Here is a 114,877-nt window from a genome sequence, read left to right on the forward strand (position 1 = left end):
GTTCGGTGATCGGCTTCGACGCGCTCTTCTTGCCGGCAGCCGGCTTCTTGGATGTAGCCATGGTTTTCGTTTCTCCGTGGGGGTAGCGCGGCGCTCTGCACGCGCCGCTGGGCCTAGCGTATCCGTTTTTAGGGCGGTGCGCGCAAGGAGGCCTTGAAACAGGCCGTTTGTGCGCCGCGACGTGCATCCGGCGCGTGAAAATGGCGGGTTTCCCGGGCGCCTCATTCGGCCTTCTGCGCGGGCGTGAAGAACGGGATCGGCGTGCCCGCGTAGATCGCCTCGGGCAGCTTGCCGTCCCAGCGCTCCGCCTTCACGCGCTCGACCTCGATGCGGCGCAGCTCGAGCACTTCCTTGCTCTTGGCGAGCGCGTCGTTCTGCACGCGCAACGCGTCGGCCTGCGCATTCGCCGCCTTGATCGTCGCGTACGCTTCGCCGTCGGCCTTCGCCTTCAGCGCGTTCGCTTCCGCTTCGGCGACGGCGACCTTCTGCTTCTGCTCCGCCTCGACCGTCTTCACCTTGTTTTCCGCGGCGAGGCGCAGCTGCTCCTGCGTGACCTTCTCGTTGATCGCGGCCATGTACTCGGGCGAGAACGCGAAGTTGCGCATGTCGATGTTGATGACCTGCGCACCGTACACCTCGAGCTTCTGCTTGAGCGCGGCGTTGATGTCGGCCGACACCTGCGAGCGCTTGGCGATGAGGTCGGGCGCGTTGTACTTCGCGGTCACCGCCTTGAACACTTCCTGCGTCGCGGTCTGCACGTACGAGGACAGGTCGCCGTCGTGGCTGTACTTCTCGTACACCTCGGCGACGCGGTCGGTGATGATGCTGTAGCGCACGGTCAGGCTCACCTTGACCGGCTGCTGGTCGCTCGTGCTGCCGTCGGCATTGTCGATCTGCGCCTGTTCGGCGCGGATGCTGAACAGCGCGAGCCGCTGCCACGGCATCACGACCGCGAGGCCTTCGTTCTCGATGCCGCGGATCGCGCCGAACTGGGTCAGCACGCCGCGCGAGCCGGTCGGCACCTGGCGGAATGGCCAGAATGCGGACAGCCCCATGCCGACGACCACGACGATCGCGACGTCGCGCAACACCTTCTCGATCTGCCAACGCCCTTGGGCGTCCTGGTAGCGCGCCATGGTTCTCCTCCCCCGATGGATGCGTCGGCGACGTGCCGCGCGCGCGGAGTCTGCGACACGCGATCGAACACCGGCAAGCGCGCCGGGCGAACGAGGGCGGACGCGAGGGAAAACGGAAGGTGGTGGCTATGGGTGGACTCGAACCACCGACCCCAGCATTATGAGTGCTGTGCTCTAACCGGCTGAGCTACATAGCCAACGGCGGCGCGTGCACGGCACGCGCGGAAGGGCGTGCGATTCTAGTGCCTCGTGGCGGCCTGTCAAGCGTCGGAACGCCCGTTCGCCTTGCCGCCTGCGCGAGGCGTGTGGAAGAATCGGTCGCATGTACGTTATCGGCCATCATCCATGATCGACCCCGATGGCTACCGACCGAACGTCGGCATCATCCTGCTGAACGCGCACGGGCATGTGTTCTGGGCGCGCCGCATCGGCCGCGACGGCTGGCAGTTCCCGCAGGGCGGGATGCGCAGCGACGAGACGCCGATCGAGGCGATGTACCGCGAACTCGCCGAGGAAACCGGCCTGCTGCCGCAGCACGTCGAGGTGCTCGGTTCGACCCCGGGCTGGCTGCGCTACCGCCTGCCGCCGCGCCTCGTGCGCCGGCACGACCGGCCCGTCTGTATCGGCCAGAAGCAGGTCTGGTTCCTGCTGCGCCTCGTCGGCGAGGAGTCCGCCGTGCGCCTCGACGCGACCGACAAGCCGGAGTTCGACCACTGGCGCTGGGTCGAGTTCTGGTACCCCGCCGCGCATGTGGTCACGTTCAAGCGGCGCGTCTACGAGCAGGCGCTGCGCCAGCTTGTCGTGCTCGCCGAGGACAGCTGCCGGGTCACCTTGCGCGAGCAGCGCTGGCTGGCCGAGCTCATCGCCACCTGAACGAGCCGGGGGCCAGGTCGCCCCGGCTGGTTGACAATCATTCTCATTTACATTCAAATGACGACGTCCCGACCCCGGATGTCCGCATGTACGTCTGCATCTGCAACGCCGTCACCGACCGCGCGATCCGCGAAGCCGCCGAGAGCGGCGTGCGTTCGTTCGCCGAAGTGCGCCGTCGCACCGGCTGTTCGGATTGCTGCGGCAACTGCGAAGATCTCGCGAGCCAGATCTTCCACGACGCGGTCGCGCGCACGAGTACGCTCGACCTGCCGCTGATCGCCGCTGCAGCCTGAGTCGCGCGCCCTGCGCCCGCCTCGACCGCGCGCGAATGCGTGCGATTTTCGTTTCATCGCTTGCCGGACGCGCGCGCTATAGTCGCGCCGTTTCGCCGCGCGCCCGCGCGGCATCGCCCGTGACGGAGATCGTGCAATGAAAGGGAACGCGAAGATCATCGGCCACCTCAACAAGGCGCTGTTCAACGAGCTGACCGCGATCAACCAGTATTTCCTGCACGCGCGCATGTACCGCAACTGGGGCTACAAGGAACTCGCCGAGCACGAGTACAAGGAATCGATCGACGAGATGAAGCACGCCGATCGCCTGATCGAGCGCATCCTGTTCCTCGAAGGCCTGCCGAACCTGCAGGCGCTCGGCAAGCTGCTGATCGGCGAATCGCCGAAGGAAGTGCTCTCGTGCGACCTGCAGCTCGAGATGCAGGCGGTGCCCGACCTCAAGGCCGCGATCGTCGACTGCGAAGTCCTCGGCGACTACGTGAGCCGTGAACTGTTCGAGGACATCCTCGAATCCGAGGAAGAGCACATCGACTGGCTCGAGACGCAGCTCGGCCTGATCGCCAAGCTCGGCGAGAATCCGTACCTGCAGACGAAGATCGGCAGCTGACGCGAGCCGCGGCGCGCTACATGCGCGCGCCTTCGAAGTCGAACGCGAGGTCGCTGTCCGCGGCCTGCACGAAGTTGCCCTGGATGAGGTCGACGCCCGCGCGCACGAGCGCGCCGATGCCGTGCACGTCCTCGACGCGCGGTGCGATCACCCGCGTGCCCTGCGCGTGCAGGTGTTCGAGCAGCGCGGCGAACGCGTCGCGGTCCTCCTCGGCGTCGAGCGCGGGCGGTTTCGCGAGCTTGACGAAATCGGCGGCGAGCACCGGCAGCGGATGCACGTCGGCGAGCTCCGCGTCGAATCCCGCGAGCGACAGGCGCGCGCCGAGCGCGCGCAGCGAGTCCGCGCAGCGTTGCGTCTCGGCGGGCGCTTCGATCGCGTCGGCGACGCGCAGCTCGACGACGATCGAACCGGCGCCGACGCCTTGCCGCGCGAGCATCGCCGCGAGCGCAGGGACCGCCTGCGGATCGCGCAGGCTCGCGAGCGACTGGCTCACGAATAGTTGCGTCGACCCGGCGCCACGCGCAGCGATGCGTTCGACGCAGTGCGCGAGCACCCAGCGGTCGACCGCACCGATCAGGCCGGCGCCTTGCGCCGCAGGCACGATCTCCGAGGCCGGGTGCAACCGGCCGTCCGCGCCGCGCAGGCGCAGCAGCGCCTGGAACAGCGCGCCGTCCTCGCCGCGCAGCGAGACGATCGGCTGGAACAGCAATTCGAAACCGGCGCCGTCGAGCGCGCGGCGCACCTGCGTGGCGAGGTCGCCGCCGCGTCCCGCGTCGAGGTCGCGTACGACGAACACGCCGTGTCGCGCCTGCGCGTGCATGCCGCCGACGAGGTCGCGCGCGGCCTCGTACATCGCGCGCGCGTTGCGCGCGCCGCGCAGGAACGGGCAGACGCCGATGTCGAACCCGCCCGTGCGCGCGAGGTTCTCGCGCAGGCGCGCGGCTTCGGCTTCGAGCGCGTCGGCGGAGAGCTCGCGGTCGAACACGAGGTAGCGCTCGGCGCCGTCGCTGGCGACGCGATCGCCCGCGCGCACGTGCGTGCAGATCGCGCGCAGCGCCTCGGCGGTGCGCGTCGCAGCCGTGGCCGGATCACTCGTGTCCGAAGCGAGCAGCACGAGCAGGCCGCCGCCGCGGATCGACGCATCGTCGCGGGCGAGGCATTCGGACACTTCGCGCAGCAGCTGGTCGCGCGAGCAGGCGGTGCCGCCGCGCGGCGCGAACGTCACCGGTGCCGCGTGCGTAGCGGGTGCCGCAGGCGTCGAGGTGGCTGCGTGCGCCGGCGTCGCGGCGAACCGCGTCCAGTATCCGGGTGGTGGCGCGACCAGCAGCGGGAAGCCGTTCTCGCGCGTCGCGCCGGCGACGACCGGCGAGTCGTGCGCTTCATCGCGCGGCAGCGAGGGCGCGTCGAGCCGCCCGATCAGGCCGTCGAGGCGGCTGCGGCTCGCGCGGTCGGGCGCGCGTGGCGGATCGAGCAGGCCCGCGCAGGTCGCGTGCACGTCGTCGAGCACGTCGCCGAGCGGCGCGAAGCCAAGCTCGCGGCAGGCGTCGGCGACGCGCGCGGCGTCGTCGGCGAGCAGGCGCAGCACGTTGAGGTCCCATGTCGTGCGCAGCTGTTCGCCGCGCCGGCGCAGCCGCTCGATGCGCTGCGACAGCTGTTGCGCCCACAGGCGGCGCGGAAACTGCAATGCAGGGTCGTTCGCCGTCATGGCCGTCCCCGTTCGGTGCAGGGCGATCATACCAGCGCCACGCGTGCGGCTCAGCCGGGCTTGACCACCACGAGCAGCACGATCGCGATCAGCACCAGTGCCGGGATTTCGTTGAAGAGGCGCAGCCAGCGGCTCGAGCGCCGGTTCTCGTCGCGCGCGAACGTGCCGACCATGCGCACGAGCACCGCGTGGTAACCGATCAGCAGCGCGACCAGCGCGAGCTTAGCGTGCAGCCAGCCCTGCTGCAGGTAGGCCGGGCTCGCCTGCGCGAACGCAGCGAGCGTGAGCGCGCCGAACACGAGCGCGAGCGCGCCGCCGACGTGGGTGATGCCGAGCAGGCGCCGCTCCATCACTTTCAGGCGCTCGCGCACGACCGCTTCGGCCGCCTCGGCGTGGTAGACGAACAGGCGCGGCAGGTAGAACAGGCCGGCGAACCAGGTCACGACGAAGATGATGTGGAACGCCTTCAGCCAGAGCATGCGCGCGATCCCGTGCCAAAGGCCTGATTGTACGGTGCGCGGTACGGCGCGGCATGCGCGTTGGCGGGCGCGGACGGCCTCCGGCGAGGCCCGCGACGGGCTTCCTTGACCCGGGCCGCGGGCACGTCTATAAGCGTGCACCTCGCGCACGTGCGCGGCCGAACCCGCGTCATGTCCCCGATCCCGTCCCTCGTCATCCGCCGGCACGACCCGGCCCGGCAGCGGCGCACGCGCCTGCTGGTCGCCGCGGTGTGGCTCGGTTCGCTGCTGATCGTGGCGGCGCTGGTGGCGACGCTGGTCGCGCGCGCGCCGGGCACGAACCATTCCGCCGAGCTCGCCGAGGCGCAGAAGGAGAACGAGGCGCTGAAGTCGCGCGTGGCGATGCTCGTGCGTTCGGAGCAGGTCGCCAAGGCCGCCCTCGGCGACGTGCAGCAGACCTTGCGCGACCGCGAGGAAGAGATCGACGGCCTGCGCGCGGATCTCGCCTTCTACGGCCGCCTCGTCGGCGGCGGCAAGCGTGAAGGCCTCGCCGTGCACGCGCTGCATGTGGCCCCGGTCGCCGGTTCGCAGGCGTGGAACTTCACCGCGACGCTGACGCAGAACTTCAAGCGCGGCGAGGACATCAAGGGGCGGCTCACGCTCACGCTCGAGGGCGTCGCCGCCGGCAAGCTGCGCACGCTCGACTGGAGCGCGCTGAGCCAGGGGCAGGATTCGTCCGGAATCGAGTACCGTTTCAAGTATTTTCAACAGGTCGGCGGTACCATCATGCTCCCCGCTGGATTCGCCGCCAATCGCGTCGTCGTTCGTGCCGACGGTGACGGTGGCCGCGTCGAGCAGGAGTTTTCCTGGAAGGACGCCATCAAGGGCGAGGAGAGCGACAATGTTCCGCAGTGACAAGCGCAACGACCGTGCGATGGCGGCGATCAGCACGCTGATCGCGGCGGGCACGACGATCCGCGGCGACGTCCATTTCAGCGGCGGCCTGCACCTGGAAGGCGTGGTCGAAGGCTCGATCTCGGCCGAGGGCGAAGACGCCGTGCTCACGCTCAGCGACAAGGGCCGCGTCAACGGCGAGGTGCGCGTGTCGAACGCGGTCGTCAACGGCAGCGTCAATGGCGACATCTTCGCCGCCGAACGGCTCGAGCTCGCCGGCAACGCGCGCATCACCGGCAACGTGCACTACAAGGTGCTCGAGATGGCGGCCGGCGCGCAGATCAACGGCAAGATGCTGTACCAGGCCGAGCCGCAGCGGCGCCTGCCCTCGCCGGGGCTCGCCGACGACGTCGACGATCCGGGCGCCGAGCCGGCGCACGCTTGAAATCGCCCGTCCGCGCTCCGATCTGCGAGAAGGAAGCGCTGCCGCAGCCGTCATGAACGAAACCATCACCCCGAGCTACCTCGACGCCGGTCCCGCACCACTGCTGTTCACAGCGGCCGCGGCGGGCAAGGTGCGTGAACTCATCGCCGAGGAAGGCAATCCCGGGCTCAAGCTGCGCGTCTACATCAGCGGCGGCGGCTGTTCGGGCTTCCAGTACGGCTTCACGTTCGACGAAGCGCGCGCCGAGGACGACCTCGCGGTCGACAAGGACGGCGTGACCCTGCTCGTCGACCCGCTCAGCCTGCAGTACCTCGCCGGTGCCGAGATCGACTATTCCGAATCGCTGACCGGTGCGCAGTTCGTGATCCGCAATCCGAACGCGAAGACGACCTGCGGATGCGGCTCGTCGTTCACGGTCTGAGCCGCGTGCGCGCCGCCGGCGGACGCGCGGCATGAGCGAACGCACCAACATCTTCGCCGGCCTCGGGCTCGACCGTAATGCGGAACGCCGCGACGATGCGGCGTGGGCCGCGGCGCAGCAGCTCGATCCGTACGCGCGCTACCTCGTGCTCGGCGCGGATGCGCCGGGTGGACGGCCTGCGCTGTTCGCGCCGCCGCAGGGCGCGCTGCGCCTGCTCGATGCGGGCGAGCGCCACGACGCCCTCGCGGCGACGTCGACGACCTACCTCGGCCACGACGAGCGCGGGCCGCTGTTCGGCATCGCGGTCGACGCCGGCGCCGATGCGCGCGTCGCCGACGCGTTCGGCGGCGCATGGATCGACCTGCGCAGCGCAGGTACGCGCCTGCCTGCGTTCCAGAGCGGCCTGTTCGCCTACGCGCGCGCACTCGCACACTGGCAGGCGCGCACGCGCTGGTGCAGCGCCTGCGGCTCCCCGCTCGAACTCGTCGCGCTCGGCCATCGCGGCAAGTGCACCAACGGCGCGTGCGGGATCGAGCATTTCCCGCGCGTCGATCCGGCGATGATCGTGATCGTGGGCTGGCAGGATCGCTGCCTGCTCGGGCGCCAGCCGGCGTGGCCGGAGCATCGCTGGTCGACGCTCGCCGGATTCATCGAACCGGGTGAATCGCTCGAGGACGCGGTGCGGCGCGAGGTGTACGAGGAGGCGGGCGTGCGCGTCGGCGCATGCGAATACCACTCCTCGCAGCCATGGCCGTTCCCGTCCTCGCTCATGCTCGGCTTCACCGCGCAAGCCGTCGATCCGACGATCCGCGTCGGCGACGAACTCAGCGACGCGCGCTGGTTCAGCGCCGGCGAGATCGTCGACGGCCTCGCCGCGCGCACGCTCGTGTTGCCGCCGCGGCTGTCCGTGTCGCACGAGCTGATCGCCCACTGGCTGCGCGAGCGCGGCGTCGAACTCGCCGACGTGCTCGGCGACGAGCCGTGGCTGCGCCCGCGCGCGTAGGCGTCCCGATACCGGCGCACGGCCGCGCGCAGTTGCGGGCGCGCCTCCGCTAGAATGCGTCAACGCTCCGCCGCGCACCCGATCGACCATGGCCCAGATACTGCTCGCCGTCCTGCTCGTCCTCGCGGGCGGCTACGCCCTGCCGGACCTCGCGCGCTGGCGCGACTTCTCCTGGCTGCAGGTCTGGCTCGCGCAATGGACGCGCGCGAGCGGCGACGCGGCGCGCCCGCGTTTCGCCGCGGCGCTGCTGCCGCTGCTGCTGTTCGTGCTGTGCGAACTGATCCAGCTCGTCCTCGGCCACGTGCTGTTCGGCCTGCCCGGGTTCGCGTTCGCGGTCGTCGTGCTGTTCTACTGCTGGGGTCCGCGCGACCTCGATGCCGACATCGAAGCGGTGCTGAAGGCGCCCGACAGCGATCGCCGCGTCGCCGCGGTGCAGGCGCTGCGTGCCGACGACGCGACCGCGCCGCTCGCGTTCGAGTCCGCGCCGCTCGTCGAAGCGACGTTCACCGCAGCGCTGTCGCGCTGGTTCGGCGTGCTGTTCTGGTTCGTCGTGCTCGGCCCGGCCGGCGCGCTCGGCTACCGCGTCGTGCAACTGCTCGCGCGCCATCCCGGGTTCGCCGACGGCGTCGACGCGACGCAGTCCGAACTGCTCGAGCGCACCGCGCGCATCCTCGACTGGGCGCCGGCGCACCTGGTCGCGCTCACGCTCGCACTCGTGTCGGACTTCGATGCGGTGATCAAGACCTGGCGCGACTACCACGCCGCGCACGGCAAGGGCTACTTCACCCTCGATCTCGGTTTCCTCGGTGCGCTCGCCAAGGCCGGCATCGACGCCGACGTCGAAGCCGGCGACGGCTATGCGAGCGACGTCAGCAACCCGCTGGTCGAACTCGCCGACGCGCAGCGCGTGCTGCGCCGCATCCTGGTGGGTTGGCTCGCGCTCATCGCGCTGGCGGCGTTGATCGTGCTGACGCATTGACGGGCGCTTCGCGCTCGTTTTGCGGTCTCCTCGTGTTTTTCCTCTCCCGCTTGCGGGAGAGAAGAGGTGAGAGCGCGTGTGCTGTTGTCCCTTTGAACAACAGGCAAAGCTTCCTTCGCGAAGACCGACTCGCATCCCTGCGTGTTCGTCCCGCATCCCTGCGGGCCGGTTCCTTTTCTTGACTCCGGGCATCCTGCCCTCCGCCCTTCGGGCCAGCTTCGCTGTTCGCGCCGCTCCTGCGGCGCAGTGCTTGTCCAAAGAAAAGGAACCAAAAGAAAGGGCCCCCGACAGCATCGCCCTCCGGGCATCCTGCCCTGCGGGTGTGTGAGCGGCGGCCGCGTTCGTTGCCGGTACATGGACGTACCGTCAACGAACCCCGCAGCCTGCTCGCGCAGTCAGCAGGCAGGAAGCCCGCTGACCGGGCCGCTCGCGGTGTCCTTCTCTTGGGTTACCTTCTCTCACGCACGGATGCGGGTCGGTTATCGCGAAACGAGACACGGCGCAAGCGCGCCAATCACCCGCCCAGCACGCGCACGAGCACGTCGCGCGCCGCCTGCGGCCTGCCCAGCGAGCGCGCCCGCTCGGCGAGCGTGGCGAGGTGCGCCGGGTCGGCAAGGAGTTCGCGCACACGGTAGTCGAGTGCGATCGCGTCGACCGCCTTCAGCGCGGCACCCTGTTCGAGCAGGTAGTCGCAGTTGCGTTCCTCCTGGCCCGGGATCGGTGCGTGCACGATCATCGGCCGGCCGAGCGCGAGGCATTCGGACGTGGTGAGTCCGCCCGGCTTGGTGATGACGAGGTCGCAGGCACGCATGAGGCGGTCGACCTTGTCGGTGAAGCCCTGCGCGACCAGGCGCTGCGGATGCCGCGCAGCGAGCGCTTGCAGTTGCTCCAGCGCCTTCGCGTTGCGGCCCGCGAGTGCGACGAGCTGGAAGTCGGCGTCGAGCGCGAGCAGGCGCGCGGCGACCTCGTCGAGTCCACCGAGGCCGGCGCCACCGCCCATGAGCAGGATCGCGCGCCGCGCCGGATCGATGCCGAACTCCGCCGCGCACGCCGCGCGGTCGTGCGCCTGCGCGAACGCGGGCATGATCGGGATGCCGGTGACGTGGATGCGCGCGGCGTCGAGGCCGCGCGCGCGCATGCGGAACGCGACCTCGTCGCTCGCCGCGAACCAGCCCGCCATGTCCGGCACGACCCACATGCCGTGCAGGTCGAAGTCGGTGACGACGACGTGCACGGGGCAGGCGAGGCGGCCGCGGCTGCGCTCGCGCATGAGCAGCTCGGCGGGCAGGAAGTGCGTGCACACGACCGCGTCGGGTCCGAAGCGTGCGATCTCGCGGCGCAGGTCGAGCGTGTTGAGCCGCTCGATCGCACGCCGCAGGCGCGCGGCCGGCGCGCTCGGCGGCGTGCGGTCCATGATCCGGTAGAGCATCGCCCAGGTCGACGGCGAGTGCTCGACGAGCTTGAGGTAGAGGTCGGTGTAGAGCGTGCGGAACGCGCGCGGCACGTGTTGCATGACGTCCAGATGCAGTACCTCGACGTCGAAATCCGCGGCGGCCGCGCGCAGTGCCTCGGCGGCGCGCACGTGTCCGGCGCCGGCGGAGACGCTGAGCAGGAGCAGGCGGCGCCGCGTCACGCGTCGGCGCCGCGCAGTTCGCGCACGCGCTGCTCGAGCACCGGAGCGCTCGCCTCGGCCGCGGGCAGCGGCGTGCCGGCGACGAGGCCGATGCGCGCGCGGAAGCGGCGCGGCAGGCGCGCGCGACCGAGCGCGCTGTCGCGCCGGCTGAACACCGAGCCCCACAGGCCGCGCAGCGCCAGCGGCACGACCGGCACCGCGCGGCGCGCGAGGATCTGCTCGACGCCCGGGCGGAACGTGTCGATCGTGCCGTCGCGCGTGAGGCCGCCTTCGGGGAAGATGCAGACGAGCTCGCCGTCGGCGAGCGCGCGATCGACCTCGTCGAACGCTCGCTCGAGCAGTTGCGGATTCTCCTTGCGGCCGGCGATCGGGATCGCCTTCGCGGTGCGGAAGATGAACTTGAGCACCGGGATCTCGAAGATCTTGTAGTACATCACGAAGCGTACCGGCCGGCGCACGCTGCCGCCGATGATGAGCGCGTCCATGAAGCTCACGTGGTTGCAGACGAGCAGGGCTGCGCCTTCGTCGGGAATGCGCTCGGTGCCTTCGACCTTGATGCGGTAGAGCGTGTTGACGAGGATCCAGGAGAGGAACCGCATCAGGAACTCGGGTACGAGCGTGTAGATGTAGATCGCGACGAGCGCGTTCAGCACCGCGGTAGCGAGCAGGATCTGTGGAATCGACAAGCCGGCCGCGGACAGGCCCAGGCCGAACGCGGCCGCGCCGACGATGAACAGCGCGTTGACGATGTTGTTGCCGGCGATCACGCGCGACAGCTCGCTGCGTTCGGCGCGGCTCTGCACGAGCGCGAACAGCGGCACGATGTAGAAGCCCGCGAACAGGCCGACGAGCACGAAGTCGAGCGCGATGCGCCAACCGCCCGGCGCGGCGAGGAACGCGAACGCGGACAGGTCGTGCAGCGCGGTCGCCGCGGGACGCGCGAAGTAGAGGTCGAGGCCGAACACGGTCAGGCCGATCGAGCCGAACGGCACGAGGCCGATCTCGACCTTGTGTCCGGACAGGCGCTCGCACAGCAGCGAACCGATGCCGACGCCGATCGAGAACAGTGCGAGCACGAAGATCTGCACCGACTCGGTACCACCGAGGAAGATCTTCGTGTAGTTCGGCAGCTGCATCGTGAACACGCCGCCGAAGAACCAGAACCAGGAAATGCCGAGCACCGAATTGAACACGGTGCGGTTCTTCGTCACGAAACCGAGCACGCGCCAAGTCTCGGTGAACGGATTCCAGTTGAAACGCAGGTCGGGCGCGGTCGCCGGCGCTGGCGGGATCGCGCGGCTCGTGAGCCAGCCGACCAGCGCGATCGCGATCACGAGCAGCGAAGCGGGCAGTGGGCCGCTGCTCATCGCGACGCCGCCGGCGATCATGCCGACGAGCACCGCGAGCGAGGTGCCCATCTCGACGAGCCCGTTGCCGCCGACGAGCTCGTCCGCGCGCAGCGTCTGCGGCAGGATCGCGTACTTGATCGGGCCGAACACGGTCGAATGCAGGCCCATGAGGAACAGCACGGACAGCAGCAGCGGGATGCTCTTGAACCAGAAGCCCGCCGCGGCGAGCGTCATCGCGGCGATCTCGAACAGCTTGACCCAGCGGATGATCCGCGCCTTCTCGTACTTCTCGGCGAGCTGGCCCGCGCTCGCCGAGAACAGGAAGAACGGCAGGATGAACAGCGCCGGCGCGATGTTCGAGTAGAAGCCGACCGCGTGCTCGTCGAGCCCCATGTGGTAGCCGACCAGCACGACGAGCGCGTTGCGGAACGCATTGTCGTTGAACGCGCCGAGCGCCTGGGTCGCGAAGAACGGCGCGAAACGGCGTGTGCCGAGCAATCGGAACTGGCTGGATCCGCTCATGGCTCGCCTGCCTTTGGATTCGCGCGAATGTAGCAGGATCGCATTGCCGATCGCCGCCGGCGACGCGTGTCGCGGCGGTCCGCGGCGCGTCCGGCGGGTGCCCCTGGCCACCCGCGCGGGCGGGAACTTCGCGGCATGGGCGGGGTCGCGGCGAGGTCGGCGGCGAGGCGCTAAACTGCGCGGCTCGTCCCTCGAAGCCGCCAAGCCGATGTCCCTGCGCTCCCTCGCCCCGCTCGCTCTCGCCGTCGCCGTCGCGTTCGGCTCGACCCACCTGCACGCCGAGGCCCTGGTCAAGCCGGTGCCGACACCGGACCTGACGAAGCTGTCGCCGGCCCAGGCCGACGAACTGCGCAAGACGCGCGAGACGTTCGAGAAGAGCAAGATCGCGCTGGTCGGCGATCCGCTCGCCGAGGCCTATGCGATCCTCGGCGCGGCGTACGCGCGCAACGGCTTCGCCGACGCCGCGACGATCGCGCTGGAGGACGCCACCCTGCTCGCGCCGAAGGACGGTCGCTGGGTCTACGCGCAGGGCGTGCTCGCGCGGTCGCAGAAGCAGCCCGCGGTCGCGCAGAACTACTTCGACATCGCGCTGCAGCTGAACCAGGACTACCTGCCGATCCGCACGACCGTCGCGCGCGGCAAGATGGACAACGGCGACCTCGACGGCGCGCGCAAGCTGCTCGCCGACTACGTCGCCAAGCACACCGACCAGGCGATGCCGTACGCGATGCTCGGCGAAATCGCGCTCAAACAGAAGCGCTACGCCGAGGCCGCCGAGCAGACGCAGCGCGCGCTCGCGATCGACCCGAAGGCGACCGCGCTCTACGCGACGCTGGCAGAGGCGCAGGCCGCGGCGGGCAATGCGCAGGCGGCCGCGGACGCGCGCGCGAAGGCCGGCAACGTGCCGCCGGCTCTCGTCGATCCGCTCGGCGACGGCCTGCTCGGCCGCGCGGGTGCGTCCACTGGCGCGGCGACGTCCGCTGCGGCGCCGGCGAAGGGCATCAACGACATTCCTTCGCTGCTCGCGCTGCATCAGTACGACGCCGCGCGCAAGCTGCTCGACGCCGCGGTCGCGGCGAATCCGAAGGACGCGGCGCTGCTCGCGCTGTACGCGCGCGCGGAGGCGGCGGCCGGCAATCTCGCCGCAGCGAACACGCGCGCGGACGCGGCGATCGCCGCCGACCGCAACAGTGCACTCGCCCAGCTCAGCAAGGGCGTCGCGCTCGAGATGGGCAACGACGACGCGGGCGCGCAGCGTTCCTACCAGGAAGCCGTGCGGCTCGATCCGAAGCTCGGCGAGGCGCGTGCGCTGCTCGGTGCGCTGCTGCTGCGCACGGGCCGTGCGGCCGACGCCGCGACGCAGTACCGCGCGCTCGTGCAGCTCGACCTGCGCGACGGCGAGCACTGGATGCAGCTGGTCGGCGCCGACGTCGTCGCCGGCCAGTGCGGCTCGGCGCTACGTGACGCCAGCGACCTGCTCGCCGCGGATGTCAACAACAAGTTCGTGCTGCAGCTGTTCGTGCGCATCGCGAGCACGTGCGCGCAGGCGAGCGCGAACGAGCGCCGCGGCGCGCTCGAGTACGGCAAGAAGCTCTACGCCGAGAACCCGAGCGCGCCGAACGGCGAAGCCTACGCGCTCGCGCTCGCGGCGAACGGCAAGTGGGACGACGCGGTGAAGATCCAGCAGGCGGCGATGTTCGTGCTCGTGCGCAACGGCCTCAAGGCCGCGCTCACGCCGTACCGCGAGGTGCTGCAGCAGTTGCAGGCGCACAAGCTGCCGGACCGACCGTGGCCGGCGAGCGCGGCCGTCTACCACCCGGCGCGCCTCGCGCCGGATGCGAAGCCGGCGAAGCGCTGATCGCGGCGCGCTCGCGCGCGGCGCTCAGCGCCGCAGCGCGCGGTGGCCGATGTCGCGGCGGCAGAACGCGCCGTCGAAGCGGACCGTGCGCACGCGCGCGTAGGCGCGCTCGCGCGCGACGCCGAGGTCGTCGCCGACCGCGCACACCGCGAGCACGCGGCCGCCCGCGGTGACGACGCTGCCGTTGGCGTCGAGCGCAGTGCCGGCATGGAATACCTTCACGTCGGTGCCGTCGGGCGCGTCGAGTCCGTCGATCGCGTCGCCGCTGCGCACCTTGCCCGGATAGCCGGCCGCCGCCATCACGACGCCGAGCGCAGGACGCGGGTCCCAGCTCGCCTGCGCGCGATCGAGGCGGCCGTCGAGTGCGTCCTCGACGAGGTCGACGAGGTCGGATTTCAGGCGCAGCATGATCGGCTGCGTTTCCGGGTCGCCGAGGCGCGCGTTGAATTCGATCACCCTCGGCGCGCCGTCGCGGTCGATCATCAGGCCCGCGTAGAGGAAGCCGATGAACGGCGCGCCTTCCGCGGCCATGCTCGCGATCGTCGGATGGATGATCTCGTCGAGCACGCGGCGTTCGACCGCGGGCGTGACCACCGGCGCCGGCGAGTACGCGCCCATGCCGCCCGTGTTCGGGCCGAGGTCGCCCTCGTCGCGGCGCTTGTGGTCCTGGCTCGTGGCAAGCGGCAGCACGTTGCGGCCGTCGCTCATGACGATGTAGCTCGCTTCCTCGCCTTCGAGGAACTCCTCGATCACGACGCGCGCGGACGCGTCGCCGAACGTGCGCGCGCCGAGCATGTCGTGCAGCGTCTGCTCGGCATCGGCGAGGGTGAGTGCGACGACGACGCCCTTGCCGGCCGCGAGCCCGTCCGCCTTGATCACGATCGGCGCACCGTGCTTGCGCACGTAGGTAAGTGCAGGACCGAGATCGGTGAACACTGCGTAGCGCGCGGTCGGGATGTTGTGGCGGGCGAGGAAATCCTTGGCGAACGCCTTCGAGCTCTCGAGCTGCGCGGCGATCCGGCTCGCGCCGAAGCAGCGCAGGCCGGCCGCGTGGAAGCGGTCGCTCACCCCCGCCGCGAGCGCGGCCTCGGGGCCGACCACGGCGAGCGCGATCCCTTCCTCGCGCGCGAGCGCGAGCAGGCCGTCGACGTCGGTCGCGGCGACGTCGGCATTGCGCATGCGCGCCTCGCGCGCGGTGCCGGCGTTGCCCGGCGCGACGATCACTTCGGACACGCGCGGCGACTGCAGCAGCTTCCACGCGAGCGCGTGCTCGCGGCCGCCGGAACCGATGACGAGGATCTTCATGGTGCTATTCCTGCCGAAGGTGCGAATGGGGTGGAAGAGCGAGGCCGGGACCCGCTGTCCGCGCAGCGAACGTCGGGATTGATGCCGCGCAGCGTCGTCGATGCCATGACGAGAATCTTCACGCTGCGATCCTGCCGATAAGCCCCTGAGTCAGGGGGCGATTCGCGCCGTAGGCGCGAATGGGGTGTGGAAGAACCAGGCCGGGGCCCGACGTTTGCGCAGCGAACGTTGGGATTGATGCCGCTGTGCGGCATCAATCCATCAATGCCGGAAATGCCGGACGCCCGTGAACACCATCGCCATGCCGTGCTGGTCGGCGGCGGCGATGACCTCCGCGTCGCGCATCGATCCGCCCGGCTGGATCACCGCGCGGATACCAGCCTCGGCGGCGGCGTCGATGCCGTCGCGGAACGGGAAGAACGCGTCCGATGCCATCACGCTGCCGGGTACCTCGAGCTTCGCTTCGGCGGCCTTCATCGCCGCGATCTTCGCGCTCACGACGCGACTCATCTGGCCGGCACCGATGCCGATCGTGCGGCCTTCGCGTGCGTAGACGATTGCGTTCGACTTGACGAACATCGCGACGTGCCAGGCGAACAGCAGGTCGTGCAGCTGGGCCGCGTCGGGCACGCGGCGCGAGACGACCTTGAGGTCGGACAGCAGCAGCGTGTCGCGGTCGGCGTCCTGCACGAGCAGCCCACCGGCGATGCGCTTGTAGTCGTATGCGTGCGGTGCGGCGTCGCCCCATTCGCCGACCGCGAGCACGCGCACGTTCGGCTTGTTGGCGATCGCGGCGATCGCGTCGGCGTCGAACTCCGGCGCGACGACGACTTCGACGAACTGCCGCTCGATGATCTTCTTCGCCGTCGCGCCGTCGAGGCGGTGGTTGAACGCGATGATGCCGCCGAACGCGGACACCGGGTCGCACGCGTAGGCGCGTTCGTACGCCTCGCCGAGATTCGCGCCGAGCGCGACGCCGCACGGGTTGGCATGCTTGACGATCACGCACGCGGGCGTCTTCTGGAACGCCTTCACGCATTCGAGCGCGGCGTCGGCGTCGGCGAGGTTGTTGTAGGACAGCTCCTTGCCGGCGAGCACGCGCGCGCCGGCGACGGTGCCCGGCGGCAGGTTGCGCTCGACGTACAGCGCGGCGCCCTGGTGCGGGTTCTCGCCGTAGCGGAGCGTCTGCCGGCGCTCGAATGCGAGGCGCAGCCCGGGCGGGAACGCCTCGGGTTTCTCGGCGTCGGTGCGCATGCCGAGCCAGTTCGCGATGATGCCGTCGTAGCGTGCGGTGTGCGCGTACGCCGCTGCGGCGAGGCGGCGGCGCAGCGCGAGGCGCGTGCCGCCGTGGGCGAGCGACTCGAGCACCTCGGCGTAATCGGCCGGGTCGACCACGACGGCGACGTGCTCGTGGTTCTTCGCGGCCGCGCGCAGCATCGCCGGCCCGCCGATGTCGATGTTCTCGATCGCCTCGGCCATCGAGCAGTCGGGCTCGGCCGTGATCCGCTCGAACGGATACAGGTTCACGACGAGCAGGTCGATCGGCGCGATGCCGTGTTCGGCCATCACCGCGTCGTCGGTGCCGCGGCGGCCGAGCAGGCCGCCGTGCACGGCCGGGTGCAGCGTCTTCACGCGCCCGTCCATGATCTCGGGGAAGCCGGTCACGCTGCTGACGTCCGATACCGGCAGGCCCGCGTCGCGTAACGCTTTGGCAGTGCCGCCGGTGGAGACGAGCGCGATGCCGAGCGAATCGAGGCCGCGGGCGAGGTCGATCAGGCCGGACTTGTCCGACACGCTGAGCAGCGCGCGGCGAACCGGTACCAGGGTGGCGTCGAACATGAGCGGACTTCGTCCGGGGGGAAGCGCGCGATTATAGCGGTGCGGCCGCGAGCGCGCGCTGCGGCCGCGCAGCGGGCCGCAGGGATCGGGTCAGTCGGCGAGGCCGTACTGCTGCAGCTTCTTGCGCAGGGTGGCGCGGTTGATGCCGAGCGCAGCCGCGGCACGGCTCTGGTTGCCGCCGTACCAGGCCATCACTTCGCGCAGCAACGGCGATTCGACCTCGCGCATGACGAGCGCGTGCAGGCCTTCGCCCGGTTCCGACTCGACGTCGGCGAGATAACGGCGTACGGCGCGGACGACACAGTCGCGCAGTGCGGGTTGCAACGAAGCTTCGTGCGCGCTGTCCGCGCGCAAGGGGATGGCGGCATTCACAACGTGGCCCTTCTCGGCGAGCGTCCTTCCATGCGTGGGCCGACGGCGCGTGCGCACGTCGGGAGGGGATAGTAGCGCCACGATCGTGCGTTGATAAGTCCCTCGACGGCACTGTTCACGATCGATGACGGTGCCGATGCCGGCTATGCCTTCGCCGATCGGCACTTGCACGATCTATCTCGGCGCGAGCTGAGCAGCGCGCGGGGCCGGCGTTCCGGCACGCGACGGACCGAGCCTCCTTCACGCGAGAGCGTTCACTCGAACTTGAATTCGAACGCGACCGCGTCCTTGCCGGGATCGGCGACCTCGAACACGAGCGCCGTGCTCGCGCCAGGCGCGAGCCCGTTGGCCATCGTGCGTGCGTCGCCGAGGTATTCACGTGGCTGGAAGCGGCGCATCGCGATGCGCTTCTCGTCGAGGTCCGACAGGGTGATCTCGACGGTCGGGAACGACTGCACGAAGGCCGCGTCGTTGCGCAGGGTCGCCGAGATGATGAGTGCGCCGGGTACCGACGGGTGGGGCCGGATGTCGCGCGACAGAAGTTCCAGCGTCGCCGCGTCGTGGCGCAGCGGCAGGCGGCAACCGAGCTTTGCGCAGGCCGGATCGAGCCACGCCCGCACGCGCGCGTCGTCGATCCAGCGCGCCTGCTCGGCCCAGGCGATCTCGCCGGCGAGGGTGAGCAGCAGCAGCGCGCAGCCGGCGAGCCACGGACCGCTGCGGCGCTGGCGCGCGCGCCGGCGGCGCTTCGCGAACGCGGGCAGCGACGAACGTTCGGCCGCGCGCGCGCGGTCGGCGGCTTCGGCGAACAGCGATGCTTGCGCCGGACTCGGGCGGAACACCGGTGATTCGAGCTGCGGCGGCGCCGCCCGGGTCGCGTGCAGCTCGAGCCGCTCGATCGGTTCGGGCGGCAGTTGCGGGTTCAGCGTGCGCAGCGCATCGAACACCGCGGCACAGTGCCCGCAACGCACGCTGCCGTGCGCTGCGGCGAGCTCGGCGCCGTCGACCTTGTAGATCGTCAGGCATTCGGGACACTGCGTGTACATCGGCGGAGGGCGCGTGCGGGGGCGGTCGGATTCTAGCAGCCGGAGCCGTCGCCGACCGGCTCAGTCCTCGCCCGTCTCGGCCGCGAGCGCCGGCTGCGAGGCCCAGGTCAGCATGTGTGGATCGAAGTCGCGCAGGCTCGGCTTGACGATCGCGAAATACGGCGAGACGTCGAAGTCACGCGGCACGTACAGGCTCGAATCGCGGATGTGCAGGATCTCGCGCACCTGCTCGCGCCCCGCCTCGCCCTTGCTGCGCGCGACTTCGATGTCGGGCAGCACCGGATAGCGGATCGAGCCGAACGCGGCGGCGATCAGCGACGAGCAGATCGCGCTGGTCGGTTCGCTGCCGCCGAACGCGAGCAGGCGGCGGCGGAAACGCTCGGGCACGGGCGGCGGTCGCACGAGGTAGCGCGCGAGGTCGAAGATGTTGCGCAGGTCGTACTGCTGGCCGAGGCGGCCGATCGCGTACGAGAGCACCGCGTCGATCTCGGTTTCGTCGAGGCCGATCGGCCGGCAGATGCGCGTGTGCATCTGCGCGTAGCGCTCGACCGGTACCGCACGCACACCGTCGTTGACGTCCGCCTCGACCAGCAGTGGCGTGTCGTCGCCGCGCGACGCGGACAGCGCGTCGCCGATGTAGAGCGCCGCGTGCGACCAGGTCGACTGGGTCAGCGTGCGGATCGCCGCGGAGAAGCGGCTCGTGCCTTCGACGAGCAGCACGTCGCCCTTGCGCAAGGTCGCCGCGAGCAGCCCCGGGCGGCTCGTCGCGACGTGCAGGCCGGGGCGCGGGCGCGCGAGATAGCCGGCGAGGCGATGACCGAGCCACTGCAGCACGCTCACGATGTCCTCCGCACCGGTCGTGATCCGACCAGTCTAGCGCGTGGTGGCGATACGACCAACGGGAAGGGCGGAAGGACTGAACACGAAGGATGCGAAGAGAAGCGCGAAGAGGATCGTTCCCTGCTTGGGCTTCGAGATTCATCCTTTCGCCTTCGTAAGCTCGTTGAAAGCCTGCGCGCGCAACAGGAGGAATCGGAATCCTTCGCTTCGCTCTCCTTCGTGTCCTTCGCGTCCTTCGTGCTTCAGTCTTTCGCTTCGATCAGCCGCCGCGACGGCGACCGGAGATGCGGACCCAGTCTTCGCGCGTCGCGACGACGAGATCGTCGAACCATTCGGCGTAGCGCGCGAGCAGTTCGTCCGCCTGGCCGACGAGGATGCCCGACAGCGCGAACGGCGCGCCGGGCTTCGCGCACGTCGCGAAGCGCGGCGCGAGCTCGGCGAGCGGGCCGGCGAGGATGTTCGCGACGAACACATCGGCGGGTGCGTGCGCGAACTGGTCGGGCAGGAAGAGCGCGAGGCGGTCGGCAACACCGTTGCGCTCGGCGTTGTCGGCACTCGCGAGGATCGCCTGCGGGTCGTTGTCGACGCCGTCGACGCGCGCGGCGCCGAGCTTGAGCGCGGCGATCGCGAGCACGCCCGAGCCGCAGCCGTAGTCGATCACGTGCGTGCCGGCGAGCGCGAGCCCGTCGAGCCACTCGAGGCAGAGCGCGGTGGTCGGATGCGTGCCGGTGCCGAACGCGAGGCCGGGATCGAGTCGCACGACCACCGCGTCGGCGTCGTCGCCGGGCGGGTCGATGTTCGACGGGTAGATCCACAGGCGCCGGCCGAAGCGCATCGGTTTGAACTGGTCCATCCACGCGCGCGTCCAGTCCTGGTCGGCGACCTCGCGGAAGCGCACCTGCGCGGGTTCGATCTCGGGCAGCAGTTCGGCGAGCACGTGCAGCAGGCCGGCGCGATCCGCGTCGGCGTCGAACAGCGCGGACAGCGCGATCTCGCCCCACAGCGGCGTCTCGCCGACGCCGGGCTCGAGGATCGCTCGCTCGTTCGGCGTGTCGGCGTCGGCGTCGAGCAGGGTCACCGCGAGTGCGCCGGCTTCCTCGAGCGCGAGTTCGACGCGCTCCTGTTCGGACGGGCGGATCGTGATCGAGAGTTCGAGGAAGGACATGGATGTCTCTGCAGGTCGCCGCACGCGGCATGCACTTCGCGGTGCCCTCGCACGCGGCCGGTCGATGTCGTCCGCGTCCGCTGCGGATCGCGCCGCGGCGTGCGTCGCGGGACGCGTCAGCCGATCCCGATCGCCTTTTCCTTCGCCTCGGCCATGCGCTTCTCGAGGTAATGGATGTTCTGGCCGCCGGCCTGGAAGCCGCCGTCGGCCATGATGCGCTGCTGCAGCGGCACGTTGGTCTTGATGCCTTCGACGACCATCTCCGACAGCGCGATGCGCATGCGCGCGATCGCGGTCGCGCGGTCGCGGCCGTGCACGATGAGCTTGCCGATCATCGAATCGTAGTTCGGCGGGATGCGGTAGCCGTCGTAGACGTGCGTGTCGACGCGCACGCCGGGACCACCCGGGCATTCGAAGCGTTTGACCAGGCCCGGGCTCGGCATGAACGTGTCGGGGTCCTCGGCATTGATGCGGCATTCGATCGCGTGGCCGTCGAGGACGATGTCCTCCTGGCGGATCGTGAGCTTCTCGCCGGCGGCGATGAGCAGCTGTTCGCGCACGAGGTCGACGCCGGTGATGAGTTCGGTCACCGGATGCTCGACCTGGATGCGCGTGTTCATCTCGATGAAGTAGAAGCGGCCGTTCTCGTAGAGGAACTCGAACGTGCCGGCGCCGCGGTAGCCGATGCGCTTGCACGCCTCGACGCAGGTCTTGCCGATCTCCGCTCGCTGCTCGGGCGTGATGCCCGGCGCCGGCGCTTCCTCGACGACCTTCTGGTGGCGGCGCTGCATCGAGCAGTCGCGCTCGCCGAGGTGGATCGCGTTGCCCTGGCCGTCGGCGAGCACCTGGATCTCGACATGGCGCGGGTTCTCGAGGAACTTCTCCATGTAGACCTCGCCGTTGCCGAACGCGGCCTTGGCTTCCGACTTGGTCATCTGGATCGCGTTGGACAGGTGCGCCTCGGTGTGCACGACGCGCATGCCGCGGCCACCGCCGCCTCCGGCGGCCTTGATGATCACGGGATAGCCGATCTCGCGCGCGATCTTCGTGTTCGCCGCGATGTCGTCGCCCAACGGGCCGCCCGAGCCCGGCACGCACGGCACGCCGGCCGCCTTCATCGCGCGGATCGCCTCGACCTTGTCGCCCATGAGGCGGATCACGTCCGCGGTCGGGCCGATGAAGATGAAGCCGGACTTCTCCACGCGCTCGGCGAAGTCCGCATTCTCGGACAGGAAGCCGTAGCCGGGATGGATCGCCTGCGCGTCGGTGACTTCGGCCGCGGCGATGATGCGCGGGACGTTGAGATAGCTCTCCGCCGCGGGCGGCGGGCCGATGCAGATCGACTCGTCGGCCATGCCGACGTGCTTGAGGTTGCGGTCCGCGGTGGAATGCACCGCGACCGTCTTGATGCCGAGCGTGTGGCACGCGCGCAATACGCGCAGTGCGATCTCGCCGCGGTTGGCAATGACGACTTTGTCGAGCATGGGGTGGGCCGCCTCAGCCGATCACGAACATCGGCTCGTCGAACTCGACCGGCTGTCCGTTCTGCACGAGGATCGCGAGCACGGTGCCGGCGACGTCGGCCTCGATCTGGTTGAACATCTTCATCGCTTCGATGATGCCGAGCGTTTCGCCGGCCTTGACCGCCTGGCCGATCTTCACGAATGCCGGCGAGTCGGGATTGGCGGACGCGTAGAACGTGCCGACCATCGGCGCCTTGACGACGTGGCCGTCGGGCAGCGCCTTGCCGCCCGCCGCGGGCGCTTCGACAGCCGCCGGCGCGCTCGTCGTGATCGGCGCCTCGACGCGCACGGGCGCGGCCGCGGGCGCGGCGGCGACCGGCAGCGTGCCGACCATGCCCTTGGGCAGGCGCGACAGGCGCACGATTTCCTCGCCTTCCTTGATTTCGAGTTCGGCGAGGTTGGATTCCTCGAGCAGGTCGATGAGCTTCTTGATCTTGCGCAGGTCCATGGGGACTCCTGGGCCGTGTAGTCCGAAAGGGGGCTTTGTCAGGTCGCGAGGCGGCGCATGGCGGCGTCGAGCGCGAGCCGATAGCTCAGCGCGCCGAAGCCGGCGATCACGCCGACCGCGAGGTCGGAGAAGTACGAGTGGTGGCGGAACGCCTCGCGCGCGTGCACGTTCGACAAGTGCACCTCGATGAACGGCAGCGCGACCGCCGCGAGCGCGTCGCGCAGCGCGATGCTCGTATGGGTGAACGCGGCCGGGTTGATCAGGATGAACGCCGTGCCGTCGCCGCGCGCCGCATGCACGCGCTCGATCAGCGCGTGTTCGGCGTTCGACTGGAACGTCGCCAGTTCATGGCCGGATGCTTGCGCGATCGTCGCCAGTTCGGCGTCGATGCCGGCCAGCGTCGTGCGCCCGTACGTCTCCGGCTCGCGCGTGCCGAGCAGGTCGAGGTTGGGCCCATGCAGGACGAGGATCGTGGCCACGGCCGTGCCGATCGAAAAGGGCGGGTAGTCTGGCCGAGTCGGTCCGATCTGTCCAGTTCGGCGACGTTCGCCGGAATTTGTGCGAGGTTCGTCAGAGATGAGGTCGCAGCCAGGCGTCCAGCGACGCTTCGGTGAAGTTGCCGTAGCGTTGCGCGACGATGCGCCCGTCGCGGCCGACGAGCACCGAGTACGGCAGCACGTCGCGATCGTTGCCGAATGCGTTTGAGATGTCGCCGCCGCGCGCGCGGGCTGCATCGGGGTCGTCGACGAGCACGGGATATGCGACCGGGTGCTCGCGCAGGAATGCGCGCGTCGCGTCGGCGCCGTCGGCGGCGATGCCGACGACCTGCAGTCCGCGCGAGGCGAGGCGCTGCTGGGTGCGGTCGAGCAGCGGCATCTCCTCGACGCAGGGCGCGCACCAGCTCGCCCAGAAGTTGAGCAGGACGAGCCGGCCGTCCCAGCGCGCCAGGGACTGCGGCCGGCCGTCCGGGTCAGGCAGTTCGACCGCCGGTCGTGGCCGGCCGACCACTTCGGTCGGCGCGCGCGTCGAGGTCGGCGTCGCCGGACGCAGCCAGAGGCCGGCGCCGAGGCCGGCGAGCGCGCCCGCGACCGCGAGCGCGACGACGAGCAGGTGGGTGCGGTCGAACACGCGGGGCTCAGTGCGGCGCGAGCGCCTGCTCGACGACCGCCTGGGTCAGCACGGTCGGCAGCGCGCGGCCGGGACCGGCTTCGCCGGCACGGAACACCACGTACAGCGGCACGCCGACCGCCTTGTAGTCCTGCAGGAACGCAGTGATCGCGGGATCGACGTTGGTCCAGTCCGCGGTCATGAGCACCGCGTTGCTGCGCTTGAGCAGGTCGCGGAACGCATCGGTGTCGAGCACCGCCTTCTCGTTGACCTTGCAGGTCACGCACCAGTCCGCGCCGACGTCGACGAACACGCTGCGGCCTTCGGCGCGCAGGCTCGCGAGGCGCTCGGCCGAATACGGGATCGTGTCGCTCGTGGCCGCGCGCGCGGCTGGTGCCTCGATGCGTGCGATCTGCGCGATCGGCAGCAGCGCCGCGAGCACCACGACGACCGCGATCACCCGCTGCATAGGATGGCCCTGGTAGCGGTGGCGTTCCCACCACCACAGGCCGAGCGCGAGCACGGTCGCGCCGATCAGGACCCAGCCGATCGCGTCGATGCCGCGCTGGTTGCCGAGTACCCAGGCCAGCCACACCGCGGTGAGGTACATCGGGAACGCGAGGAACTGCTTGAGCGTTTCCATCCATGCGCCGGGACGCGGCAGGCGCGCGGCGAGCGCGGGCACGAAGCCTACGAGCAGGAACGGCAACGCGAGGCCGAGGCCGAGCGCGAGGAACACGAGCAGCGCGACGAACGAGGACGCCGCGAATGCGTAGGCGAGCGCCGAGCCCATGAACGGTGCCGTGCACGGACTCGCGACGACGACCGCGAGCACGCCGGTGAAGAAGTCGCCGGCCGCGCCGCCGCGGTTGCTGAGGCCTTGGCCGACGCCGGCGAGACCGGCGCCGATGTTGTAGACCCCCGACAACGACAGGCCGATCGCGAACAGGATGTAGACGAGCACCGCTACGAACACCGGCTGCTGCAGCTGGAAGCCCCAGCCGAGCGCCTGACCCGCCGCGCGCAGGCCGACCACGGCGAGGCCGATCGCCGCGAACGCGACGAGCACGCCCGCGGTGTACACGAGCGCGTGCTTGCGTGCCTTCTCCGAGCTCTCGCCGCTCTGCGCGAGACCGAGCACCTTGAGCGAGAGCACCGGCAGCACGCACGGCATGAGGTTGAGCACGAGGCCGCCGAGCAGCGCGAGCAGCAGCGCGCCGAGGATGCCGCCGAGGCCCGGCGCCGGCGGCGTGCTGCGCAGCGCGTTGTCGTCCTGCTTCGGCGTCGCCGTCGCCGTGGGTGTGGCTTCGGCCGCGACGCTTTTCGGTGGCGCGACGAACGACGCCTTCGCGGCCGCGAGCTGGTCCGCCGTGGCCGCGGGCAGGTCGACCGACACGTCCTTCTGCATGACCGGATAGCAGATGCCGTTCTCGAGGCAGCCCTGGTACTCCGCGTGCAGCTTCACGGTCTGCGCTTCGCCGCGCTCGCGCAGCAGGCCGATCGGCAGTTCGACCTGGTCGAAGTAGACCTTGACCGTGCCGAAGTGCTCGTCGGTGTGGTCGACGCCCGCGGGCCACTGCGGCGCACCGAGCGTGACGCCACCGCCGTCGGCGAGCGTGACCGTGCTCTTGTCGCGGTACAGGTAGTAGTTCTTCGGCATCGTCCAGCGCGCGAGGATCGCGGTCGGGCTCTGCGCGATCGCCTCGAACACGAACGCCTGCTCGGCCGGCAGCGGCGCGGTGTCGACCGCGCCCGCATTGCCACCACCGAGCTGCAGGCCGCCGCCGTTGCCGCCGGCGAGCGGATTCGCGGGCGCACTCGTGGCGGGGCCTGCCGTCGCTGCGTCCGCGCCGAGGTTCAGCGTGACCGTGGTCGGATGCGGCGGATAGCAGATCTTCGGATCGGTCTCGTGGCAGCCCTGCACGGTCAGCGACAGCGTGATGCTCTTCGCCGCCGCGTCGGCGAGCGTGTACGGCAGGGTCGCGTCGATCGCGTGATGGTAGACCTCGACTTCGCCGAGGAACTCGTCCTGCTTCTTCTCGCCCGCGGGCAGCTCGAGCGTGCCGAGCGCGAGGCCTGCCTGCGACGTCTTCGCCTTGATGCGCGAGCGGTACAGGTAGTAGTCGGGCGCGATGTCCCAGTGCAGCGCGAGCTTGCCGGCGCCGGCGGTCTTCGCGTCGAGCCTGAAGGCCTGCTCGACCGGCAGCAGGCCGTCCTCCTGCGCGTACGCGGCGCCGGCCGCGAGGGCGAGCAGGAACGTGGCGGTCAAGCCGGTGAGCAGGCTGCGCATCGGAAAGGCACTCCGTCGGATCGGTATCAGGGGACCGCGCTTGGACCGCGGATCTTGCAGGACGTTCATCGCGGATGGGTGGCTGCGCCCGGCGATCCAAGGCCGGCGCAGGCCTGCTCGAGCCAGGCGAGGTAGCCGGGCGCACCGTCGACCGCCTCGAACACGAGCAACTCGGGCACCTCGTACGGATGCAGCGCGGCGATGCGCGCCTTCAACGCTTCGATCCGCGCGGGCACCGTCTTGGCGAGCAGCAGCAGCTCCGCGTCGACCTGCACGTCATCGTTCCAGCGGTACGTCGACGTCATGCCCGGCAGCACCTGCACGCAGGCGGCGAGGCGCTCGTCGACGAGTGCGCGCGCGATGCGCGCGGCGGTATCGGCGTCGGGACAGCTGCAATGGACTACGACGGCGGCCATGGCGATCGGCGGCGGAGCGGGCCGCCGATCATCGCACGTGGGCCGGACGCGCGCAGCGCCCATGCGCTGCTGTGGGAGCGGCGGAAGCCGTGATGCTTTTCTCGGTCCTCGCCCCGAGAGCATCGCGGCTTCCGCCGCTCCCACACGAGCTCGCCTCGTCATGGGAGCGACTTCAGTCGCGATGCTTCGAACGGGATCGACTCATCGCAATGCGCGCGCCCGCTCGCGCACACCATCCCCACCCAACCCTCCCCTCGAAGGGGAGGGCTGAATGCGCGCAAGCGGCTTACGGCGCTGCTTCGAACCCGCTCGCGAAGATCACGTCGCTCGGCACGACCGGCTCGCACACCGCGGGCTCGCTCGATTCGAACAGCGCGCGCGTCGCCCATTCCGGATGGTCGACGAACGGGTTGCGGTTGCCCTGGAAGCTCTGGATCACGTCGTTGCGCGCGACTTCCTCGGCGTCGGGCGGATCCTGCAGGTGCCATTCGAGCAGGGTGGCGAGGATGCCCATGTACGCCTTCGCCGCGGTGTTGCTCGTGATCACGATGAGGCTGCGGTTGTCGGTGAGCTCGAGATCGGGGATCACGCCGTCGTGCGCGGCCTCGGCGGCGATGCCTTCGTAGCGGATCGCCATGTAGAACATCGCGCGCGCCATCTCGCCCTTGCGGTGGTTCCAGACTTCGAACGAACCTGCGTTGCCGTCGGGCGAGCGCACCCAGTTCGAATTGCCGGGGTAGGTGCCGCTGCCGCCGCCGACGCCGTTGTTCGCTTCGGTCGTGAGTTCGGTGCAACCGCTCGTGCAGTCGTCGTACGGCTTGTTGCCGCGGCTCGCGTTCTGGTCGGTGTCCGACAACCACAGCATGTGCGTGTCGGTGTACGCGGCGAGGCTGCTGTTGGCGAAGCCGAGCGAGTTCGGCCAGGTGTGCTCGCGGTTGTACGTGATGCCGCTGCCGATGCCGGCGCGGTCGCTGCCGATCGTGTACGAGCGGTTGCGATAGACGTCGATCATCTTCGCGGCGTCGTTCGGGTCCTGTTGCGCGACCTCGAGGATCGTCCACGTGTTGGTGCCCGAGCCGCTGTACGGATAGACCGTGTGGCCCTTGATCGTCTGGTGCAGCGAGCAGCGCAGCTGTTCCGGGGTGCTCGGGTTCACGTGCGCGTAGTAGCCGTCGAGCGTGCCGGTGGCGACCTGGAACGCGACGACGACGTCGGCCGTCATCGCGACCGAATCGAGGTCGTGCACGCCGCTCGCTCGGATCGTGAACGTGCAGCTCCCGCCCGCGGGCAGCACGCTCGCCGGCGTGAGCGTGCGCTGCGCGCCGCTGCCCGCTTCGTCGAGCGCGATCGGCGAAGCGTCGCAGCTCAGCGCGAACGCGTTCGAGGTCGTCACCGGTTCGCTGAACGTCACGCGCACGTCGCTCGCGATCGCGACGTTGGTCGCGCCGTTCGCGGGTTCGGTCGAGACGACCGTCGGCGGCGCGGTCGTGGGGTCGAGCGTCGTGAACGTGACCGTGTAGTCGGCCGCGAGCGGATCGGGCGTGCCGTCGACGTCGCTGACGCGTGTGGCGAGGATCGTCCAGGTGCAGCTCTCGTTCGCGGCGAATGCGCTCGACGGTGTCAGCGTGTACGTGGCCGGGCCGCCGCTGACCGTCGCCGTGTGCGTGCCGGAGACGGAACAGCTGATCGAGTACCACGGATCGGTCGTCGTCACCGCTTCGCTGAACGCGACGCCGAGCACGGCGCCCGTCGCGACGCCGCTCGCACCCGCGGCCGGCGTCGTCGACGTGACCGCCGGCGGCAGATCGACCGGCGGATCGCCCGCGATCGCGAACTGCACGTCGTCGATCGCGAGGCCGTCTTCGGCGCCCGCGATGTCGGCGTCGATCCAGCGCACCCACAGGTGCGTGCCGGGCGCGAGCGACAGCCCGGCGATCGTGCCGGAGATCGCGATGCGGTTCGCGGCGAGGTTGCCGTCGAGCGCACCGACCGCTGCGGACGTGTTCGGCGAGGCGAAGTCGAGTGCGTCGACGTCGACCCAGGTCGCTGCCGCGTCGTTGATCGACGTCGCATCGAGGCTGTACTGGAAATCGAGGCGGTCGCTGCGGCCGGTCGCGCCGAGGCGCCACTGTTCGCCCGCGTAGTTCACGTCGACATGGTTGACGACGAGGCTGCTGTCGTTGCCGAGTTCGGCGCCGATCAGCGGCTGCAGCGAGCCCGAGCGCAGCACGCCGAGCGCGCGCTCGGCGGTGCCGCTCGCGCCGTAGCTGTAGGTGTTGCCGGCCGCCGTGCTGCCGGTGTCGGCGGCATACGTGCCGTTCGCGTTCGTGCCGGCCTCGACGAAGTGCCAGCCGGCGGGCAGGGCCGAGCCGGTGCCGGTCGCGGCGAGCGTGTCGAAATGCTCGAGCGCGGGCGAGCCGACGACGAGCGAAACGTATTGCGCGTGCGCGGCCGGGGCCGACGCGAGGAAAAGAAGGAGTGCGGCGCCGAAGGCGCCCTTGGTGTACTGCATGCGGATTCCCCAGGACGGGCCCGCGCACCGTGCGCAGGCCTGCGCTCCGGACTATAGGCGGTCGGCGTGACGGTTGTCGCCACGCACTTGAATCGCCCGGCGGGGGCGCCATCTGGGATGCAGCCGTCGCGCCCCTTTCCTGGGGCCGACTTCGTCGCTAAAATTGGCACTCAGCACGAGCAAGTGCTAACAATTTTTCGTTAGTCCTTCAACATCAACCTGTTACGGAGACATCCATGAAGCTTCGCCCGTTGCACGATCGCGTGATCATCAAGCGTCTGGAAGCCGAGACGAAATCGGCCGGTGGCATCGTGATCCCCGACGCCGCGGCCGAGAAGCCGGTCAAGGGCGAGGTCCTCGCCGCCGGTACCGGCAAGATCCAGGAAGACGGCAAGGTCCGCCCGATGGCGGTCAAGGTCGGCGACATCGTGCTGTTCGGCAAGTACTCGGGCACCGAGGTCAAGGTCGACGGCCAGGAACTGCTGGTCATGCGCGAAGAAGACCTCATCGCCGTCGTCGAGAAGTAAGCAGGCGCCGCGCGCCGCGCTTCCCGAATTCCCCTCCCAGACATTCTTTCAAGGACATCGCTCCAATGGCAGCCAAAGAAATCCGTTTCTCCGAAGACGCGCGCGCGCGCATCCTGCGCGGCGTCAACACCCTCGCCAACGCCGTCAAGGCGACGCTCGGCCCGAAGGGCCGCAACGTCGTGCTCGAGAAGAGCTTCGGCGCGCCGACGATCACCAAGGACGGCGTGTCCGTCGCGAAGGAGATCGAACTGGCCGACAAGTTCGAGAACATGGGCGCGCAGATGGTCAAGGAAGTCGCTTCCAAGACCTCCGACGTCGCCGGTGACGGCACCACCACCGCGACCGTGCTCGCGCAGGCGCTGATCCGCGAAGGCCTCAAGGCGGTCGCGGCCGGCATGAACCCGATGGACCTCAAGCGCGGCATCGACAAAGCCGTCGTCGGCGCGGTCGAGGAACTCAAGAAGCTCAGCAAGCCGTCGGCGGACAGCAAGTCGATCGCCCAGGTCGGCACGATCTCGGCCAACGGCGACGACGCGATCGGCACGCTGATCGCGCAGGCGATGGACAAGGTCGGCAAGGAAGGCGTGATCACGGTCGAGGAAGGCTCGGGCCTGGACAACCAGCTCGACGTCGTGGAAGGCATGCAGTTCGACCGCGGCTACCTGTCGCCGTACTTCATCAACAACCAGCAGAGCCAGCAGGTCGAGCTGGAAGACCCGTACATCCTCCTGCACGACAAGAAGGTCTCGAACGTGCGCGAGCTGCTGCCGGTGCTCGAGGGCGTCGCGAAGGCCGGCAAGCCGCTGCTGATCGTCGCCGAGGAAGTCGAGGGCGAAGCGCTCGCGACGCTCGTCGTCAACACGATCCGCGGCATCGTCAAGGTCGCGGCCGTGAAGGCGCCGGGCTTCGGTGACCGCCGCAAGGCGATGCTCGAGGACATGGCGATCCTGACCGGCGGCCAGGTGATCTCGGAAGAGGTCGGCCTGCAGCTCGAGAAGGCGACGCTGAAGGATCTCGGCAAGGCCAAGAAGGTGATCATCTCGAAGGAGAACACGACGATCATCGACGGCGCCGGCGAAGCGGGCAACATCCAGTCGCGCATCAAGCAGATCAAGGCGCAGATCGAGGAGACCTCCTCCGACTACGACCGCGAGAAGCTGCAGGAGCGCGTCGCCAAGCTCGCTGGTGGCGTGGCCGTGATCAAGGTCGGCGCCGCGACGGAAGTCGAGATGAAGGAAAAGAAGGCGCGCGTCGAAGACGCCCTGCACGCGACGCGTGCGGCGGTCGAGGAAGGCGTGGTCCCGGGCGGCGGCGTCGCGCTGATCCGCGCGCTGGCCGGCCTGGCCAAGCTCAAGGGCGACAACGAGGACCAGAACCACGGCATCCAGATCGCCAAGCGCTCGATGGAAGCGCCGCTGCGCGAGATCGTCACGAACGCCGGTGAAGAGGCGTCCGTGATCCTCAACAAGGTCGCCGACGGCAAGGGCAACTTCGGCTACAACGCCGCGACGGGCGAATACGGCGACATGGTCGAGCTCGGCATCCTCGACCCGACCAAGGTCACGCGCACCGCGCTGCAGAACGCCGCGTCGATCGCCGGCCTCGTCATCACGACGGAAGCCATGGTCGCCGAAGCGCCGAAGAAGGAAGAAGCCCACAGCCACGGCCCGGCCGGCGGCGGCATGGGTGGCATGGGCGGCATGGATTTCTGATCCAGGCAACGCCGTTCGTCCCGAGCTCAGGCGCGCAGCGTCGAAGTCGAAGGACAAGCAGCAACGAAAAGCCCCGCGGCGATGCGGGGCTTTTTTTTCCGCGCGCAGCATCTCCATCACGCACGACGCCGACGCGAGCCGCGTGATATCCGGCCGCCCATTTCCCCGCTTGCAATGACGCAGACGGCCGCATCGCGCGGTCGCTTCGTCGTCGAACAGGGGAGCCGCATGACCGACCATCCTTCACCCGCAAGGGCCGCGCATGCGCGTGGTTCACGGCGCGCCTCACCTGCGCGCTCGTGCGCACACGCACTTCGCCATGTCGCCGCGATGCTGTTCGCTGTGCTCGCAAGCCTGTCGATCGCGCATGCCGATCCCGACCCGTTCGTGTTCGAGAGCCACGCGCCCGGCGACGTCGGCGGCGGCCTCGCCGTCGGCGTCAATCCGGTCGGCATCACGTTCCGCCTGCTGCAGCGGACAGAGCTCAGCGAGATCGGCATCTACGCGCGGGGCAACGGCACGCAGAGCGTGTACGGCGCGCTGTACCGCATTGCCACGCCCGACACCGTGCCCGACGTCGCCGGCGACAGCCGCCTCGTCGGCACGACGTTGCTGCAGCCGTCGACGACGACGGCCGATGTCGCCGGACCGCTCGCCGTCACGCTCGAACCGGGCTGGTATGCGATCACGACCGGCACCGGCCGCTACGGCGCGACCGCGTCGACCTGGGCCATCACCCTGCCGAACGTCTGCGCGACGTGGCCGTGCCCGACCCAGGCCGGCCAGACCGTCGGCCCGTACACGGTGAACGCGACGACCAACGCGCGCTCGCTGCAGGGCACGACCGTGCGCATCTTCGCGCGCGGCCAGGCGCTGCCGCCGTCGCCGTCGTCGCCGACCGACTTCCTGGTCGAGAGCGCGCGCGTTTCGGCGTGGAAGTCGACCCAGACGAGCGGCATGGTCTCGCCGGGTCGTGCCGTCGCGGTGCGCTTCGCCGTCGATCGCCCTGCGCGCGTGCGTCGTGTGAGCGCATGGATGTTCTCCGGCAGCGGTAGCGTCTACGCCGCGATCGTGCGCATCGCCGGACCGACCGCGAACACACCGTTCCCGGCCACGACCGCGTTCACCGCCGCGCTCGCCGGCTCGGCCGTGTTCGACGTCGGCAGTGGCGCTGACGAATACGGCGTGGACCTGCCCGATATCGCGCTCGCGCCGGGTTCGTACGCGCTCGTGATCGGCTCGGGCCTGTTCGGCGCGGGGGGTTCGGCACTCATGCTCAGCGTCGTCGACCAGGTCGTCATCGACGATGCGCTGCTATGGAACAGCGCATGGGGCCCGTTCTGGGCCCCGGCGACACCGACCGACCACTACGCCGTGCGACTCGCAGGCGTCGTGCCCGAACTCGCCGCGGACCCGGTCGCGTTCGGCGACGTGCCGCTCGGCGTCGAGGCGACGCGCGCCGTCACCCTGCGCAACCTGCGCGCGGGCGACCTGCATCTTTCCGGCATCGCACTCGGCGCCGGCGCCGCCGACGGCTTCGCGCTCGACGCGGATGCCGCCACGTGCGCGAACGTGACCCTGCCCGCGCAGGGCGAGTGCACGTTCTCGTTGCACTTCACGCCCGTCGCGCTCGGCGCGCAGGCGGCGCGCATCGACGTCGCGAGCGACGGCGTGCCGGCGACGTTCGCGGTCGCGGCGAGCGGCAACGGCATCGCGGCGTGGACGGTCACGCCGAGCGCGGGCGCGCACGGTTCGATCGCACCCGCGACGCCGCAGGTCGTCGGCGACGGCGGCAGCCTCGCCTTCACGCTCGCGGCGGAACCCGGCTACCACGTCGACGTGGTCGGCGGCAGCTGCGGCGGCATGCTCGCGGGCACCGTCTACACCGTCGCCGCAGTACACGCCGATTGCACGATCGAAGCGAGCTTCGCGCTCGATCCGGCGACTGCGTTCACGCTGCTCGGCGGTTCGCCGCAGTCGACCGCGGTCGACACCGCGTTCGCGGCGTCGCTCGACGTGCGCGTGACCAACGCGGCTGGTATCGGCGTCCCCGGCACCGTGGTCGCGTTCGCCGTGCCGACGAGTGGCGCGAGCGCGCTCGTCGCGGCGAGCGCGCAGACCGACGCCGACGGCATCGCGCGCGTCGACGCGCGCGCGAATACGATCGCGGGCCGCTACGACGTGAGCGCGAGCGTGGCCGGGCTCGCGGGATCGGTCGCGTTCGAGCTGGAGAACCTCGCCGGCCCGGCCACGCACGTCGCAGCCGTCGACGGTGCGCAGCAATCCACGGTCGTCGAGACCGCTTTCGCCGCACCGCTCGCGGTGCGCGTGAGCGATGCGCACGACAATCCGGTCGGCGGCGCGATGGTCGCGTTCACCGCGCCCGCGAGCGGTGCGAGCGCGAACGTCTCCGCAGCGGCGGTCGCGACCGACGCCGACGGCCGTGCCGCCGTCGCGGCGACCGCCAACGCGATCGTCGGCGGCTACGCGGTCGTCGCGACCGTCGTGGGCACGGCCGAATCCGCTTCGTTCGCGTTGCAGAACCTCGCGCCCGACGTCGCGCTCGCGCTGGCGATCGACGACGGCCGCGACTATGTCCGCTACGGCGACACGCTCGTCTACGACGTCGTCGTGAGCAACCACGGCAGTGCGATCGCGCGCGACGTCGACGTCGCGGCGGACCTGCCGGCGGGCATCGACGCGAACGCGGCGAGCTGGAGCTGCATCGACGCGGCGTCCGGCGCGTGCGGCGCCGGCGGCAGCGGTGCGCTGCTCGACCACGCGACCGTCGCGGCGAACGGCAGCGTGCATTACCTGCTCGCCGCCCCCGTACGTGCCGACGCGCCCGGCGCGACGATCGAAGTCGGCGCGAGCACCACGGGCGTCTATGCGGGCGACATCGCGAACGCGACCGACACCGGCTGGCTGGTCGTGTTCCGCGACGGCTTCGAGGCGAAGTCCGGCGACTGAAGCGCTCCGGCCGCCGCCGCATCCGCCGCACGACGGCGGCTTGCGGCGGCGGACCTTACGCCTGCGGGAGCGACCCGCTACAGTGGCCGGTGGACCGCCGGCGCACGGCGGCCCCCGCGGGTCCGGGCGATGGCCCGGACGTTCGCAGCAGTCGGATCATGTCGGCCAGGCACTACCGTTTCGGAGGTTTCGAGCTCGACGCATCATCGCGTACGTTGCGCGACGCGCACGGGCCGGTCGCGCTGCCGCTGAAGTCGTTCGATTGCCTCGTCTACCTGATCGAGCAGCGCGAGCGCGCAGTCGGCCGCGACGAGCTCATCAGCGCGGTGTGGGGTCGCGCCGACGTCAGCGACGCGCTGCTCGGCCAGACGCTCGCGCGGGCGCGTCGCGCGATCGGCGATACCGGCGACGAACAGCGCTTCATCCGCACGGTCGCGCGCTTCGGCTACCACTGGGTCGCGCCGGTCGTCGTCGTCGAACAGGTGGCGCCGCCGGCGCCGGAGCCCGCGATCGCCGACACCGCGCGCGCGCTGCCCGCGCTCCCCGGTGAGATGCGCACGCCGTCCACCGCGCGCCGCCGCCGTGTCGTGCCGGTCGGGGTCGCCGTCGCATTCGCGCTGGCGACGGCGGCGCTCCTCGTTTGGTGGCGCATGCCGCCTGCGATGCCCGAAGTCGCTTCGGCCGGTGCAGCGCTCGTGTTGCCCGTCGACGTGCCCGACGACGGCGGCGACGCGCGCTGGATCCGTTTCGGGGCGATGGACTACCTCGCCTCGCGACTGCGCGAACGCAGCGGCCGGCCGGTGTTGCCGTCGGAGCAGGTGATCGCGTACCTCGCGCGCGACGGCGAGGCGGCCGTCGATCCGGCCAGACGCCGCGCGCTCGCGCTCGCGGCGGGCGCTTCACTCGTGCTCGCCGCGCGCATGCACAGGGAAGCGCACGGATGGACGGTCGAGCTCGACGTCGAGGACAGCGAGCGCAACGTGCGCCATGCGGCGACCGCGCCGACGCCGCTGCAGGCGATCGATCGCGCGCTCGCCGACTGGCTCGGCGATCCGGCGATCGCCGAAACACCCGCGCGGCCGACCGCGCTCGAGCTGCAGCAGCGCATCGATGCGGCGTTCCTCGAAGGCGATCTGCGCGAAGCCGCGGCGATCGCAGAAGCCGCGCCGGCCGACCTGCAGCGCCTGCCCGAGATCGCCGTGCGCGTGGCGGAGGTCGACGAACGCTCCGGTCGCATGGAGCAGGCGCAGCGCGATTTCGAGCGCCTCGCGTCGGCACCCGACGTGTCGCCGCTCGTGCACGCGCGGTCGCTGTACGGCCTGTGCGCGGTCGCCTTTCGCCGCAACGAGCCCGAACGCGCGCAGGCGCACTGTCGCGCCGCGCTCGCCGCGCTCGACGGCCGCCACGAGCCGCTGCTGCTCGGTCGCGCCTACATGATGCGCGGCGTGATCGAAGACCAGCTCGGCAGATACGAGGACGCGCTCTCCAGCTTCGCGCGCGCGCGCATCGAATGGCAGGCGGCCGGCAACCTGCCGGGCGAGGCGAGCCTCGACGTCAACGAGGGTCTGGCGCATGCGCACCACGGCCGTTTCGCCGAAGCAGTCGCGTCGTTCCAACGCGGCGCGGCCGTGTTCGAACGTTTCGGCGTCATCGACCACCTCGCCTCGACGCTCGCCGCGAAGTCGGACGCGCAGCGCATGATGCTCGACAGCGACGACGCACTCGCGAGCAGCACCAAGGCGTGGCGGCTGGCGCCGCGCATGGACGATCCACGCGCGGTGCTCGCGATCGCCTACACGCACGCGCAAGCGCTGCTCGCGAACGCGCGGCTCGACGAACTCGGTCGCCTGGTCGAGCGCTACGACGACGGTACGCCGGTCGCGCCGCCCGAGTTCGCGCTGATGCGCCTCGCGCGGGACCTTGCGCGCGGCGTGGTGGCGCCGCTGTCGGTCGGCGATGTCGACCGGCTCGTCGACCGCGTGCTCGCGCCGCCCGACCCGAGCAGCGACGCGCGCCTGTCGCGCACGGTCGACCTGCTCGTCGCGGCCGCGCTCGCACAGGGGCGGCGCGACGTCGCCGCGCACGCGCTGCAGCGGCTGCACGACGCGGGCGAGACGCCGCTCGATGCCGACCGCCCGTTCGTCGCCGCGTTCGCGTCCGCGCGCCTCGCCGCGGCCGACGGTGACGCCGCGGCGGCTGACGCCGGTTACGCGCGCGCGTTCGACCTCGCGCTCGCGGCGAGCCGGGCGGACGAGTGGGTGCCCGCCGGCGCCGCGCGCGTCGCCGCACTCGTGCGCGGGGGACGGCTCGACGCCGCGCGCGGCGTCGGCGGCCGTCTGGCCGCGTACGCCGATCGCGACCTCGACGCGGCCGAGGCGCTGCTCGCGCTCTACGACGCCGGCGGCGAGACGGCCGCCGCCGCGCGACTGCGCGAGCGCATCGAAGTGCTGCGCGGACAGCGTCTTGCGGCCGAGCATGCGCCGTGACGCGCGTGTCACGGCGATGTCACGCCCGTGTCAACGTGCCCTGACGCCCGTTTGACGCGCGCGACGGCACGCAGGCCTAGGGTCGGGCGACATGGTCGGGCGGGGCCCGGCCGCTCCGACTTTCCACGAGGGCGTCCATCTTGAACACGATCCCGCTGAACGCGATCCCGATCCTCCTCCGCCGCGTCCTCATGGCCGGCCTACTCGCACCGGCGTTCGCGGCTGCGGCGGCGCCGACGACCCTGCATGTGCGCCCCGCCGCGACGCTCGGCAGCGAGATCGCGCTCGACATCGGCCTCGCGCTCGACGACGGCAACCCGGCCACCTGCGGCAGCGCGACCGATCTCGCCGTGCACGCGGGCGACGCGGTCAACTTCTGCTACACGCTGACCAACCATTCCACCCGGACGCTCGCCTACCACACGCTCGTCGACAGCGTCGACGGCACGATCTTCACGCTCATGCACGAGGCGGTCGCGCCCGGCGGCACGCTGCAGTTCAACCGCATCGTCACCGCGACGCTCGGCGTCGAGGACTACACCGCCGACTGGACCGCCCAGGACCAGGAGCCCGGCTACGCGGCCGCGCCGGTCGCGTTCGGCTTCACCGACATCGTCGGCAGCGGCACGCCGCTCGACCTCGCCGACGACGGCGCGACCGGCGTGACGTTGCCGTTCGCGTTCCCGTTCTTCGACGGCGCGAGCGACCTGCTCACGATCGGCAACAACGGCACGCTCGTGCTCGGCACGCTGACCGGCTTCAGCTACGCGTTCAACGATCCGCTGCCGTACGCGCCCGACGTGTTCATGGGCGGGCCGATCATCGCGCCGTTCTGGGACGATTTCGCCGACAGCGCCGGCAACGTCTGGTGGCAGGTCGACGGCACGCCGCCGAACCGCCGTGCGATCGTGCAGTGGATTCGCCCGCACTTCCTGCAGTCGGGCGGCGCGCCCGCGGTGTTCCAGGCGTGGCTCGGCGAGGACGGCTCGCTCGAATTCCACTATGCCAACACCGTGTTCGGCGACGCCGCGAATCCGGACTGGGACAACGGCGGCAGTGCGACCGTCGGCCTGCAGAACGCGGACGCATCGATCGGCAACCAGTACTCCTACGACACACCGTCGTTGTCGCCCGCGAGCGCGCTCGCCTGGACGCGCACGTCGCCGACTGCGTATGCAACGAGCGCGGGCGCGCATCTCGACGTCGCACCCGCGCTCGCGCCGGCGACGATCGCGGTCACGCCCGATCCGCTCGCGGCGTCGGCCGAGCCCGGCGGCGCCGCGGTTGCGTTGCCGCTCGTGATCGCCAACGACGGCGACCAGGCGCTCGATTGGTCCGCGCTCGAAGCGCCAGCGGCGCGGCCGGCCGGCGCGCCGGCGCCGCAGGCGTCGTCGTCGCTCGCCGTGCGCAAGCTCGCCGCGAACGCCGCGACGCGGGATCGCTGGCGCGCGCGCCAGCCGCAGGTCGTCTCGCTGCGCGGCGCGGTGACCGAAGGCTGCGACGAATCGACGCCGGGCATCATCGTCCACGACGACGGCGCGCCCGAGGACGGCTATCGCGACGGCAGCGGCCTGTTCACGATCGCCGGCTACGTCGACCGCTTCACGCCGAGCGCTTATCCGGCAACGTTCACGAGCGCGTGCGTCGCCTTCCTCGCCTCGGCGGCGGGCACGAGCCAGGCATTCCAGCTCGTCGTCTACGACGACACCGGCTGGGACGGCGGCCCGGGCAACCTGCTCGCATCGGTCGACGCGATTGCGACCGATATCCCGACCACGGCGACGGCCGCGTTCGTGCGGGTCGACCTGTCCGCGCTCGGCATCAGTGTCGCGAGCGGCAACGTCTACATCGGCGTGCAGTTCGATCCGACCCAACCCGGCACCGCGTTCGTCGCGTCCGACGTCAGCGGCGCACCGGGCGCGGCCTCGGGGTACCTCATGCGCGGCAACCCGGGCGCACTCGGTTCGTGGGATCCGATCGTCGACCAGTTCAACGACTACCACGCGCTGCTCGTGCGCGCGGTCGAGCAGCCGGACGCGTGCGCGACGCCGTCCGACGTGCCGTGGCTGAGCCTCGACACCACGGCCGGAAGCGTCGACGCGCATGCGCAGGCCACGATCACGGCGACGCTCGACCCGTCGCAGCTCGCCGCCGGCCACTACGCCGCGACGCTGTGCATCGGCAGCAACGATCCGGCCCATCCGCGCCTCGTCGTGCCGGTCAGCTTCGACGTCGGCGACCGCCTGTTCGACGACGGCTTCGACGGCTAGCGCAAAGCGATCCACGACGACCGCCGCGTGCGCCCAGTCGGTGCGCACGCGGCGCGAGTGCATCGTCGTGCGGGCGCACGCCGACGCGGGCCGCGGCTGGCACTAAGGTTTTGGGGCTCGAATCACGTTTGGTTATGGAACGACCAACGTGAGGGATCTCCATGTTCCATCGATGCAGGCATCGCGCGGCCGCGCTGGCTCTCGTCGCGGGGGGGCTGTGCGTGTGCGACCAGGTGGACGCACAGCCCGCGCTCGCGCGCGTGACCGGGTCGGGTGCGGTGCAGCCGGATGCACTGCTGCGCGATGCGGCGTTGGCCAGCGGCGGCGACGCCGTCGTGTTCGTTTCCACGGCGAGCAATCTGTTGCCCGGCGGCAACGATGTCGAGAACATCTATCGCTACGAACTGGACAGCCGCGCGCTGACGCGCGTGAGTTCGGCGCCCGGGACGAACGCGCCCGCCGACAAGATCTGCTACGCGCCGGCCGTTTCCGGCGACGGCAAGGTGGTCGCGTTCGAGAGCTTCGCGACCAACCTCGTCGCGGGCAGCACCCAGCTCAACGTGTTTCGCCGCGATCTCGACACCGGCGCGATCACGCGCATCAGCGACGACGGGACGGGCAACGAAGGCAACAGTCAGGCGCGCAGTCCGGCGCTGTCGGGCGATGGTCGATACACGGTGTTCGTATCGGCAGCGAGCAACCTCGTGTTCGGCGACAGCAACGGCATGGTCGACGTCTTCGTGCATGATGCCGTCACCCACACGGTGTCGATCCTCAGCCTCAACCGCTTCGGCCAGTTCGCCGACGGCAGCGTCGAACCGCTGACGCCGCAGGCGATTTCCTCGGATGGGCAGCGCGTGGTGTTCTCCAGCCGCGCCAACGCGATGACGCCGGTCAACGGCAACGGTCTGCCGCAGGTGTACCTGCTCGACCGCGCGACGAACACGTACACGTTGCTCAGCCATGCGCCCGATGGCGCGCTCGGCGACGGCCTTTCCGATCAGGCGACGATTTCCGCGAACGGACGCTTCGTCGCGTTCAGGTCGACCTCGGGCAACCTCCTGCCCGGCAGCGTCAATCGCGTCTACCGCTACGACCGGCAGGACGGTGTGCTGGTCAACATCCCGTTGCCGGCGGCGGCGGATTTCGATCCGCCCCTCGCGCTGTCGCCGATCCAGTGCCGCTATCCGCGCGTGACCGATGCGGGCGACGTGCTCGCGACCTGCGACTTCACGTCCCCCGCGCCGCCGCAAGTATTCCTGTGGACCGCCGCGAGCACGCGTTGGCGCCTCGTGAGCCATGCGCTGGCCGGGTCGTCCGTGTTCGGCGACCTGCGCTCCGGATCGGCGAGTGGCATCAGCGCCGACGGCCAACGCCTCGCCTTCGATTCGCAAGCGACCGATCTCGTCGCGGGCGACACCAACGCGACCAGCGACGTGATGTTCGATGCCGAGCCACGGCCGGACCTGATCTTCCGCAGCGGCTTCGAATGAACGGTCGCCTTTCCCCTGATTGCATGGAGCTTTCGCGCATGTCCCGCATCCGACGTCTATCGCGTTTCCTCATCCTCGCATCCGCCGTTGCGGCGGCCGGCCTCGCGCAAGCGGCCAGCTTCAGGGTCACGACGCCGGCCGACAGCGGTCCCGGTTCGCTGCGGCAGGCGATCACCGACGCCAATGCGAATCGGGGATTGGACGGCATCAGCTTCGCCATCGATCCGGCGGCGAGCGGCCCGGGACCGTGGACGATCCCGCTGCGTTCGCCGCTGCCGCCGATCAAGGACCGGATCGCGATGTCCGGGTTCTCGCAGCCGGGCAGCCAACCCGGCTTCCCCGCGCGACCGATGATCGAGATCGACATCGCGGGCATGTCGTGCAACGCGAACGACGATTTCGGTTCCGCGCTGACGTTCGTGCGCGGCGCCGAGCGCAGCCTGGTCTCCGGCCTCGCCGTCGTCGGCAACAGCGCCGGCTGCAACGGCGCGGCGATGCTGGTCCTGGCCGATGGCGTCAAGCTCGTCGCCAATCGTTTCGGCGTGCGCGCCAATGGCGACGTGGTGGGCCTCGGCGGCGTTTCCGTCGGCGTCGGCGTCCTGATGAGCCGCGACACGGTGGTCGGCGATCCCGACCCCGACAACGGCAACATCTTCGCCGGCATCGACTCCATCGCGATCGCCATCGACGGCGGCAACCACGCCGTGCAGCACAACTGGTTCGGCAGCAACGGCATGGGCGAAACCGCGCCCGGTTCGATCATCGGCCGCGCCGGCGTGCTCACCGGAAGCATCGCGCTCAATGTGCCGCGGGCCTATCGGACGACGTACTCCGTGCAGGTCCAGCGCGACAGCTTCGGCTTGCGCGACTCGCGCATCGTCGACAACCGGTTCGTCGCGGTCGACTACGACGGCATCTACTTGCACGGCGGCGCACCCGGACCCGATACCCGTGGCAACACGCTGGCGCGCAACCTCTTCGGCACGAACGTCTGGGGACTTCCCGCGCTGGGCGCCGGTACCGCGATCCGGCTCGAGGACGGCACTCGCGATACCGTCGTCGCCGACAACACCATCCGCAATGGCAATGCGGGCGTCGTGCTCGCGCCGCGTTCCAGCAACCCGTCGTCGACGCCGGCCGGCACCGGCAACCGCCTCAGCCGCAACGTCTTCTTCGACCTCAATTCGACGGCGATCGCGCTGACCACGCAAAGCCCGCTCGCCAATGATCCGCTCGACGCGGACGAAGGGCCGAACCGCCTGCAGAATCGTCCCGAGCTCGCCGCCGCCAATACCGCCGGACTGCTCGAAGGCGGCTTGCACAGCATGCCGGGGCGCACCTACACGATCGAGGTGTTCCTGTCCGCCGCCTGCAGCAGCAGCGGCGGTGACGTCGCGGACATGTTCCTGCAGTCCTTCGACGTGACCACCGACGGCCAGGGCAACGCGAGCTTCGCGCAGGTCGTGAACCAGCCGCCGTTCGGCAGGCTCGAGGACGGCGACGTGTTCACCGCCACTGCGACCGACACCGACGGCAACACCTCGGAGCTGTCCGCGTGCGTGCGCGTGGCGGACCTGCTTCCCGTCACCCTGACGCTGCCGGCGTATCCGACCCGCGTACCCGCGATGGACCTTACGCTCGACGCCGCCGTCGACGTCTCCGGCAACGGCCCGGTGCCGCCGACCGGCACGGTCGTCTTCAGCGTCGTCGATCCGAACCGGCACAGCCGTGAACTCGGCCGCGTGCCGGTCGTCAATGGCCGCGCGAGCTTGCCGACGCCGCAGCAGGGCCTGCTGCCGCAGGACGGTCGCTACACGATCGAGGCGCGCTACGAGGGCGACGCACGCTACGCGGCGAACGCGGTTTCCTCGGGCTACGTGTTCGTGTTCCGGCCGCCGACCGCGCTGCTCCAGTTCGACCAGTCCGCGCCGGTGCGCCACGATCTCATCAGCGACGCGCGTGAGTGGCTCGACCTTGGCAGCAACCAGTGGATGCCGCTCGGCATGGGCGTGTTCGACGCCTACATCGATGCCGACCGGTTCGACGGCCTCGCCACCGACCAGGCGCTGGTGCGCAAGGGTGGCGACTACTACACCGTCGATGCCGGCGGCCGCATGGCGCGGCGCCTTTCGGGCGTGCTCGGGAACCGCGAGATCCTCGACCTCATCCAGGTCGACGGCGACGTCGAGGCCGATGCCCTGGTGCGTGATCCGGGCACGCGCGCGTACGCGATCGTGCAGTGCCTGTTCCAGCGCGACCGCTGCGAAGCGATCACGCCGCTCGACGTGAATCCTGAGCTCGAATGGCGTGGCAGCGGGGATTTCGATGGTGACGGTCGCACCGACCTCGTATTCCAGCAGCCGGGCAGCACGAGCGCGACCATCCTGCTGATGGACGATGGCAAGCCGCGCGGCAGCGTCAACCTGCGCATGCCCGACCTGCCGCACGGGCAGATCGCGACCGCCGACGTCGATGGCGACGGTTTCGACGACCTGCTCTGGACCGATCCGGCCGGGAACAGGATCGACGTCGAGCTCTTCCAGTACGGGCGTCCGTCCGGCCACCTCCAGGGCAGCCTGCGCGCGACCGGCTGGTCGTTGGCCGGAGCCGTCCATACCGCCAAATCGGGCATGACCGACTACGGCAGGGCGGAACTCCTGCTCGGCAACGCCACAGGCGACGCGATGGTCTGGACCGGCCTGGGCATCGGCTCGGGCAACCTGGCCGGCAGCCTGCAACTGTTGTACGGCAACGTGGATCTCGCTCTCGAGCGGACGCGTTGACGCGGTCCGCACGACCGAGCCGTCGCGGGCCCGTTCCGGCCCGCGACGGCTGCCACGGCGTTCGCGTGCGGGCGCAGGCAGCCTGCTCGCCGATCCGGAGCGACCGGCTGCCGCTGCCGACCGACCGCCTGCGCGCGGTCAGCGACCCGGACGATCACGCGATCGCGCTCCATGCTCGAGCATGAGGCGCGCATGTCCTGCGCGCCCGCTTTCGGCGCGAATCGGCGTTGGGACATGGCAGGACTCCCCCGCGAGGTCGTGCCATGCGCCCTGTCATCCGATTCCTGCTCCTCGCCGCGCTCGCCTGCGCCACGCACGCCGAGGCCGCGATCTTCTGCGTCGCCAACTCGACCGCGCTGCAGAACGCGCTGACGACCGCCGCCGGCAACGGCGACGCGATCAACACGATCCAGCTGCGCAGCGGCACCTACCTCGCCAGCGGCAGCGGATTCACCTATTCGCGCTCCAGCGGCACCGGTTCGCTCGACATCGAAGGCGGCTGGGACGCGGGTTGCGCGACGCAGACGCCCGACGCCTCGCTGACCGTCCTCGACGGCCATTCGACCGGACCGATCCTCGCGGCGACCAACTACCTCGCCCAAGGCGGCGACATCACGGTGCGCTACGCGAGCTTCCTGCACGGGATGGCGACGTCCAACGTCGGCGCCGCCGCGCTCACGGTGACGACGCAAGGCGCGACGCGCATCGAGAACTGCCGCTTCCGCCTCAACCATGCCGACGCGGCCGATACCGACTACGGCATCGTCCACGTCGCCGTCGTCGCCGGCCCCGCGTACTTCGTCGACAACGTCGTCGCCAACAATTCCGCGCTCGGCTCCGAGTTCGTCGTCGCGTTCGACTTCGCGGTCGGCGCATCGACGATCGAGGTCTACCTCAACGACAACACCATCGCCGACAACGCGTTCGACACGACGGATCCGACCGCCGGCGCGGTGTTCCTGAGCCCGCTCGCCAGCGGTTCGCTCGCCAACAACATCCTGTGGGGCAACGGCGGGCAGGAATTCCTGCAGAACATCACGATCCACCCGGTCATGCTGTCCAACGACGTCGACGTGCTCAACGTCGAGCCGGGAGCCGGCAGCAGCGGCAACCGCAACGACATCCCGCAGTTCATCAGCCTCAACAACCACCACCTGCAGCCGACCTCGCCGCTCTACAACGCCGGCCAGGCCGGTGCGCCGGGCGGCGACGGCGCGGTCGACCTCGACGGCAACCCGCGCATCCAGTTCGGCGCGATCGACATCGGCGCCTACGAACTCCAGGCGGAACCCGACCCGATCTTCGCGAACGGCTTCGACGGCGCCTGAACGGCCCGCCAGCCCCGGCGATTTGCCGCGGCCGCCGCTGCGTGGCAACGTAGCGGCGACCCTGGGGGGCGCATGGCGGACATCACCGAACTGATCGGCAAGGCGCGCGACGGCGACCGGCAGGCGTCCGAGCGCGTGTTCGCGCTGCTCTACGACGAACTGCGTCGCCTCGCTGCCGGCCAGCTGCGGGGCGAGGCGGCGATGCGCACGACTTCGCTCGTGCACGAGGCGTACCTCAAGCTCGCCCAGCACGGCGCGCTCGAAGTCAACGATCGCGGCCACTATTTCGCGGTCGCGGCACGCGTGATGCGGCAGATCGTGATCGACCACGTGCGTGCGCGCGCGGCGTTGCGGCGCGGCGGCAACCAGCAGGTCGCCTCGCTCGACACGACCGCGCTGCAGGCGGCGGCCGAGGATCGCGGCGAGGAGGTGCTCGCGCTCGACGACGCGCTGAACCGGCTCGCCGGGCTCGACGCGCCGCTCGCGGCACTGGTCGAGATGCGTTTCTACGCCGGCCTCGAGCTCGCCGAGATCGCGAGCGTGCAGGGCCGTTCCGAACGTTCGCTCAAGCGCGACTGGCGGCGCGCGCGCGCGTTCCTGCAACGGGAGATCGCGGGGGCCTGACACGGTCATTCGCCACGCGCGCAGGCGCGTGGCACGGTAGCGCTACTGGGGGAGCTCGTGATGGTCGATACCGCGCGCTGGGGCGAGATTTCCGCGCTGTTCGACGAACTGGTCGAACTGCCGCCGGACGCGCGCGCGCGACGGCTCGCGGCGCTGGACACCGACGACGCCGCGCTCGCGGCGGAAGTGCGCGCGCTGCTCGACGCGGACGGGCGCGACGGCGTGCTCGACGCGGGTGCGCCGCGCGTGCTGCCCGACCTGCTCGTCGACACCGCGCCGGCCGACCGTCGCGCCGGCGCCTACCGCCTGCTGCATCCGATCGGCGAAGGCGGCATGGGCGTGGTCTGGCTCGGCGAGCGGAGCGACGGCGCGTTCGAACAGCGCGTCGCCGTCAAGGTGCTCAAGCGCGGCATGGACACGCACGCGATCCTGCGCCGCTTCCTGCAGGAGCGGCGCATCCTCGCGCGCCTGCACCATCCGCACGTCGTGCGCCTGCTCGATGGCGGCATGAGCGGCGACGGTCGCCCGTTCTACGTGATGGATCACGTCGACGGCGAAGCGCTGACCACGTACGCGGCGACACATCGGCTCGACGTCGTCGCGCGCGTCGCGCTGCTCGCGAAAGTCGCCGAAGCAGTCGCCTACGCGCACGCGCAACTGGTCGTGCACCGCGACCTCAAGCCGTCGAACGTGCTCGTCGATGCCGCCGGCGAACCGCGCGTGCTCGACTTCGGCATCGCCAAGCTGCTCGAGGAGAGCGGCGAACAGACGCGCACGGGCACGGGCCTGCGCGTGCTGTCGCCCGCGTACGCGGCACCGGAACAAATCCTCGGCGAGGCGATCGGCACGGCGACCGACGTGTACGCGCTCGGCCTCATGCTGTGCGAACTGCTGGTCGGCCGGCTGCCGCGCCAGCGCAGCAGCGTGCCGGCGCAGCTCGCGCAGGAGGCGACGCACGAGACGAGCGAGCGCGCGAGCGCGCTCGCCGCGCGCCTGGCCGCGGCCGACGTCGATGCGCTGTACGGATCGGGCATCGACGCCAAGCGGCTCGCGCAGGCGCTCGCGGGCGACCTCGACATCATCGTCGCGACGGCGCTGCAACGCGATCCCGCGCGACGCTACCCGACCGCGGCGGCGTTCGCCGACGACCTGCGCCGCTGGCTCGCGCGGCGGCCGATCACCGCGCGCGCGGACTCGGCGTCGTATCGCATCGCACGCTTCGTGCGGCGGCACCGCCTCGGCGTCGCCGCGGCCGCGCTCGTCGTCGTCTCGCTCGTCGCCGGCCTCGGCATCGCGATCTGGCAGGCGCGCGTCGCGCGCGAGCAGGCGACCCTCGCGCACGCGCAGGCCGAGCGCGCCGAGCGCGTCAAGGAGCTGCTCGTCTCGATCTTCCAGCAGAACGATCCGTCGCTGTCGAAAGGCGAGGAACTCAGTGCGGCGGAAATCCTCCGGCGCGGTCGCGCCGCGCTCGAAACGACGGTGACGTCGGACGATGCGACGCGCGGCGAGCTGCTCATGACGATCGCCGAGATCCAGGGCAACCTCGGCGTCTGGGGCGAGGCGATCGCCACCGGCGAACGCGCGCACGCGATCCTCGCCGCGAGCGTGGGGCCGAACGACCCGCGCCTCGTCTACGCCTATTTCGTGCGCGGCTCGATCTACAGCGACGCCGATCGCAACCAGGAAGCGGAGCGCGACTTCCGCAGCGCGCTCGCGATCCTCGAAGCGACGCCCGACGCGCCGCCGGAGCGGGTCGAGACGTTGCGCGAGAAGCTTGCCTACGTCCTCAACGTGACCCAGTCGCCCGAAGCCGCGATCGCGCTCGAGCGCACGGTCGTCGAGGCCTCGCGGCGCCGGCTCGGCGACGACGCCCCCGCGGTCGCCGACCATCGCCTCGCGCTCGCCCTGATGCTCGAGGAAGGCGGCCGCTACGACGAGGGGCTGCGCGAGTACGCGGCCGCGTTGCCGATCCTCTCTCGCGCGCGCGGCGCCTACGATCCGCGCGTGTGCGAGGTGCAGCGCAACTACGCGGGCCTGCTCGACCGCGTCGGCCGTGCGGGTGACGCCGAACCCCTCCTGACCGACGCGCTCGCCTGTTACGAAAAGCTCTACGGCGTCGATTCGCGGCCGTACTCGCGCGTGGTCTTCTCGCGCGGCATCCTGCTGCTCGGCCAGCACCGCCTCGGCGAGGCCGAACAGGACTTCCGCGCGGCGCTGCGCGCATCCGACAGCGACTACATGCACGCGCACGGGCATCGCTACCTCGGCCGCGTGCTGGAGGAACAGAAGCGCTATGCGGAAGCGCTGGCCGAACTTGCCGAGGCCGAGCGCCTGTACCGCGCGGCCGACCAGCCACACGACATCCAGCGCTGGCGCGCGCGCGCCGACGCGGGTTACGTGATGTTCCTGCAGGGCGATGCGCGCCGCGCGCGCGAGGCCGTCGACGCGGCGCTCGCGGGGATCGCCGCGGAGAAGGGTGACGCGGCGGCGCCCGAGTACATCCGGCCGCTGCGCGCGCAGGGCGCGATCGCGCGCGCCGGCGGCGACCTCGCGACCGCGATCAAGGCGCACCGGCGTTGGCACGAACTCGCGCTCGCGCTGTACGCCGCCGATTCGCGCGATGCGTGGCAATCGGACTACGAACTCGCGCTCGACCTCGTCGCGTCCGGCGAAGCGGGCGCGCTCGCCGAAGCAGCATCGCTGCTCGAGCGCGCATTGCCCGCCGCTCGCAAGAGCGCGGCACCTGAACTCGCGGAGATCGAGCGCACCCGTCGCGATCTCGCACGACGCCTGCGACCCACGACCGGAGACGACGATGCCTCATGATGCCGCACGCTGGGCGCGCGTCGCCGCCTGGTTCGACGAGTTGGTCGATCTCGTGCCGGCGATGCGCGCGGCGCGCCTCGCCGCGATCGCCGCGGAGGATCCACCGGCGGCGGAGGAACTGCGGGCACTGCTCGCGGCCGACGCGCTCGAACACGGCGTACTCGACGCCGGTCTCGCGCAGGCGGTGCGCGACCTGCCGGCCGGCGCACAGGCGGCTGCGCCCGACAGCGGGCGCATCGGGCCGTACCATGTGCTGCAGCCGCTCGGCGAGGGCGGCATGGGTGTCGTCTTCCTCGCCGAACGCAGCGATGGCAGCTACGAACAGCGCGTCGCGATCAAGCTGATCAAGCGCGGCATGGACAGCGCCGCGGTCGTGCAGCGCTTCCTGCGCGAGCGACGCATCCTCGCGCGGCTCGCGCACGCGGACATCGTGCGACTGCTCGACGGCGGTGTCGCCGACGACGGTCGCCCGTACTACGTGATGGAGCACGTCGAGGGCCGCGCGCTGACGGAATTCGCGAACGCGCGGCGACTGCCGCTGCGCGAGCGCGTCGCGCTGGTCGCGCGCATCGCCGACGCGGTCGCCTACGCGCACACGCAGCTGGTCGTGCACCGCGACCTCAAGCCGTCGAACGTGCTCGTCGACGCCGGCGGAACGCCGCACGTGCTCGACTTCGGCATCGCCAAGCTGCTCGAGGAGAGTGGCGAGCAGACGCGCACGGGCACGGGCCTGCGCGTGCTGTCGCCCGCGTACGCGGCACCGGAACAAATCCTCGGCGAGGCGATCGGCACGGCGACCGACGTGTACGCGCTCGGGCTCATGCTGTGCGAACTGCTGGTCGGCCGGCTGCCGCGCCAGCGCAGCAGCGTGCCGGCGCAGCTCGCGCAGGAGGCGACGCACGAGACGAGCGAGCGCGCGAGCGCGCTCGCCGCGCGCCTGGCCGCGGCCGAAGTCGATGCGCTGTACGGATCGGGCATCGACGCCAAGCGGCTCGCGCAGGCGCTCGCGGGCGACCTCGACATCATCGTCGCGACGGCGCTGCAACGCGATCCCGCGCGACGCTACCCGACCGCGGCCGCGTTCGCCGACGACCTGCGCCGCTGGCTCGCGCGGCGGCCGATCACCGCGCGCGCGGACTCGGCGTCGTATCGCATCGCGCGCTTCGTGCGGCGGCATCGCGCGGGTGTCGTCGCTTCGGTCGTCGTCGCCGCCGCGCTGCTCGCAGGCCTCGGCATCGCGTTGTGGCAGGCGCAGGTCGCGCGCGGCGAGGCGCGTCGTGCGGATGCGGAACGCACGCACGCCGAACGCCAGCTCGCGCGCGCCGAACGCGTCAAGGACTTCATGCTGACCCTGTTTCGCGAACAGGACCCGGTCAGTCGCGCGAAGGCACAGGCACGCACCGCCTCGCAACTGATCGGCGACGGCATCGTGCAGATCGACGCGACGCTCGGCGAAGAGCCCGACCTGCAGGCGGAGCTGCTGCGCGACCTCGGTGAGATCCAGATCAACCTCGACGACGGCAAGGCCGGCGTCGCGACGCTCGCGCGGGCGTGGGAAATGCAGCGGCGCCTCGGCGGCCCGGACGGTCTCGCCGCGACCGAAGCGCAGGTCGCGTACGCCGACGGCCTGTACGCCTCCGGCGACGTCAAGGCGGCGGCGCCACTCGCCGACGCGGCGATCGCGCGCCTGCGCGACCTCGGTGCGGCACGCGGCGCGCGCATGGCGCAGGCGGAATCGATCGCGTCGAAGATCCAGCTGATCCAGGGCAACATCGACGAGGCCGAGCGCCTCGCGCGCGACGCGATCGACGTCACGCGCGCGCTGCACGGGCCGCGCAGCATGGAGCTCGTGGGCAATCTCGCGCTGCTCGGCAAGGTGCTGCACGAAGGCGCGCGCTTCCCGGACGCACTCGCGGTGCTGCGCGACGCGATCGGCATCGTCGAGGCGGCGGGCGGAGCCGACAACGCGCGCGCCGCGGTCCTGCACATGTCGGTCGGCGACACCCTGCGCGTGCAGCGCAAGTACGACGAGGCGTTGCCCGAGTACGAGGCGGCATTGCGCATCGAGCGCGCGCAGCTGCCGCACGACCACGTGATCCTCGGCGGCACGTTGATCCGCCTCGGCGACCTGCAGCGGCGCATGGGTCGCCTCGACGCCGCCGACGCCTCGCTGGCGGAAGCGATCGGCATCCTCTCGAAATCGCCGGGCGGGCAGTACGCGCAGGCGCTGCAGTTCCACGGCAACCTCGCGCGCGCGCAGGGCCGGCTCGAAGTCGCCGCGCAGCGCTACCGCGCCTCGTTCGAGGCGTTCCGCACGATCACCGGCGACAGCGTGTACACGTGGCTGACCGCGCTCGAAGTCGTGAGCGTGCTCGGTGAACTCGGCCGCTTCGACGAAGCCGACGCACTCGCCGCGCAGGCGGTCGCGGCGATGGCGAAGCTGTCGAAGGACGATTCGTACGAGGCGGCCTACGTCAACAGCGTGATCGGCGGCTTGCGCCAGGCGCAGCATCGGCTGCCCGACGCGATCGTGGCGCAACGCCGCGCGGTCGTGCTGATCGAGAAGGCGTACGGGCCGGACCACGCGGAAGTGGCGCAAGCGCGCGCCGAACTCGCGGCGAGCCTCGTCGCGACGGACGACCCGGCGCTGCGCCGCGAGGCCGGCGAACTCGTCGAGCAGGCGCGCGTCACGCTCGAACGCAGCGGCGGCGAGACGGCCGAGCCGATGCTCGGCCTCGTCTACCTCGTGCGCAGCCGCGTGCGCCGCGACGACGGTGACCTCGGCGGCGCGCGCACGGACGTCGCGCAGGCGATCGGTCGCCTGCAGGCGCCGGAACATGCGCGGCGCCTGCGCGAGGCGCGCGTGCTCGCGCAGCAACTCGGCGCGGGCTGAGCGGACCGCGCGCCGCGAGCGGCGGTGGCCCGCGGCCGTGCGTACTTCCGTGGAGCAAGGGGTCCACGGAGATCGCCATGTCCGCCCTGCATCGCCCGCTCGCCTTCGGCCTGCTGTTCGCCTCGCTGCCCGTTGCGGCGGCGACCTACACCGTCACGCGCGGCGACGACCCCGAGCCGGATGGTTGCGTCGCGGGCGATTGCTCGCTGCGCGAAGCGCTCGAGGCCGCGGTCGCGACGCCCGCCGGCGACACGATCGTGCTCGGCGCCGGGCAGTACACGGTCACGCGCGCGGCGCTCGACGTCGTCGGCGACGTCTCGATCGGCGGAACGGGCGTGGACGCGACGCGCGTCGTCGGCACCGGCGACTTCGACCTCGTGCACGTCACGCCACTCGCCGCGCTCGTGCTCGACGGCGTCACGCTGACGTCGCAGCGCGCGGCGGTCGAGGTCGACAGCGGCAGCGCGACCTTGCGCCGCGTGCGCGTTCCCGCGGGCGGCGGCGAAGTGTCCGCCGGTTCGGCGAGCGGCGCCGCGCAACTGCGCGTCGAGCACTCCGAACTCCGTGATCTGGCGGGTTGCAGCTGTGGCGCCGGTTCGCTGCGCGCATCCGACAGCACGCTCGCCGGCGTGCTCATGTTCGACGGCAGCGGCGATCTCGCACTCGACCGCGTCGACGTCGTCGGCCCGGCGCAGTACGGCATCGCCTTCACCACGTCGGGTTCGGCGACGATCCGCGACAGCACGATCCGCGCCCAGGGCGCGCCGCTCGTGCTCGACGGCGCCGGCGGCGACGTGCGCGTCTACCGCACGCGCTTCCTCGGCAACACGGGCCCGATGCTCGGGTACCGCGACGGCACCGTGTGGATGGACGAGGTCGAATTCAGCGACAACGCGGTCGATGCCGACCACGCCGATCTTCCGGCGGTGCTGCTCGCGACCGACGACGGCGCCTGGCGCATCATGCGCGCGCTGTTCAGCGGCAATCGCGGCGGCGGCGGCTCCGGCCCCAACCTCATCGGCTCGACCGTGCGCGTGCTCGCCGGTGCGAACGTCGTCATGGGCGACGTCACGTTCAGCGACAACACGTTCCGCGCCGGCGTCAGCAACGGCGTCGGCCACGCGATCGGCGTCGACGTCGCCGACGCGACCACGACGATCTTCTGGCTGTTCCACGCGACCATGCGCACCGGGCCGTCGGTGCCCGCCGGTGCGGTCGCCTCGCTGCTCGCCGTGCGCGGCGCCGCGGCGAACGTACGCGTGTACGACAGCCTGCTGCAGGGCAGTTGCGCGTTCGCGAGCGGCGGCGCGGTGTTCCAGGCGGTCGGCAACGTCGAATCGCCCGCGCACACGTGCCAGCTGCCGGCGGCCGACAACGACGTCGACGTGTCCGGGAACCAGCTGCTGCTCGGTCCGCTCGTCGACAACGGCGGCTTCACGCGCACCTTCGCGCCGTCGCGTGCGAGCCCGCTCGCCGACCGTGCCGACCCGGTCTGGTGCGGCGTCGCCAACGCGATCTTCGGCGCGGCCGACCAGCGTCGCTACCTGCGTCCTGCCGACGGCGTCGGTTGCGACGTCGGCGCCGTCGAGGCGGATGCACTGCCCGATGCGATCTTCGCCGATGGTGTGGATGCCTGACGCGGCGGGTCAGTAGCAGACGCTCGTTTCGAAACCGTCGGCGAACACCGCCGTCGTGGCGACGTCCAGGCCGCGCCCCTGCAGCGGCAGATGGGCCGATGCCGACGGGATATCCGTCGCGTGGTAGTCCGCACGCACCGACGTCGTGCCGAGGCTGACGGAAGACGGATGGAATGCGACCGCGAGTGCGCATTCGCTGCCCGGCGCAAGCGTGCTGCCGGGCGTGCACGCGTCGGCGACGATCGGAAAGGTCGTGGTGGCGCCGCTGATCGCATCGAGCGTCAGCGGCAGCGTGCCGGTGCTGCGCACGCGGAAGCGGATCGGCGCCGACGTCGAGCCGATCGGGATCGATGCGAACGTGCAACGTTCGGGTTCGAAGACGAGGCGCGAAAACGACGTGGCCGGCACCGACGAGCCGCGCAGAGTCGCGTACGGTCGGGCCGGATTGGGCGAATGATTCACCACGTCCTCGAACGGAACGACCAGTCGCGCCGCGTAGGCGGTCGGTGGGCCGGCAACGGTCGGTGCGAACGTGACGTCGACGGTGCACTGAGCGCCCGGCGCGATCGTCTGCGTCGCGCAGGTGCCCGCGACGATGTGGAACACGCCGTCGCCCGACAACGTCGGCGTGCCGATCACGACCGCCGACGGCATCCAGTTGGTGAACGTGAAACGTCGCGGCGACGAGGTGGCGCCGGCGGCGAGGTCGCCGAAGTCCGACGGATTCGGATCGAGCATCGCCGGCAGCGGATCCGCAGCGCGCACGACCTGGACGACGTGCAGCGAAACGCAGTCCTGCGCCGACGAGTACTCGAACGAGGACGCGTAGCGGCGCGGTGGGCCGAGCATGGCGGTCAGCGGCATGCGACGGATGTCCCACAAGGTGTCGGGTCTCGCGCCGCGCTGATGGCCCATGTGAGGTACGGTGCTGCCTGGCCAGAGTGCGAGGCCGTCGTAGAGCGTGCCGTAGCGCAACGTCGACGCGCTGCCGCTCGTCTGGCCCGGCAGCGTCGTCCAGAGCAGCGACGAGTCGCCGAGCGAGCCTTGCCCGTCGGAGGCGTGCAGGATCGCTTCGACCGCGCCACCCGCGTAGTCGAACTCGGTCGCGAACGCCATCTGGTCGCGATTGCTCTGCAAGCCGTCATAGTGAACGACGCGCAGGTCGTCCGAGGCATTGCCGTCGTCGAAATAGACGATCAGCGAGATGCCGTTCGCGCTGTGCCCGGGCTTCGCCGACAGGCCCGAGAACGCGTATGTGCCGTCACCGCGCAGCCGCACGCGGTCCGTGACGTCGGCGCGCCAAGTCGAGGCGCTTGGCGGCAAGGTGGCGGCGTCGTTCGGCCAGCAGTCGTTGCTGCCTCCGGCTGCGACACGGCTGCCGCTCACGTCCACGCCGTCGAAACGGATGTCCGGCTGGTCGTAGTCGCCGTCGCCGCCGGTGAGGCCGGCTTCGGGATAGTCGATGTCGATGCCGTTCCAGTAGAGCAGTGCGAGCGTGACTTCGCCGTCGACGCCGTCCAGCTCTAGCGTTCCCGCGCCGCCGCCCTGTGCGCCGGGCGCTCCAATGCCGCCCGCGGCGGCTATCGCGAGATCGGTGCGTGCGAACACATACCGCGCGTGCAGTGGCGTGTTCGCGGCGTGCGCGACGCATGTGCCGGCGAACGCGAGCGCGACGAACGCGCGCGCGATCGTCGATTGGGGGTGGCGGTCGGGCATGGCGTGATCCTCCTGCCATGGTCCACGCAGTGCTGCGGAATCGAGGGCCAGCGACGCGAGCGTATCGCCAGGGTGCATACTCGCGCCGTCCGGCAACCTGGGGAGGCGGCATGGCACGTACGGCCTTGGTGGACCTGCTGCGGCGCGGAGCCGCGATCGCCGCGCACTGCGCGCGCACCGGCGAGCCGCTCGACGAAGCGATCGCCCGCGAGCGCGAATCACGCATCGACCACGCGCGCCGGCGCTTCCTGCGTAATTCGTTCGCCGCCTCGGCGGCACTCGCCGTCGCCGCCTGCGCGCCGTCGGCGCTGCGCCCGCGCGGCGACGACGCCGACGAGGTGATCGTCGTCGGCGCCGGCATCGCCGGCCTCACCTGCGCGTGGCGCCTGCGCCAGGCCGGCGTGCGCGTCGCGCTGTACGAGGCGCAGGAGCGCGTCGGCGGGCGCATGCTGAGCTTGCGCGGCCATTTCGCCGACGGCCAGGTGTGCGAGCTCGGCGGCGAACTCGTCGACAGCGGGCACGCGCGCCTGCGCGCGCTCGCAGCCGAACTCGGCCTCGTGCTCGACGACCTCGGCGAGGATCCGACCGCGGCGTACGGCGACGTCTGGTTCCACGGCGGTCGCCGCTATTCCGAAGCGGAGATCCTGCGCGCGTTCGCGCCGCTCGCGCACGCGATCGAGCGCGACGCGTCGTCGTTGCCGGACGAGCAGATCACCTATGCCGCGCCCGGTGGCGCCGAGGCGCTCGATCGCCAGACGCTCACGCAGTGGCTCGACCGCAATGGCTCCGACGGTTGGCTGCGCGCGCTCATCGAAGTCGCCTACACGACCGAGATGGGGCTCGAGTGCGAGGAGCAGTCCGCGCTCAACTTCCTCACCTTCATCGATCCCGGCACGGACGCATTCCGCATCTTCGGCGCGAGCGACGAGCGCTACCACGTGCGCGGCGGCAACGACCTCGTGCCGCACGCGCTGGCGACGCGGCTCGGCGATGCGATCACGAGCGGCGCCGTGCTCGAAGCGGTGCGGCGCGACGCCGGCGGGCGCTACGTGCTGTCGTTCCGGCGCGGCGCCGGCACGTTCGAGCGGAGCGCGCGTCGCGTCGTGCTCGCGCTGCCGTTCACGACCCTGCGCGACGTGCGGCTCGACGTCGAGCTGCCGCCGGCCAAGCGCCGCGCGATCGCCGACCTGCGCTACGGCACCAACGCCAAGCTCATGATCGGCTTCGGCGAACGCGTCTGGCGCACGCGCCACGCGAGCGGCGGCGCGAGCTACAGCGACCTGCCGCTGCAGACGACCTGGGAAACGAGCCGCATGCAGGCCGGCAGTGCGGGCATCCTCACCAATTTCGTCGGCGGTCGCCACGGCGTCGAGATCGGCGGCGGCACGCCGAAGCAGCAGGCCGACGCGGCCGCGGCGCAGCTCGAGGCGATCTGGCCCGGCATCGCCGGTGCGCGCGTCGGCGCGCGCGAGGCGCGCTTCCACTGGCCGACGCACGCGTGGACGAAGGGCAGCTACGCGTGCCTTACGCCCGGGCAGTGGACGACCTTGCGTGGTGCGATCGGCGAACGCGTCGACGGCCTGCATTTCGCCGGCGAGCACTGCGCGTTCGACAACCAGGGCTTCATGGAAGGCGGCGTCGAGACGGGCGAATGGGTCGCGCAGGCGCTCACCGCGCGCGCGACCGCGTGATTGCGCCTCACTCCGCGGTGGTCGGATCGATGATCGTGACCACCTCGGACACGCGGTTGGCCGGGAAGCCGCCCTGGCGCGCGTGTTCGCGCACGAGCGCTTCGGACGGCGCGATGTACACGCAGTAGATCCTGTCGCCGGTGACGTAGCTCTGCAGCCACTGGATGCTCGGCCCGAGCGAGCCGAGCACGCTGCAGGACTTCTGCGAGATGGCCTGGAGTTCTTGCGCCGACAAGCGGCCGGCGCCGGGGATGTCACGTTCGATCACGTACTTGGGCATGGCGGTTCTCCTAGGGGTGATGCCGGCGCGGGTGCATCGGCGTGCCTTGCTTGGCGCCGTCCGGTCGCCTCCGACATCGACGGCTCGCGCATCGGCGCACTCAATCGTCGAAACCGTCGACGAAGATCGGATCGACGATCGCATCGGCCTCGTAGCAACCGAAGTCGTACGGCGTCGAGGCCGAGTTGTGCTGGTACGGGCGGAGCGCGCCGTCGAGGTCGAGCGTCGGCGGCACGTCGTTCGGGTCGCCGCTCGCTCCCCAGCGGTCGACCGCCGAGGAGGTGTCGCGGATGTGGTAGTCGCCGTTGCCGCCGTTCACGAACGGGTCGGACAGGAACTGCACGTTGGTGCCGGTGATGCCGACGTTCATCGCGCCGATGTCGCGCACGGTGACGCCGACGCCGCCGCCGGCGTCGTAGCCGGTGACCGCGGCCGTCGACGGCTGCACGAGCAAGCTGTGCAGGATCGACAGCGATGCGGGCGGGATCGCCACGACGAACAACTCGCCGCCGCCGACCAGGTTGTTCGCGATCGTGCTGTTGGTGACGAGCAGGTCGCCCGAGACGTCGTACATGAGGCTGCCGCCGCCGTCGATCGTGTTGTCGGCGACGAGGCTGCTGTCGATGTCGAGGTAGGCGTTGCCGCCGACGAGCGCACCGCCGCGGTTGCCGCGCATGCGCCCGCGATAGAAGATGAAACTCGAGTGGCCGGAATCGCCCGCCGAGCTCATCTGCACGACCGACCCGCCGATCGCGTGGTTGTCGTCGATGGTGTTGCATTCGATGCCGTGGCTGCACGCGGGAATCGAATCGCCCGGCATCGACTGCGCCATCTGCACGAGCGTGCCGACCGACGCCGACGCGCCGCTCGAGAACGCGTAGAACGCCGCGCCCTCGTACGATTCGTTGTTCGTCATCTGCACGTTCTCGAGGCCGGCGAACGAGAAGATCTGCTGGCCGCTCGCGATCGACGACAGGTAGAACGCACCGCCCTGGTTCTGCGCGGCGTTGTGGTCGACGACGAGCGGTGCGTTCGCGAGGTCGTTCCACAGCAGGATCTCGTACGAACCCGCGCGCGTCGTCGAGAAGTACACGCCGCCGCCGTTGCGTTGCGCGTAGTTGCTGCCGATCGTCGGTATCGACGCGACGCTGTGGTCGTTGAACAGGATGTTCGAGTCGATCGCGTAGATGCCGCCGCCGTCGCTCGTGCCGGCGCCGCCCTGCGCGGTGTTGCCGAGGATGTTGCTGCCGCCGGTGATCGAGACGTCGACGCGATTGAGGTAGAGGCCGCCGCCGTTGACGGTCGCGCTGTTGCTGTTGATGCTGCTGCCGATGAGGTTGAGCTTCGGGCGGAAGATGTCGTTGCCGCTGACGAACAGGCCGCCGCCGTAGTCGGCGTGGTTGGAATAGACGATCACGTCGGCGAGCGTGAGCGGTCCGGCGACGACCGACTGGATGCCGCCGGCGGCGTTCTGCAGGATCAGGTGGCGCAGCGTGAGCGGCCCGTTGCCGCTGTGGACGAACAATGGTCCCGCCGGCGCCGCGCCCGAACCGTCGATCGTCGTGCGCCCGCTCGACAACCCTGCGCTGCAGTTGGCGAACCCGCCCTCGATCGTGAGGCCGTCCGGATCGTGGTCGACGATCGATACCTGCGAGGCCCAGGGGCCGCCGGACACCGCGATGAGGTCGAAGCCGGGTGATTGCGCCGCGGCCTGGACCGCCAAGCCGAGGTCGTGGAACTGGCAGGCGGTGTCGGATGGCGGCCCGACGGTCAGCATCGCGAGCGCCGCGCGGCTGCCGAAGGCCGCCGTCGCGACGATCGCCGCCAGCGCGATTCGCGGCACGCCGAAGCGCATCCTCGCGTCGAGCGCAACGTTCATGTCGTTCTCCCGCGTCGCCGTCGCCGGCCCTGACCAAGCAACAACGCCGTTCGGCACGAATCGAAGACGTCGTGGACACCGCCAGCACCCGGATGCCGAGCAACCACCGGCATCCCGGCACGCGCGCGGCGAGCCGTCAGGGGCGTGCGCGGGTCGCGTCCGGCGCGGGCAGGCGCGCGACGAGGTCGCGCGCGTACGCAGCGGTCGACGCCTGCAGCATCGGCAGGGCTGCGGCGCGCACCGCGTTCGCCTCGGCCATCCGCGACTGCATCGCGAGCGAAGCCGCGAGCGTCGCCTGGACCTCGAGCACGCGCAGGTCGTCGGCCGGATACGGCGGGCTGCGAACCGCAAGTGCTTCGCGCGCCAGCGCCTCGGCATCCCCCGACTGGTCGAGCGCGAGGTCGGCGCGCGCCAGCGCGAACAGCGAAGGCCCGAGCTGCGGGTGGCCCGGCGGAAACGCGCGTCGCGCGTAGGCGAGCGCATCGCGCGCGGTCGCCTGCGCGCGCGCGGCGTCGCCGGCGTCGAGCTGTGTTTCGGCGAGCGCAGCGAGTACCGCCGGGCGTTGCGGATTGTTCGGATGGACGCTCGCCGTGAACAGCGCCGCCGCCTGCCGCAACTCCACCGATGCCTCGCTGAGCCGGTGCTGCAGGCGCAGGATCGAGCCGAGCTCGGCCCGGTAGAAGCCGATGCTCGGCGACGCGCCGGTTTCGCTCTCGCCCATGATCGACAAGGCTTCGCGGAAGCTCGCTTCCGCGTCGGCGTAGCGGCCCATGAGCGCGAGCGTACGGCCGAGCTGGCCGAGCGTGCCGATGCGCCAGGGACTGCGTGGTCCCTGCGAGCGCTCGCCGATGTCGAGCGCCTTGCGGGCCGCGCCTTCGGCTTCGGCGAGCCGGCCGAGCTCGCGGTAGTCGCGACAGATCGAGTTGTAGGTCGACACCAGGTCGCGCTCGTGCAACGCGCCCGTTCTCGCCGCGCGCTCGAGCAGGGCGAGCCGTTGCGGCAGCGCCTCGGCATAGCGGCCTTCGAGTTCGAGCACCGCGAGGAGATTGTTGCTGACGGTCAGCGTGTCGTGATGGTCGGGGCCGACCGTTTCCGTGCGGATCGCGAGGGCGCGGCGCAAAGCGGCCTCGGAGCCGGCGAGATCGCCCTTGTCGTCGAGCATGTTGCTGAACTCGTTGAGCGCGTGCGCGACGCGATTGCTGTTCTCGCCGAAAACGGAGCGGTAGCTCTCGATCGCTCCGCGGAACGCAGCCTCCGACTCGTCGTAGCGGCCGAGGTCGCCGAGGCGCTGCGCGAGCTGCAGCCATTCGTCGGCGACGTACTCGTTGTGTTCGCCGAGGGCACGCCGGTCCTCGTCCAGGTGCCTGGCCAGCAGCGCGTCGACTTCGGCCTGCTCGCCCTTGCCGATCAGGCTCTGGGTGATCAGTTGATGCGCGTTGGCGATCGACTCCGGGCTCGCCAGGCGCTCGCGCGCGATGATCGCCAACGCGTCGCGCGCGTGGGCGATCGCGGCGTCGTAGGCATCCGTTTCGCTCTCGACCCACGCCATGCCGAGCAGCACGCGCACGCGCACGTCGGCGGGAAAGCCGTCCGCCTCGCTGGCCGATCCGGCGCGCGCGAGCAAGCGGCCGGCGCGTTCGAAGTCGCCGAGTTCGATGTAGAGCTGGCCGAGCAGGGCGAGTACGTCGGCCTGCAGGATCGGCCGTTCGTGCAGGCCGGCGTCGACCTGCCGCTCGCCCTTCTCGAGCAGTTCGTGCGCGCTGATCGGCTTGCCGCCGCTCTCGTCGGGGCTCGCGTTCTCGAACACGCCTACCATGAACTGCCGCGCGGCTTCGGCGCGCTGTGCCTGCGCCTGCGCGACGCCGGTCTGGATGTGCGCGATGCGCGCCTGCCACAGCGCGATCGCGAGTGCGGCGACCAGCGCGAGCGTGAAGGCGAACGCAGTCGCCACGCCACCCCGATGGCGGCCGACGAACTTGCGCGCGCGATACCACGCGGACGGTGGATGGGCGAGCACCGGTCGCGAAGCGAGGTATCGCTCGATGTCGTCGGCGAACGCAGCGGCGGAGGCGTAGCGGCGCTCGGGTTCCTCCGCGGTCGCCTTCAGCAGCATGTTGTCGACGTCGCCGCGCAGTTGCCGGCGGGTCTGCGCGGGGCTGGCCGGCAGCGCGCCAGCAGGCGCGCTCGCGTCGATGCGTGAAGAAGGCGTGTGCTGCTCGCCCTGCGCGCGACGCCGGCCCGTCGTCAGCTCGCCGAGCAGGATGCCGAGCGCGTACACGTCGGTCGCGGTCGTGATCGTGCCGCCGGTGAACTGCTCCGGCGCGGCGTAGCCGGGCGTCATCGCGCGATGTTCGGTGTGGGTGGCGTCGACGTCCGCATCGAGCAGCTTGGCGATGCCGAAGTCGAGCAGCTTGACGGTGCCGTCGGGCGTGACCAATACGTTCGACGGCTTGAGGTCCCGATGCACGATCAGCGCGCGATGCGCCGCCTCCACCGCGCGGCAGGCGGCGACGAACAGGCGCAGGCGCTGGCGCAGGTCGAGCGCGTGCTCGCGCGCATGATCGGTGATCGGCTTGCCGTCGACGAGTTCGAGCGCGATGTAGGGAGTCCCCGCATCGCCGATACCGCCTTCGATCAGCTGCGCGATCCCGGGATGGCGCAACTGCGCCAGCGCGCTGCGTTCGTCGCGGAAGCGGCGGCGTTCGGCCGGCGTGTACAGCCCGCGGCGCAGCAGCTTGAGCGCGACTTGCTGGCGCACGCCGTCCTGCTCGCGTTCGGCCCGGTACACGATCGAGGAGCCGCCCTCGCCGAGCCGGTCGACCAGCGTGAACGGGCCGATGCGCGTGCCGGCCGGCGGCGGCGCCGGTTCGTCGCCCGTCTCGGCGATGCGGCCGAGCAGGTCGTCGAACGGCCGGTCGAGCAGGTGCGCGTCGGCGGTGGCGTCGAGCGCGAGCATGCGCTCCACCGCCGTGCGCAGCGCCGGATCGATGCAGTGCCGGGCGAGCCAGGCGGCGCGTTCGTGCGCTTCCAGCTCGACCATCTGTTCGAACAATGCACGCACGCTCGGCGTCTCGTCCATCGGGCTCGCTCGCTGGGGCATCCGTGGTGTGCATGATGGCGAAACCCCGGCCTCGCGACATCACGCCTGCGCACGACGGGGCGACGCGCGCCAGCTGACAACGCCCATGCGCGCGCGATTGCGACACGCAGGTGCCGCGCCGATCAGCGACCGGCGGCGGCGACCAACCCCAGGTCGAGCGCGTCGTCGAGCAGCGGCTCGAGTTCGCCGTGCAATTGCAGGCGCGCGAGCGCGTCGAGGCCGGCGGCGTCGTCGGGATCGTCGGGATCGAAATCCTGCGAGCGCGCGAGCGTCGCGAGCACGTCGAACCAGGCGCCGTCGTGGATGTCCGCGGCCTGCAGCAGCAGGCCGGGCAGCATCCACGCACGCGCGTCGAGCCGGCGAGCGTGCGCGTCGGCGCTGTCGTAGAGCAGCCACGGCACCGGCTGCTGCTTCGCCTCGCGGCCGTCGTCGAAGCCGAGTTCGGCGTAGGTAGGACCGAGGTCGGGCAGGTGGTCGCCGTAGAACAGCAGCAACGTGCGCCGCTTGCGCTGCGCGAGCGCATCGGCGAGGCGCGCGAGTTCGTGGTCGGCGTCGTCGAGCAGGTAGAGATAGTGCGCGAGCCACGGCCGCGCGCCGGCGTCGAGCGGTTCGGGCAGTGGCAGCGCGGCGAGACGCTGCGGGTCGAGTCCGGGGCGCCAGTCGAACGGGCCGTGGTTCTCCATGCTGATCGCGAACACGAACTGCGGCGGGCCGTCGTCTGCGAGTTCGTCGAGCACGCGATCGGTGAGCGCAGCGTCGGACGTGAACAGGCCGACGACGCGATCGGCAGGGAACGACGCCGCGTCGACGAAGCGGTCGAAGCCGAGCGCCGGATACGCCTGCGCGCGGTTCCAGAACGCGGCCGCGTTCGGGTGGACGGCGACGCTGCGGTAGCCGTGTGCGTCGAGCACGCGGGCGAGGCCGGGATAGGTATCGCGGTCGAGTTCGAGCCATGGATACTGCACGCCGCCGAGGCTCGCGAGCGGCGCGCCGGTGAGCACTTCGAACTCGGTGCGGATCGTGCCGCCGCCGAACGTCGGCACGCCGAGGTCGCCCGCGGTCGCGCGCCGGGCGAGCGCGTTGTAGCCGCGCAGGAAGCGCCCGCTCAGCACGTTGCGCAGGCGTGCAGGATCGAACAGCGATTCGCTCTGCACGACGACGATGTCGGGCAGCGCTTCGGTCGACGTCGCGTGCGCGAGGCCCGCACGCAGCTCCGGCGCGTGTGCCGCGAGCAAGGCGGTCGCGGCCGCGCGATCCGCCGGCGGCACGTCGCCGCCGCCGATTTCCCAGTGGTAGACGAGCAGCCCGCCGATGAGGCCGGTGCTCGCCGCGCTGCGATCGAGTGCCCACGGCTGGAACCCGTGCGCAGCGTCGCCGTAGACGGAACGCCATGGTGCCGCGCCTGCCATCAGGCTCGCGCCGATCGCGATCGCGGCGCCGCCGGTCGCCGCCCGGCGCCAGCCCGCGAGCACGCTGAGGCGCCGCTCGCGGCACAGCGCGAGCGTCGTCGCGACGGCCACCGCGCCGAGCAGGGCGTGCCACGCATCGACGTGCAGGTACTGCACGAACAGGCGCGCCGCGGGACCCGGCTCGGCGAGGAAGCGCAGGTCGGCCGGCAGCAGCGGCAGCTGCAGGGCGCCGAGCTTCGCCGCATTCGCGCCGTACAGCGCGACCAGCGCGAGCAGGGTGAGCCAGGTCGACAGCAGCAACCGGCGTGACAGCGCGAGCAGCAGCGCGAACGCGGCCAGCGCCGGCAGCGCGTTGAGCAGCAGCAGGCGCACCGTCGGCAGCGGCGCGGCCGCGCGGGCGAGGTCGATGCCGGGATCGAGGTGCGCGACGAGCAGCACGAGCAGCAGCGCGCAGCCGCCGAGCGCGATGCCTTCGCGCTCGACCGCGGGGCGCCAGCGCGCGATGGATGGAAAAGGCGTGGACATAGGGGCGGAACAATGCCATGCGCGCGCCGGCGTGGGATTAATTCGCGGTTAGATGTTGCAAAGGTCGCGTCAGCGCCGCCGCGCGCACCGCTGGCCGCGCGCGCGAGGCTGCTGCCACAATGGGCGCATGCTCGAGCCGACCCGCTGGCCGCGTCCGACCGCGGCTTTCCTCAACGAACGCCTGTCACGGCTCGAGGCGGCGTGCCGCGAGGCGAACGTGCCGTTCCACGACGACGCCGGCGTCGACGACCACCTGTCGAGCGTGCTGCTCGCGAGCGACTTCGCCTACCAGAGCCTGCTGCGCGATCCGCAACTGCTCGGCCCGGACTTCCTGCAGCTGATGAGCGACCCGCGCCATGCGGACGCGCGCGCGGGCATGTTCAACGACGTGCACGACGCGAACGAAATGCGCCGCGTGCTGCGGCGCTTCCGCCTGCGCGAAGCGTTGCGCCTGATCTGGCGCGACGTCACCGGTGCCGACGCGGTCGAGACGACGCTCGCCGGCGCTTCGGTGCTCGCCGAGAGCTGCCTCGAGGCGGCGCTGCGCGGTGCCGAGCGCGTGGTCGCCGAACGCCACGGCGTCATCCGCGACGCACGCGGACAGGCGCAGCGCATGGTCGTGCTCGGCCTCGGCAAGCTCGGCGGCGGCGAGCTCAATTTCTCGTCCGACATCGACCTCGTGTTCGCGTTCGCCGAGCACGGCGATAGCGACGGCGCGCGCGCACTCGACGCGACCGCGTACTACACGCGCATCGGCCAGACCCTGGTCGGCCTGCTCGCCGACCACAGCGTCGACGGCTACGTGTACCGCGTCGACCTGCGCCTGCGCCCGTTCGGCAGCGCCGGCCGGCTCGCGCTGTCGTTCACCGCGATGGAGCAGTATTTCCAGCGCGAGGGTCGCGACTGGGAGCGCTACGCATGGATCAAGGCGCGCCCGGTCGCGGGCGACCGCGTCGGCGGCGCGCGCCTGCTCGAGACGCTGCGGCCGTTCGTGTTCCGTCGCTACCTCGACTACACCGCGTTCGCGGGCCTGCGCGAGATGAAGTCGCTCATCGACGCCGAAGTCGCGCGCAAGGATCTCGCCGATCATCTAAAGCTCGGCCCGGGCGGCATCCGCGAGATCGAGTTCATCGTGCAGCTCGTGCAACTGATCCGCGGCGGGCGCGAGCCGACCCTGCGCGCGCGCGGCCTGCTGCCCGCGCTCGCCGCGTGCGAGCAGCTCGGCTTCATCCCGTCCGCGCGCGCGCAGCGGCTGCGCGAGGCGTACCGCTTCCTGCGCCGGCTCGAGAACCGCGTGCAGATGTTCGCCGACCAGCAGACGCACGAGATTCCCGCCGACGGCGAGCTGCGCGAACGCCTCGCGCTCGCACTCGGTCGCACCGGCTGGAGCGCGCTCGAGGCGGAGCTGCGCGTGCATCGCACGGCGGTCGCCGAGGAGTTCGCCGCGCTGATGGCAGTCGACGCACGCAACGATGCGCAGCAGGCGCAGGCGCGCTGGCCCGAGTTCTGGCGCGCGCTGCTCGCCGACGGCGTCGACGCGGCGGCGGTCGCCGCAGCCGGCTTCGATCCGCCGACCGAGGCGACCGCCGAGCTCGAAGCGCTGCTCGGCGGCGCCGCGCTGCGCACGATGTCCGCGCGCGCACGCGAACGCCTCGACGCGGTGATGCCCGCGGTGTTCGCCGCCGCGTTCGTGCAGGAACAGCCGGCGCGCTGCCTCGCGCGCCTGTTGCGCCTCGTGCAGGCGACCCTGCGCCGCTCGGTCTACCTCGCGCTGCTCGAGGAGCAGCCGGCCGCGTTGCGCCGCCTCAGCGCGGTGTTCGCGGCGAGCGCGTTCCTCGCCGAGCGCGTGATCGCGCACCCGCTGCTGCTGGACGACCTGTTCGACGACCGCGTCGACGGCGACGCGCCCGATGCGACCGCGATCCGCGACGAACTCGCGCGCCGCCTCGGCATGATCGCCGAGGCCGATCCCGAAGCGGAGATCGAGGCGATCCAGGAGCAGCGGCAGTCGGCGCTGTTCCGCATCGGTCTCGCGTTCCTCGGCGGCCGCCTCGACGCGCGCAGCACGGCCGCCGCGCTCGCCGACGTCGCCGAGGCGATCGTCGGCGCGGTGCTGCACGTCGCCGAACGCGACATGGTCGCCGCGCACGGCCGCATCGACGGTGCCGGCGCCGGGGGTGACGGCAGCGGCCTCATCGTCGTCGCCTACGGCAGCTTCGGCGGCCGCGAACTCGGTTTCGGTTCCGACCTCGACCTCGTCTTCCTCTACGACGGCGCGCGTGCGCCGCGCGAGTCCGACGGTGCCAAGCCGCTCGACGGCGCGCGCTACTACGCGCGCTTCGCGCAGCGCGTGGTGCACCTGCTCGGCACGCTGACGCGCGCCGGGAGGCTCTACGAAGTCGACGTGCGCCTGCGCCCCGACGGCAGCAAGGGCATGCTCGTGCAGAGCCTCGACGGCTACGCGGCTTATCAGCGCGAGCGCGCGTGGACCTGGGAACTGCAGGCGCTCGTGCGCGCCCGCGCGGTCGCCGGCGACGCCGCGCTCGCGCGGCGCTACGCGGACGTGCGCGCGGAACTGCTCGCGCAGCCACGCGACGCGGCCGCGCTGCACGCGGACGTCGTCTCGATGCGCGCGCGCTGGCGCGCCGAGCGCGATCGCTCGAGCGCGGCGGAGTTCGACCTCAAGCAGGGTCACGGCGGCCTCGTCGACCTCGAATTCCTTCTGCAGGGACTCGTGCTGCAGCACGCGGCGCGGCATCCGGCGCTGCTCGCGAACGGCGGCAATGCCGCGCTCATCGATGCCCTGCGCGCCGCGCGGCGGCTCGACGACGCCAGCGCGGATGCGCTCGCGCGCGCGCATGCGGGCCTGCTCGCGCGCGCGATCCGCTGCACGCTCGATGCCCGGCCGCGCGTGGTCGCACGCGACGACGCGATCGAGCGCGACGCGGCCTCAGTCGCTGCGGCGTGCGCCGGCGCGGGCTTCGATTTCACCTGAGCGATGCGATTCGCTTTGCCGCTGGCGAAGCCACGCGGCTGGGCCGCTCCCACGCACGAGCCGGCGCGTGCCGGCCGGCTGCGCTCGTCGTCGTCGGGTAGGGAAGTGCAAGAATGCGGGGCCGCGAGGCGACGGCAAGGAGTGCACGATGAGCGAACGACCCGAATGCGACCTCGTGATGAAGGGTGGCATCGCGAGCGGCATCGTCTATCCGCGCGCGATCGCGCGGCTCGCCGCGCACTATCGCCTGCGCAGCGTCGGCGGCGCGTCCGCTGGCGCGATTGCGGCCGCGGCCGCCGCCGCTGCGGAGTACGGGCGTGATCGCGGTGGTTTCGAACGGCTCGAGGTGCTGCCCGACCTGCTCGCGCAGACCGACGACGGCACCGAGCACGGCGCGACGCGCCTGTTCCGCCTGTTCCGTCCGCAGCCGAGCACGGCGCGCCTGTATCGGCTGCTCGTCGCCGGGCTCATGCCCGAGCAGCCGCGCTGGTCGCTCGCGTGCGTGCGTTGGTTCGTCGCCGCGGTACGCAACTTCCCACTCGCTGCGCTCGCTTCGCTCGTCGTCGCCGCGCTCGTGCTCGCGCCGCTGGTGTCGCGGATCGACTATGGCGCCGGCGGTGCACTACCGTGGTTCGCGAGCGCGGCCGCGATCGTGCTCGGCCTGCTCGCCTTCGCGATCGGGCTCGCCGCGTGCATCGTCGGACACGCGTTGCGCGCGATCCCCGCGAACGGCTACGGCCTGTGTTCGGGCCTCGGCGATGCCGACACGCTGACGCCGTGGCTGCATGCGACGCTGCAATCGCTCGCCGGGCTCGAAGGCGGCCGGCCGCTGCGTTTCGGCGATCTGTGGCGCGGCCATGATGCCGCGCCCGACTACGTCGCCGAATCGGCGCGCCTGCACGCGGAGGAGCGCGCGATCGACCTGCGCCTCATGACGACCGCGCTCAGCCACGGGCGGCCGTACAGTTTCCCGCTCGACAGCGAAGCGTTCTGCTTCGACGCCGACGAGATGCGCGCGCTGTTCCCGGCGAGCGTCGTCGACGCGCTGGTCGCCGATTCGCCCGAGCGCATCGAGCACGGCGAGTTGCGCGGCCGCTACCGCCTGCCCGCGATGGAGGACCTGCCGGTGATCGTGCCCGTGCGCATGAGCCTCGCGTTCCCGCTGCTGCTGTCGGCGGTGCCGCTGTGGCGCACGCGCATGGGCCCGGACCCCGGACGGCGCGGCGCGTGGATCGGCACGGCCGAGCGCGTCTGGTTTTCCGATGGCGGCATCTGTAGCAATTTCCCGATCCACTACTTCGACGCGCTCGTGCCGTCGCGGCCGACGTTCGGCATCAACCTCGTCGACGCCGAGTACCTGCCGGCGCAGGCGCAGGATCCGGCCGACTTCGTCTGGATGCCCGATCACAACGGCAGCGGCGCGACGACGCGCACGGTGCCGGTCGAGCGCGGCGGCGTGCTCGGCTTCCTCGGCGCGATCATCACGACGATGCAGGCGTGGACCGACAGCATGCAGCTCGCGATCCCCGGCTATCGCGACCGCGTCGTCGCCGTGCGCTTGCGCGCGAGCGAAGGTGGCCTCAACCTGCGCATGGCGCCGGCGTTGATCCACCGCATCGCGACGCGCGGCGCGAGCGCGGGCGAGCTGCTGCTCGCGCACTACGCGCGACGCGATCCGCCGCCGGGCAGCGTGACGGGCTGGCGCAACCATCGCTGGGTGCGCTACCGCGTCGCGATGCGCGTGCTCGGCGAGGCGCTCGCGGCGCTGCGCGAGGCGGAATCCCTGACCGCGGACGGTGACGCCGCGCTGCAGCCGATGCACGCCGATCCGCCGAGCTACGACTTCGCCTCCGAGCGGCAGCGCGAGGCGGCGCTGCGCGCGTATCGCGAGTTGCTCGCGCTCGCAGAGCGCTACGCGGCGATGCGCGACGAACTCGGCTATCCGCCGTTCGACCACGGCCCGCACGACGGGCCGCGGCCGCGCCCTGAATTGCGCATTCGCCCGCCGCTGTAGGGTGGCCCGGCCCACCGCGCGCAACGTGAAGGACCGGAGCGAAGGTGGGCCAAGGCCCACCCTATGCCCCGCGGGCGACCTGCCAGCGCGCGCGCACGAGCTCGGCGATCGCAGCGGTTTCGGCGAGCGGCGGCGGCTGCGGCCGCGCATCGGTGTCGCCGAGGCGGCGCAGGTGGCCGCTCGCGACGAGTGCGTCGTGGAACGCGGCGAGCTTGCCGCGGATCGGCCGCGCCGCCCAGGTGTAGACGGGCTTGCCGGTCGCGCAGGCTTCCGAGAGCATGTTGACCGAGTCCGGCGTGACGACGATGCGATCGGCGTAGGCGAGGAAACCCGCGTACGGATTGGCGCCGTCGTCGGCGCCGCTCCAGAAGCGCCCCGGCATCGCCGCGAACAGCGTGCGCAGGCGCGTCGCGACCGCCGCCGGCGTGCGCCTCGACACACTGACGAGGAAGCTGCCGCGGTCGGCGTCGTGCAATGCGACGAGCCGTTCGGCGAGGCCTTCGAAGTAGCCTGCATCGAGCGCCTGCGCGCGGTTCGAGCCACCGACGAGCACGGCCGTGCGCGGCGACGGCAGTGCGGCGAGATCGACGTTGCGCGCGCGGCCATCGGCGAGCCAGCGTGGATCGACCGGATTGAGCGCGCCGATGCTGTCGATCACGTTGTCGCCGCGGACGCGGTCGTGTTGTGGCGCGATCACGAGGTCGAACGCGGCGGTCGCGATGCGCGGGTCGAGGATCTGCACGGTGTATGTGCGGCCGCCGCTCCAGGCGCGCAGCAGACGCGTGACGAGGGCGGCGCGGCGGCCACAGCCGATCGCGAGGTCGGGCCAGGGCGCGCGCAGCGGCGCACCCTCGGCGCGGCGCACCGCGTGCGCCGCGCCGAGGGCGAGGCGCGGTGCGAACGCATTCCACGGTTCGCGCAATGTGATCTCGACCGGCTCCGCCGCGAGGCCGAGCGCGCGCGCGAGCGCGAGCGCCTGGCGCGCGTTGCCGGCGGCGCCGTCGCTGATCGCCCAACAGGAGGTCGCCGCGTTCATGCCGTCAGCCTAGCGGACGACGCGGGACCGCGCGAACGCGCGTCATCGTTCGCCGGTGGAAACGCTGTTTCGGCGCAGCGAGCCTTGTCGGTCGCCGGGGCATGCCACATCCTTGCGACGTCAAAGTGGTACTTCCATGCCGGATGGAAGCGCGGCGCGTTCATCGCCGATTCCGTCGCATCCGGTTTCCATCGTTTCCCTTTCGCAAAGGAGCTCGTCCATGTTCCGCCGCATCGCCCTTGCCAGCGCCCTCGCGCTCGCCGCTGCACCGGCCTTCGCCGCCACCTACACGCTCGACCCGGGCCACACGCAGGTCGTCTTCAGCTGGAACCACTTCGGCTACTCGAACCCGACCGCGCAGTTCGGTACGGTCGAAGGCACGCTCGATTTCGACGCGGCCAACCCGACCAAGGGAAGCGTCAGCGTGAAGATCCCGCTCGCGAGCGTGAACAGCAACGTCGCCAAGCTCAACGAGCACCTGCAGTCGCCGGACTTCTTCGACGCGGCGAAGTATCCGGAAGCGACGTTCAAGAGCACGAAGGTCGAGAAGGGCGCCGCCGAAGGCCAGCTCAAGGTCACCGGCGACCTCACCCTGCACGGCGTGACCAAGCCGGTCGTGCTCGACGTGACGGTCAACAAGGTCGGCGAACATCCGATGCGCAAGGCGCAGGCGGCGGGCTTCGACGCGACCGCGACGATCAAGCGCTCCGAGTTCGGCATCGCGAAGTACGTGCCCGCGGTGAGCGACGACATCAAGCTGCGCATCACGAGCGAGGCGATCGAGGCGAAGGCCTACGCCGAGAGCCTCAAGCCGAAGAGCTGATCGCGACCGCCGCACACCGATCGATCGGTGGGAGCGGCGGAAGCCGCGATGCTTTTGGCTTTTTTCTCCGGAAGAGCATCGCGGCTTCCGCCGCTCCCACAGCCGATCCTTCGAGGAACCGGCGGATCAGCCCTTCTTGACGCCCTGGCCCTTCAGCGCTTCGAGGCCGGCGAGGTTGATGCCGGCGACCGCGGCCTTGAGCTGGTCCATGCTGTCCGCGTCGCCGCTCAGCTTCACCGCGAAGCGGTCGCCGAGCACGATGCCGTATTCGCCGTGCTTGTCCTGGCTGTTCCATTCCTCGTGCACGAGGCGGCCGTCGACCTTGTAGGTCTTCTCGTAGCCGTGCTCGGTCTCGCGCTCCTGCTGCAGCGCGGCCCAGCCGGCCATCGCCATCAGGCCCTTGGCCGAACCCATGTCGGTGACCTCGAGGCGCAGCGAGCGCCCCGAAGCATTGTCCGAATAGGTCGCGTGCGCTTCCGACACCTGCATGCCCATCGCACCGTTCTTCTCGGCCGAGAAGTCGGTGCGCGCGAGGCCGGCGAGCGTCGCCGGCACGAATGGCTTGAGCAGGTCGGGCGACAGCGCCTCGACCTGGTCGCCGCCACCCATCGCGGCGCCCATCACCGCGCCCATCGCCTTCGCCTGCGCGTCGGCGTCGCCGGACTTCTGCGCGGCCTCGAGCTGCTTGCTCGCCGCTTCCATCTTCTGGCCCGCGGCGGCGAGCTTGCCGAGTGCGCTGTCGGCGTCAATCGTGACGTTGCCGCCGCTGTCGCCGAGGCGCACGTTGCCCGCACCCGCGCTCATCAGCGCACCGGTGCCGATGATGCCGCCGACGACGAGGGCGCAGATCCAGCTCAGCACGATCGCGATGATCACGCTGACCGCGGTGTAGCCGCCGGCCTTCTCCGCCGGTGCCTTCATCGTGTGCGGCAGGCCGAGGTAGAGCAGGTAGATGCCATAGATGCCGCCCGCGAGCGCGATCAGCCAGCCGATGCCGGGGATGATCTGCGCCGCACCCGCGACCCAGCTCGCCGTCCATGCGTAGGCGACGGTCTTGAGCGCCTGCACCGGGTTCTTCTCGCCGCCGAAATTCGGTGCGAGCGCGTCGATGATGAGCGCCATCACGTACGCCATCGCGAGGCCGAGCGCATAGCCGACGATCGCGCCGGTCAGCCCCGCGCCGATGCCGGCGCGATAGGTCACGCCGAGGAACGTCGTGCCGATGATGCTGCCCTTGATGAAGCCGGCGACCGCGGGAATCGCCGCGAGGATCACGATCCAGTTCTTGTACAGGTCCGCCACCGTCGCGGGCTCGGCCGCGATGACCGGCCACTCGGTCTTCGGCGTGAGCAGGATCGCCTTCACGCGCGCAATCATCTTGTTGATGTCCACGTAGTCCCTCCCGTTTGCTGGTCGATGGGGGTATCGAACGAAGCCGCGGCATTCTAGGCTACCCGGCCGGTGGACGTGCCTGCGTGCGGTTCACGGCCCCGCCGTGAAGCACTTCACATACTGGTTGGCATGTCTTGTGCTGGTAAACTGCAAAGCTCTGTCCATGGAGTAGAGCATGTCGCGCCCCAATCCCGCGGCGGAAAGGACGATTCCCGCCAATGCCGAGAACCGCTACCGGGTCACCCGGGACGATCTGCCGTTGAGCTGCCCGATGCCCGGCATGTCGCTGTGGAACTCGCATCCAAAGGTCTACCTGCCGATCGCCGAGCAGGGCGGCCATGCGAAGTGCCCGTATTGCGGCGCCGAATACGCCCTCGAAGCCTGAGCCAGTACGCATCCGCATGGCCGAGCGCCGCCTGACCGTCGTCCAGTTGCTGCCTGCTTTCGAGGCTGGCGGTGCCGAGCGTTCGGCGCTGGAGGTCGCGCGCGCGCTGGTGGAAGCCGGCCACCGCTCGATCATCGTCTCGGCCGGCGGCCGCATGGTCGAGCGCGCCGAGCGCGAGGGCAGCGAGCACGTGACCCTGCCGATCGGCGCGAAGTCGCTGCGTGCACTGGCGCAGGTGCCGAAGCTGCGCGCGCTGCTGCGCCAGGTCGGCGCCGACATCGTGCACGCACGCTCGCGCATGCCCGCCTGGGTCGGCTGGCTCGCGGTGCGCGGGCTCAAGCCGAGGCCGCATTTCGTCACAACTGCGCACGGATTGAACAGTCCGGGCATCTACAGCTCGGTGATGGCCCGCGGCGAACGTGTCATCTGCGTGTCGAACACGGTGCGCGACTATCTCCTGCGCAACTACCCGCGCACCGACCCGAACAAGCTCGTGGTCATCCCGCGCGGCATCGATCCGAGCGACTATCCGTTCGGCTATCTCGCCGACAACTCGTGGCGCGAGTGGTTCTTCGCCGAATTCCCGCAGCTCGCCGGCGCACCGCTGCTGACCTTGCCGGGCCGTGGCACGCGCCTCAAGGGGCATGCCGACGCGATCGAGCTCGTCTCCGACCTCAAGGCGCGCGGCATCCCGACCCGCCTGCTGCTGCTCGGCGCACGCCAGGAAGGACGCGAGGCTTACGTCGCCGAGCTCGAGCGCCTCGCCGTCGAGCGTGGCATCGCCGACCAGCTCGCGATCAGCGCGCAACGCGACGACACGCGCGACGTATTCGCCGCGTCGGCGCTCGTGCTGCAGCTGTCGAACAAGCCCGAATCGTTCGGTCGCACCGTGGTCGAGGCGCTCGCGCTGTGCCGGCCCGTGCTCGGCTACGACCACGGCGGCGTCGGCGAATTGCTCGCCGACCTCTATCCGGCCGGACGCGTGCCCCCGCAGGATCGCGAGCGTCTGACCGAACGCGCCGCCGAACTGCTGCGCGCGGCCCCGCCGATCACGCCGCTGCAGCGCTACCGCCTCGCCGACATGCAGGCGGCCACGCTCGCGCTGTACCGCGAAATCGTCGGCGCGGGCTGAGTCCGCGCCGCGCCTGCGGCTAAGATGCACGGGTTCCGCAGCCGGACCCCCTCTGCCGTGACCCCGAACCCCGTCGACCGCGTGCCCGCCTGGGCCGCCCTGCTCGTGCTCGCCGTGCTCGTGCTGCTGCCGCTCGGCCGCAGCGCCGAGGCACCGCTCGCGCTCGGTGCGATCGGCGGGCTCGTGCTGCTCGTGCGCGGGCGCGTGCGCTTCGGCGACGCGGCCGTGAAGCTCGTGCTCATGCTGTTCGGCACGTACTGGCTCGCGGCGCTGCTGTCCGGGTTCGCCGCGGTCGCGCCGGGCAAGACCTGGTCGACGGTCGCGACCACCGTGCGCTTCCTGCCGTTCGCGCTGTTCGCGGCCTGGGCACTGCGCGACGCCGCGCGCTGGCCCGCCTTCGTCGCCGCGATCGCGGCGGTCGTCGTGCTGTGGGCGCTCGATGCGTGGGTGCAGATGGCGACCGGTTACAGCCTCGGCGGCGCGGCCGAGCGCGAGCGCGTGTCGGGGATCTTCGGCGCGGGCAACCTCAAGCTCGGGCCCGTGCTCGCGACACTCGCGCCGTTCGTGCTGCTCGCCGCGCGCCAGCGCTGGGCGGGTCGCGGCCTCGTGCTCGCGTACGCGTTCCTCGCGCCGCCGATCCTGCTCGCGGGTTCGCGCGCGGCGTGGCTGTCGTACGCGCTCGTCGGCGTGCTGCTCGCCTGGCACGAGACGCGCCGCCCGCGCCGCTTCCTCGCCGTGTGCGCGGTGTTCGCGTTCGGCCTCGGGGTGGTCGGTGCGCTCGCGCTGCACGATTCGGCCCGCTTCGGCGCGCGCATCGAACGCAGCCTGCGCGCGCTGCAGGGCACCGAGGCCGCGGTCGACGAGGCGTCGGCGGGACGCCTCAGCATCTGGCGCACCGCGCTCGCGATGAGCGCCGCGCATCCGCTCACCGGCGTCGGCGCGCGCGGTTTCCGCTATGCCTATCCCGACTACGCGGCCGCGGGCGACCGTTTCGTCGACACCGCGAGCGACACCGGTGCCTCGCACGCGCACCAGATCGTGCTCGAGGTGCTCAGCGAAACCGGCATCGCTGGCCTCGTGCTGTGGCTCGCCGGCGCGTACGCCGCGCTGCGCGCGTGGCGCCGCGCGGACCGGGCCGCACGCGAACGCGCGTTCGCGCCGGGCCTCGCGCTCGTCTCGATGTGCTTCCCGCTCAACACCCACCTCGCGTTCTACTCGGCGTGGTGGGGGCTGCTGTTCTGGTGGCTGCTCGCGCTGTACTGCGCGGCGCTCGGCGCGCGCGAGGCCGGTTCGCATTGACGGCGGCTCGCGCTTCGCGCGTACCGCCGGCCCCGCGCGAGTCGCGCGTTACTCCTTGAGCACCATGTCGATGCACATGACCGCGGCCATGATCAGCTGGCGCACCTTGTCGTCGGGAGCGACGGCGCGGTCGATCGACAGCATGTAGTTGTCGGCGGTCGTGAACAGCTCCTTGCCGAGGCCGGACCATTTCTTCGTCACGCTCGCGAGCTCGCGCTCGCCGGCCTTGAACTTGAACTCCCAGCTCGTCCACTTGCCGACCAGCGTGCAGAGCAGCTTGTCGTTCGCGTCGAACACGTCGAACGCGCCGCCGATCGAGAACAGCTTCTGCTTGAACAGGCCGACCACGCGGTCGTTTTCGTCGAGCACCTCGACCTTGGACAGGAACAGCGAGATGCCGCGCTTCACGCCCAGCACCTTGCGGCCTTCCGGCGTCGTGATGCGCACGTCGAACGGCGTCATCCGCTTGTAGTCGGTGAAGCGCAGGAGCTTGGTGAAGAAGCCGAGGTTCGGCTCGCGGCATTCGAGCACCTTGCGGCCGCTCGTGGGGTCGAAGATATCGAAGTTGTTGGCGGCCTTGAACAGGCCGACGTGTTCCTTGACGAGGTAGAGGTTCTCGCGCAGAGCTGCGTGCATGGGGCGTTCCGTCGTGGGAGGAGTGGGCGCGCCGCGGGATGCCGCGCACGCGCGCGACACCGGTGCGCCGCGCATCGTCGAACGGAAGATCCCCAGGGCGATCGCGAGCGCCGGTCGAGGCGCGCGCTGCCGCGGCGCATGCTACGCGGAACGCAGGCCCGCCACCACCGCGACTAGGGCTTGCGCTCGCGCAGCAGGCTCAACGCGAACGCGCCGACGAGCGCGGCGCCGAGCGCGAGCACGCCCCAGAGCAGCCATTGCCGCCATGGCGTCGGCGCCGGCGGCGGCTGCAGTGCGGCCTCGCCGCCGCTCGCGCGGCCCGCGCCGATGGCCGCCGGCGGCGGCTGCCAGTCCTTGCCGCGGCTCGCGCGCAGGCTCGCGAGCGCGGCGTCGAGTGGATAGTCGGGACGGCGCGCGGTCGCGCTGCCGACCGCGAGGCGGTACGGCGCGGCGCCTTCGGCGAGGAACACGAAGCGGTCGGGCCGGAACGCGAAGGCGAGGCGCGGCGCGGTGGCGAGCGGGGTCCGCGCGTCGAGACGGAAGCTGTCGAGGCGGCGTCCCGCGACGAGGTCGACGTCGCCGTTGCGCAGCGTCTGTTCGCCCGAGCGCACGCGGAACGCGGTGAAGTGCGCGAGCTCGCTCCACGCGGCGCCGTCGCGCGCGGACAGCGTGAGCGCGGCGAGTGCATTGTCGCTCGCGAGCTCGACGCGTGCCTGCTCGACCGGCAGCGCCGCCGGCAGCGCGTAGGCGTAACGCGCGGTCGTGCCGCGTTCGTCGGCGGGCAGTTCGATCGCGCGTGCGTCGATCCAGCGGCGCAACGGCGTCGCGGCGGCGCGCTCCACCACGCGCACCGATGCACTGAGGCCGGCGAGTGCGGTGCCGTCGTCGACGCGGCGCAGGCGCAGGTACTTCGCGCGCACGTCGGGCAGCGCGATGTCGTTGCGGTCGAGGCGTGCGTCGCCCTCGCGCAATGACAGCACGCTGCCTTCGCCGACGCGTTGCCAGTGTTCGAGGTCGTCGCTCGCGGAAATCTCGAACCGCGCGACGACGCCGCTCGCGGGGCTCTCCCAGGCGAGGATGATCCGCTCGATCGCGCCGTCGAGTCCGCTCGCGTCGACGAGCCAGGCACGCTCGCCCGCTTTCGTCGCCGCATCGTCACCCGCGTCGAGGCGGCGCAGGCGGCCCTGCGCGTCGCGTTCGATGAGCAGGCGCAGGTCGCCGCCGCCACTGCTGGCGCCGTCGGTGGGCAACGCGAGCAACGGCAGCGTCTCGGTACGCTCGCGCGCCTGCGCCGTCGTTTCGGCGGCGACGCGCGCGCACGGCACCGGTTCGCCTTCGGCGTTGAACACCGCGATGTCGCGCAGCGCGGGATCGTGCAGCCAGGCATAGACCGCGGGCTCGAGGTCGACGCGCCAGGCGCTGCTCTCGACGCCCGCGGGCGTCTCGATCGTGAACGCGTAGGCGTAGTCGTGCAGGTCCGCCGCGGGCGCGGACGCGCTCGCGAGCGCGGCCAGCGTGGCGAGGGCACGGATCACGGCGCCACCCCTTCGCCGGCCTCGCGCGGCGGCGCCGGCGCGAAGTAGCCGATCACGGTGCAGAGCAGGCCGTAGGCGATGAACGAGGCGATACCGAACAGGTTGCCGAGGTGCGTGCGGTCGACCAGCAGCAGCTTGGCGAGCACGACGCCCATGAGCACCGCACCGGCGAACCAGAGCGCGCGCTGGCCGCGACGCGAGCCGATCACCCAGCCGAGCACGCCGAGCACGCTCCAGACGACGGTGAGCGAGGTCTGCGCGAGGTTGGACGACCACAGGTGTTCGTCCCACGGGATGCCGCCGAGCTGGTGCGTCGCGCGCAGTGTCGCCGCGGTCACGAACAGGAAGCCGCCGCCGGCGAGCAGCAGCGCGCGACGCGCGGCGATGTCGCGTGGCGCATCGCGGTCGGCGAGCCAGCGCGCGGCGAGCGCGAACGCACCGAGCTGGACCAGTTCGACCGGATCGAGCACGGGCAGGTACGGCAGCGGCGCGGCATCGCCCGCGTGCCAGAGCAGGCCGAGGAACAGGCAGGTGGCGACGACCGCCTGCAGCAGCAACAGCGTGCCGCGCCATTGCGCGAAGCGCGTGGCGAGCGGAGCCGCGATCCATGCCGGGCGCAGCAGCGCGAGCGCCCACGCCGCGAGCACGGGCGACGCGGTGAACGCGACCTGCCAGCCGGCGCCGAGTTGCAGGTCGTTCGCGAACTGGCTCAGCGCGACGGTGGCCGCGCAGGTCCAGGTCCACAGCCAGCCGATCTGCGCCAGCGCCGGGGTGAAGTCGTTGCGCTCGCGCAATTGCGTCAGCGCGAACACGCCGGCGAGCGCGTACGCGGCGAATGCGGCGAGGCCCCAATCGGCGAACGGGCGCAGGTCGGCATCGTCGAAGGCGAGTGCGATCACGACGCCGGCGGCGAGCGCGAGCGCGGCGGTGAGCGCGGTGGCGAACGCACGCGTGCGACGCGCGGCGAACGCGGCCGGCGCGGCGGTGAGCGCCACCAGCGCGAGCAGTGCCGCCGGGCGCTGCGGTGCCGCGACGAAGCGATCGATCTCGCGCACGCCGGCACCGAGCCACCAGGCGAGGCCCCAGAGGTAGAGCAGCACGCGGAGCTCGCTGCGCGCGTCGTCGCGGCGGTGGTAGAGCCAGGCGCTTGCGAACGCGGCGAGCGCGATCAGCAACGCGCCGATGCAGCTGCCGTTGGCGATCGCGACCGTCTCGTTCGTCGCTGCGCCATCGGAGAGCGCCCACGCGAACGCGAGCGCGGCGAGCGCCTGCAGCGCGAGGCCGGCGATGCGCGGCAGGCGACGTTGCTCGCGCAGGCCGAGCCAGACCAGCGCGGCGCCTTCGAGCGCGAACGTGCAGGCGGTGCTGCGTGCGCTCAGCGCGAGCGGCACCGCGAGCGTCGCGAAGCCGACCGCGAGCACCGCGAACGATTCGCCGAGCACGCGCCGGCGCTGGATCAGCGCGGCGGCGAGCACGACGTAGACGAGTGCGAGCGCCAGTGCCGACCAGGCGAGCGGCATGCGCTCGCCGTCGAGCAGCGCCGCCTGCAGCGCGAACGCGACGAGCGGGTTGCCGAACACGAGCGTGCCGTCGACGACGTCGCGCCGCGCCGGCGCCTGCCGCAGCGCATTGAGGATCGGGATCGCGAGGTAGATCGCGAAGTAGGTGAGCAGGAACGGTTCGGTGCTGGCGAACAGCACGTGGTCGTAACGCAGCACGCCCCACGCGGTGCCGATCGCGTACGTGAAGAAGAAGCCGAGCAGGTTCAGCACGCGCCACGCGCGCATCCACGCGATCGCGAAGATCGCGAGGTTGAGCAGCGCGTAGTACGAGAACAGCACGACGTGGTCGCCACTGCCGGTCGAGATGAGGATCGGCGCGGCGAAGCCGGCGAGGATGCCGAGTACGGCGAGTGCGAGTGCGTCCTGCAGCACGGCGAGCACACCGGCGCCGGCGACGAGCACGAGCATGAGCGCGAACGCGGCGCCGGCGGGGAGCAGGTGGTACAGGCGGAACGCGGCGAACACGGTCAGCAGCAGCACGCCGATCGCGCCGCCCTGCAAGGCGCGCGCGAAACCGCTGCGGCGCTCGCGCTCGCGCCAGCCGAACGCGAGCGCGGCGATCGCGGCGAGCGCGACGCCGGCGAGGCGCAGCTCGATCGGCAGGCGCAGCCAGCCTTCGTCGGACGCGTACTTGAGCAACGCGGCGACGCCCGCGAACAGCACGAGCATGCCGACCTTGACCGGCACGTTGCCCTCGCTGAACCAGCGCTTGAGCCAGGCGGCGAAGCGCTGCAGCGGATCGGGTTGCGTATTGCGCGGCGGGGGTATCGTGATGCGGGGCGGAGGCGGTGCCGTTGCCGGCGTGTTCGTGGCGGCCGGCGTCGCCACGAGGGGCGGCGGGGCCGGCGTCGGATCGACGAGCGCGGGTGCGGGTGTCGTCGGCGTCGCGGCTTCCGTGCTCGCGGTCGCTGCGGGCGGCTGCGCCGCGGCCGCGGTCGCTCGGGCGGCAGCGGCAGCGGTGTCCGCGCCGCGCGGCGGCGTCTCCGCGCGCGCGGCCTGCGCGCGTTGCAGCGCGTCGAGCTGCTTGCCGAGCGCATCGACGCGCGCCGACAGGGAGCGCAGCTGCGCGAACGCGATGCCGATCGCGAGTCCGCCGAAGAAGCCGAAACCGATGTTGCCGCCGAAGGTGCCGCCGACGAACAGGCCGGCGATGCAGGCGGCCACGACGATCAGGAAACCCATGCCTTCCTCCCCAGTCAGGCCGATGCGACGCCGATCCGCGTCATCCCATTCCGCGCGTGACGGACCGCGCGCGTGCGCATGTTGGCATGAAAGCGGTCCGCCGCCGCGGTGCGCTGCGCAACGGGTCGCGCGCGGACGCGGCGGCTAGGGGTCGTACAGGGCCGGCTCGCCCGGCGGCCGCGTCTTGAAGCGCTTGTGCAGCCACAGATACTGCTCCGGCGCCTCGCGCACCATGCGTTCGATGCAGGCGTTGACGCGCGCGGTGTCGGCGACGACGTCGTCGCCCGGGAAGGCGTCGAGCGGCGCCTCGAGGCGGATCGCGTAGCCGCCGTCGGGCGTGCGCCGGTGGAAGAACGGCATCACCTTCGCGCCGGACAGGCGCGCGAGGTGGTGCGTCGCGGTGATCGTCGCGGCCTGCACGCCGAAGAACGGCGCGAACACGGCATCCTTGCCGCGCATGTCCTGGTCGGGGGCGTACCAGACCGTGCCGCCGCCTCTGAGGTAGCGCACGGTCTGGCGCAGTTCGTTCTTCTCGAACATCGCGTCGGCGTAGCGCAGGCGCGCGCGCTTGATCGCCCATTCGAACGCGGCATCGGCGTGTTCGCGGTACATGCCGGCGATCGCGATGCGCTGCGAGACGAGGCGCGCGCACAATTCCAGGTGCGAGAAGTGCGCGCCGACGAGCAGCACGCCGTGGCCGTCCGCGCGTGCGCGCTCGAGGTGGTGCAGGCCCTCGAACACGACCGGGATGCGCTCGATCGCGCGGCGCGCGCCCATCCAGGCGAGCGCGAACTCGACCAGCAGCGTGCCCGAGTCGCGCAGGTTCTCGTGCAGCAGGCGCGCGCGCTCGTCCGGCGCGAGCGCGGGGAAGCACAGCTCGATGTTGCGCGCGGCGATGCGCCGGCGCTCGCCGAACACGCGCGCGGTGATCGCGCCGAGGACACGGCCGATGCGCAGCAGCAGGCCGTGCGGCAGCAGCGCGACGAGGCGGATCAGGCCGAGGCCGATCCAGGCGGGCCAATGGTGCGGGGCGAGCAGGGCGGTGCGGAACGGCGGGGCGGCTTGCGGCATGCGCGGATTATGCCGTCAGCGCGGCGGCCGCGACCGCCTGCGCGCGGCGGCCGACGGGCGCGCGGCTATACTGCCGCACCCTCCTTCGCCGTGCGCCCGTGTTCCAACGCTTCATCTACACACTCACGCTGTACCTGCTGACGCCGTTCGTCGTGTACCGGCTGGCGGCGCGCGGCATCAAGTATCACGGCTACTTCGCGCGCTGGCGTGAACGCTTCGGCTTCTTCGCCGATCCCGGCGTGCGCGACAGCATCTGGATCCACGCGGTCTCGCTCGGCGAGGTCAACGCGGCGATCCCGCTGATCGAGGCGCTCATGCGCCGCTACAGCGATTCGCAGTTCGTCATCACGACGGTGACGCCGACCGGTTCGGACCGCGTGCTGCGCCTGTTTGGCGACCGCGTGTTCCACGTCTACCTGCCGTACGACCTCACCACCGCGGTCAAGCGCTTCCTCGATCGCGTGCGGCCGCGCCTCGCCGTGATCATGGAGACCGAGATCTGGCCGAACCTCTTCATGACCTGCGCCGAGCGCGGCATCTCGATCGTGATCGCGAACGCGCGCCTGTCGGAGAAGTCGCTGCGCGGCTACTGGCCGATCCAGCCGCTCGCGCGGCGCGCGATCCGCTGCGCGAGCTTCGTCGCGGCGCAGTCGGCGTCCGACTACGAGCGCCTGAGCCGGCTCGGCGCGGACGCGTCGCGCCTCGCGATCGTCGGCAACCTCAAGTTCGACCTCGCGGTGCCGACCGGCGTGCGCGAACGCGGCGCGGCGTTCCGCGTCGCCGCGGGCGGCGCCCGGCCGGTGTGGATCGCGGCGAGCACGCACGAAGGCGAGGAGATGATCGTGCTGAAGGCGCACGCGGACGTGCTGCGCCGGTTTCCGGACGCGCTGCTGCTGCTCGCGCCGCGCCACCCGGAACGCTTCAAGCCCGTCGCGACCGCGTGCCGCGCGTTCGGCTTCCGCACCGCGACGCGCAGCGAGGACGGCGGCGCCGATCCGGCCTGCCAGTGCTTCGTCGTCGATTCGATGGGCGAACTGATCGAGTTCTACGCGGCGGCCGACGTCGCGTTCGTCGGCGGCAGCCTCGTGCCGGTCGGCGGCCACAACCTGCTCGAGCCCGCCGCGCTCGCGCGGCCGGTCGTGGTCGGCCCGCAGACGTTCAACTTCGCCGAAGTCACCGAGGACCTGATCGCGGCCGGCGCGGTGCGCCGCATCGCCGACGGCGAGGAACTCGGTCCCGCGGTCGTGCGCCTGCTCGCACGCGACGTCGAGCGGCGCAGCATGGGCGAGGCCGCGCACGCGGTGATGGAGCGCGAGCGCGGTGCGGTCGACCGCACGATGGCGATCGTCGAGGACATGTTCGCGAAGGCCGCGCGCGGGCGCGGGCAGCAGCGCTAGCCAGCGGCGGCGCGTCGCCGCGAGCGCGCGTGGGAGGAGACGTTCCGCCGCCCGGAAACGCGAACGCCGCGCGGCGTGGGCCGGCGCGGCGTTCGACGGGTACGTGTGTCGCCCGGCTTACTCGAGCAGCGCGTTGATTGCCTCGAGGTCCTTCACTTCGATGACGCCGGCGGCCTGCTTGAGCAGCAGTCCGTTGATCACGAAGTTGTGGCGCGCGGTCGAATACGCACTCTGTGCCTGCAGCAGCGTCTGCTGGCTGATCAGCACGTCGACGATCGTGCGCGTGCCGACTTCGTAGCCGGCCTGGGTCGCCTCGACCGAGCTCTGCGCGGACACGACGGCGGCCTTGGTCGCCTCGACTTCGCTCGCGCCGGCGATGACCGAACGGTAGTCGTTGCGCGTCGCGGCTTCGACCTGGCGACGGTTGAACTCGTACTGGTCCTGCGCGAAGTCGCGGTTGTAGATCGCCTGGCGCACGCGCGACTGGGTCAGGCCGCCGCTGAAGATCGGCACGTTGAGCTGCAGCTGCACCGTGTTGCCCCAGCGCGGGTCGCCGGAGAAGTCGTGCGCATTGCCGAGGCCGCCGTAGTGCGAATCCGACCAACTCGGCGAACGCCCGTAGCTGAGGCTGCCGGTGATCGTCGGCAGGTGGCCGGCGCGCGCGGTGTTGATGTTCGCATCCGCGGCGTCGACCTGGAGCGCCGACGACTTCAGCGACGGATTGTTCTTCAGCGCGACGTCGACCCATGCGGCCGGGTCGTCCGGCGTGGGATGGTCGAGCGGCAGCGCTTCGCGCAGGCGCTTGAAGTCGCCCGGCTCCTTGTTGGTGAGCTGGCGCACGGCTTCGCGCGCGGTGTCGACCGCGTTCTGGTTGCTGATCACGCTCGCGACCGCCTGGTCGTGCTGCGCCTTGGCGTCGTTGACGTCGGTGATCGCGGCGAGGCCGACCTCGAAGCGCTGCTGCGCCTGCTCGAGCTGGCGCGCGAGCGCCTTCTCGTTGGCGTCGGAGAACTTCAGCGTGTCGATCGCGCTGAGCACGTCGAAGTACGCGCGCGCGACGTTGATGAGCAGTTGCTGCTGCGCGGCGTCGTAGGTCGCGGCGCCCGCGTCGGCGGTGAAGTGGCTCGCCTTCAGCGCGGTCCACTTGCTGATGTCGAGGATGCTCTGCGTCAGCGTCGCGGTGGTCGAGCGCGTGTAGCTCGTCTTGCTGAAACCGTTGACCTCGACGAGATCGTTCGGATCGTTCGGGTTGGCCGGGTTGGGCACCTGCGTGATGCCGTTCTCGCCTGCGCGCGAGCGCGTGAAGTCGAGGTTCACGCCGATCTGCGGCAGCAGCTGCGAGCGCGCCTGGTCGACGTTCTCGTCGGTCGCGAGCTTGGTCGCCTCGGCACCGGCGAGCGTCGGGTCGGACGCGCGGGCTTCCTGGTAGACCTGCAGCAGGTCGTCGGCGTGCGCGGCGCCCGCGGCGAAACTCAGCGCCAGGGCCAGCGGCAGGGAACGAAAGCGGATCATCGGTTCATCCTCGGGGAGTGTTGTTCTTCCGGGCCGATCACAGCGTGAAGCGTCGCGGCGGTTCGGCGTTGCGCAGGTACGGCACGTCGGTCTCGAACAGGCTCTCGCTGCTCCAGCGCGAATCGGCCGCGCGCGTGTACAGGGTCACCTGCTGCGCCGGCGATTCGCCGACGATCGCGAGCAGGCGGCCGCCGGGCTTGACCCAGCCGCGCACGCGCTCGGGCAGCGACCAGACCGCGCCGCCGACGACGACGGCGTCGAATTGTTCATGGCTGTCGAAATCGCGCAGTGCGTCGGCGGTCTCGATCTTGGCGTTGCGCACCTGCGCCGCCGCGAGCTTAGCGCGCGCGCCTTCGGCGAAGTCCGCGTGCAGCTCGACGCTGGTCACGCTGCCGGCGAGGCGCGCGATGCAGGCGGTGAGAAAACCCGTGCCGGTGCCGATCTCGAGCACCTTGTCGCCCGGCTGCAGCGCGAGCGCCTGCAGCAAGCGGCCTTCGACCACGGGCTTGAGCATGACTTCGTCGTGGCCGAGCGGCAGCGCGAGGTCGGCGAAGGCGAGGTTGCGGTGGCGCGCCGGCACGAAGTCTTCGCGACGCACGTCGCGCAGCACGTCGAGGACGCGCGCGTCGAGCACGTCCCAGGTTCGCACCTGGTTCTCGACCATGTTCTGCCGGGCCTGCTCTGTGGTGGTCAACATCGCTTCCTGCCGTCGCAACGAAAAAGGGTCAAGAGCATAGGCACTCGCCGCTGCCGCGGCAAATCCATCGTTGGCGATCGCCCGCCGGGGCCCGAAGTGCCGGAAGTCACCGGCACCGCGGCGCGTCAGGCGGCGACAGCCCCCGCGGGTGTCGCGATCACCAGCTCGCCGAGCGCCCCCTGCGCCGCCGCGACGCCCGCCGCGAGCGCCGCATCGATGCGCGCGAGCCGCAGGTCCGCGACCTCGCGTGCGTCCATCGCGGCGGCCGTGCACAGCAGCGCGAGCCAGCGCGTGAGGCGGACGCGGTCGTCCGCGGACAGCGCGGACAGCACGCGCCGCGCACCGCTGCGCAGCTGGGCGAAACGGAACGTCGTGTGCCGCACGTCGCGCTCGAGCAGCGGCGCGAACGCACGCTGGGCGATGCGCAAGGCGAGGCTGGTGTCATCTGCCGCAACGGACGCGCCGACGGCCATCGATCCCGCAGAGTTCATCGCTGTACTCCGATCGCTCGGCCACGGCTCGTCGCGGCCATCTGATGCACTGACGAAGGAAAAGGTTGCATGGCGTCGCACCTCAGCAAGACGTGTGCCATGGATCGTTTGCAGAAGACGGCCCCGCCCCGTCATGTGGGCGAACCGCCCGGCCACAAGAGCTCCCGACCGCACCGTCCGGTCGCGGGGGAGGGAGAGAGTCCCGGACGGTGCGGCGAGAGACTGTCAAAACGAACGAAAACAATCAGGTCCGACCCGTCATGGCCTACGCCTGACAGGCGTCAGGCGGCATAATCCGACGGGGGCGGAGCGGCGACGCCGTGCGGGTTCCAGCATGGAAACCGCACGCGATCGCCACCATTCATAAACTTACGGGTATAGTATCGGAATCTGTACTCGGTAGTCCAGCTAGTATTCGTCGACATGAACGCAGCCATCGCCAAGACGTGCGGCCCGGGCCGACCCAAAGACCTCGAAAAGCGTGCCGCCATCCTCGACGCCGCCAAGCGGCTGTTTCCGCTGACCGGCTTCGAAGGCACGAGCATGGACGCGATCGCGGCCGAGGCCGGCGTGTCCAAGCTCACCGTCTACAGCCACTTCACCGACAAGGAGACACTGTTCTTCGCCGCGATCCGTGCGCGGTGCGAGGAGCAGATGCCGGCGACGCTGTTCGAGATCGACGTCGACGGGCCGGTGCGCCGCCAGCTCGAGGCGATCGCGCGCGCGTTCTTCGCGCTCGTCACCGCACCGGAATCGATCTCGCTGCATCGCCTGCTCAACTCGGGCACGGGTATGTCGGAAAAGCTCGTGCAGATGTTCTGGGAAGCAGGCCCGCAGCGCGTGCAATCGGGTTTCCAGCAGTTCCTGCGCCACGAGGTGGAGGCGGGCCAGCTGGTGATCGGCGACATCCCGCGGGCATCGTCGCAGTTCTTCGCATTGCTCAAGGGCGAACTGCACGCGCGCCTGATGTGCGGTTGCTCGGGCCCGTTCACCGAGCAGGACATCGAGACGCACATCCGCGCGACGGTCGAATTCTTCCTGCGCGCCTACGCCGTCAATCCGGATCGCCTCGTCGCACTCTGAGTCCCGCGCGTGCCGCGTGCGGGGCACTCATGCGTCAGTCGACGAAGTCCTGTGCGTGCATGAGCCAGTCGCGCAGCACGCTGGCGTCGTCGGGCGCGACATCGATGAAGCGGAAGCCGACCCAGTTCTGGCCGCGCATCGTACCCGGCGCGCTCCACTGTTCGTGCACGCCCACTTCGATCGGGTGCAGCCGCCCGTGCGAATCGGGCAGGTGGAACGAGAACTGGTAGAGCGCGTCGTCGGCGATCGGCCGCTGCGCCAGCAGCAGCATGCCTTCCAGCGACAGGTTCCCGAGGTGGCCGACCACCTCGCCGGTCATCGCGTCGGTCACGTGCAGGGCGACGTCGGGTCGCTTGCGCGGCAGCCTGCGCTTCTCGTTCATCGGCCTGCTCCCGCGGTCGCATGCGCCGGTTCGCCGGGCGTGCGCAGCAGGCCGACGATCGCCTTCCACGCGCGGTCGATCAGCGAGCCGTGTTCGGACGCGACCGGTCGGATCTGCCCCCGCGCCATGTCGCGCGCGACCTGCTCGAGCGTGTGGTCGTCGATGCGCGCGCCGCGCTGGTTGACGAACAGGCAGCGACCCGTCACCGGCGAGAACCAGGCGAGCTTGCGTCGCACCGTGTCGCCCTGCTGGTTGCGCACGAACTCGAACCATGTGCCGAACGGCGTGCGCTTGAGTTGCTGCAGCATCTCGGCTTCGGCGGACGACAGCGGCGGCGGCGGCGCGCGCGTCGGCGCGGCCGGCGTCGATTCGCCGCCGAGGCGCGGCTTGTCCTTGAGCGCATCGTCGATGCGCTGCAGCTGCACCGTCGCCTCGGGCGTGGGTGCGCGCGTGAACAGGTTGTCGACGAGGCCGCGCACGTCGTCGCCGTGCAGTCCGACCTGGTGCAGGCCGCCTTCGAGGTCCTGGCGCACCGCCTCGTCGTCGGGCGTATCGGCGAGCGGCTCGAGACCGCGCCGCGCGATGTTCTCGGCGACTTCGACGCGGCGCTTGAACTCGCTGCCTTCCGGCCCGTCGCGCAGCGCGCTGAGCGCGAGCGCATCGGTCCACGCGCGTTCCAGCAGCGAGCGCACGCGCGGCGCGGGAATCGTCGCCTGCAGGATGCGGATCACCGCGGCGCGCGCGGCTTCGCGCGCGACCTCGAGGCGGTCGCGCCCGCGCGCCGCGTCGATGTTGCGCCGTTCGACCACTTCGGCACGCCGCGCGAGCAGCTGCATGTGCTTGCTGAGGTCGCTCAGCAGGTGGTCGAACACGCCGACGTCGCCGTCGAAGTTCGCGCTGACGTGGTCGACGACCATCTGCATCTTGCGCGCGAGGTCGGGGTCGGCGTCGGAATCGTCGAACCAGTGCGCGCCGGTTTCGGCGATCGTGTTGAGCAGTTCGCGCGCGGGATGGTCGCGCCGCGTGAAGAAACTCTTGTCACCCAGCGCGACGCGCAGCACCGGCACGTGCAGGCGGGTCAGCAGCGAGCGCGCGCCGCTGCCTTCGCGCACGTTGCGCACGACGTAGTCGAACAGCATGCCGATGAGGTCGACCGTGTCGAGGTCCTCGTCGCCGAGGCCGAGCGGACGTCCTTCAGGGCTCGCGCGGCGCAGCTTCACCAGCAGCGTGTTCTTGAAGTGCTCGCTGTCGTAGCGCGCCTGCTGCGCGGCGCTCGTCGGCGCGCGCTGCAGGGCACCGAGCACGCTCTGCAGGTCGTCGCGGCTGGCCGGGGCGTACGAGGCGGAACCGGGGCCGGCGGTGCCCTCCGCGCGCCGCTTGGCGCCGAGCAGGTCGCGCAGCGTGCCGAACAGCTCGCCGTCGGGCGGCTCCTGCGTGGCGGCCGCGGCGGCCGCGGGTTCGCCCGCCGGCGCATCGGCGGGCTCCGCCGCCTGCGGCGGCTCGTCCGACGCGTGCGCGATATCGGGCCGGCGGAACGACGGATGCTGCAGGTTCGGCAGCACGCGCTGGCCGCCGAGCCAGGTGTTCACGCGGTCGTAGAACGGCGCGAGCGTCGCCATCACCGCACGGTCGAACTGGCGGAACGCGAACAGGCGATGCTCGAGGTCGAGTTCGACGTCGCGCAGCGCGTAGCGGAACGCTTCGGCGACGCGCGTCGGGCCGAGCGGCACGGCCTCGGTCGCGGGCACTGCGCTGCCGGCGACGACCGCGAAGCGATGCGTGTAGGCGTGCAAGGCCTGGCTGTTGCGGATGTCCGCCTTGCCGGCGATTTCCTGCAGGCCGAGATCCTCCTCGAGGACCGCCGAGTCGACGAGTTCGAGCGAGCCGGCCGCGTCGGACGCGGGCTCGTGCGCGGCCGGGCCGACGTCGCGCACCCGCGCGAGATCGGCTTCGAGGTGATCCTGGAAGCGCTGCTGCACGCTCGCGCCGGCCTGCTTGAACGCACGCATCGCCTCGAAGCGGCGCTGCTGTTCGGCGCTGTTGCCGGAGCGCTCCGCCATGCGGAACAGGCTGCCGTCGATCTCGGTCAGCGCGCGCGCGAGCGCGGGCTGGAACCAGCCGGCGGCATGCTGCTGCAGGCCTTCGAGCAGGTTGCGCACGCGCGGCGGCAGGTCGGAACGACGGCCGAGGACGGGCAGCCGCCCCTGTGTGCCGCTGCCGTTGCCGCCTGGCGTTCGCCCGCCGCTCGTCATCCGCCGAACGTCCCCATTCGCCTGCGCCGCGCCTGCGCGCGGTCGAGCCGGCGCCGAGCACCGGCTCCCCCATCGCCAGCGCTGCTGCGCCGGCGTCGCGGGCATTCTTGCACGCCGCGCGTGCGGGCGAACAGGGGCGTTCGTTCAGCGGGTGCGCGGCTGCCAGGTCACTTCGAGCCAGCCGGAACGGCCGGCCGTGTTGTAGCCGTGCACGAGCTCGTAGTCGCGGTCGGTCACGTTCTCGGCGCGCGCGCTCAGGGTCCAGGCGTCGTCGAGCGCGTAGCGCGCGCGCAGGTTGAGCAGCGCGTAGGCGGGCAGCTGGACGCTGCCGATGTCCTCGCGGCGGCTCGCGTACTGCACCTCGGCTCCCGCGCTGAAGCGCGCGCCGAACGCACGCTCGACGATCGCCGACGCCTTGTTGCGCGCGCGGCGCAGCAGGCGCGCCCCGGTGTCGCCGTTGCGCGCGTCTTCCCAGGTGTACGTCGCGCGCGCGGACCACGCGCCGAAGGTCGCGTCCCAGCCGAGTTCGGCGCCGTCGATCTTCGCGTGCGCGATGTTGATCGCCTGGTTCTGGAAGCCGGTGAAGCTGATGAGGTCGTTGACGCGGCTCGAATACAGGTTCGCCTTAAGGCGCTGGTTCGTCGCGGGCGTGAACTCGATGCCGAGTTCGCTGCTGCGCGAGCGCTCGGGGTCGAGCTCGGGGTTGCCCGCGTAATAGCCGCCGTAGCCGGGGTCGTACAGCTCGTTCATGGTCGGGCTGCGGAAGCCCTGGCCGAAGCTCGCGTACGCGCGCAGCGCGTCGCTCGCGCGCCAGCCGAACGCGAGCGAGCCGGTCGTCGAGCCGCCGAAATCGCTGTTGTGGTCGTGGCGCGCCGAGAGCTCCGCGTCGAACGCGCCGAACGCACCGCGCCAGCCGCCGAACAGCGCGCTGTTGTTGCGGCTCTCGTCGTAGCGCGCGGTGCCGGCGAAGGTGTCGCGCGTCTCGCCTTCGTCGTGCGCGAAGTCGACGCCCGCGACGAGGCGCTGCGCTTCGTCGAGGCGGAACTCGTTCTGCCACAGCAGACTCGTGCGGCGCGTGCGGTACAGCGTGCCGTAGGCGGGCGTGTCGAGGTCCTCGCGCGCGTGGCCGAGCGCGAGGGTGTGGTTCCAACCCGGCGCGAGTTCGCCGGCGAGGTTCACGCCTTCGGTCTGTTCGATGATGTCCGTGTAGCCCTGGTCGAACTGCGACTGGCCCTGGCTGCGGTACAGCGACGCCGACAGCAGCTGGCCACCGAACTCGTGCGCACCGCGCAGGACGAGGTTGGCGTTGCGGTAGGCGTCGTCGTCGGGGTCGTAGCTGCAGTACGGGTCGTCCGGGCCGTTGCAGATGCCCGGGTTGGTCGCCGAGAAACCGCCGACGTGGCGCGCGCCGACCTGGATGCTGTAGCCGTTCGCGCCGTCCCAATGACCGATGCCGGCGCTGCCGTCGGCGTCGCTGTAGCTGCCGTACGACAGCGCGACGCGCGGGCCTTCGAGCTTGCGCGTGAAGATCTGGATGACGCCGCCGAGCGCGTCCGAACCCCAGTAGCTCGCGCGCGGGCCGCGCACGATCTCGATGCGTTCGATCGCGTCGAGCGGCAGTTGTTCGAACGCGAACGCGCCGGTCGTCGCCGCGGCGGCGCGCACGCCGTCGATCAGCACGAGCACCTGGTTCGAATTCGTGCCGCGCAGGAACAGCGAGGTCTGCTGGCCCGAGCCACCGGTGCGGTACAGGTCGACGCCGGCCTCGAGGCGCAGCAGGTCGTAGACGTCGCGCGCGACGCTCGCGTCGATGTCCTGGCGGGTGACGACGCTGACGTCGGCGAGGGTCTGGTCGACGGTCTCGGCGACGCGCGACGCGGTCACCTGCACGGTCGGCTGCAACTCGCCGGCATCGTCGGCATGCGCGCTCGCGCACAGCGCGGCTGACACCGCGATCGAAAGAACGGAAACACGCAACATGGTCAATCTCCTTCGCACACCCGCGTGACCAGGGCTGCGAGAGGAGGACGCACGGACGTCCAGACGTCCATGCCCGTCCGTTGCCCGCCGCAACGCTGGAGCCATGCGCCTCCGCTCCACGCGGAGGCGCGAACCCCTGGCCGGTCTCCGGGCTCGCGGGTGACGCGCCGGGAATTCCCGGTGCATCGGCCCGATCGCCTTCCCGTCGCGACGCGACAGTGGCATGAGATCGGGCGTGACTCGCTTACCGTTGCGGGGGCAGCGCCGGCATTCCACCGGCTTCCCGTTTCACCCTGCGCGCGTAGCGGGCAGGGCACCTGAGGCGGCGCGCAGTGTAGTCGTGCGTCGGGGCGGGTTCAATCGCGGTCGGTCGCGGCGCCGACGTGGAGCAGTTCGCCGTCGTCGCCGACCTCGATCGCGACCTCGATCGGCCGGCAGCAGACCGCGCAGTCCTCGACGTAGCGCTGCGCGCCGGCCGAGGTGTCGGCCTGCGTCTCGAATGCTTCGCCGCAGTAGGGGCAGTGGATGACGATGGTTTCGAGCATGGCGGATTCCCGGTGTCGGTGGTCGATCGTGCATCGCGGCGTGTCGGCACGCCGCGCGTGCCGCCCTACGCCGTCGGTTCGGGCAGGAACGCGCCGATCACGTCGTTGAGGTAGCGGCGACCGAGCGCGGTCGCGGCGAGGCGCGTGGGGTCCTCGACCATCCAGCCGCGCTGGCGCGCCTGCGCGAGCTGCGTCGCGATCGCGGCGGGCGCGAGCCCCGTGCGTTCGCCGAACAGCGCCGCGTCGACGCCCTCCTCGAGGCGCAGCGCGTTCATCATGAACTCGAACGGCAGGTCGATCGCAGCGACGTCGGCCTGCGTGCCGAACGCTTCGCGCCGTGCGGCGCGATCGAGGTAGCTGCGCGGCAGCTTCACCTTGGCCGTGCGCACGATGCGTGCGTGCGCGGCGTCGCTGAGCTTGCCGTGCGCGCCGGCGCCGATGCCGAGGTAGTCGCCGAAGCGCCAATAGTTGAGGTTGTGAGCCGCGCGCCGTCCCGCGAGCGCGTAGGCGGAGACTTCGTATTGCGCGTAGCCCGCGTCGGCGAGCTCGACCTGACACGCCTCCTGCATGTCCCACGCGCCGTCCTCGTCCGGCAGCGGCGGCGGCTTCGCCGCGAACAGCGTGTTCGGTTCGAGCGTGAGCTGGTAATGCGAGACGTGCGTCGGCTGCAGCGCGAGCGCGCGCTCGACGTCGTCGAGCGCACCGCCGAGCGTCTGCTCGGGCAACGCGTACATGAGGTCCAGGTTGATGTTCGCGTAGCCGGCGTCCTGCGCCTGCTTGACCGCGCGCTCGGCATCGCCGGCCGAGTGGATGCGGCCGAGGCGGCGCAGCTTGTCGTCGTCGAAGCTCTGCACGCCGAGGCTGAGGCGGTTGACACCGGCGGCGAGATAGCCGTCGAAACGGCCGTGCTCGACCGTGCCGGGATTGGTCTCCAGCGTGACTTCGGCGTCGCGCGGCAACTCGAGGCGTGCGGCGACGCCGTCGAGCACGCGCGCGATCGCCTCGGGCGAGAACAGGCTCGGCGTGCCGCCGCCGAAGAACACGCTGTGCAGCGGCCGGTGCGCAAGCGTGGCGCCGAAGTGGGCGAGGTCGCGGTCGAGGTCGGCGAGCAGCGCGCGCACGTACTCGTCGACCGGCAGCGCGCCGGCCTGCGCGTGCGAATTGAAGTCGCAATACGGGCATTTGCGCACGCACCACGGGATGTGCACGTACAGCGACAGCGGCGGCGCGATCAGCGGCATGCCTGCATTGTAGGCCTCGGTGGCTTCGTCAGCGGGCCAGCAGCTCGCGCAGGCGAGCGAGTGCGAGGCCGCGATGGCTGACGCGGTTCTTCGTCGCCGGATCGATCTCGGCGGCGCCGGCGCCGAGCGCCGGGTCGAGGAACACGGGATCGTAGCCGAAGCCGCCGCTGCCGCGCGGTGCGTGCAGGATGCGGCCGTGCCAGCGGCCTTCGGCGACCAGCGGCGCGGGGTCGTCGGCGGAGCGCAGCAGCACGATCGTGCAGTGGAAATGCGCCGTGCGCTCGTCATCCGGCACGTCGCGCAGCGCGTCGAGCAATTTGGCGATGTTCGTCGTGGCGTCGCCGTGCGCGCCCGCGTAACGCGCCGAATAGAGGCCGGGCGCGCCGCCGAGCGCGTCGACGCACAGGCCCGAATCGTCGCCGAGCGCGGGCAGGCCGGACGCGCGGGCGGCCTGGCGCGCCTTCAGCAGCGCATTCTCGACGAACGTCGTCGCGATCTCGTCGGCGTCGGCGATGCCGAGTTCGGACTGCGCGACGAGCTCGAGGTCGAGGCCGGCGAGGATCTCGCGCATCTCGACCAGCTTGCCGCGGTTGCCGCTGGCGAGCACGAGGCGGGAGGATGCGTTCACGCGCGTGGCCCGATCAGGTCCCAACGATTGCCGTAGAGGTCGGTGAACACGACGACCGTGCCGTACGCCTCGTGGCGCGGAGCGCCGTCGAAGCGCGCGCCGGCGGCGGCGAGGCGCGCATGGTCGCGCGCGAAGTCGTCGGTGTGCAGGAACCAGCCGACGCGGCCGCCGTGCTGGTCGCCGACCGCGCCGAGCTGGCGTTCGTTCGCCGCTTTCGCGAGCAGCAGCGCGAATGCGGCATCGGCCGCCGGCGCGATGCGCACCCAGCGCTTGCCGCCGCCGAGGTCGCTGTCCTCGAGCAGGACGAAGCCGAGCGCGTCGGCGTACCACGCGATCGCCTCGTCGTAGTCGCGCACGAGCAGCGCGACCTGCGCGACGGCCCGGTTCATGCGCCGCGCGCCAACGCTTCGCGCTGCAGCGCGCACAGTTCCGCGACGCCCTTGGACGCGAGCGCGAGCAGCGCGTCGAGTTCCTCGCGGCGGAACGCGTGGCCTTCCGCGGTGCCCTGCAGCTCGATGAAGCCGCCGCCGTCGTTCATGACGACGTTCATGTCGGTGTCGCAGGCCGAGTCCTCGGCGTAGTCGAGATCGAGCACGGGCGTGCCGTCGACGATGCCGACCGAGACCGCGGCGACCGCGCCGAACAGCGGGTCGCGCTTGAGCAGGTGGCGCGCCTTGAGCCAGCCGATCGCGTCGACGAGCGCGACGTAGGCGCCGGTGATCGCCGCGGTACGCGTGCCGCCGTCGGCCTGCAGCACGTCGCAGTCGAGCGTGATCGTGCGCTCGCCGAGTGCCTGGCGGTCGATGCAGGCGCGCAGGCTGCGGCCGATCAGGCGCTGGATCTCCATGGTGCGCCCGCCCTGGCCGCCTCGCGCCGCCTCGCGCTGGGTGCGCTGGCCGGTCGCGCGCGGCAGCATGCCGTATTCCGCGGTGACCCAGCCCTCGCCCTTGCCGCGCAGGAACGGTGGCGCCTTGTCCTCGATGCTCGCCGTGCACAGCACGCGCGTATCGCCGAAAGCGACCAGGACCGAGCCTTCGGCATGGCGCGTGTAGTGCCGCTCGATGACGACCGGGCGCAGCTGGTCGGGGGCGCGGCCGGACGGGCGCGTGGAACTCGGGGCGGAAGCCGTCATGCGGGGGCGCTTTGGCAATTGGGCCGTGGAGTTTACCATTGCGCCCCTTTCGTACCCTGCGGATCCCGCCGATGCTGCGTAGCATGACCGCCTTTGCCAGCGCCGAAGCCGACACCGGCCACGGTTCGCTGGCGATCGAGCTGCGCTCGGTCAACCACCGCTATCTCGAACTCGGCCTGCGCCTGCCGGAAGAGCTGCGCACGCTCGAGCCGGCCGTGCGCGAGCGCGTCGCGGCGAAGCTCGCGCGCGGCAAGGTCGACCTCGGCCTGCGCTGGAAGCCGGCTGCGGCGAGCGCGTCGGAGATCGCGGTCGACGAGGCGCTCGTCGCGCGGCTCGCCGACACCGCGCAGATGCTCGCGGCGAAGTTCCCGCAGCTGCACGTCGATTTCGCCTCGCTGCTCGGCTGGCCCGGCGTGCTGCTCGACCAGGGCGCCGACCAGGAATCGCTGCGCCAGGCCGCGTTGCGCCTGCTCGACGGCGCGCTGGACGAGATGGTCGCCGCGCGCGCGCGCGAAGGCGAGCGGCTCGGCGGCTTCCTGCGCGAGCGCCTCGACGCGATCGAGCGCATCGTCGCCGACGTGCGCGCGCACATGCCCGACGTGCGCAGCGCGTTGCGCGCGCGCTTCGACACGCGCCTGGCCGAACTCAAGACCCCGCTCGAGCCCGGTCGCATCGAACAGGAAGTCGTGCTGCAGGTGCAGCGCATCGACGTCGACGAGGAACTCGATCGCCTCACCGCGCACGTCGCCGAGGCGCGCCGCGTGTTCGGCCTCAAGGAAGCGGTCGGGCGCCGGCTCGACTTCCTCATGCAGGAATTCAACCGCGAAGCGAACACGCTCGGTTCGAAGGCCGCCGATCCGCGCACGACCAACGCCGCGGTCGAGCTCAAGGTGCTGATCGAGCAGATGCGCGAGCAGGTGCAGAACCTCGAATGAGCGGCAGCCTCTACATCGTCGCGGCGCCGTCGGGTGCGGGGAAGTCGAGCCTCGTCAATGCGCTGCTCGAGCGCGAGCCCGGCATCGCGCTGTCGATCTCCCACACGACGCGGCCGCCGCGGCCGAACGATCACGACGGCGAGCACTACCACTTCGTCAACCGCGGCGTGTTCGAGCGGATGATCGCCGATGGCCTGTTCCTCGAGCACGCCGAAGTGTTCGGCAACCTGTACGGCACCGCGCGCGCCGCGGTCGAGCCGCTGCTGGCGCAGGGCCGCGACGTGCTGCTCGAGATCGACTGGCAGGGCGCGCGCCAGGTGCGCGCGGCGATGCCGGGGTGCGTCAGCGTGTTCATCCTGCCGCCGTCGCGCGCGGAACTCGAACGGCGCCTGCGCAACCGCGCGTCGGACGACGCGCCGACGATCGCCCGCCGGCTGGCGGAGTCGCGCGAGGAGGTCGCCCACGCCGGCGATTTCGATTACCTCGTGGTCAACGACCAGTTCGCCGACGCGCTCGCCGACCTGCGCGCGATCGTCTCGTGCCAGCGCCTGCGCCGTGAAGCGCAGGCCGTGCGCCACGCGGCGCTGATCGCCGACCTGCTGAAGGCCGATTGAACGTCGCGCAGCGCCGCTGGCTGCGCGGCCACGGCTTCGGCTAAGGTAGCGCGCCGCGCGGCTCTGCCGCGTTTCCGCCGACCACGGGCCCGCCCCACGTGAACACCCCTCCCGCCAGCGCCGCCGGTGCCGCCCTCGTCGAGGTGCGCGGCCTGCGCACCGTGCTGAACGGCAAGACGATCTTCGACGACCTCGAGCTCGACATTCCGCGCGGCAAGATCACCGCGATCATGGGCCCGAGTGGTACCGGCAAGACGACCCTGCTGCGCCACGTCACCGGCCAGCTCGCGCCCGACGCGGGCACGATCCGCGTCGACGGTCGCGACGTGCCGCGGCTGACGCGCTCGGAACTGTTCGACCTGCGCGAGAAGATCGGCTTCCTGTTCCAGAACTCGGCCTTGCTGACCGATTTCAGCGTGTTCGAGAACGTCGCGTTCCCACTGCGCCAGCACCTGCGGCTGCCGGAGGAACTCGTGCGCAACATCGTGCTGACCAAGCTGCAGGCGGTCGGCCTGCGCGGTGCGGCCGGCCTCATGCCGAGCGAACTCTCGGGCGGCATGGCGCGCCGCGTCGCCCTCGCGCGGGCGATCGTGCGCGATCCGATGCTGATCCTCTACGACGAGCCGTTCGTCGGCCTCGATCCGATCGCGCTGAACCAGGTGCTCAAGCTCATCCGCACGCTCAACGACACGCTCGGCATCACCAGCATCCTCGTCGCGCACGAATTCGCCGCGGTCGCGCGCGCGGCCGACCTCGTCTACCTCATCGCCGGCGGCAAGGTCGTCGCGCGAGGCACGCCGGACGAGCTCACGCGCGCCGATTCGCCGTGGACGCGGCAGTTCTTCGGGGGCGAGGCGGACGGCCCGGTGCCGTTCCAGTACCCCGCGCGCGACTACGCGCTCGACCTCGGCTTTCCCGCCACCGCAGGCGGTGCCGCATGAGCGCCGAGCGCCGGCCGTCGATGCTCGGCGACGCGCTCGCGCAGGTCGGCGCGTGCGGGCTGTTCCTGCTGCAGGTGCTCGCGGCGGTGCCCAAGAGCCTGCGCCACTTCCGCGAGACGGTGCGCCAGGTCTGGTTCGTCGGCGCGATGAGCCTGGTCATCATCATGACCTGCGGCCTGTTCGTCGGCATGGTGCTCGGACTGCAGCTCTACTACGTGCTGTCGATCTTCGGCGGCACCGCCGCTCTCGGCACGGTCGTGTCGCTGTCGCTCTACCGTGAACTCGGCCCAGTCGTCACCGCGCTGCTGTTCGCCGGCCGCGCCGGCACCTCGATCACCGCCGAGATCGGCCTCATGCGCGCGACCGACCAGCTCGCCGCGATGGAGATGATGGCGGTCGACCCGCTCGCCTACGTCGCCGCGCCGCGCTTCATCGCCGGCATCGTCGCGATGCCGCTGCTCGCGTGCGTGTTCAACGCACTCGGCATCTTCGGCGCGCACCTCGTCGGCGTGAGCTGGCTCGGCCTCGACAACGGCACGTTCTGGTCGAACATGACCTCCAGCGTCGACGTCTGGAAGGACGTCGTCAACGGCGTCTGGAAGAGCGTCGCGTTCGGCGCGGTGGTGTCGCTGATTGCGGTGTTCCAGGGCTACACGACGCCGCCGACCAGCGAAGGCGTCGCCTACGCGACGACGCGCACGGTCGTGTTCTCCTCGATCGTCGTGCTCGCGCTCGATTTCGTGATGACCGCGTTCCTGATGTGATCGCGGATGTGAAGCGTAAAGATTGAAACACGAAGGACACGAAGGACACGAAGTAGGAACACATGGTCGATTGGCCCGGTTCGTCGTTCGGCGACGTGCGGTCGAATCGGTCGGCCGAATGCGGGATCGGAAGGATCGCTTCCTTCGTGCTCTACGCGTTCTTCGTGTCGAAGGCTTTTTGCTCGAGTTCCGGACAGCAACCATGACCCAGCAACGACGTTCGTACCAGATCGGCACCGGCCTGTTCATCCTGCTCGGCTTCGCCGCGCTCGCCTACCTCGCGACGCAGACGACGTCGGTCGCGAACTTCAGCCAGGGCGACAGCTACGCGCTGAAGGCACGCTTCACCAACATCGGTCAGCTCAAGCTACGCGCGCCGGTGAAGCTCGCCGGCGTGCGCATCGGTTCGGTCGAATCGATCACGCTCGATCCGGCCAAGCTCGACGCGATCGTGCGCATCTCGATCGACAAGCGCTACGGCGAGATCCCCGACGATTCCGCGGCCGCGATATTCACCAGCGGTTTATTGGGCGACCAGTACGTTGGCATCCAGCCGGGCGGCTCGCCCGACATGATGAAGGACGGCGGCGAGTTCGTGCTGACCCAGTCGTCGATGCAGCTGGAAGACCTGATCGGCAAGTTCCTCGTCAACGGTTCGCCGCAGAAGCCGGCGAACGACGCGTCGAAGCCGGCTACGACCGAACCACCCAAGCCGTGATCCGCGCGACCGATCCGCCCCGCCCAAGCCCTCAGGAGTGATACCCATGTTGCTACGCATGTTCGGCCTCGCCTTCGCCTGCCTGCTCGGTGTCGCCACCACCGTTCCTGCTCGCGCCGACGCGCCGACGCCGGACGCGGTCGTGCAGGGCATCGCCGACGACCTCGGCAAGGCGATCGAGGGCCACCAGGCCGAACTCAAGAACGACCACGAGAAGCTGATCAAGGTCATCGACGGCATCCTGCTGCCGCGCTTCGACATCGACTACGCGTCGATCCTCGTGCTCGGCCAGTACGCGCGCACGTCGACGCCGGAGCAGCGCACGCGCTTCGCCAAGGCGTTCTACAACTCGATCGCGCACCGCTACGCGGAAGGCCTGCTCAACTACACGCGTGGCCGGGTGCGCGTGCTGCCGAGCAAGGGGGAGCTCAGCGAGAAGCGCTCGATCGTGCGCACCGAAGTCGTGCTCGACGACGGCAAGACGCTCGCGGTCGACTACGCGTTCCGCAAGACCAAGGAAGGCGACTGGAAGGCCTACGACGTCATCATCGAAGGCATTTCCTACATTACCAACTACCGCAACCAGGTCGGCGCCGAGATCCAGAAGTCGAGCCTCGACGCGTTGATCGCGCGCCTCGAGACGCAGGGCGACAAGGTGCTCGAATCGATGGAAAAGGACCAGAAGGGCGGCTGATGGGCACGGGCGAACCGCGCATCGAGCGCATCGACGCGAGCCGCGCGCGGCTGGCCGGGCGGCTAGGCTTCCACGAGGCCGCCGGCGCGGCGGGGCGCTGGCGCGAGTTCGCCGCCGGCGGCAGCGACGTCGAACTCGACATCGCCGGCCTGCAGCAGGTCGACAGCGCGACGCTCGCGGTCCTGCTCGACTGGGCCGCGCAGCTGCGTCGCGTCGGTGCGCGCCTGCGCCTGACCGGCGCGCCGGCCGGGCTCGTCGCGCTCGCGCACCTCAGCGATACCGAAGCCCTGCTCGGCCTGTAGCCCGCGCCTCGGCGCGGGCCTTGCGATTGCGGGAGCGGCGGAAGGCCGCGATGCTCTTCGGCGCGCCAGTGCGTACGACGCCGGCCGCGCTTCGCGCGTCCGGCCTACGATGACGCGAACGCGCGTCGCCTCACGGCGAGTTGCCGCCGCCGTTCTTCTTCTCGTACTGCTGCTGCTCTTCGAGCAACTGGTCGACGTCGACGTCGCCGGTGCCTTGCATCTGCTCGATCACCTCGGCCGGCGGCTGGCCGTCGTAGATGTCGTACAGGCGGCGCTGGCGGTACGCGTCGCGGTAGAACACGTACGGGTCGTACACGCCTTCGAGCAGGCCCTCGGCTTCGATGCCGCGCGCGCGCAGCGTGACGAGGTACATCAGGCTCGGGAACTGCTCGGCGTGGAACTTGAGGTCGCGGTGGTCGGCGTACCAGCCGAGCGGGTCGAGGTAGTGGTCGGCGGGCAGGCGCCAGACGTCGCGCGCCGAGGTCGAGCCGATCAGCGGCAGCACGAGGTACGGTCCCTCGGGCAGGCCCCACTTGGCGAGCGTCACGCCGAAGTCGGTTTCCTGCGGCGGCAGCTGCATCTCGCTGGCCGGGTCGAACAGGCCGACGAAGCCTAGCGTCGTGTTGATCGCGAAGCGGCCGGTGTTGCGCAGCGCGGCCTTCGGTTCGACCTGCAGCAGGTCGTTGACGATCGTGATCGGCATGCGGATGTTCGCGAAGAAGTTCGCGATCACGCGCCGCATGTTCGCGCTCGTGACCTTGCGGTACGCCATCGCGGTCGGACGGATGACCGCCTTGTCCGCGGCGTCGTTGAACGCGTACATCTTGCGGTTGAAGCCCTCGAGCGGATCGTCGGTGCGCGGCTTGGCGACCGTGCAGCCGGCGAGGAGAGCGACGCACAAGGCCATCAGGCCCGCACGCAGGTGGGCAGCGGTCGGAGTCGGGGACATCACGGGTCTCTTGGGCGCGGACGCAGGGCTCCGCAGCACGTGGGTATTCCTTTCCACGTTGCAAGGCTACGCGAATTCGATGCGGGCATGCACCCATGCCCCGGCGCCGCGGTTTTTACCCCGTTCAGCGGGAGATTGCACCGCAGCAATTCGTGGCGCTAGAATGACCGATCGTAAAGCCATGAATTGGCTTCAAATTTCAGCGGAGAGCAAGAATGGCACGGATCACCGTGGAAGATTGCCTCGAGGTGGTCGACAACCGCTTCGAGCTGGTTCTGATGGCGACGCGGCGCGCGCGCCAGCTCGCGAAGGGCGCGACGGCGGCCGTCGACGGCCACAACGACAAGCCGACCGTGCTCGCGTTGCGCGAGATCGCCGACCGCAAGGTCGACCACAGCATGATCGACGAGATCGACAAGCAGGAACGCGAGCGCAAGGAGCGCGAGGCGCTCGAGTGGGCCGCGGCCGAAGTCGACGACGACCTCAGCAAGGGCGGCGACGACCTCTGATGGATCCTGCCCGCCGAAGCAGCCGATCCCACGGGGCAGCCTGACGGGCTGCGCCGGCGCCATGGTCACGACCACGTCCATGCGCGCGAAGGCGCTGGAGGCGAATCGTCCTCCGGCCGACATGCGGGCGCTCGAACAGCAACTCGCCGCGTACCTGCCGCCCGAGCAGGTCGAGCGCGTGCGCCGCGCCTACGAGATCGGCGCGCTCGCGCACGCGGGCCAGACGCGCCGCAGCGGCGAGCCGTACATCACGCATCCGGTCGCGGTCGCCGGCATCCTCGCCGAGCTCGGCATGGATGCGGAAACGATCGTCGCGGCGATCCTGCACGACACGCTCGAAGACACTTCGCTCACCTCGGAACAGATCACCGCCGAGTTCGGCCAACCCGTGATGGCGCTCGTCGACGGCGTCACCAAGCTCGACAAGGTGCGCTTCCGCAGCCGCCAGGAAGCCGCCGCGGAAAGCTTCCGCAAGATGCTGCTGGCGATGGCGCGCGACCTGCGCGTGATCCTGATCAAGCTCGCCGACCGCCTGCACAACATGCGCACGCTCGGCGCGATGGAGCCCGAGTCGCGCCGGCGCATCGCGCGCGAGACGCTGGAGATCTACGCGCCGATCGCCCAGCGCCTCGGCATGAACCGCTTCAAGTCCGAGCTGCAGGACCTCGGCTTCCGCATGCTCTACCCGGATCGCCATCGCGTCATCGCCGAGCGCATCCGCGCCGTGCTCGGCAACCGGCGCGAGGCGATGGCGCGCATCGAGGAAGCGGTGCACACGCGCCTCGGCGCCGAGCAGATCGCGCACCGCGTGGTGAGCCGGATCAAGTCCCCCTACAGCATCTATTCGAAGATGCGCGCGGAACACAAGTCGTTCACCCAGGTGATGGACGTGTACGGCTTCCGCGTCGTCGTCGACAGCGTCGCGCACAGCTACCAGGCGCTCGGCGCCGTGCACGCGCTGTACAAACCGCTCGACGGCCGCTTCCGCGACTTCATCGCGATCCCGAAGGCGAACGGCTACCAGTCGCTGCACACGGTGCTGTTCGGGCCGTTCGGCGCGCCGATCGAAGTGCAGATCCGCACCGAGGAAATGGACGCGGTCGCCGAGCGCGGGGTCGCCGCGCACTGGGCCTACAAGACCGAAGCGACGCCCGCGAACAGCGCGCAGTCGCGCGCGCGCGAATGGCTGTCCAACCTCGTCGACCGCCAGACCGAGATGCCGTCGCCGCTCGAGTTCATCGAGAACGTGAAGGTCGACCTGTTCCCGGACGAGGTCTACCTGTTCACGCCGAAGGGGCAGATCCTCGCCCTGCCGCGCAACGCGACCGCGCTCGACTTCGCCTACTTCGTGCACACCGACGTCGGCGACCACGCGGTCGCCGCGCGCGTCGACAAGCGCCTCGTGCCGCTGCGCACGCCGCTCGCGAGCGGCCAGACCGTCGAGATCGTGACCGCACCGTCGGCGACGCCGAGCCCGCAGTGGCTCGAATGGGTCGTGTCCGGGCGCGCGCGCACGGCGATCCGTCACCACCTCAAGCGCCTGCAGCACGAGGACGCGGTCGAGTTCGGCCATCGCATGCTCGACCGCGCGTTCAGCGCGCTCGACGCCTCGCTCGAGGCGATCCCGCACGCGGCGCTCGAACGCTACCTCGGCGAACAGAAGTACAAGCGGCTCGAGGAACTGCTCGCCGACATCGCGCTCGGCAATCGTGCCGCCGAGCCGATCGCGCAGGCGCTGCTCGCCGCGCAAGGCGAACACCCGCACGTCGCGCGCAGCGGCAGCAGCGAGAAGATCCTCATCAACGGCAGCGAGCGCGGCGTGCTGAGCTTCGGCAACTGCTGCCATCCGCTGCCGGGCGACGAGATCATGGGTTACCTCTCGGCGGGCAAGGGCATCGTCGTGCACCGGCTCGAGTGCCCGAACGTGCCCGAGCTGCGCAAGTCGCCCGAGCGCTGCATCGAGATCGCTTGGGACGTCGCGGTGCAGGGCGACTACAAGGTCGAGCTGCGCATCGAGGTCGCCAACCGGCCCGGCGTGCTCGCCCAGGTCGCGGCGGCGATCGCCGAGGCGGGTTCGAACATCGAGAACGTCGAGTACAAGGAACGCGACCTCACCACCGCGACGATGCTGTTCACGATCGAGGTGAAGAACCGCAAGCACCTCGCCGACGTCATGCGCCGCGTGCGCCGCCTGCAGGTCGTGACCGCGGTGAAGCGCCACCCGGTCTGAGCGCGCGCGTGTCGCGCGCGCCCTTGCGCAACGCGCGGCAGTCGCGCAAGCTTTTCCGGTTTGTCGCAGCCGGAGTCCCCATGTCGCGCAGCATCATCCACACCGACCAGGCGCCGAAGGCGATCGGCCCGTACTCGCAGGCCGTGCGCGCCGGCAACACCGTCTACCTGTCCGGGCAGATCCCGCTCGATCCGGCCACGGGCGAACTCGTCGGCGGCGACATCAGCCGGCAGGCGCGGCGCGTGTTCGAGAACCTCTCCGCGGTGTGCGCGGCGGCCGGCGGCTCGCTCGCCGACGTCGTGCGCGTCGGCATCTACCTCACCGACCTCGGCGATTTCGCCGCGGTCAATTCGGTCATGGCCGAGTACTGCCAGCAGCCGTATCCGGCGCGTTCGACCATCCAGGTGTCTGCGCTGCCGCGCGGCGCGCACGTCGAGGTCGACGCGATCATGGTGCTCGCCGGCTAGTCGTCGACGTGCGCATCAGTGGATGCGCAGGAACAGCAGGCTGATGTACGCGAGCAGCAGCACGAACGAACCGGTCGCGACCGCGGCTTGCACGCTCGTGCGCGACGACAGATAGCCAGGCAGCGCGAGCGCGAACCAGGCCAGGCGCAGGCCGGTGTCGAGGTCGGGCTGCGGCGCCGCGTGCGCGAGCATCCATTGCTGCAGGAACGTCGCCGGTGGCACCAGCGCGACGATCACGTAGAACGGCTTGCGCTTGGCGATGAACGAACGCGCGAGCGCGTCGCCGTCGAGGTGCAGGTCGGCCGGCAGGACCAGGTAAGCGAGCAGATACAGCAGCACCGGCTGCACCATGAAGGTCACGTAGGAGAAGAACGTCCATTCCTCCACGCCGCGCCAGGCGAACGCGATCCACCAGACCTGGAAGTTGCCGAGCAGCAGGGTCGCCGTGATCACGAAGATCCACCACGCCGGCGCGAGCGCGCGGCCGTCGCGGATCAGCCGCGCGATGCCCGACAGCAGTTGCGTCACGCCAAGGCCGATCAGGATCGACAGCAGCACCGAGATGTATTCGAACTCGTTCACCCGGATCTCCACCGCAGGGAAGCGCGCCGATCCTACATGCGCCCGCTCGCTCGCGGGACGTGCCTTGCTAACCTAGGCGCATGCCGTCGCGCGTCGCCCGTTCCACCGTCGCCCTCGCCGACAGCGGCCTAGCGCCGCTGACGACGTTGTCCGGCGTCGGCCCGGCGCTCGCCGAGGCGCTCGGCCGGCTCGGCCTCGCGCGCGTGCAGGACCTCTGGTTCCACCTGCCGCTGCGCTACGAGGACCGCACGCGCATCACGCCGATCCGCGAGCTGCGCATCGGCGAGAGCGCGCAGGTCGAGGGCGTCGTCGACGCGGTCGAACGCGGCTTCCGCTACCGCCCGCAGCTGCGCGTCGCGCTCGTCGACGCTTCGCAGGCGACGCTCACCTTGCGTTTCTTCCATTTCAATCGCGCGCAGGCCGAGCAGTTCGCGCCCGGCGCGCGCATCCTCTGCTACGGCGAGGTGCGCCACGGCGCGCACGGGCCGGAGATCGTCCATCCGGAATACCGGCGCCTCACTGCCGACGCGACCGCCGTCGCGGAGCAGGCACTGACGCCGGTCTATCCGAGCACGGAGGGCCTCGGCCAGAAGCGCCTCGCCGGCGTCGTCGCGCGCGCGCTCGAACGCCTGCCCGGCGACGACGTGCTCGAACTGATTCCCGCCGCGTTGCGCGAGCGCCTCGGCCTCGCCTCGCTGCGCGACTCGCTGCTGCTGCTGCATCGGCCGCCGCCAGACGCCGACATCGCCGCGTTGCTCGCGGGCCGGCATCCGGCACAGCAACGCCTCGCATTCGAGGAACTGCTCAGCCACCACCTCGGCCTCAAGCGCCTGCGCGCGCAAGTACGCAGGCACGGTGCGCCGCCGCTCGCCGGTGACGGCCGCCTGCGCGGCGCGCTGCGCGCGAACCTGCCGTACGCGCTCACGCGCGCGCAGCAGCGCGTCGGTGCGGAGATCGAGCGCGACCTCGCGCGCGCGACGCCGATGCTGCGCCTCGTGCAGGGCGACGTCGGCTCGGGCAAGACCGTGGTCGCCGCGCTCGCCGCGCTCGCGGCCGCCGAAGCGGGCGCGCAGGCCGCGCTCGTCGCGCCGACCGAACTGCTCGCCGAGCAGCACTGCAACACGTTCCGCGCGTGGCTGCAGCCGCTCGGCATCGAACCGGTCTGGCTCGCCGGCAAGGTGCTCGGTCGCGCGCGGAGCGCTGCGCTCGCCGCGGTCGCGGACGGCGCGCCGCTGGTGGTGGGCACGCACGCGCTGCTGCAGGAAGGCGTCGCGTTCCGCAACCTCGGGCTCGCGATCATCGACGAGCAGCACCGCTTCGGCGTGCACCAGCGCCTCGCGCTGCGCGACAAGGGGCGCGACGGCGATCGCGTGCCGCACCAGCTCGTGCTAACCGCGACGCCGATCCCGCGTACGCTCGCGATGACCGCGTACGCGGACCTCGACGTGTCGGTCATCGACGAATTGCCGCCGGGACGCACGCCGGTGCAGACGGTCGCGCTGTCGTCGTCGCGCCGCGGCGAAGTGATCGAGCGGATCCGCGCCGCCTGCGCGGAAGGGCGCCAGGCCTACTGGGTCTGCACGCTGATCGAGGAGTCCGAGCAACTCGAGGCGCAGGCGGCCGAGGTGGCGTTCGCCGAGCTCACCGCGGCCTTGCCCGGCCTGCGCATCGGCCTCGTGCATGGGCGCCTCAAGGCGAAGGAGAAGCAGGCGACGATGGACGCGTTCAAGCGCGGCGATACGCGCCTGCTCGTCGCGACGACGGTGATCGAGGTCGGCGTCGACGTGCCGAATGCGAGCCTCATGGTGATCGAGAACGCCGAGCGCCTCGGCCTCGCCCAGCTGCACCAGCTGCGCGGCCGCGTCGGCCGTGGCAGCACGGCGTCGAGCTGCGTGCTGCTGTACCAGACGCCGCTGTCGTCGAATGCGCGCGCGCGCCTGGAAGTCATGCGCGAGACCGCCGACGGTTTCCGCATCGCCGAGAAGGACCTCGAACTGCGCGGCCCCGGCGAACTGCTCGGCACGCGCCAGACCGGCCAGCTCATGTTCCGCGTCGCCGACCTCGCGCGCGATGCGCACCTGCTGCCGGCCGTGCAGCATGTCGGCGAGGTGATGCTGCGCGACCACGCGGAGGCGGCCGAGCGTCTGCTCGCGCGCTGGATCGGCAGCGCCGCGCGCTATGCAGGGGCCTAGCGCGCGCGTCGCATGCGCACGGATAATGCAGCGGTGACGACACTGCTGATCGATACCGACCCGGGCGTCGACGACGCACTGGCGATCCTCATGGCGCACGCGCACGCGCGCGTCGTCGGGCTGTGCATCGCCGCGGGCAACGTCGGCCTCGCGCACACGGTCGGCAATGCGCTCAAGCTGGTCGAGACGATCGACGTGGATACGCCGGTGTTCGCCGGCTGCCCGACGCCGCTCGTCCTGCCCGCACCCGGCGCAGGCTTCGTGCACGGCGAGGACGGCTTCGGCGATACCGCCTACCTGCCGGCCGCGCGTCGCGCGAACGGCGAGCACGCGGCCGCGGCGATCGTGCGGCTCGCGCGCGAACGGCCGGGCGAACTCACGCTCGTCGCGCTCGCGCCGCTGACCAACCTCGCGCTCGCGCTGCGCCTCGATCCCGACCTGCCGTCGCGGTTCGCGCGCCTCGTCGTCATGGGCGGCGCGGTGACCGGGCACGGCAACATCCATCTCGCACCGGTCGAATTCAACATCGGTTTCGACCCCGAGGCGGCTCACGTCGTGTTCTCGGAGTGGCCGCAGTTCGATCTCGTCGACTGGGAAGCGTGCCTGCGCCATGCGATGACGTTCGAGGCCTTCGAGCGCATGCTCGCGGCCGGCGACGAGCGCGCGGGTTTCTACGCGGCGATCTCGCGCAAGGCGCGCGCGTTCAACCGGTCGCGCGGTCGCGGCATGATCGCGGCCGACGCGCTCGCGATGGCGGTCGCGCTCGACCCGGCGATCGTCACGCGCGCGGAGCACCACCACGTCGCGATCGAACTCGCCGCCGGCCTCAGCCGCGGCGCGACCGTGGTCGACTGGCACGACCGCCTCGGCGGCCGGGCCAACGCGAACATCGTGCTCGGGGTCGACCAGGCGCGGTTCGAGGCGCTGGTCGCCGCCGCGCTCGGCATCCCGGCCGCCCGCTGAGGCGACGGCTTGCGCCGGTGTCCGGGAACCGGCTAAACTACCGCTCTTTTATCGCGGCCGAACCGCGGAGCCAGCCCATGAAAGCCGACATCCATCCGAACTACAAGCCGGTCGTGTTCCAGGACATCTCGAGCGATTTCTCGTTCCTCACGAAGTCGACGATGACGAGCAAGGAAACGATCAAGTGGGAGGACGGCCAGGAATATCCGCTGGTCAAGGTGGAAATCTCCAGCCACTCGCACCCGTTCTTCACGGGCAAGCAGAAGATCGTCGACACCGCGGGTCGCGTCGACAAGTTCCGTCGCCGCTACGCCAAGTAGTACCGCGCGCGACGCGGCCGCCGGCACACCCGGCACGCCGTCCCCAGCGACTTCCCGAACGCCGGCCTCGTGCCGGCGTTCGCGTTCGTGCGCCTTCGCCTCGTCCGTCGCCGCGGCACGACCATCGTCCACGCCGGCCGGGAGCGCACGGATGCGCCTTCGGCGGTGCTCCATGCAATAATTATGCGTTGATCGCGGTCCATCATCGTGATCGCCGAACGCATCCAACGTGCAAGGCGTGGCGCCGCATCCGGCCGGCCGCGCCGGCAGCGCCAGAAGGAGCTCCCCGTGTCAGACAGCAAAACCGTCCAGCTCACCGATCCCGCGACGAACAAGGTCACCAGCCTGCCGGTCGTGACCGGCACCATCGGCGACCCCGCGTTCGACATCGGCAAGCTCAACAAGGAAACCGGCTACTTCACCTTCGACCCCGGTTTCATGTCGACCGCGGCGACGCGCAGCGCGGTCACCTTCATCGACGGCGACGCCGGCGTGCTGCTCTACCGCGGCTATCCGATCGACCAGCTCGCCAAGCAGTCGAGTTTTCTCGAAGTCGCCTACCTGCTGATCAACGGCGAGCTGCCGGACGGCAAGCAGTTCGCCTCGTTCGAGCACGAGATCACGCATCACACGATGATGCACGAGGCGCTGAAGAACTTCCTGCACGGTTTCCATTACGACGCGCATCCGATGGCGATGCTGTGCGCCTCGATCGCGTCGCTGTCGGCGTTCTACCACGACACCCTCGACCTCAACGATCCCGAGCAACGCCGCCTCGCCGCGATCCGCCTGATCGCCAAGATGCCGACGATCGCCGCGGCCGCATACCGCTATTCGATCGGCTGGCCGATCCGCTATCCGCGCAACAACCTCGACTACGTCACGCGCTTCCTGCACATGATGTTCGAGGTGCCGAGCGAGCCGCTCGACCTCAATCCGGTGGCTGCGAAGGCGCTCGACCTGCTGTTCATCCTGCACGCCGACCATGAGCAGAACGCGTCGACGTCGACCGTGCGCCTGGTCGGCTCGACCGGCGCGAACCCGTACGCGTGCGTCGCCGCGGGCATCGCCGCGTTGTGGGGGCCCGCGCACGGTGGCGCGAACGAGGCGGTGCTGAAGATGCTCGCCGAGATCGGCGACGCCAAGAACGTCGGCAAAGCGGTCGAAAAGGCGAAGGACAAGAATTCCGGCTTCCGCCTCATGGGTTTCGGCCATCGCGTCTACAAGAACTTCGACCCGCGCGCGACGATCATCCGCGAGATGTGCCACAAGGTGCTCAAGGACCTCAACGTCAGCGATCCGCTGCTCGACGTCGCGATGGAGCTCGAGCAGGCCGCGCTCAAGGATTCCTATTTCGTCGAGCGCAAGCTGTATCCGAACGTCGATTTCTACTCGGGCATCATCTACAAGGCGCTGAAGATCCCGACCGAGATGTTCACGGTGATGTTCGCGATCGCGCGCACCGCCGGCTGGGTCGCGCACTGGCTCGAGCAGCACAACGACCCGGAGACGAAGATCGGCCGTCCGCGCCAGATCTACACGGGGTCGGCGCAGCGCGACTACGTCGCGATCGGGAAGCGCTGAGGGCGATCGCCTGCGGATCCCTCGCGAGCAGGCCGGGTTTCAACGAGGTTCGTCCGCGCAGCGGACGAACGCCTCGCCACGTTACCGCGTGGATCTCGCGGGTTTAGTCCGCATCGCGGGCGATCTCGCTCTTACTGCTCCTCTAGCAACGCCTCCACCATCGCCAGCGTCGCGCGCCGCATCGGTTTCTCGCTGACGCGATCGAGTGGCGCCTGGCGCAGCACGTCGTACGGCAGCACGGTGAGGTCGATCGGTGCTTCGCCCGCATTGAAGCGCAGCACCGGGTAGTCGCGCGCGGTGTCGCGATCGAGGCGCACGCGCCGCGATTGCTCGTCGTAGGCGATGTGCCGTTCCTGCAGCAGGCCGATGACCGCGTTCGGCTGGTCGGTGTACAGGTGCAGGCAGACTGCCGAATGCTCGTCGGCAGTGCCGTCGAGCACGGCGCCGACGAGCCGCGGCTCGAAGCGAGCGAAGAAGCGCATCGCCTCGCGCGCGGTTTCGCGGCGCTCGCGCAAGGTGCGTGGCTGGTCCTCCGCCCTGAAAAGGCGCTGGTGTTCGCGCAGTGCGTCCTCGATCTCGGCGTTCTTCGGCAGGCAGGTTTCGTCGAAGATGCCGAGGCGCGCCGCGGCCTTTTCCTTGGCCTGGCGATAGTCGCGCAAGCCGTTCTCGCTGATCAGCCGCGCCGCCTCGAGCGCGATGCGCCGGCGTGCTTCCTGCGTGCGCATGGCGCCGCGGCCCGCCATCAGAAGACGTCGTAGGCTTCGTGCTGCTCGCTGGTTTCGTCGGTCGGCGGCGGCTGCGAGGCCAGGCGCGTCGCGTCCTCGGTCTTCATGACCTCGAGGATCGCTCCGGGATCGCCCGCCGCGGCTAGCAGGCCGGTCGCGGCGTCGATGCGCACGCGCGCGATGCCGGGCGGCATGTCGAACGGCTGTTCGGGCATGTCCTTGAGCGCGACGCGCATGAAGTCGATCCAGATCGGCAGCGCCGCCTTGGCGCCGAACTCGCCGCGACCGAGCGAACCGAAATCGTCGAAGCCGACCCAGCAGCTCGCGACGAGCCGGGCGTTGAAGCCGGAGAACCATGCGTCGCGATGGTCGTTGGTCGTGCCGGTCTTTCCGGCAAGATCGTTGCGCTTGAGCGACATCGCGGCCGAGCCGGTGCCACGCCGGATCACGTCGCGCATCATCGAGGTCACGAGGTAGGCGTTGCGCGCATCGATCGCGCGCGGCGCGCTGTGCGTGCCGTCGGCGGCGCCTTCGGCCGGCGGCGTGGCTGCGTGCGCGTCGCCGAGCGGGTTCAGTGCGCTCGTCGTCGCCGCGCCGTCGGCGACCGGCCTCGCCGGCGTGTTCGCGAGCGCGTGCTCGGGGCACGTGGTGCACACGACGACCGGGTCGGCGTGGTAGACGACTTTGCCATCGCGATCGACGATCTCGCTGATGTAGTACGGATCGACGAGGTAACCACCGTTCGCGAACACGGCATAGCCGCGCGCCATCGCGATCGGCGCGACCGCGGCGGTGCCGAGCGCCATCGACAAGTTCTCGGGGATCTGCTCCGGCGCGAGGCCGAAGCGCGTGATGTATTCGCGCGCGTAGCGCACGCCGATCGCGTCGAGCAGGCGCACCGACACGAGGTTGACCGACTTGACCAGTGCCTCGCGCAGGCGGATCGGGCCCTGGAAGGTGTCGTCGTCGTTCTTCGGCATCCACACGCCGTCCGGCTTGGACGGATCGGGGAACTGCACTGGCGCGTCGTTGAGCACCGACGCGGGCGTGAAGCCGTGTTCGAACGCGGCCGAGTAGAGGAACGGCTTGAAGCCGGAACCGGGCTGGCGCGCGCTCTGCGTCGCGCGGTTGAACTTGCTGCGCTGGAAGCTGAAGCCGCCGACGAGGCTGCGGATGGCGCCGTCCTGCGGGTCGAGCGCGACCAGCGCGGCCTCGGCGCCGGGCAACTGCGACAGGCGCCACGCGCCCTCGGCATTGCGCGCCACGCGCACGATGTCGCCGCGCTTGAGCACGTCGGCGACAGTCTTCGGTGCATTGCCGCGGCGATCCTCGTCGATGCGCGGGCGCGCCCACGCGACTGCGGGAAGCTCGAGCGCGATGCTCTGGCCGTCGGCGAGGTAGAGCGTCGCGGACTCGCGGTCGACCGCGGTCACGAGCGCCGGCGTGAGGCCGCTGATCGAATGGTAGTCGTCGAGTGCTTCGTTCCACGCGTCGTTGCCGGCGTCCGCGGCGAGATCCTTGTGACCTTCCGCGCCGCGCCAGCCATGGCGCTCGTCGTAGGTCATCAGGCCGTTGCGCAACGCGCTGTTGGCGCCTTCCTGCACGGTCGCGTCCAGGGTCGTCCTGACGCGATAGCCGTCGGTCAGCGCATTGTTGCCGAGGCGCTCGATCGCTTCCAGGCGCACGAGCTCGGCGAAGTAGGGCGCGTCGACCTCCACCGGCGCCTCGTGCGGCTGCGCGGTGTCGGCCTCGTTCATCGCCGCGTCGTACGCGGCCTGGTCGATGAAACGGTTCTCGAGCATGCGACCGAGCACGTACGCGCGCCTTTCGCGCGCGCGCTGCGGGCGGCTGAGCGGATTGCCGGTCGACGGGAACTTCGGGATCGAGGCGAGCATCGCGCACTCGGCGAGACTGAGCTGGTCGAGCGTCTTGCCGTAGTAGAACTCGGCTGCGGCGGCAATGCCGTAGGAGCGGTGACCGAAGAAGCTCTTGTTGAGGTAGAGCTCGAGGATCTCGTCCTTGCTCAGCGCATTCTCGATGCGGAAGGCGAGGAATATCTCCGACAGCTTGCGCGTGTAGCTGACTTCCGGGCTCAGGAAGAACATGCGCGCGACCTGCTGCGTGATCGTGCTGCCTCCGGCGACGTGCTTGCTGCCGGTCGTGACCGTGAGCCAGACCGCGCGCGCGATGCCACCGAGGTCGATGCCGCGATGGCTGTAGAAGTCGGCGTCCTCGGCGGCGAGGAAGGCCTGCTTGAGGCGCATCGGCACGTCTTCGATGTGCACCGGCGTGCGCTTGGTCTCGCCGAACGTCGCGATCAGCTTGCCGTCGGCGCTGTCGATGCGCAGCGGCACCTGCAGGCGCACGTCCTTGAGCGTGTCGACCGAGGGGAGGCGTGGCGCGATGAGCCAGTAGGCGGTGCCGAGCGCGAGTCCGCCGAGGAGGACTCCGGCCAGCGCCAGATACAGCGCATAGCGCAGCAGGCGGAGAAAGATCGTCATGCGGCGGGACTTGTGATGCCAGTCAAAGTATGTGCGGTAAGTGTCAGAGTATAGAGCGTATGCTGTAGTGCCGGACAGGCGTCGGAACCGGCACAGCTGGGGAAATCTCGGATAAGCCACTGTCTCGCCTCAAGTTTGCCACAGGGCTGGACAGCTGTTGAAAAACCGTTAATCATCGTATTTAATGTAACGGCGCATCTTTCGCTCGTAAGAGCGCGTGGGAAGGGGAAAAAGTGTGGGCCTGTTCACACCCAAAGCGCCGCCACTGATCGGCGTAGACATCAGCTCCACCGCCGTGAAGCTCCTTCAGCTGGGGCAGTCGGGCGGCCGTTACCGCGTGGAGCACTACGCGGTCGAGCCGTTGCCGCCGAACGCGGTCGTCGAAAAGAACATCGTCGAGGTCGAGGCTGTGGGCGAAGCCATTCGCCGCGCCTTCAACCGCTCGGGCGCGCGCACCAAGTTCGCGGCCGCGGCGGTCGCCGGGTCCGCGGTGATCACGAAGGTGATCCCGATGCCGGGCGACCTCTCCGACGAAGACATGGAAGCGCAGATCCAGGTCGAGGCGAACCAGTACATTCCTTATCCGATCGAGGAAGTCAGTCTCGACTTCGAGGTGCTCGGTCCGATCAAGGACAACCCGGACATGGTCAACGTCCTCCTCGCGGCCTCGCGCACCGAGAACGTCGACCTGCGCGTCGCCGCGCTCGACCTCGGCGGCCTCGGCGCGAAGGTCATGGACGTCGAAGCGTTCGCGATGGAGAACGCGTTCAAGCTCATCGCCGACCAGCTGTCGGTGCCGAAGGACGCGGTCGTCGCGGTCGTCGACGTCGGCGCGACGATGACGACGCTGATCGTGCTGAAGAACCAGCGCACGATCTATTCGCGCGAACAGGTCTTCGGCGGCAAGCAGCTCACCGACGAAGTCATGCGCCGCTACGGCCTCAGCTACGAGGAGGCCGGCCTCGCCAAGCGCCAGGGCGGCCTGCCGGAGTCGTACGAGTCCGAAGTGCTCGAGCCGTTCAAGGAAGCGATGGTCCAGCAGATCAGCCGTCTGCTGCAGTTCTTCTTCGCCGGCAGCGAATACAGTCGCGTCGACCAGGTCGTGCTCGCCGGCGGCTGTGCTTCGATTCCGGGAATCGCCGACATGGTCGAGGAACACCTCGGCGTGCCGTGCATCGTCGCCAATCCGCTCGCCGACATGTCGCTCTCCGGTCGCGTCCAGGCGCAAACCCTCGCCCAGGATGCTCCCGCGCTGATGATTGCCTGCGGGCTCGCGCTCAGGAGCTTCGACTGATGGCCAACATCAACCTCCTGCCCTGGCGAGCCGAGCGGCGCAAGCAGCGCGAGCGCGAGTTCTACATGATGCTCGCCACCGCGGCGGCGGGCGCGATCGTCGCGTTCCTCGCCGCGATGACCTGGATGGGCGTCCTGATCGAAGATCAGGAGTCCCGCAACAGCTACCTGCAGCAGGAAATCAAGGGCCTCGACAAGAAGATCGAGGAGATCCATGAGCTGGACAAGCGCCGCTCGCAGCTCCTCACGCGCAAGGAAATCATCGAGCAGCTGCAGTCGAACCGTTCGCAGATGGTCCATCTGTTCGACGAGATGGTGAAGACGATCCCGGATGGTGCGCGCCTCGGCACGATGAAGCAGGTCGGTGACCTGCTCACGCTCGAAGGCACTGCGGAATCGAATTCGCGCGTTGCGACCTACATGCGCAACATCGACGTGTCGCCGTGGATGGGGCGCTCGGACCTGCGCAAGATCGAAAACAAGGCAGGCACCAAGGAAGCCGACAAGAAGCTGCCGTACGCTTTCTCGATGGAAGTGAAGCTGCGCAAGCCGGATGACGGCAAGGAAGAGTCCGGCAAGGACGGCTCCGCGGCAGCGGCAAAGGGCGCGACGCCTTCCGGCGGTGCGGCGACCAAGGGTGCGCCTCAGCCAGCCGCTCCGGCGGACATCAAGGCGCCGCCGCCGACCCCGCCGACCCAGGTCACGGAGGGCAAGAAATGAGCTTCTTCGACGATCTGCGAAATCTGGACCGCAACAACATCGGTGGCTGGTCGAAGTCGGTCAAATTCTTCTTCTGCGCGATCATCGTCGCGCTGATCCTGTTCCTCGGCTGGTACTTCAAGATCAGCGTGCAACAGGAAGATCTCAAGACGGCGCAGGACAAGGAGCTCGCGCTGAAGAAGGAGTTCTCCGACAAGCAGGGCAAGGTCGTCAATCTCGAGGCCTACCGCAAGCAGCTCGCCGACATGGAGGAGATGCTGCAGACGATGCTGCGGCAACTGCCGAGCCGCACCGAGATGCCCGACCTGCTCAACAACATCACGCAGGCGGCGTTGAGCGCCGGCATCGAGACGCAGCTGTTCCAGCCGGGCTCGGAGGTCATGAAGGACTTCTACGCGGAGAAGCCGATCCAGCTGAAGATGCTCGGGACCTACCATCAGTTCGGTACCTTCATCAGCAACGTCGCGTCGTTGCCGCGCGTGGTGATCCTCACGATGCACGACGTGTCGCTCAAGCCGGCCGACCAGAAGGCGAGCCCAGGTGGCACGTTGCTGCTCGAGGGCATCGTCAAGACGTATCGATACCTCGACGACGACGAGCAGGCGGCCGTGGCGAAGGCGAAGAACCCGACGAAGCCGGCTGCGGGCGCGCCGCCGCCGAAGAAGAAGGCGGGGGGGGAGTGAGATGAAAATGCGCATCACAGTTCCCCTCCGTGCCGGCGCCGTCCTCCTGTTGGCGGCGTTGGCCGGCTGCACGCCGAGCGAGAGCCCGCAGCAATGGGTCGCGCGCGAGAAGGCGAAGAAGGGCGCGCCGCTCGCTCCCTTGCCCGTCATCAAGACGTTCGAGGTCTTCCTCTACAAGGACCAGGACCTGCGTGATCCGTTCGGGTTGAGTGCGGAGGAGCAGGAACAGGCGAACAGCTCGGGGCCGCATCCGGATCAGAACCGGCCGCGCGAACCGCTGGAGTCGTTCCCGCTCGACGGCCTCAAGATGTCGGGCACGCTGGGTTCGGCAAAATCAATCGAAGGGCTCGTGCGCGATCCGGACGGCGTGGTCCATCGCGTGCGCGTCGGCAATTACCTCGGCCAGAACTACGGGCGCGTCCTCGCGATCAGCGAAGACCGCATCGATCTCGTCGAGCTCGTGACCAACGGCGCCGGCGGCTGGATGGAGCGGCAGGCAACGATTTCCCTGGGCGACACCAAAAAGCAATGACCGATTCATTGGGGACAAATCTCATGACCACGACATTCGCTGCAACCTCGGAGCGCAGGTTCGCCTTCCGCA

General features: G+C 70.6%; 93 protein-coding genes, 1 tRNA gene and 1 riboswitch (1 of these 95 only partly in view). Of the genes, 48 read left to right on the forward strand and 46 right to left on the reverse strand.

Features of this window, described 5'->3' with window-relative positions; translation table 11 throughout:
• The 3 genes from FHW12_RS18905 to FHW12_RS18915 all read right to left on the reverse strand — a co-directional run.
• On the reverse strand, positions 1-61 hold the beginning of the coding sequence (locus tag FHW12_RS18905) for an HU family DNA-binding protein (protein ID WP_182532622.1). It extends 299 nt beyond the left edge of the window; 61 of the gene's 360 nt are visible here — the first part of the coding sequence; it begins with the start codon at positions 59-61; its stop codon lies off the left edge, out of view.
• 160 nt (positions 62-221) lie between these two features.
• Positions 222-1,136: a prohibitin family protein gene (locus tag FHW12_RS18910; protein WP_182532623.1), complete on the reverse strand. Its 915-nt coding sequence runs from the start codon at positions 1,134-1,136 to the stop codon at positions 222-224.
• A 120-nt stretch (positions 1,137-1,256) separates the two neighbouring features.
• A tRNA-Met gene (locus FHW12_RS18915) sits at positions 1,257-1,333 on the reverse strand.
• A 148-nt stretch (positions 1,334-1,481) separates the two neighbouring features.
• Between FHW12_RS18915 and FHW12_RS18920 the strand changes: the two genes are divergently transcribed.
• The 3 genes from FHW12_RS18920 (at position 1,482) to bfr (ending at position 2,909) form a co-directional block, all read left to right on the forward strand.
• Complete coding sequence (locus FHW12_RS18920) at positions 1,482-2,009, forward strand: RNA pyrophosphohydrolase (RefSeq protein ID WP_182532624.1); 528 nt, start codon at positions 1,482-1,484, stop codon at positions 2,007-2,009.
• A gap of 86 nt (positions 2,010-2,095) precedes the next feature.
• Entirely contained in the window at positions 2,096-2,302 is a 207-nt protein-coding gene (locus FHW12_RS18925; protein WP_182532625.1) for a (2Fe-2S)-binding protein, read from the forward strand.
• A 136-nt stretch (positions 2,303-2,438) separates the two neighbouring features.
• The gene (gene bfr, locus FHW12_RS18930) at positions 2,439-2,909 is read left to right on the forward strand and encodes a bacterioferritin (protein WP_182532626.1); all 471 of its coding nucleotides are present in this window, start codon (positions 2,439-2,441) and stop codon (positions 2,907-2,909) included.
• Positions 2,910-2,925: 16 nt separating this feature from the next.
• On the opposite strand, the gene FHW12_RS18935 is transcribed toward bfr, so the two are convergent.
• Together FHW12_RS18935 and hemJ are read right to left on the reverse strand one after the other, a co-directional pair.
• Positions 2,926-4,614, reverse strand: a complete 1,689-nt coding sequence (locus FHW12_RS18935) for an EAL domain-containing protein (RefSeq protein WP_182532627.1) — start codon at positions 4,612-4,614, stop codon at positions 2,926-2,928.
• A 50-nt stretch (positions 4,615-4,664) separates the two neighbouring features.
• Positions 4,665-5,093, reverse strand: coding sequence for a protoporphyrinogen oxidase HemJ (hemJ, locus tag FHW12_RS18940; protein WP_182532628.1), 429 nt, complete (start codon positions 5,091-5,093; stop codon positions 4,665-4,667).
• 171 nt (positions 5,094-5,264) lie between these two features.
• On the opposite strand from hemJ, the gene FHW12_RS18945 reads away from it, so the two are divergent.
• The 5 genes from FHW12_RS18945 to FHW12_RS18965 all read left to right on the forward strand — a co-directional run bounded on the left by FHW12_RS18945 (position 5,265) and on the right by FHW12_RS18965 (position 8,814).
• The gene (locus FHW12_RS18945; RefSeq protein ID WP_182532629.1) at positions 5,265-5,987 is read left to right on the forward strand and encodes a DUF6776 family protein; all 723 of its coding nucleotides are present in this window, start codon (positions 5,265-5,267) and stop codon (positions 5,985-5,987) included.
• The gene (locus FHW12_RS18950) at positions 5,974-6,411 is read left to right on the forward strand and encodes a bactofilin family protein (RefSeq protein WP_182532630.1); all 438 of its coding nucleotides are present in this window, start codon (positions 5,974-5,976) and stop codon (positions 6,409-6,411) included. The genes FHW12_RS18945 and FHW12_RS18950 overlap by 14 nt, the downstream gene beginning before the upstream one ends.
• 52 nt (positions 6,412-6,463) lie before the next feature.
• The gene (erpA, locus tag FHW12_RS18955; RefSeq protein WP_182532631.1) at positions 6,464-6,832 is read left to right on the forward strand and encodes an iron-sulfur cluster insertion protein ErpA; all 369 of its coding nucleotides are present in this window, start codon (positions 6,464-6,466) and stop codon (positions 6,830-6,832) included.
• A gap of 31 nt (positions 6,833-6,863) precedes the next feature.
• Entirely contained in the window at positions 6,864-7,835 is a 972-nt protein-coding gene (gene nudC / locus FHW12_RS18960; RefSeq protein WP_182532632.1) for an NAD(+) diphosphatase, read from the forward strand.
• An 88-nt stretch (positions 7,836-7,923) separates the two neighbouring features.
• Complete coding sequence (locus tag FHW12_RS18965) at positions 7,924-8,814, forward strand: beta-lactamase induction protein (RefSeq protein ID WP_182532633.1); 891 nt, start codon at positions 7,924-7,926, stop codon at positions 8,812-8,814.
• Between the two features lie 514 nt (positions 8,815-9,328).
• Here the strand turns inward: FHW12_RS18965 and FHW12_RS18970 are convergent.
• Both FHW12_RS18970 and FHW12_RS18975 read right to left on the reverse strand, forming a co-directional pair.
• On the reverse strand, positions 9,329-10,447 hold the full coding sequence (locus tag FHW12_RS18970) for an MGDG synthase family glycosyltransferase (RefSeq protein WP_182532634.1): 1,119 nt from the start codon (positions 10,445-10,447) through the stop codon (positions 9,329-9,331).
• Positions 10,444-12,318, reverse strand: a complete 1,875-nt coding sequence (locus FHW12_RS18975; protein WP_182532635.1) for an MFS transporter — start codon at positions 12,316-12,318, stop codon at positions 10,444-10,446. The genes FHW12_RS18970 and FHW12_RS18975 overlap by 4 nt, the downstream gene beginning before the upstream one ends.
• 208 nt (positions 12,319-12,526) lie before the next feature.
• Here FHW12_RS18975 and FHW12_RS18980 point away from each other — a divergent pair, with 208 nt between their 5' ends.
• Positions 12,527-14,176 (forward strand): tetratricopeptide repeat protein, encoded by a 1,650-nt coding sequence (locus FHW12_RS18980; protein WP_182532636.1) that lies wholly within the window; start codon positions 12,527-12,529, stop codon positions 14,174-14,176.
• A gap of 24 nt (positions 14,177-14,200) precedes the next feature.
• Here FHW12_RS18980 and purD read toward each other — a convergent pair whose 3' ends face one another.
• From purD to FHW12_RS21095, 13 genes are all read right to left on the reverse strand, one after another.
• Positions 14,201-15,481, reverse strand: a complete 1,281-nt coding sequence (gene purD, locus FHW12_RS18985; protein WP_182532637.1) for a phosphoribosylamine--glycine ligase — start codon at positions 15,479-15,481, stop codon at positions 14,201-14,203.
• A gap of 261 nt (positions 15,482-15,742) precedes the next feature.
• Complete coding sequence (gene purH / locus FHW12_RS18990; RefSeq protein WP_182532638.1) at positions 15,743-17,320, reverse strand: bifunctional phosphoribosylaminoimidazolecarboxamide formyltransferase/IMP cyclohydrolase; 1,578 nt, start codon at positions 17,318-17,320, stop codon at positions 15,743-15,745.
• 90 nt (positions 17,321-17,410) lie between these two features.
• Positions 17,411-17,863 carry a helix-turn-helix domain-containing protein gene (locus tag FHW12_RS21675; protein WP_310735292.1) on the reverse strand — a complete coding sequence of 151 codons (453 nt, stop codon included), beginning with the start codon at positions 17,861-17,863 and terminating at the stop codon, positions 17,411-17,413.
• A gap of 83 nt (positions 17,864-17,946) precedes the next feature.
• Complete coding sequence (locus FHW12_RS19000) at positions 17,947-18,735, reverse strand: zinc-ribbon and DUF3426 domain-containing protein (RefSeq protein ID WP_182532639.1); 789 nt, start codon at positions 18,733-18,735, stop codon at positions 17,947-17,949.
• Between the two features lie 60 nt (positions 18,736-18,795).
• Positions 18,796-19,575 (reverse strand): YiiX/YebB-like N1pC/P60 family cysteine hydrolase, encoded by a 780-nt coding sequence (locus tag FHW12_RS19005; protein ID WP_310735294.1) that lies wholly within the window; start codon positions 19,573-19,575, stop codon positions 18,796-18,798.
• A 259-nt stretch (positions 19,576-19,834) separates the two neighbouring features.
• The gene (gene prmA / locus FHW12_RS19010) at positions 19,835-20,740 is read right to left on the reverse strand and encodes a 50S ribosomal protein L11 methyltransferase (RefSeq protein WP_182532640.1); all 906 of its coding nucleotides are present in this window, start codon (positions 20,738-20,740) and stop codon (positions 19,835-19,837) included.
• Positions 20,741-20,856: 116 nt separating this feature from the next.
• Complete coding sequence (accC, locus tag FHW12_RS19015; protein ID WP_182532641.1) at positions 20,857-22,224, reverse strand: acetyl-CoA carboxylase biotin carboxylase subunit; 1,368 nt, start codon at positions 22,222-22,224, stop codon at positions 20,857-20,859.
• Positions 22,225-22,237: 13 nt separating this feature from the next.
• Positions 22,238-22,711 carry an acetyl-CoA carboxylase biotin carboxyl carrier protein gene (gene accB, locus FHW12_RS19020; RefSeq protein ID WP_182532642.1) on the reverse strand — a complete coding sequence of 158 codons (474 nt, stop codon included), beginning with the start codon at positions 22,709-22,711 and terminating at the stop codon, positions 22,238-22,240.
• 38 nt (positions 22,712-22,749) lie between these two features.
• Positions 22,750-23,190 (reverse strand): type II 3-dehydroquinate dehydratase, encoded by a 441-nt coding sequence (gene aroQ / locus FHW12_RS19025; RefSeq protein WP_182532643.1) that lies wholly within the window; start codon positions 23,188-23,190, stop codon positions 22,750-22,752.
• A gap of 91 nt (positions 23,191-23,281) precedes the next feature.
• A complete protein-coding gene (locus FHW12_RS19030) occupies positions 23,282-23,839 on the reverse strand; it encodes a TlpA family protein disulfide reductase (protein ID WP_182532644.1) in 558 nt (185 codons plus the stop codon).
• A 7-nt stretch (positions 23,840-23,846) separates the two neighbouring features.
• The gene (locus FHW12_RS19035) at positions 23,847-26,108 is read right to left on the reverse strand and encodes a protein-disulfide reductase DsbD family protein (protein ID WP_182532645.1); all 2,262 of its coding nucleotides are present in this window, start codon (positions 26,106-26,108) and stop codon (positions 23,847-23,849) included.
• A 65-nt stretch (positions 26,109-26,173) separates the two neighbouring features.
• Positions 26,174-26,524 carry a divalent-cation tolerance protein CutA gene (gene cutA / locus FHW12_RS19040; RefSeq protein WP_182532646.1) on the reverse strand — a complete coding sequence of 117 codons (351 nt, stop codon included), beginning with the start codon at positions 26,522-26,524 and terminating at the stop codon, positions 26,174-26,176.
• 286 nt (positions 26,525-26,810) lie between these two features.
• Positions 26,811-29,036, reverse strand: a complete 2,226-nt coding sequence (locus tag FHW12_RS21095; RefSeq protein ID WP_220484542.1) for an endonuclease — start codon at positions 29,034-29,036, stop codon at positions 26,811-26,813.
• A 236-nt stretch (positions 29,037-29,272) separates the two neighbouring features.
• On the opposite strand from FHW12_RS21095, the gene groES reads away from it, so the two are divergent.
• From groES to FHW12_RS19105, 12 genes are all read left to right on the forward strand, one after another.
• Positions 29,273-29,563, forward strand: coding sequence for a co-chaperone GroES (gene groES / locus FHW12_RS19050; protein ID WP_182532647.1), 291 nt, complete (start codon positions 29,273-29,275; stop codon positions 29,561-29,563).
• A 65-nt stretch (positions 29,564-29,628) separates the two neighbouring features.
• Complete coding sequence (groL, locus tag FHW12_RS19055) at positions 29,629-31,275, forward strand: chaperonin GroEL (RefSeq protein ID WP_182532648.1); 1,647 nt, start codon at positions 29,629-29,631, stop codon at positions 31,273-31,275.
• Between the two features lie 330 nt (positions 31,276-31,605).
• Positions 31,606-34,245, forward strand: a complete 2,640-nt coding sequence (locus tag FHW12_RS19060; RefSeq protein ID WP_182532649.1) for a choice-of-anchor D domain-containing protein — start codon at positions 31,606-31,608, stop codon at positions 34,243-34,245.
• Between the two features lie 158 nt (positions 34,246-34,403).
• Entirely contained in the window at positions 34,404-36,731 is a 2,328-nt protein-coding gene (locus FHW12_RS19065; RefSeq protein WP_182532650.1) for a winged helix-turn-helix domain-containing protein, read from the forward strand.
• Between the two features lie 140 nt (positions 36,732-36,871).
• A complete protein-coding gene (locus FHW12_RS19070; RefSeq protein WP_182532651.1) occupies positions 36,872-39,001 on the forward strand; it encodes a hypothetical protein in 2,130 nt (709 codons plus the stop codon).
• A gap of 161 nt (positions 39,002-39,162) precedes the next feature.
• A complete protein-coding gene (locus FHW12_RS19075) occupies positions 39,163-40,494 on the forward strand; it encodes a PD40 domain-containing protein (protein WP_182532652.1) in 1,332 nt (443 codons plus the stop codon).
• 38 nt (positions 40,495-40,532) lie between these two features.
• Positions 40,533-43,277, forward strand: coding sequence for an Ig-like domain repeat protein (locus FHW12_RS19080; protein WP_182532653.1), 2,745 nt, complete (start codon positions 40,533-40,535; stop codon positions 43,275-43,277).
• Positions 43,278-43,540: 263 nt separating this feature from the next.
• A complete protein-coding gene (locus tag FHW12_RS19085; RefSeq protein WP_182532654.1) occupies positions 43,541-44,605 on the forward strand; it encodes a choice-of-anchor Q domain-containing protein in 1,065 nt (354 codons plus the stop codon).
• A gap of 72 nt (positions 44,606-44,677) precedes the next feature.
• On the forward strand, positions 44,678-45,229 hold the full coding sequence (locus FHW12_RS19090; RefSeq protein WP_182532655.1) for an ECF-type sigma factor: 552 nt from the start codon (positions 44,678-44,680) through the stop codon (positions 45,227-45,229).
• 60 nt (positions 45,230-45,289) lie between these two features.
• Positions 45,290-48,055 (forward strand): serine/threonine-protein kinase, encoded by a 2,766-nt coding sequence (locus tag FHW12_RS19095; RefSeq protein WP_182532656.1) that lies wholly within the window; start codon positions 45,290-45,292, stop codon positions 48,053-48,055.
• Positions 48,045-50,948, forward strand: a complete 2,904-nt coding sequence (locus FHW12_RS19100) for a serine/threonine-protein kinase (protein ID WP_182532657.1) — start codon at positions 48,045-48,047, stop codon at positions 50,946-50,948. Before FHW12_RS19095 ends, FHW12_RS19100 begins: the two co-directional genes overlap by 11 nt.
• Positions 50,949-51,025: 77 nt before the next feature.
• Positions 51,026-52,585 (forward strand): choice-of-anchor Q domain-containing protein, encoded by a 1,560-nt coding sequence (locus FHW12_RS19105; protein ID WP_182532658.1) that lies wholly within the window; start codon positions 51,026-51,028, stop codon positions 52,583-52,585.
• A gap of 9 nt (positions 52,586-52,594) precedes the next feature.
• On the opposite strand, the gene FHW12_RS19110 is transcribed toward FHW12_RS19105, so the two are convergent.
• The gene (locus tag FHW12_RS19110; RefSeq protein WP_182532659.1) at positions 52,595-54,301 is read right to left on the reverse strand and encodes a choice-of-anchor D domain-containing protein; all 1,707 of its coding nucleotides are present in this window, start codon (positions 54,299-54,301) and stop codon (positions 52,595-52,597) included.
• A gap of 110 nt (positions 54,302-54,411) precedes the next feature.
• Here FHW12_RS19110 and FHW12_RS19115 point away from each other — a divergent pair, with 110 nt between their 5' ends.
• Positions 54,412-55,992 carry a flavin monoamine oxidase family protein gene (locus FHW12_RS19115; protein ID WP_182532660.1) on the forward strand — a complete coding sequence of 527 codons (1,581 nt, stop codon included), beginning with the start codon at positions 54,412-54,414 and terminating at the stop codon, positions 55,990-55,992.
• 7 nt (positions 55,993-55,999) lie between these two features.
• On the opposite strand, the gene FHW12_RS19120 is transcribed toward FHW12_RS19115, so the two are convergent.
• The 4 genes from FHW12_RS19120 to FHW12_RS19135 form a co-directional block, all read right to left on the reverse strand.
• Complete coding sequence (locus tag FHW12_RS19120; protein WP_182532661.1) at positions 56,000-56,272, reverse strand: DUF4242 domain-containing protein; 273 nt, start codon at positions 56,270-56,272, stop codon at positions 56,000-56,002.
• Positions 56,273-56,372: 100 nt separating this feature from the next.
• Positions 56,373-58,151 carry a hypothetical protein gene (locus tag FHW12_RS19125; RefSeq protein ID WP_182532662.1) on the reverse strand — a complete coding sequence of 593 codons (1,779 nt, stop codon included), beginning with the start codon at positions 58,149-58,151 and terminating at the stop codon, positions 56,373-56,375.
• Between the two features lie 136 nt (positions 58,152-58,287).
• Positions 58,288-61,230, reverse strand: coding sequence for a serine/threonine-protein kinase (locus FHW12_RS19130; protein WP_182532663.1), 2,943 nt, complete (start codon positions 61,228-61,230; stop codon positions 58,288-58,290).
• Positions 61,231-61,373: 143 nt separating this feature from the next.
• On the reverse strand, positions 61,374-63,185 hold the full coding sequence (locus FHW12_RS19135; protein ID WP_182532664.1) for an LTA synthase family protein: 1,812 nt from the start codon (positions 63,183-63,185) through the stop codon (positions 61,374-61,376).
• Between the two features lie 127 nt (positions 63,186-63,312).
• Here FHW12_RS19135 and glnE point away from each other — a divergent pair, with 127 nt between their 5' ends.
• Together glnE and FHW12_RS19145 are read left to right on the forward strand one after the other, a co-directional pair.
• Complete coding sequence (gene glnE / locus FHW12_RS19140; RefSeq protein ID WP_182532665.1) at positions 63,313-66,180, forward strand: bifunctional [glutamate--ammonia ligase]-adenylyl-L-tyrosine phosphorylase/[glutamate--ammonia-ligase] adenylyltransferase; 2,868 nt, start codon at positions 63,313-63,315, stop codon at positions 66,178-66,180.
• Positions 66,181-66,328: 148 nt separating this feature from the next.
• On the forward strand, positions 66,329-68,194 hold the full coding sequence (locus FHW12_RS19145; RefSeq protein WP_182532666.1) for a patatin-like phospholipase family protein: 1,866 nt from the start codon (positions 66,329-66,331) through the stop codon (positions 68,192-68,194).
• Positions 68,195-68,255: 61 nt separating this feature from the next.
• On the opposite strand, the gene FHW12_RS19150 is transcribed toward FHW12_RS19145, so the two are convergent.
• Complete coding sequence (locus FHW12_RS19150) at positions 68,256-69,230, reverse strand: mitochondrial fission ELM1 family protein (protein WP_182532667.1); 975 nt, start codon at positions 69,228-69,230, stop codon at positions 68,256-68,258.
• Between the two features lie 220 nt (positions 69,231-69,450).
• Between FHW12_RS19150 and FHW12_RS19155 the strand changes: the two genes are divergently transcribed.
• A complete protein-coding gene (locus FHW12_RS19155; RefSeq protein WP_259393150.1) occupies positions 69,451-70,053 on the forward strand; it encodes a YceI family protein in 603 nt (200 codons plus the stop codon).
• A 126-nt stretch (positions 70,054-70,179) separates the two neighbouring features.
• Here the strand turns inward: FHW12_RS19155 and FHW12_RS19160 are convergent, their stop codons facing one another.
• A complete protein-coding gene (locus FHW12_RS19160; RefSeq protein ID WP_182532669.1) occupies positions 70,180-71,445 on the reverse strand; it encodes a Yip1 family protein in 1,266 nt (421 codons plus the stop codon).
• A 175-nt stretch (positions 71,446-71,620) separates the two neighbouring features.
• Here FHW12_RS19160 and FHW12_RS19165 point away from each other — a divergent pair, with 175 nt between their 5' ends.
• Genes FHW12_RS19165 through FHW12_RS19175 form a run of 3 tightly spaced genes read left to right on the forward strand, consistent with a single transcriptional unit; the run spans position 71,621 to position 74,261 of the window.
• Positions 71,621-71,830, forward strand: coding sequence for a zinc-finger domain-containing protein (locus FHW12_RS19165; protein ID WP_182532670.1), 210 nt, complete (start codon positions 71,621-71,623; stop codon positions 71,828-71,830).
• 16 nt (positions 71,831-71,846) lie between these two features.
• Positions 71,847-72,962 carry a glycosyltransferase gene (locus FHW12_RS19170; RefSeq protein ID WP_182532671.1) on the forward strand — a complete coding sequence of 372 codons (1,116 nt, stop codon included), beginning with the start codon at positions 71,847-71,849 and terminating at the stop codon, positions 72,960-72,962.
• A 57-nt stretch (positions 72,963-73,019) separates the two neighbouring features.
• Positions 73,020-74,261 carry an O-antigen ligase family protein gene (locus FHW12_RS19175; protein WP_310735295.1) on the forward strand — a complete coding sequence of 414 codons (1,242 nt, stop codon included), beginning with the start codon at positions 73,020-73,022 and terminating at the stop codon, positions 74,259-74,261.
• A gap of 48 nt (positions 74,262-74,309) precedes the next feature.
• On the opposite strand, the gene FHW12_RS19180 is transcribed toward FHW12_RS19175, so the two are convergent.
• From FHW12_RS19180 to lpxL, 4 genes are all read right to left on the reverse strand, one after another.
• On the reverse strand, positions 74,310-74,897 hold the full coding sequence (locus tag FHW12_RS19180) for a phospholipid scramblase-related protein (RefSeq protein WP_182532673.1): 588 nt from the start codon (positions 74,895-74,897) through the stop codon (positions 74,310-74,312).
• A 173-nt stretch (positions 74,898-75,070) separates the two neighbouring features.
• Positions 75,071-76,432, reverse strand: coding sequence for a DUF3999 domain-containing protein (locus FHW12_RS19185; RefSeq protein ID WP_182532674.1), 1,362 nt, complete (start codon positions 76,430-76,432; stop codon positions 75,071-75,073).
• Positions 76,429-79,176: a DUF2339 domain-containing protein gene (locus FHW12_RS19190; RefSeq protein WP_182532675.1), complete on the reverse strand. Its 2,748-nt coding sequence runs from the start codon at positions 79,174-79,176 to the stop codon at positions 76,429-76,431. The genes FHW12_RS19185 and FHW12_RS19190 overlap by 4 nt, the downstream gene beginning before the upstream one ends.
• A gap of 144 nt (positions 79,177-79,320) precedes the next feature.
• On the reverse strand, positions 79,321-80,247 hold the full coding sequence (lpxL, locus tag FHW12_RS19195; protein WP_182532676.1) for an LpxL/LpxP family Kdo(2)-lipid IV(A) lauroyl/palmitoleoyl acyltransferase: 927 nt from the start codon (positions 80,245-80,247) through the stop codon (positions 79,321-79,323).
• A 98-nt stretch (positions 80,248-80,345) separates the two neighbouring features.
• On the opposite strand from lpxL, the gene waaA reads away from it, so the two are divergent.
• Entirely contained in the window at positions 80,346-81,644 is a 1,299-nt protein-coding gene (gene waaA, locus FHW12_RS19200) for a lipid IV(A) 3-deoxy-D-manno-octulosonic acid transferase (RefSeq protein WP_182532677.1), read from the forward strand.
• A gap of 117 nt (positions 81,645-81,761) precedes the next feature.
• Here waaA and FHW12_RS19205 read toward each other — a convergent pair whose 3' ends face one another.
• From FHW12_RS19205 to FHW12_RS19215, 3 genes are all read right to left on the reverse strand, one after another.
• Positions 81,762-83,156, reverse strand: coding sequence for a TolC family outer membrane protein (locus tag FHW12_RS19205; RefSeq protein ID WP_220484543.1), 1,395 nt, complete (start codon positions 83,154-83,156; stop codon positions 81,762-81,764).
• A gap of 37 nt (positions 83,157-83,193) precedes the next feature.
• A complete protein-coding gene (locus FHW12_RS19210; RefSeq protein WP_182532678.1) occupies positions 83,194-83,853 on the reverse strand; it encodes a protein-L-isoaspartate O-methyltransferase family protein in 660 nt (219 codons plus the stop codon).
• A gap of 125 nt (positions 83,854-83,978) precedes the next feature.
• On the reverse strand, positions 83,979-84,344 hold the full coding sequence (locus tag FHW12_RS19215; protein ID WP_182532679.1) for a hypothetical protein: 366 nt from the start codon (positions 84,342-84,344) through the stop codon (positions 83,979-83,981).
• Between the two features lie 423 nt (positions 84,345-84,767).
• Between FHW12_RS19215 and FHW12_RS19220 the strand changes: the two genes are divergently transcribed.
• Positions 84,768-85,427, forward strand: coding sequence for a TetR/AcrR family transcriptional regulator (locus FHW12_RS19220; RefSeq protein WP_182532680.1), 660 nt, complete (start codon positions 84,768-84,770; stop codon positions 85,425-85,427).
• A gap of 34 nt (positions 85,428-85,461) precedes the next feature.
• Here FHW12_RS19220 and FHW12_RS19225 read toward each other — a convergent pair whose 3' ends face one another.
• The 8 genes from FHW12_RS19225 to rph all read right to left on the reverse strand — a co-directional run bounded on the left by FHW12_RS19225 (position 85,462) and on the right by rph (position 93,587).
• Positions 85,462-85,809 carry a PilZ domain-containing protein gene (locus tag FHW12_RS19225; protein WP_182532681.1) on the reverse strand — a complete coding sequence of 116 codons (348 nt, stop codon included), beginning with the start codon at positions 85,807-85,809 and terminating at the stop codon, positions 85,462-85,464.
• The gene (locus FHW12_RS19230; RefSeq protein WP_182532682.1) at positions 85,806-88,061 is read right to left on the reverse strand and encodes a DUF1631 family protein; all 2,256 of its coding nucleotides are present in this window, start codon (positions 88,059-88,061) and stop codon (positions 85,806-85,808) included. The genes FHW12_RS19225 and FHW12_RS19230 overlap by 4 nt, the downstream gene beginning before the upstream one ends.
• 144 nt (positions 88,062-88,205) lie before the next feature.
• Entirely contained in the window at positions 88,206-90,041 is a 1,836-nt protein-coding gene (locus tag FHW12_RS19235) for a TonB-dependent receptor domain-containing protein (protein WP_182532683.1), read from the reverse strand.
• 121 nt (positions 90,042-90,162) lie between these two features.
• Positions 90,163-90,378: riboswitch (cobalamin riboswitch) on the reverse strand.
• A gap of 19 nt (positions 90,379-90,397) precedes the next feature.
• Positions 90,398-90,586, reverse strand: coding sequence for a CPXCG motif-containing cysteine-rich protein (locus FHW12_RS19240; RefSeq protein WP_182532684.1), 189 nt, complete (start codon positions 90,584-90,586; stop codon positions 90,398-90,400).
• 65 nt (positions 90,587-90,651) lie between these two features.
• Positions 90,652-91,827: a radical SAM family heme chaperone HemW gene (gene hemW, locus FHW12_RS19245; protein WP_182532685.1), complete on the reverse strand. Its 1,176-nt coding sequence runs from the start codon at positions 91,825-91,827 to the stop codon at positions 90,652-90,654.
• 28 nt (positions 91,828-91,855) lie between these two features.
• On the reverse strand, positions 91,856-92,455 hold the full coding sequence (rdgB, locus tag FHW12_RS19250; RefSeq protein ID WP_310735298.1) for an RdgB/HAM1 family non-canonical purine NTP pyrophosphatase: 600 nt from the start codon (positions 92,453-92,455) through the stop codon (positions 91,856-91,858).
• Positions 92,452-92,844, reverse strand: a complete 393-nt coding sequence (locus FHW12_RS19255; RefSeq protein ID WP_182532686.1) for a VOC family protein — start codon at positions 92,842-92,844, stop codon at positions 92,452-92,454. Before FHW12_RS19255 ends, rdgB begins: the two co-directional genes overlap by 4 nt.
• On the reverse strand, positions 92,841-93,587 hold the full coding sequence (gene rph / locus FHW12_RS19260; protein WP_182532687.1) for a ribonuclease PH: 747 nt from the start codon (positions 93,585-93,587) through the stop codon (positions 92,841-92,843). Before rph ends, FHW12_RS19255 begins: the two co-directional genes overlap by 4 nt.
• 71 nt (positions 93,588-93,658) lie before the next feature.
• Here rph and FHW12_RS19265 point away from each other — a divergent pair, with 71 nt between their 5' ends.
• The 7 genes from FHW12_RS19265 (at position 93,659) to FHW12_RS19295 (ending at position 98,555) form a co-directional block, all read left to right on the forward strand.
• Positions 93,659-94,522: a YicC/YloC family endoribonuclease gene (locus tag FHW12_RS19265; protein ID WP_182532688.1), complete on the forward strand. Its 864-nt coding sequence runs from the start codon at positions 93,659-93,661 to the stop codon at positions 94,520-94,522.
• The gene (gene gmk, locus FHW12_RS19270; RefSeq protein WP_182532689.1) at positions 94,519-95,136 is read left to right on the forward strand and encodes a guanylate kinase; all 618 of its coding nucleotides are present in this window, start codon (positions 94,519-94,521) and stop codon (positions 95,134-95,136) included. Before FHW12_RS19265 ends, gmk begins: the two co-directional genes overlap by 4 nt.
• Positions 95,137-95,234: 98 nt before the next feature.
• The gene (locus FHW12_RS19275; RefSeq protein WP_310735299.1) at positions 95,235-96,077 is read left to right on the forward strand and encodes an ABC transporter ATP-binding protein; all 843 of its coding nucleotides are present in this window, start codon (positions 95,235-95,237) and stop codon (positions 96,075-96,077) included.
• A complete protein-coding gene (gene mlaE, locus FHW12_RS19280; protein WP_182532690.1) occupies positions 96,074-96,841 on the forward strand; it encodes a lipid asymmetry maintenance ABC transporter permease subunit MlaE in 768 nt (255 codons plus the stop codon). Before FHW12_RS19275 ends, mlaE begins: the two co-directional genes overlap by 4 nt.
• Before the next feature lie 202 nt (positions 96,842-97,043).
• Positions 97,044-97,559, forward strand: a complete 516-nt coding sequence (gene mlaD, locus FHW12_RS19285; RefSeq protein ID WP_182532691.1) for an outer membrane lipid asymmetry maintenance protein MlaD — start codon at positions 97,044-97,046, stop codon at positions 97,557-97,559.
• A gap of 49 nt (positions 97,560-97,608) precedes the next feature.
• Complete coding sequence (locus FHW12_RS19290) at positions 97,609-98,253, forward strand: MlaC/ttg2D family ABC transporter substrate-binding protein (protein ID WP_428993635.1); 645 nt, start codon at positions 97,609-97,611, stop codon at positions 98,251-98,253.
• Positions 98,253-98,555, forward strand: a complete 303-nt coding sequence (locus tag FHW12_RS19295) for an STAS domain-containing protein (RefSeq protein ID WP_182532693.1) — start codon at positions 98,253-98,255, stop codon at positions 98,553-98,555. The genes FHW12_RS19290 and FHW12_RS19295 overlap by 1 nt, the downstream gene beginning before the upstream one ends.
• A gap of 130 nt (positions 98,556-98,685) precedes the next feature.
• On the opposite strand, the gene FHW12_RS19300 is transcribed toward FHW12_RS19295, so the two are convergent.
• Entirely contained in the window at positions 98,686-99,504 is an 819-nt protein-coding gene (locus tag FHW12_RS19300) for an MlaA family lipoprotein (RefSeq protein ID WP_182532694.1), read from the reverse strand.
• Positions 99,505-99,719: 215 nt separating this feature from the next.
• On the opposite strand from FHW12_RS19300, the gene rpoZ reads away from it, so the two are divergent.
• The 3 genes from rpoZ (at position 99,720) to FHW12_RS19315 (ending at position 102,710) form a co-directional block, all read left to right on the forward strand.
• Entirely contained in the window at positions 99,720-100,013 is a 294-nt protein-coding gene (gene rpoZ, locus FHW12_RS19305; RefSeq protein ID WP_182532695.1) for a DNA-directed RNA polymerase subunit omega, read from the forward strand.
• A gap of 79 nt (positions 100,014-100,092) precedes the next feature.
• On the forward strand, positions 100,093-102,243 hold the full coding sequence (locus tag FHW12_RS19310) for a RelA/SpoT family protein (RefSeq protein WP_259393151.1): 2,151 nt from the start codon (positions 100,093-100,095) through the stop codon (positions 102,241-102,243).
• 80 nt (positions 102,244-102,323) lie between these two features.
• Positions 102,324-102,710, forward strand: coding sequence for a RidA family protein (locus tag FHW12_RS19315; protein ID WP_182532697.1), 387 nt, complete (start codon positions 102,324-102,326; stop codon positions 102,708-102,710).
• A gap of 15 nt (positions 102,711-102,725) precedes the next feature.
• Here the strand turns inward: FHW12_RS19315 and FHW12_RS19320 are convergent, their stop codons facing one another.
• Positions 102,726-103,292 (reverse strand): hypothetical protein, encoded by a 567-nt coding sequence (locus tag FHW12_RS19320; protein ID WP_182532698.1) that lies wholly within the window; start codon positions 103,290-103,292, stop codon positions 102,726-102,728.
• A gap of 80 nt (positions 103,293-103,372) precedes the next feature.
• Between FHW12_RS19320 and recG the strand changes: the two genes are divergently transcribed.
• From recG to FHW12_RS19340, 4 genes are all read left to right on the forward strand, one after another.
• The gene (gene recG / locus FHW12_RS19325) at positions 103,373-105,484 is read left to right on the forward strand and encodes an ATP-dependent DNA helicase RecG (protein ID WP_182532699.1); all 2,112 of its coding nucleotides are present in this window, start codon (positions 103,373-103,375) and stop codon (positions 105,482-105,484) included.
• A 33-nt stretch (positions 105,485-105,517) separates the two neighbouring features.
• Positions 105,518-106,447 carry a nucleoside hydrolase gene (locus FHW12_RS19330; protein ID WP_310735300.1) on the forward strand — a complete coding sequence of 310 codons (930 nt, stop codon included), beginning with the start codon at positions 105,518-105,520 and terminating at the stop codon, positions 106,445-106,447.
• 77 nt (positions 106,448-106,524) lie between these two features.
• Positions 106,525-106,767 carry a type B 50S ribosomal protein L31 gene (locus FHW12_RS19335; RefSeq protein ID WP_182532701.1) on the forward strand — a complete coding sequence of 81 codons (243 nt, stop codon included), beginning with the start codon at positions 106,525-106,527 and terminating at the stop codon, positions 106,765-106,767.
• 288 nt (positions 106,768-107,055) lie between these two features.
• Entirely contained in the window at positions 107,056-108,351 is a 1,296-nt protein-coding gene (locus tag FHW12_RS19340; RefSeq protein ID WP_182532702.1) for a citrate synthase, read from the forward strand.
• 131 nt (positions 108,352-108,482) lie between these two features.
• Here the strand turns inward: FHW12_RS19340 and FHW12_RS19345 are convergent, their stop codons facing one another.
• A complete protein-coding gene (locus FHW12_RS19345; protein ID WP_182532703.1) occupies positions 108,483-109,076 on the reverse strand; it encodes a hypothetical protein in 594 nt (197 codons plus the stop codon).
• 17 nt (positions 109,077-109,093) lie between these two features.
• Complete coding sequence (locus FHW12_RS19350; protein ID WP_182532704.1) at positions 109,094-111,577, reverse strand: penicillin-binding protein 1A; 2,484 nt, start codon at positions 111,575-111,577, stop codon at positions 109,094-109,096.
• Positions 111,578-111,812: 235 nt separating this feature from the next.
• On the opposite strand from FHW12_RS19350, the gene FHW12_RS19355 reads away from it, so the two are divergent.
• From FHW12_RS19355 to FHW12_RS19370, 4 genes are read left to right on the forward strand one after another with little or no spacing between them, the layout of a single operon-like run.
• On the forward strand, positions 111,813-112,871 hold the full coding sequence (locus tag FHW12_RS19355) for a pilus assembly protein PilM (protein ID WP_182532705.1): 1,059 nt from the start codon (positions 111,813-111,815) through the stop codon (positions 112,869-112,871).
• Positions 112,871-113,590: a PilN domain-containing protein gene (locus FHW12_RS19360; RefSeq protein WP_182532706.1), complete on the forward strand. Its 720-nt coding sequence runs from the start codon at positions 112,871-112,873 to the stop codon at positions 113,588-113,590. Before FHW12_RS19355 ends, FHW12_RS19360 begins: the two co-directional genes overlap by 1 nt.
• Positions 113,587-114,273, forward strand: a complete 687-nt coding sequence (locus tag FHW12_RS19365; protein ID WP_182532707.1) for a type 4a pilus biogenesis protein PilO — start codon at positions 113,587-113,589, stop codon at positions 114,271-114,273. Before FHW12_RS19360 ends, FHW12_RS19365 begins: the two co-directional genes overlap by 4 nt.
• Position 114,274: 1 nt before the next feature.
• Positions 114,275-114,805 (forward strand): pilus assembly protein PilP, encoded by a 531-nt coding sequence (locus FHW12_RS19370; RefSeq protein WP_182532708.1) that lies wholly within the window; start codon positions 114,275-114,277, stop codon positions 114,803-114,805.
• Positions 114,806-114,877 lie beyond the last annotated feature (72 nt).

Origin of the sequence: Dokdonella fugitiva, from assembly GCF_014138265.1 — a bacterium.
GTDB classification, from domain to species: domain Bacteria; phylum Pseudomonadota; class Gammaproteobacteria; order Xanthomonadales; family Rhodanobacteraceae; genus Dokdonella_A; species Dokdonella_A fugitiva_A.

Excerpts from the sequence above, each read along its gene's own strand:
- FHW12_RS18910 (WP_182532623.1), bottom strand. The coding sequence starts at position 1,136 with ATGGCGCGCTACCAGGACGCCCAAGGGCGTTGGCAGATCGAGAAGGTG.
- FHW12_RS18920 (WP_182532624.1), top strand. The coding sequence starts at position 1,482 with ATGATCGACCCCGATGGCTACCGACCGAACGTCGGCATCATCCTGCTG.
- FHW12_RS18925 (WP_182532625.1), top strand. The coding sequence starts at position 2,096 with ATGTACGTCTGCATCTGCAACGCCGTCACCGACCGCGCGATCCGCGAA.
- bfr (WP_182532626.1), top strand. The coding sequence starts at position 2,439 with ATGAAAGGGAACGCGAAGATCATCGGCCACCTCAACAAGGCGCTGTTC.
- FHW12_RS18935 (WP_182532627.1), bottom strand. The coding sequence starts at position 4,614 with ATGACGGCGAACGACCCTGCATTGCAGTTTCCGCGCCGCCTGTGGGCG.
- hemJ (WP_182532628.1), bottom strand. The coding sequence starts at position 5,093 with ATGCTCTGGCTGAAGGCGTTCCACATCATCTTCGTCGTGACCTGGTTC.
- FHW12_RS18945 (WP_182532629.1), top strand. The coding sequence starts at position 5,265 with ATGTCCCCGATCCCGTCCCTCGTCATCCGCCGGCACGACCCGGCCCGG.
- FHW12_RS18950 (WP_182532630.1), top strand. The coding sequence starts at position 5,974 with ATGTTCCGCAGTGACAAGCGCAACGACCGTGCGATGGCGGCGATCAGC.
- erpA (WP_182532631.1), top strand. The coding sequence starts at position 6,464 with ATGAACGAAACCATCACCCCGAGCTACCTCGACGCCGGTCCCGCACCA.
- nudC (WP_182532632.1), top strand. The coding sequence starts at position 6,864 with ATGAGCGAACGCACCAACATCTTCGCCGGCCTCGGGCTCGACCGTAAT.
- FHW12_RS18965 (WP_182532633.1), top strand. The coding sequence starts at position 7,924 with ATGGCCCAGATACTGCTCGCCGTCCTGCTCGTCCTCGCGGGCGGCTAC.
- FHW12_RS18975 (WP_182532635.1), bottom strand. The coding sequence starts at position 12,318 with ATGAGCGGATCCAGCCAGTTCCGATTGCTCGGCACACGCCGTTTCGCG.
- FHW12_RS18980 (WP_182532636.1), top strand. The coding sequence starts at position 12,527 with ATGTCCCTGCGCTCCCTCGCCCCGCTCGCTCTCGCCGTCGCCGTCGCG.
- purD (WP_182532637.1), bottom strand. The coding sequence starts at position 15,481 with ATGAAGATCCTCGTCATCGGTTCCGGCGGCCGCGAGCACGCGCTCGCG.
- purH (WP_182532638.1), bottom strand. The coding sequence starts at position 17,320 with ATGTTCGACGCCACCCTGGTACCGGTTCGCCGCGCGCTGCTCAGCGTG.
- FHW12_RS19000 (WP_182532639.1), bottom strand. The coding sequence starts at position 18,735 with ATGTACACGCAGTGTCCCGAATGCCTGACGATCTACAAGGTCGACGGC.
- prmA (WP_182532640.1), bottom strand. The coding sequence starts at position 20,740 with ATGTCCTTCCTCGAACTCTCGATCACGATCCGCCCGTCCGAACAGGAG.
- accC (WP_182532641.1), bottom strand. The coding sequence starts at position 22,224 with ATGCTCGACAAAGTCGTCATTGCCAACCGCGGCGAGATCGCACTGCGC.
- accB (WP_182532642.1), bottom strand. The coding sequence starts at position 22,711 with ATGGACCTGCGCAAGATCAAGAAGCTCATCGACCTGCTCGAGGAATCC.
- FHW12_RS19035 (WP_182532645.1), bottom strand. The coding sequence starts at position 26,108 with ATGCGCAGCCTGCTCACCGGCTTGACCGCCACGTTCCTGCTCGCCCTC.
- cutA (WP_182532646.1), bottom strand. The coding sequence starts at position 26,524 with ATGGCCGCCGTCGTAGTCCATTGCAGCTGTCCCGACGCCGATACCGCC.
- FHW12_RS21095 (WP_220484542.1), bottom strand. The coding sequence starts at position 29,036 with ATGCAGTACACCAAGGGCGCCTTCGGCGCCGCACTCCTTCTTTTCCTC.
- groES (WP_182532647.1), top strand. The coding sequence starts at position 29,273 with ATGAAGCTTCGCCCGTTGCACGATCGCGTGATCATCAAGCGTCTGGAA.
- groL (WP_182532648.1), top strand. The coding sequence starts at position 29,629 with ATGGCAGCCAAAGAAATCCGTTTCTCCGAAGACGCGCGCGCGCGCATC.
- FHW12_RS19060 (WP_182532649.1), top strand. The coding sequence starts at position 31,606 with ATGCTGTTCGCTGTGCTCGCAAGCCTGTCGATCGCGCATGCCGATCCC.
- FHW12_RS19065 (WP_182532650.1), top strand. The coding sequence starts at position 34,404 with ATGTCGGCCAGGCACTACCGTTTCGGAGGTTTCGAGCTCGACGCATCA.
- FHW12_RS19075 (WP_182532652.1), top strand. The coding sequence starts at position 39,163 with ATGTTCCATCGATGCAGGCATCGCGCGGCCGCGCTGGCTCTCGTCGCG.
- FHW12_RS19080 (WP_182532653.1), top strand. The coding sequence starts at position 40,533 with ATGTCCCGCATCCGACGTCTATCGCGTTTCCTCATCCTCGCATCCGCC.
- FHW12_RS19085 (WP_182532654.1), top strand. The coding sequence starts at position 43,541 with ATGCGCCCTGTCATCCGATTCCTGCTCCTCGCCGCGCTCGCCTGCGCC.
- FHW12_RS19090 (WP_182532655.1), top strand. The coding sequence starts at position 44,678 with ATGGCGGACATCACCGAACTGATCGGCAAGGCGCGCGACGGCGACCGG.
- FHW12_RS19095 (WP_182532656.1), top strand. The coding sequence starts at position 45,290 with ATGGTCGATACCGCGCGCTGGGGCGAGATTTCCGCGCTGTTCGACGAA.
- FHW12_RS19100 (WP_182532657.1), top strand. The coding sequence starts at position 48,045 with ATGCCTCATGATGCCGCACGCTGGGCGCGCGTCGCCGCCTGGTTCGAC.
- FHW12_RS19105 (WP_182532658.1), top strand. The coding sequence starts at position 51,026 with ATGTCCGCCCTGCATCGCCCGCTCGCCTTCGGCCTGCTGTTCGCCTCG.
- FHW12_RS19110 (WP_182532659.1), bottom strand. The coding sequence starts at position 54,301 with ATGCCCGACCGCCACCCCCAATCGACGATCGCGCGCGCGTTCGTCGCG.
- FHW12_RS19115 (WP_182532660.1), top strand. The coding sequence starts at position 54,412 with ATGGCACGTACGGCCTTGGTGGACCTGCTGCGGCGCGGAGCCGCGATC.
- FHW12_RS19120 (WP_182532661.1), bottom strand. The coding sequence starts at position 56,272 with ATGCCCAAGTACGTGATCGAACGTGACATCCCCGGCGCCGGCCGCTTG.
- FHW12_RS19125 (WP_182532662.1), bottom strand. The coding sequence starts at position 58,151 with ATGAACGTTGCGCTCGACGCGAGGATGCGCTTCGGCGTGCCGCGAATC.
- FHW12_RS19130 (WP_182532663.1), bottom strand. The coding sequence starts at position 61,230 with ATGGACGAGACGCCGAGCGTGCGTGCATTGTTCGAACAGATGGTCGAG.
- FHW12_RS19135 (WP_182532664.1), bottom strand. The coding sequence starts at position 63,185 with ATGTCCACGCCTTTTCCATCCATCGCGCGCTGGCGCCCCGCGGTCGAG.
- glnE (WP_182532665.1), top strand. The coding sequence starts at position 63,313 with ATGCTCGAGCCGACCCGCTGGCCGCGTCCGACCGCGGCTTTCCTCAAC.
- FHW12_RS19145 (WP_182532666.1), top strand. The coding sequence starts at position 66,329 with ATGAGCGAACGACCCGAATGCGACCTCGTGATGAAGGGTGGCATCGCG.
- FHW12_RS19150 (WP_182532667.1), bottom strand. The coding sequence starts at position 69,230 with ATGAACGCGGCGACCTCCTGTTGGGCGATCAGCGACGGCGCCGCCGGC.
- FHW12_RS19155 (WP_259393150.1), top strand. The coding sequence starts at position 69,451 with ATGTTCCGCCGCATCGCCCTTGCCAGCGCCCTCGCGCTCGCCGCTGCA.
- FHW12_RS19165 (WP_182532670.1), top strand. The coding sequence starts at position 71,621 with ATGTCGCGCCCCAATCCCGCGGCGGAAAGGACGATTCCCGCCAATGCC.
- FHW12_RS19170 (WP_182532671.1), top strand. The coding sequence starts at position 71,847 with ATGGCCGAGCGCCGCCTGACCGTCGTCCAGTTGCTGCCTGCTTTCGAG.
- FHW12_RS19180 (WP_182532673.1), bottom strand. The coding sequence starts at position 74,897 with ATGCACGCAGCTCTGCGCGAGAACCTCTACCTCGTCAAGGAACACGTC.
- FHW12_RS19190 (WP_182532675.1), bottom strand. The coding sequence starts at position 79,176 with ATGGGTTTCCTGATCGTCGTGGCCGCCTGCATCGCCGGCCTGTTCGTC.
- lpxL (WP_182532676.1), bottom strand. The coding sequence starts at position 80,247 with ATGCCGCAAGCCGCCCCGCCGTTCCGCACCGCCCTGCTCGCCCCGCAC.
- FHW12_RS19205 (WP_220484543.1), bottom strand. The coding sequence starts at position 83,156 with ATGATCCGCTTTCGTTCCCTGCCGCTGGCCCTGGCGCTGAGTTTCGCC.
- FHW12_RS19210 (WP_182532678.1), bottom strand. The coding sequence starts at position 83,853 with ATGTTGACCACCACAGAGCAGGCCCGGCAGAACATGGTCGAGAACCAG.
- FHW12_RS19215 (WP_182532679.1), bottom strand. The coding sequence starts at position 84,344 with ATGAACTCTGCGGGATCGATGGCCGTCGGCGCGTCCGTTGCGGCAGAT.
- FHW12_RS19220 (WP_182532680.1), top strand. The coding sequence starts at position 84,768 with ATGAACGCAGCCATCGCCAAGACGTGCGGCCCGGGCCGACCCAAAGAC.
- FHW12_RS19225 (WP_182532681.1), bottom strand. The coding sequence starts at position 85,809 with ATGAACGAGAAGCGCAGGCTGCCGCGCAAGCGACCCGACGTCGCCCTG.
- FHW12_RS19230 (WP_182532682.1), bottom strand. The coding sequence starts at position 88,061 with ATGACGAGCGGCGGGCGAACGCCAGGCGGCAACGGCAGCGGCACACAG.
- FHW12_RS19235 (WP_182532683.1), bottom strand. The coding sequence starts at position 90,041 with ATGTTGCGTGTTTCCGTTCTTTCGATCGCGGTGTCAGCCGCGCTGTGC.
- FHW12_RS19240 (WP_182532684.1), bottom strand. The coding sequence starts at position 90,586 with ATGCTCGAAACCATCGTCATCCACTGCCCCTACTGCGGCGAAGCATTC.
- hemW (WP_182532685.1), bottom strand. The coding sequence starts at position 91,827 with ATGCCGCTGATCGCGCCGCCGCTGTCGCTGTACGTGCACATCCCGTGG.
- FHW12_RS19255 (WP_182532686.1), bottom strand. The coding sequence starts at position 92,844 with ATGAACCGGGCCGTCGCGCAGGTCGCGCTGCTCGTGCGCGACTACGAC.
- rph (WP_182532687.1), bottom strand. The coding sequence starts at position 93,587 with ATGACGGCTTCCGCCCCGAGTTCCACGCGCCCGTCCGGCCGCGCCCCC.
- FHW12_RS19265 (WP_182532688.1), top strand. The coding sequence starts at position 93,659 with ATGCTGCGTAGCATGACCGCCTTTGCCAGCGCCGAAGCCGACACCGGC.
- gmk (WP_182532689.1), top strand. The coding sequence starts at position 94,519 with ATGAGCGGCAGCCTCTACATCGTCGCGGCGCCGTCGGGTGCGGGGAAG.
- mlaE (WP_182532690.1), top strand. The coding sequence starts at position 96,074 with ATGAGCGCCGAGCGCCGGCCGTCGATGCTCGGCGACGCGCTCGCGCAG.
- mlaD (WP_182532691.1), top strand. The coding sequence starts at position 97,044 with ATGACCCAGCAACGACGTTCGTACCAGATCGGCACCGGCCTGTTCATC.
- FHW12_RS19295 (WP_182532693.1), top strand. The coding sequence starts at position 98,253 with ATGGGCACGGGCGAACCGCGCATCGAGCGCATCGACGCGAGCCGCGCG.
- FHW12_RS19300 (WP_182532694.1), bottom strand. The coding sequence starts at position 99,504 with ATGTCCCCGACTCCGACCGCTGCCCACCTGCGTGCGGGCCTGATGGCC.
- rpoZ (WP_182532695.1), top strand. The coding sequence starts at position 99,720 with ATGGCACGGATCACCGTGGAAGATTGCCTCGAGGTGGTCGACAACCGC.
- FHW12_RS19310 (WP_259393151.1), top strand. The coding sequence starts at position 100,093 with ATGCGCGCGAAGGCGCTGGAGGCGAATCGTCCTCCGGCCGACATGCGG.
- FHW12_RS19315 (WP_182532697.1), top strand. The coding sequence starts at position 102,324 with ATGTCGCGCAGCATCATCCACACCGACCAGGCGCCGAAGGCGATCGGC.
- recG (WP_182532699.1), top strand. The coding sequence starts at position 103,373 with ATGCCGTCGCGCGTCGCCCGTTCCACCGTCGCCCTCGCCGACAGCGGC.
- FHW12_RS19335 (WP_182532701.1), top strand. The coding sequence starts at position 106,525 with ATGAAAGCCGACATCCATCCGAACTACAAGCCGGTCGTGTTCCAGGAC.
- FHW12_RS19345 (WP_182532703.1), bottom strand. The coding sequence starts at position 109,076 with ATGCGCACGCAGGAAGCACGCCGGCGCATCGCGCTCGAGGCGGCGCGG.
- FHW12_RS19350 (WP_182532704.1), bottom strand. The coding sequence starts at position 111,577 with ATGACGATCTTTCTCCGCCTGCTGCGCTATGCGCTGTATCTGGCGCTG.
- FHW12_RS19360 (WP_182532706.1), top strand. The coding sequence starts at position 112,871 with ATGGCCAACATCAACCTCCTGCCCTGGCGAGCCGAGCGGCGCAAGCAG.
- FHW12_RS19365 (WP_182532707.1), top strand. The coding sequence starts at position 113,587 with ATGAGCTTCTTCGACGATCTGCGAAATCTGGACCGCAACAACATCGGT.
- FHW12_RS19370 (WP_182532708.1), top strand. The coding sequence starts at position 114,275 with ATGAAAATGCGCATCACAGTTCCCCTCCGTGCCGGCGCCGTCCTCCTG.